This is a genomic window from Dactylosporangium sp. NPDC048998, assembly GCF_043197855.1.
Taxonomy (GTDB): domain Bacteria; phylum Actinomycetota; class Actinomycetes; order Mycobacteriales; family Micromonosporaceae; genus Dactylosporangium.
Genome location: NZ_JBICTV010000001.1, coordinates 55,739 through 165,672, shown reverse-complemented (window position 1 = coordinate 165,672; position 109,934 = coordinate 55,739). Strand labels below are relative to the sequence as shown.

The following is a 109,934-nucleotide window of genomic DNA, read 5'->3' as shown; positions in this document are numbered from 1 at the left end:
CTGCTTGAGCAGCTCGACCAGGCGGGCGCCCTTGTCCAGCTGGGCGCGGGAGGCCTTGTCCAGGTCGGAGGCGAACGCGGAGAACGCCTCGAGCTCGCGGTACTGCGCCAGGTCGAGGCGGAGCCGACCGGCGACGTCCTTCATGGCCTTGACCTGCGCCGAGCCGCCGACCCGGGACACCGAGGTGCCGACGTTGATGGCCGGCCGCACGCCCTGGTTGAACAGGTCGGACTCCAGGAAGACCTGGCCGTCGGTGATCGAGATGACGTTCGTCGGGATGTACGCCGAGATGTCGTTGGCCTTGGTCTCGATGATCGGCAGGCCGGTCATCGAGCCAGCGCCCAGCTCGTCGGAGAGCTTGGCGCAGCGCTCCAGCAGGCGGGAGTGCAGGTAGAACACGTCGCCCGGGTATGCCTCGCGGCCCGGCGGGCGGCGCAGCAGCAGCGAGACCGCGCGGTACGCCTCGGCCTGCTTGGTCAGGTCGTCGAAGACGATCAGGACGTGCTTGCCGCCGTACATCCAGTGCTGGCCGATGGCCGAGCCCGCGTAGGGGGCGAGGTACTTGAAGCCGGCCGGGTCGGACGCCGGGGAGGCCACGATGGTCGTGTACTCCATGGCGCCGTGCTCCTCCAGCGTGGCGCGCGTGGCGGCGACCGTGGTCGCCTTCTGACCGATGGCCACGTAGATGCAGCGGACCTGCTTCTTCGGGTCGCCGGACTTCCAGTTGTCCCGCTGGTTGATGATCGTGTCCAGCGCGACCGTGGTCTTGCCGGTCTTGCGGTCACCGATGATCAGCTGGCGCTGGCCCCGGCCGATGGCGGTCATGGCGTCGATCGCCTTGATGCCGGTCTGCAGGGGCTCCTTGACCGGCTGGCGGGCCATGACGTTGGGGGCCTGCAGCTCGAGCTCGCGGAAGCCCTCGTTGGGGATGTCGCCGCGGTCGTCGATGGGCTCGCCCAGCGGGTTGACCACGCGGCCCAGAAAGGCGTCGCCGACCGGGACCGAGAGCACGCGGCCGGTCCGCTTGACCTGCTGGCCCTCCTCGATGCCCTCGAACTTGCCGAGGACGACGACGCCGATCTCGCGGACGTCGAGGTTGAGCGAGACGCCGAGCGTGCCGTCCTCGAACTCGAGCAGTTCGTTGGCCATGGTCGTGGGCAGGCCCTCGACCTGGGCGATACCGTCGCCGGCGTACGAGACGACGCCGACCTCCTCGCGGGAGATCCGTGAATCAACGGACGAGACGTAGCGCTCGAGTGCGCCCCGAATGTCGTCCGAGGAGATGGTCAGCTCGGCCATCCTCAACCTTCTATCTGGAGTAACAAGCTTCGGGGTAATTACTTGGCGAGCGCCGTCTTCGCCTCGGTGAGGCGACGGGCGACCGTGCCGTCGTAGAGGTCGGAGCCGACCTTGACCCGCACGCCTCCGATGATGCGCGGATCGACGTCGACCTTGAGGGAGACATCCCGACCGTACAGCGCGGCCAGACGGTCGGCCAGGCGCTGCTCCTCGGCGTCGGTCAGCGCGACGGCGGTGGTCACGTAGGCGACCGACCGGTCCCGCTTCGCGGCGGCCAACTCGACCAGGCGGCTCATCGAGCTGTCGAACCCGCGGCCGCCGAAGCCGGCGATCGCGAGCTGCGCGAGGCTGACCGTGGCCGGCTTCGCCTTGCCCTTGAGCAGGTCGCGGACCAGCTCATTGCGCGAGGCCATCGGCGCGGTGGAGTCGCTCAGCGCGCCGGCGAGCCGGCCGTCGCCCGCGACGATCTGGCTGAAGCGGAAGAGCTCGTCCTCCACGTCGGCCAGTTCCCCGCCGCGCTCGGCCGCGGCCAGCAGGGCGTCCACGCCGAGCCGCTCGGCGCCGTCCAGCAGCGCGCCCGGCCCGGACCAGCGCCCGGACACCAGCGCGGCCAGCAGCTCGACGGTGTCCGCGCTGACCTTGCCCGACAGGATCGAGCTGATCAGGCCGGCCCGCTCCTCGGCGGGGCCGGCCGGGTCGGCCAGCGCCCGGCGCAGCCGGGGCTCCCGCCGCAGCAGATCGGCCACCGCGAGGATCTCGTCGGCGACCTTGGCGATCCGCTGAACGTCAGCGCTCGCCGAGAACTCGGCGAGCTTGTCGGCAGCGGCCCCATAGGCCTCGCGGTTGATGGTGTCCATCAGCGCCGCCCGGCGGCACCGGCCGCGTCGCCGTCGCCGATCTCCTGGAGGAACCGCTCGACCGTGCCACGGCGGCGGGCCTCCTCCTCGAGGGATTCGCCGACGATCCGGCCGGCGAGGTCGACCGCGAGCGAGCCGATCTCCGCCCGCAGCTGACGGACGATGGTCTGCCGCTCGGTCTGCAGGGCGTCGCGTCCCGCGGCGATGATGCGGTCGCTCTCCTCCCGGGCCTTCGCGAGGATGTCCTCGCGGATGCCGGTGGCGTCGGCGCGCGCCTCGTCGCGGATGCGGGCCGCCTCGGTACGGGCCTCGGCGAGCTGCTCCTTGTACTGCTGAAGCAGCCGGTTCGCCTCGGCCTGCGCCTCCTCGGCACGCTTGATCCCGCCCTCGATCGCATCGACCCGCGCCCGGAAGGTCTCCTCCATGCGCGGGAAGACGAACTTCATGAGCACGAAGCAGAGGATCGCGAAGGCGATGCCGCCGACGACGATCTCCTGCCAGATCGGGATGATCGGGTTGTGCTCTTCCTCAGCGAAGAACAGCATGGGAAAACCTCCCGGCTTGAATCGAAGGGGGGAGGATTACTTGCCGAACACGAAGCCGAAGGCGATACCCAGCAGGGCGAGCGCCTCGACCACGGCGAAGCCGAGGAACATGTAGGTCCGGGTCAGGCCGGCCGACTCGGGCTGGCGGGCGGTCGCCTGGATGTACGACGCGAAGACGATGCCGACACCGATGCCCGGGCCGATCGCGGCGAGGCCGTAACCGACGGCGGCGAGGCTACCGGAGACTGCGGCGAGGTCTGCCATTTGTGAATCCTCCTGGGATCTCGCGTGACCGATTCACGCGGGACAACTGAAAAAGATGGAGCTGTAACGCTTTCGAAGTCTCGAAGCGGGGGTGGTGGGGCGGCTCAGTGCTCCTCGGCCAGCGTGCCGGCGAGGTAGTTGGCCGTCAGGAGCGTGAAGACGTAGGCCTGCAGGGCGGCGATCAACAGCTCGAAGAAGGTGAGCAGGATCGTCATCACCCACGAGACGAGGGAGATCGGCTTGAGGAAGAAGCTCTCCGCGTTGAGCAGGGCGAAGCCGCCGAGCGTGAACACCAGCAGCAGCATGTGGCCGGCGAACATGTTGGCGAAGAGCCGCAGCGCCAGGGTGAGCGGCTGCAGAATGAAGGCCTGCAGGGCCTCGATCGGCAGCAGCAGCGGCTGCATGAACCACGGGGCCGGCAGCACGGTCGCGTGCTTGAGGTAGCCGAGGAAGCCGTGTTTCTTGAAGCCCTGGAACAGATAGAGCCCGTAGGTGCACAGCGCGAGCATCAGCGGGAAGGCGATGTGCGCGTTGGGCGAGACCTGGATGAACGGCACGATCGAGAAGACGTTGCCGACCAGGATGAAGATGAAGAGGCTGGCCAGGTAGGGCGCGAAGCGCAGCCCCTCGTGGCCGATGACGTCCTTCGCGACGCCCTCACGGACAAACCCGTAGAGGCTCTCGGCGAGCCACTGGCCCTTCGTGGGCACGATCTTCGGGTTGCGGTAGGCGACCAGGAAGAAGACGATCACGAGCGCGGCGGCCAGCCACAGGAACAGGCTGAACTTGGTCAGCCACGGAGCGGCTTCCACCAGCGCGGGTGGGTAGATGTCGTTCACGCTGGGCGGGAAAGGCACCTCTGCCAGAACCTGACCGCTCACCACGTTCCTCTCGATATCCTCGTGCTGCCGGGCTCAGGCGCCCAGCCGCTTGACCACCAGATAGATGCCGCCCGCAGCGCCGAGCACGCACCCGATCGCGGTGGCAATCCCGTCCCAGCCGAGCCAACGGTCGACGAGCCAGCCGACGAAGCCCCACACGGCGATGCCCGAGATGAGGTATCCGACGGCGGCCCAACCCTCGTTGGAACCACTCGCACCGGACTGCTTGGGTGTCTGGTTACTGGCCATGACGCGGTGACCATATCAGCCTGCCGGGAGCACCCGTGCGTCGACCCCCGCGTGCTCGTCGCGCGGGGGTTCGCTCATCGGGCCGGGTCATCAACCGGCGGCCGTCAACGTTACTACGCCGAATCCTCGGCGAACGTCAACTACGCGACTGATGCGTGAGTGAATGTTGCGCACGGTCACTCCTAACGGGTTAGCTGAATACCCAGCTTAACAATGCGTATGGGAGTGGCCACCTTGCGCAACGCCGTCATCGCCTTCTTCCTGATCGTCGCCGCGGTCGTGGTCACGAAGACCGGCCGCGACGAGACACCTCGCCCGACCAGCGGCGCCGCCGCGCTCATGTGCTCCATATCACCGCAGCGCGTCACGGGCGGTAACGGCAAGCTGGTCGCCGCCGCGCAGTTCCGCTGCGACTCCCCCGGCCCGGACCGCCTCACGCTGATCGTCCGGCTGCAGCGCAGCGCGGACGGGGGCTGGGTCAACGTGGCCGAGCAGGCGTTCACGGCGGCGAAGGGCGAAACGTTGCGTTCCGTGGCGGCGGAACAGCGCACCCGGCAGGTCAGCGCGCCCTGCCAGGCCGGGGCCTACCGCACCCAGGCGGCCTGGTCGATCGACGGCGCCCGCACCAACACGGCGCTGGGGTCCGAGCGGCGCAATCCCTGCGGCTGATCAGATGTCGACGTACGGAATCTTCGCTCGCCACACCCACACGGCGTGCGCGGTCATCCAGGCGATCACCGCGACGATCACGGAGACGCCCATCCAGGGCAGGCCGGCCCAATCCGTGCCCAGCGCGGCCCACATGGCGAGGCCGATGAGCGTGAACTTCACGAGGTAGGTCGCCATCGCCACCGGCAGCAGCAGGTGCCGGGCGCGCAGGTCCGTCCACGCGATGATCAGGCTGGAGACCACGTAGCTCAAGGTCACCAGCGCGATCCCGGCCACGTCGCCGGCCGCCCCCGTCCCGCCGTCGCGCCACAGCGCGATGGGGACGGTGACGACGAGCACGATCGCCATGGCGATCAACTCGGCGGGCAGGTGCTGAAGCCGCTTTCTCATCACGGGGAAGGATACGCGGGGAACGCGGCGGTCAGCTCGCGCACCTGCTCGCCGACCGGCTCGCCGCGCACGGCGCCGGCGATCAGCGCCGCGATGCGCCGCATCTCGGGCTCCTTCATGCCCTGCGTGGTCACCGACGGGGTGCCGACGCGGATGCCCGACGCGGTCATCGGCTTCTCCGGGTCGTACGGGATGGCGTTCTTGTTCAGCGTGATCCCGGCCGCGTCGCAGCGCTCCTCGGCCTCGCGCCCGGTGATCTGCAGGGCCCGCAGGTCGATCAGCGCCAGGTGGGTGTCGGTGCCGCCGGAGACCGGCCGCATGCCCTCGCTCTGCAGGCCCTCGGCGAGCGCCTTCGCGTTGGCCACCACCTGGCGGGCGTAGTCGGCGTAGGCGGGCTGTGCCGCCTCCTTCAGCGCGACCGCCTTCGCGGCGACGGAGTGCATGAGCGGGCCGCCCTGTGTGAACGGGAACACCGCCTTGTCGATGCGCTGCGCGAGGCCCTCCCGGCACAGGATCATCCCGCCGCGCGGGCCGCGCAGCACCTTGTGCGTGGTCGCGCAGACCACGTCGGCGTGCGGCACCGGCGACGGAATGGCCCCGCCCGCGACGAGCCCGATGAAGTGCGCCGCGTCGACCATCAGGTAGGCGCCGACCTCGTCGGCGATCTCGCGGAACCGGGCGAAGTCGATCAGCCGCGGGTACGCCGTCGCCCCGCAGATGATCATCTTGGGCCGATGCGCCAGGGCCAGCGCCCGCACCTTGTCGAAGTCGATGAGCTCGTCTTCCCTGCGCACCGGGTATCCGACCGTGTCGAACCACTTGCCGGAGAAGTTGACCTTGCTGCCGTGCGTGAGGTGCCCGCCGTGCGGCAGCTCCATGGCCAGCACCGTGTCGCCGGGCATGAGCAGCGCGGCGTACGCGGCCAGGTTGGCGCTCGCCCCGCTGTGCGGCTGCAGGTTGGCGTGCTCGGCGCCGAAGAGCGCCTTGGCCCGCTCGATGCCCAGGGACTCGGCCCGGTCCACCTCGGCGCAGCCGCCGTAGTACCGCCGGCCGGGATAGCCCTCCGCGTACTTGTTCGTGAGGGTCGAGCCCAGCACCGCGAGCACGGCGGGCGAGGTGAGGTTTTCGCTCGCGATCAGCTGCAGGCCCGTGCGCAGGCGCCGGAGCTCGGCGAGGACGACGTCGGCGATGTCCGGGTCGGTGGCCTGGAGCGCGTCGAAGTCGGGTCCCCAGTACGTGTCGCCCATGAAATGAGTCTAGGGTCCGATTGCGCAGGGTAAGCATGAAGTCATGCGATGTCTGGTGACCGGAGCGACCGGGTACGTCGGCGGACGCCTGGTCCCCCGCCTGCTGGCGGCCGGCCACGAAGTGCGCTGCCTGACCCGCGACCCGCGCCGGCTGCGTGACGTACCGTGGGCGCCGAAGGTCGAGATCGCCGAGGGCGACGTGGCCGAGGACACCGGGCTCGCCGAGGCCCTGCGTGGCGTCGAGGTGGCGTATTACCTCGTGCACGCCCTGGGCCAGGACGCCTTCGAGGACGTCGACCGGCTCAGCGCGCTGAACTTCGCCATCGCCTGCGAGGCGGCGGGCGTCGAGCGCGTCGTATACCTCGGCGGCCCCGTGCCGTCCGGGAGGCCATCCGGGAGGCCATCCGGGAAGGCCTCCGCGCACCTGCGCTCGCGCGGCGAGGTCGGCGACATCTTCCTGCGCTGCGCGGTGCCCGCCGTCGTCTTCCGGGCCGCGGTCATCATCGGGTCGGGGTCCGCGTCGTTCGAGATGCTGCGGTACCTCACCGAGCGCCTGCCGGTCATGGTGACGCCGGCGTGGGTGCGTAACCGGATCCAGCCCATCGCCATCCGGGACGTGCTGCGCTACCTGGTCGCCGCGGCCACGGTCTTCCCGCCGCCGGTCAACCGGGGCTTCGACATCGGCGGGCCGGACGTGCTCAGCTATGCCGAGCTCATGCAGCGGTACGCCAAAATCGCCGGACTGCCGCGCAGGATCCTCGTGCCGGTGCGCGCGCTCACGCCGTGGCTCTCGTCCCACTGGGTGGGCCTGGTGACGCCGGTGCCGAACCGGATCGCGCGCCCGCTCGTCGGCAGCCTCATCCACGAGGCGGTCTGCCACGAGCACGATGTCGCGCAGTACGTTCCCGACCCGCACGGCGGCCTGACCGGCTTCGACACCGCCGTGACCCTCGCGCTGCGCCGCATCCGCGACGCCGAGGTCGAGACCCGATGGGCCAACGCCGCCGTGCCCGGCGCGCCCAGCGACCCCCTCCCGACCGACCCGTCGTGGTCCGGCGGCACCGTGTACCGCGACGAGCGCGCCCGCGACGTCTCCGCCCCGCCGGACCGGCTGTGGCGGGTCATCGAGGCGATCGGCGGCCGGAACGGCTGGCACTCGTTCCCGCTCGCGTGGTCCGTCCGCGGCTGGCTGGACCGCCTGGCCGGCGGCGTGGGGCTGCGCCGGGGCCGCCGTGACCCGGAGCGCCTGTACGTCGGCGAGGCCCTCGACTTCTGGCGGGTCGAGGAGATCGTGCCCGGGTCGCTCCTGCGCCTGCGGGCAGAGATGCGGCTGCCGGGCCGCGCGTGGCTGGAGATGCGCGCCCGCGAGGACGAGCGGGGCGGGGCCGTCTACGAGCAGCGGGCGGTGTTCCTGCCGCACGGCCTGGCCGGCCACGCGTACTGGTGGGCGGTGGCCCCGTTCCACGCGTTCGTCTTCGGCGGGATGGCGCGCAACATCGCCCGCTCCGCGGAACGCTGAGGCCCGCCGGTTCGAAGCGGAGACGGGCCGGAGCGGTCAGGCGGCGAACAGCGCCTCGGCCAGCGGCTTCGTCGTGGCGTGGATCTCGTCGGCGACGCGGCTGAAGTACGAGTCCGGGCGGCCCCACGGGTCGTCCAGCTCGTCCGGCGGCGCCGGGCGCCGCCCCGCCCGCGCCGCGTCGGCCGCCTCGACCAGGGCGACGCCGCGCTCGTACACGTCGCTCAGGGCCCCCGGCAGCTCGACGCCGCGGATGAGGCGGCCGAACTCGCCGAAGACGAACGTGCGCGGGGCCGCGTCCGGGCGCAGCTCGGTGACGAAGTCGACCTGCTCGATGGTCGCGGTCAGGATCAGGTCCGAGGCGTCGACGTGCTCGGCGAGGAGCCGGCGCGCCCGGAAGCCGGCCACGTCGCCGCCGCGGGCGAGGACCTGCTTCGCCGCCTGCGGGTCCATCGGCTCGCCGGCGTGCCAGCCGCCGGTGCCGGCGCCGTGGACGTACAGCCGGTCGGAGTCGCCGCCCAGCGCCAGCGCGTCGGCGACGAGCAGCCGCTCGGCCATCGGCGACCGGCAGATGTTGCCCATGCAGACGCACAGGACGCTGAACGGCGCCATCAGGGCTCGAGCTCGATGAGGTCCGGCACGACCTCGCGGAGCTTCTCGATCGGGATCGCGCCGGTGCGCAGCACGCGGTGCTCGTTGCCGACGACCGAGATGATCGTGCTGGCGACGGGCTCCGGGCAGGGGCCGCCCTCCAGGTAGACGCTCACCGAGTAGCCGAGCTGCTCGCGCGCCTCGGCGGCGGTCTCGGCCGGCGGCTGGCCGTGCTTGTTCGCCGAGGACACCGCCATGGGGCCGGTCTCGCGCAGGACCTCCAGGGCGATGGGGTGCAGCGGCATGCGTACCGCCACGGTGCCGTCGGTGCTGCCCAGGTCCCACTGCAGGCTCGGGGCGTGCTCGACCACGATCGTCAGGGCGCCCGGCCAGAACGCGTCGACCAGGTCGCGCGCCGCCTGCGGCAGCCCGAAGACCAGCCCGTCGAGCGTGTGCCGCGAGCCCACGAGCACCGGCACCGGCGTCGTGCGCCCCTTGGCGTTGTTGAGCGCCGTCACCGACCAGGACTTGAACGCGTCCGCGCCGATGCCGTACACCGTGTCGGTCGGCATCACGATCAGGTCCCCGCGGCCGACGGCCTCGATCGCCGCGGCGATGCCGCGCTCGCGCTCGGCGAGCTGGCTGCAGTCGTAGAGCATCACGAGGAGCTAGTCTGCCACTCGCCTCGCGGTGGTGAAGCGCGGGCGGCCGGCCAGGTCGCGGTGATCCTCTATCTCGTCGAAGAGCGAGGTGGCGCGCAGCAGGGACGGCAGGGATTCGCCCTGCGTGTCGTCGTGCTCGATGGCCAGCCAACCGCCGGGGCGCAGCAGGCGCGCCGCCGTGCGGGCGATCGCCGGCATCAGGGCCAGGCCGTCGTCTCCGGCGAAGACGGCCTCGTGGGGGTCGTGCTCCGCCACCTCGACGTCGACCTCGGTCGCCTCGGGGACGTAGGGCGGGTTGCAGAGCACCAGGTCCACCGTGTCGGACAAATCGGAAAGAACCGATCCGTCGGTCACGTCGGCCTCGACGACCCGGACCCGCGGTGCCAGCCGGGAAACGTTCTCACGCAGCCAGGGCAGCGCCCGCTCGGAGCGCTCCACGCAGTACACCTGCGCCTCGGGACGCCGCGTGGCGACGGCCAATGCGATGGCCCCCGAGCCGGAGCACAGGTCGACGACTCGCCGGGCCGCGTCCCAGCGGCCCGGGCGCGCCAGCGCCCACTCCACCAGCAGCTCGGTCTCGAACCTGGGGATGAACACGCCCGGGCCGACGGCGAGGTCGAGGCCGTAGAACGGGGCCGTGCCGGTCAGGTGCTGCAGCGGCACGCGCGCGGCGCGGCGGGCCACCAGGCGGTCGAGCTCCTCGGCCTGCGCGCCGGTGACGGCGGCGGTCAGCAGGCGGGATCGGGGCACGTCCAGCACGTGGGCGGCCAGCAGCTCGGCGTCGACGCGCGGGGAGGCCACGCCGGCGCGGGCCAGGGTCGCGCCGGCCGCGGCGATCAACTCGGAAAGCTTGGGCAACCGGTGTTCCGGCGTGTCATCTTCGACTCGGTGCACCTCATAATCATGGGGCGCGCTGGAAGGGGGTCCCGATGGCGGTGGGCGACCGCACGTCGGATTTGACGCGCGCCCGCCGGCTGATCTTCGACGACCGGCTCGGCGAGGCGATGGCGGTCGTCGACCGGGTGCTGGAGGGCGACCAGTCGCCGCACCAGCGGGTCGAGGCGCTGAAGCTGCGCCTGATCGCGCTGATCAACCTGGGGCGCTCCGAGGAGTACGCCGCGGCGCTCGACGCCGCGCTCGCGGCCGGGCGGCAGGTGCAGGACCCCGCGCAGTACGGCGAGCTGCAGGCCCTGGCCGCGATCGTGGCCCTGCGGACCGGCTCGCTCGACCACTGCGTGCGCGCGCTGGTGCACGGCTCGCGGGCGCTCGGCGCGGTCGAGCTCACCGACGAGAAGACCGCGTGGGGCTGGCACAACCTGGCGATGGCCTACTCCTACGCCGGCTTCCACGGCCACGCCCTTTCCGCCATGGAGCGCGCCCGGGAGGTCGCCGAGCAGGTGGGGGTGGCCACGGCGAGCACCGACTTCGCCGCGCCGCAGATCCGCCTGCGCCTCGCCGTGGACCTCGACCACCGCGGGGACAGCGAGGGCTGCCTGCGGATCCTGCACGACATCGCGATCGACCTGGAGCGCCGGGTGCGCGACGACGAGGTCGGGCGGCTGCGGCCGGTGGCGCGCGGCGCGATGGGATACGCGCTGGTGCGCCTGGGCACGCTCGGGGCCACGGCGCCGGACGTCGACCCGTGGCCGCTGCTGGAGTCGGCCGGGCTCTCGACCCGCGCGAGCGACCTGCGCACGCTCGGCGCGGTCTGCCAGGCGATCGCCGAGAGCCGGCCGATCGAGGCGGTGGCCCGGCTGGAGACGGCGCAGGTGAGCGACGACTCGCTGGGCGCGGCCGAGCGGCACCGGCTGCGCGCGCTGGCGCACCTGGGTGCCGGGGACTACCGCGCGGCATACCACGCCGACCGCGGCGCCTACCGGGCCGCCAACGAGCAGCTCGACCTGCTGCGCGACCTGTTCGTCGACGGCGTCGCCGCGCTGGTCGACCACGAGGACCTGGTCCGCAAGGTCGACTTTCACCGGGGCGAGGCGCAGACCGACCCGCTCACCGGGCTGCCCAACCGGCGGTACCTCGAGGAGCAGATCACCCAGCTCGTCGCGGCCGGCGGCCACGCGGCGATAGGCGTCTGCGACCTCGACGGGTTCAAGGAGGTCAACACCGTGCACGGACACCTGTCCGGCGACCTGGTCCTGCAGCGGGTGGCCGGGGTGCTCAACCGTGTCATACGCAAGGGTGACTTCGTGGCCCGCTACGGCGGCGACGAGTTCGTGGTGGTGCTCCCGACGACGTCGCCGGCCGAGGCGCGGGAGATCTCCCACCGGATCGTCAACGCGGTGGCCTCGGAGGACTGGCAGTCGCTGGTGCCGGGCACGCCGGTCGGGGTGACGATCGGGTGGGCCGGCCTGTCCGGCGAGGACTTCCAGAGCGTCGCGGAGGCGTTCGAGGCCGCCGACCACGCGATGCTGCGGGCCAAGACCCCGCGCCCACGAGCGGCCTCCTGAGGCGCGGGGGCCGCCCGGTGTCGGTTCAGCGGGCAGGCTCAGCGGACGGGTTCAGCGGGCAGGCGACGTCAGCAGCACCCGGGCGTCCTCCTCGCGGACCCGCGCGCGCTCCTGGTCGGCGCAGACCGCGGCCCATGCGTTCGCCTTCGCCGTCGGCACGCGGTCGGCGCCCAGCATCGAACGGCCCACCTTGTAGATCAGGTCCGCGGCGGTGCCCACGACGGCGCGCGGGGCCGCGGAGATGTCGACGAGGGACGACGACGGCATGACTACCCTCCCGGATGGTGTCGGCGATCACGTTGGGTGCAGGTCGTTCGGCACGAAACGCTACCGGAGACCAGCGTCCCGCCGCACCGTTTCCGGAATGTGACATCGGCGTTAGACCCGCGTCACCCCCGGCTGAGCTGCTCCTCACCCGCGAGCCTGGCCTTGCGGTCGGCCTCCGCCAGGGCGTCCAGCACCCCGTCGAGGTCGCCACCCAGGGCGAGATCCAGGTTGTACGCCGTGTAACCGATCCGATGGTCGGAAATGCGATTCTGGGGGAAGTTGTACGTCCGGATGCGCTCCGAGCGGTCGACCGTGCGCACCTGTGAGCGCCGCGCGTCGCCGGCCGCCGCGGCCGCCTGCTCCTCGGCCAGGGCGACGAGCTTCGCGCGCAGCATCCGCATCGCGCGGTCCTTGTTCTGCAGCTGCGACCGCTCGTTCTGACAGGAGACGACGATCCCGGTCGGCAGATGCGTGATGCGTACGGCCGAGTCGGTGGTGTTGACGCTCTGCCCGCCCGGCCCCGAGGAGCGGAACACGTCCACGCGCAGGTCGTTGGGGTCGACCTCGATCTCGCCGGCCTCCTCGGCCTCGGGCGTGACGAGCACGCCGGCCGCGGAGGTGTGGATGCGCCCCTGCGACTCGGTGGCCGGCACCCGCTGGACGCGGTGCACGCCGCCCTCCCACTTCAGCCGGGACCACACGCCGTTGCCGCCGTCCGGAATGCCGCGGGTCTTGATCGCGACCGCGACGTCCTTGAAGCCGCCGAGGTCGGACTCCTGCGAGTCGAGGACCTCGGTGAGCCAGCCGTGGCGCTCGGCGTAGCGCAGGTACATGCGCAGCAGGTCGCCCGCGAACAGCGCCGACTCCTCGCCGCCCTCGCCGGCCTTGATCTCCATGATCAGGTCCTTGGCGTCGTTGGGGTCGCGCGGGGCGAGCAGCTCGGCGAGGCGCTCCTCCAGCTGCGGGATGCGTGCCTCCAGCTCGTCGGCCTCCCCGCCGAACGCCGGATCCTCGGCGGCCAGCTCGCGCGCGGCCGCGAGGTCGTCGCGGGCCTGCTCGAGCTCACCGGCCGTCTTGGCGATCGGCGACAGCTCGGCGAAGCGCCGGCCGGTCTTGCGGGCCAGCGCCTGGTCGGCGTGGATGCCGGGCTCGGCGAGCTTGCGCTCGAGTTCCTGGTACTCCGCCAGGAGCGTTGCGAGCCGCTGCCCGCTGGTGTCGGTGCTCATCGCGTCAGTCCTCACACAGGCCAGGAATTTTCGAACCCGAACAGCATCGGCGCCCGCACCGATACCCCGAGGGGACGGTGCGGGCGCCGGAAACGCAGCTACTTGCCGGCCTTCTTGGCCTGGACCTTCGCGTACTTCTGCTGGAACTTCGCGACCCGGCCCGCGGTGTCGAGCACGCGCTGCTTGCCCGTGTAGAACGGGTGGCAGACGGAGCACGTCTCCACGTGGATCTGCCCGCCCTTGGCGGTGCTGCGGGTGGTGAAGGTGTTGCCGCAGGAGCAGGTGACCTCGGTGGTCGCATACTGCGGGTGGATGTCCGGCTTCATGGCCGCGGTCCTTTCGATCAGTCGGTCGCCGGGTCGCCCGGGAGCGGGCGTGAACCGGAACCAGAGTTGGCCGTCGGTCAAGTCTGCCATGCGCGTGTCACGGCTCCTCAACCGGTGTGTGCAACGCGCGCACCCCCGCCGGCATTCCCGCGCCGGCGACCCGTCTTAATGGCTTCGTTCGCGAGCGTGGCTCACCTACGCTGTACCGCGCTATGAGCCTCCACATCGACGAACTCTGCGATCCGAAGCTGCTGGCCGACATGGTCGGCGGCGGGTACATCCGCATCCAGCGCCACCCCTCGCTGCCGCTGTTGATCCACAACTACTCGGAGAAGGCGCAGTACGAGAACGTGTGGAACGCGGCGACACTGGCCTGCCGCGGCCTCGTCGTCCACGCGGAGACGGGCACGGTACTGGCGCGGCCGTTCGCGAAGTTCTTCAACCACGGCCAGCCGGGCGCCCCCGACCTGGATCTGGACGGCCCGGTGTCGGTGACCGACAAGGCCGACGGCTCCCTTGGCGTGCTCGTCCCGACGCCGGAGGGCTGGGCGGTGGCGACCCGCGGCTCGTTCGACTCCGAGCAGGCGCGGCACGCGACGCGGGTGTGGCTTTCGCGGTACGCCGAGCGCTTCACGCCGCCGGCCGGGCACACCGTGCTGTTCGAGATCATCTACCCGGGCAACCGGATCGTGCTCGACTACGGCGGCCTGGACGACCTCGTCCTGCTCGGCGCCGTCGAGATCGCGACCGGCCGCAGCCACGGCCCCGAGGCGGTGCCCGGCTGGCCCGGGCCGGTCGTCGAGTCGTTCGGCTACGCGACCCTGGCCGAGGCGCTGGCGGCGCCGCCGCGCGACAATCGGGAGGGGCTTGTCGTGCACTTCACCGAGCCCGACACCCGGGTGAAGATCAAATACTCCGAGTACGTCCGGCTGCACCGCATCGTCACCGGCCTCAACCCGCGCGTCGTGTGGGAGGCCATGGTGAACGGCACCCTCGACGAGCTGCTCGAGCCGCTGCCGGACGAGTTCCACGCCTGGGCCACCGGGATCGCGGCCGGCCTCACCGAGCAGGTCGACGGGCTCGTGGCCGAGGTGGAGCGGGAGTACGCCGCGACCGTGGCCGGGCTGGCGCCGGGCTGGGCGCGCAAGGACTTCGCGCTCGCCGTGGCGCGCAGCCCGCGCCGCGGCTGCCTGTTCCTGCGCCTGGACGGCAAGGACTACACCCCGCTGCTGTGGCAGCAGGTGCGCCCGCCGGTGGGCGCGCCCGCCGTGGAGGATTCGTAGATGGCCACCCTGACGATCACCCGGGGCCTGCCCGGCTCCGGCAAGACCACCTGGGCCAAGCAGCAGCCGCACCTGGTCCGGGTCAACCGCGACGACATGCGCCGCATGCTGCACGGCGGCCGCGTCGAGGACCCGGAACGGCGCGGCCGCGCCGAGCGGGAGGTCACGGTCGCGCACCACGCCACGGTCGAGGGTCTCCTGCGCGCGGGCGCGGACGTGGTCTGCGACGACACCAACCTGCGCGGCCGGGTGGTGCGCGAGTTCGCCGAGCTCGCCGCCAAGTGCGGGGCGCATTTCACGGTGCGCGACTTCACCGACGTTGCGGTCGAGGAGTGCGTCCGCCGCGACGCGCTGCGCGGGGGCGACGGCCACGTCGGGGAGGACGTGATCCGCTCGATGCATCAGCGGTACCTCGCGGGCCGCGCCCTGCCCCTGCCGCTCCCGGTCATCGACCCGGCCCACGCCCCCTACGAGCCGCCGCCGGACGCGCCGCGGGCGGTCCTGGTCGACATCGACGGCACGGTGGCGCTGCTCAGCGGCCGCAGCCCGTACGACATGACCCGCGTCTCGGAGGACCGGCCGAACGCCCCGGTGATCGCGGCCGTGCGCGCCATGCACGCCGCGGGCCACGAGGTGGTCTTCTGCTCGGGCCGCACGGACGACTGCCGCGAGGCGACGGAGGCGTGGCTGGCCGAGCACGTCGGCGTCCCGTACCGCGCGCTGTTCATGCGCGTGACGGGCGACCAGCGCCGCGACTCGGTGGTGAAGGCGGAGATCTTCGACAAGGAGATCCGCAGCCGCTACCACGTCGTGGGCGTCTTCGACGACCGCCGCCAGGTGGTCCGCATGTGGCGCTCCCTCGGCCTGACCGTGTTCCAGGTGGACGAGGGCGACTTCTAGGCTTCCGGCTCGGTCTCGAGCCGCCGGCCAGGAAGACGCTGTCGATATTCCGCGCAACGCCGAACGCCCCTGGGCGGGAGGGCCCAGGGGCGTTCGGCGTCGGATCTCTTACTCGCCCGGCGTGGTCTGGGCGATCTGCATGAGGAACTCGACGTTGGTCCGGGTCTTCTTGAGCCGGTCCAGCAGGAGGTTGAGCGCCTCCTGCGAGTCGAGGGCGTGCAGCACCTTGCGCAGCTTGATGACGATCGCGAGCTCGTCCGGGGCCAGGAGGATCTCCTCCTTGCGGGTGCCGGACGGGTCGATGTCGATCGCCGGGAAGATGCGCCGGTCGGCGATCTTCCGGTCGAGCTTGAGCTCGGCGTTGCCGGTGCCCTTGAACTCCTCGAAGATGACCGTGTCGCCGGTGGAGCCGGTCTCGACCAGGGCCGTGGCGATGATGGTCAGCGAGCCGCCGTTCTCGATGTTGCGGGCGGCGCCGAGGAAGCGCTTGGGCGGGTACAGCGCCGTCGAGTCGATACCGCCGGACAGGATGCGGCCGGAGGCGGGCGACGCGTTGTTGTAGGCGCGGCCCAGACGGGTGATCGAGTCGAGCAGCACGACCACGTCGTGGCCCAGCTCGACCAGGCGCTTGGCCCGCTCGATCGACAGCTCGGCGACCGTGGCGTGGTCCGTCGGCGGCCGGTCGAAGGTCGAGGCGATGACCTCGCCCTTCACCGAGCGCTGCATGTCGGTGACCTCTTCGGGTCGCTCGTCGACCAGGACCACCATCAGGTGGCACTCGGGGTTGTTGCGGGTGATCGCGTTGGCGATCGCCTGCAGCACCATGGTCTTGCCGGCCTTCGGCGGCGACACGATGAGCGCGCGCTGGCCCTTGCCGATCGGCATCACCAGGTCGATGACGCGCGTGGTGAGGATGTGCGGCTCGGTCTCCAGCCGCAGGCGGTCCTGCGGGTAGAGCGGGGTCAGCTTGTAGAACTCGGGGCGGCGCTTGGCCTCCTCCGGGTCCATCCCGTTGACCGTGTCGAGCCGCACGAGCGGGTTGTACTTGTCCCGCCGCTGCTCGCCGTCGCGCGGCTGGCGCACGGCGCCGGTGACCGCGTCGCCGCGGCGCAGGCCGTAGCGCTTGACCTGCGACATGGCGACGTAGACGTCGTTGGAGCCGGACAGGTAACCCGTGGTGCGCACGAACGCGTAGTTGTCCAGCACGTCGAGGATGCCGGCCACGGGCACGAGGACGTCGTCCTCGCTGACCTGCGGCTCGTTGCCGCCGCGCCCGGTGGTGGCCTCGGCGCCGTCGCGGTCGCGGCCCCGGCGGCGGTCGCGGAAGCGGCTGCGCCGCCCGCGGCGGCCGGTGCCGTCGTCGTCGCCGTCGTCGTCGGCGGCGAAGCCGCCGCGCTGGTTGCGGTCGGCTCGATCGCCCCGGTCGGCCCGATCGGCCCGGTCGGCCCCGTTGCGCTCCGCCCGCTCCTGGCGGTCGGCGCGCTCGGCCCGCTCGCCGCGGTCGTTGCGCTCCGCGCGCTCAGCCCGCTCGGTGGTGCCGCGCTCGGCCCGCTCCGCGCGCTCGGTGGTGCCGCGCTCGGCCCGCTCCGCGCGCTCGCCCCGCTCCGCGCGCTCAGCCCGCTCGGTGCCGCGCTCGGCCCGCTCCGCCGCGCGCTCGGCACGGCTGGGGCGCTCGGCCCGCTCGGCAACGGGCGCCGCGGCGGCCGGCTCGGCGGCCTCCTCGCGGGCGGCCCGCGGCTCCGGCGGCCCGGCGGCCCGGGTGGCCCGACGAGGGGTGCGGGCCGGCGTTTCGGTGACCTCGGTGGCGGAGGGCCACTCGGCCTCGGGGGTCTCAGTGCGGGCCTCGCTCTTGGCCCGCGTGGCCCGCGTGGTCCGGGCGGGAGCGGCCGCGGGGCGCGACTCGCCCGCCTGACGCTCCTGGATGGCGGTCACGAGCTCGCCCTTGCGCATGCGGGCGGTGCCGGAGATGCCCAACGAGGCGGCCAGGCTCTGCAACTCGGGCAGCAGCATGCCGGCCAACCCCGTGCCCGAGCGCCGCCGACGCGTCGCGCCGCCCTCGGCGCCGTCGGCCTCGACCGCGGTGCGGTCGGTGGAGACATCCGACGTGACGTCGGTGGTGTCGCTCAATGGATTCCTTCCCTCGTTAGGCCGGGGCTGCCCGGATGCGAGAACGGTGGCCGGGTGGCCCGCGGGTGCTCCCGCCTCGCGTGCGGTGCGGGAGGTGTTGCAGCGCTGTGCGGTGGGCGTGGACGCCACCATTTGCGTCACTGGCCCAGCCGTGCGCGCGCGACCACACGAAACGCGGGTTGGCGGCCGGGCGTGTGCAAGGGGTGCCACGGAATTCGGAGCACGCCGCCCCGCATGAGATCGCCGCACTGAGCGGCTGCTGTAGGACTAGAGAGTAATCAACTCCGTTAGTCAGCGGCAACAGGGTCCCGCTCGGCGTGTTCCAGCGTACCTCATCCCAGGTCACCGCCGAGCCGCGCGCCCGCCACATCGACATCCAGCGGCAGAACACGCCAACCCGGCACCGGCCGCGGCGCCCAGCCGCCGGTGCCGAACGCGAGCACGCTGGGGCCCGCGCCGGACACCACGGCGGCGACCCCCTCGTCGCGCAGCAGCGCCAGAAGGCTTGCCGTCAACGGCATTCCCTCCGCTCGGTAGCCCTGGTGCAGCCGATCCTCCGTCGCCGCGAACAGCAGCCCCGGCTCGCTCGTCAGCGCGTGCACCAGCAGCGCGGAGCGCCCGGCGTTGAAGGCGGCGTCCTCGTGCGGCACGGTCTTGGGCAGCGCCGCGCGCGCCTCCTCGGTCAGCCCGCGCACCTCGGGCACGAAGACCACCGGGTGGATGTCCTCGGCCGGCTCGAGGCGCACCGCCGCGGCCCGCCCGCGCTCGCCCCAGGCGATGGTAAAGCCGCCGAGCAGGCACGGCGCCACGTTGTCGGGGTGGCCCTCGATCTCGTCGGCGAGGGCGAGCGCGCCGGCGTCGTCCAGGCGCTCGGCGCCGTCCTCGACGAGCGCGCGCGCCAGCACGATGCCGGCGACGATTGCGGCGGAGGAGGAACCGAGGCCGCGCGCCTGAGGAATGCGGTTGCGGCAGCGCAGCGCGAGCCCGGCCGGGTGCTCGCCGAGCCGGTCGAACGCCCGGCGCATCGCCCGCACCACGAGGTGGCTCGCGTCGGCGGGCAGCTCGCCATCGCCCTCGCCGGTCACCTCGACGCTCACCCCGCCGGCGGTCACGCGCGCCTCGACCTCGTCGTAGAGCGTCAAAGCGAGGCCGAGCGCGTCGAAGCCCGGACCGAGGTTGGCGCTGGTGGCGGGCACGCGAACGACGACGGGGTCGAGCAGTAGGGCCATGGGGACATCTCACCATGAGGACAAGTGCGCTCAGTCTTCAGGATCGTCGTCTTTCGACGGTACCTCGTCCCGGTCCCGCCTGACCTCACGCCCGGCCTGGCGCAGGGCGAGGCGCAGCGCGAACTCGATCTGGCCGTTCACGCTGCGCAGTTCCTCGCCGGCCCAGCGCGCGATCGCGTCGTAGACCTGGGGATCGAGCCGCAGCAGCAGCTTCTTGCGCTCCGGCACGATCAGCCGTACAGCGTGCCGGTGTTCACGACCGGCTGCACGTTGCGGTCCCCGCACAGCACGACCAGCAGGTTGGCCACCATCTGCGCCTTGCGCTCCTCGTCGAGCTCGACCACCTGCAGCTCACCGAGGCGCTCCAGCGCGCTCTGCACCATGCCGACCGCGCCCTCCACGATCTTGTACCGCGCGCCGACGATCGCGCTCGCCTGCTGCCGCGCGAGCATCGCCTGGGCGATCTCCGGCGCGTAGGCGAGGTGGGTGATGCGCGACTCGAGCACCTCGACCCCGGCGAGCGCGACCCGCTCCCCCAGCTCGGTGGTCAGCTCCTCGCTCACCACGTTGCCCTCGCGCAGGCTGGCCCGGCCGTCCTCATGCGACTCGTACGGGTAGCTCGTGGCGAGGTGGCGCACCGCCGCCTCGGCCTGCACGGCGACGTAGGAGATGTGGTCGTCGACGCCGAAGGACGCCTTGAACGTGTCGGCCACGCGCCAGACGACGACGGCCGCGATCTCGACCGGGTTGCCGTCGGCGTCGGAGACCTTGAGCCGGTCGGTCTCGAAGTTGCGCACCCGCCGCGACAGGCGGCGCTTCGCGGTCAGCGGGACGGTCCAGTGGAAGCCGGCCTCGGAGACGGTGCCGACGTAACGCCCGAAGAACTGGATGACCCGCGCCTCGTTCGGGTTGACCACGGTGAAGCCGGTCAGGATCACGGCGCCGATCAGGGCCAGCACGGCGACGGTCGCTCCTGCGGGCTCTTCCGCCAGGTTGGCGGCGGCCGCAGCCGCGGCGACCGCGAGGATGACCAGCACGCCGAGCATCGCGAACCCGGCAACCCGGAACGCCCGTCGCTCCATGACTCCTCCTTGGGGGATATCGAAGTGATATCACTACGATAGCCCCACCGCGCAAGCCCCTTACGGCGCGCCGCCGCAGCGCGCGGGGTTCTTCATGATCACGGAGCGAAAGTGCTGCTCAGGGTACATGTTCACGCCGTGATCAAGGGGAACGCGCCGGCCGGTCGGCGTCGCGTCGAGTCACGACTCCTGGCGGAGTCATGACTGAACGGACTTTTCCCCTGCCAGGGCATAAGTCCGAAAAATTCGGACACGAAGTGTTCGGATTTTTCGGAACGACCACTCCTACGGCGCCGCCGGAGCCGGGCGGCGCAGGGCTACCGTGGCCCAGCCGGCCGCGTAGAGCACGGTCACCGTGCCGCAGGCGGCGATCAGCAGGCGCGGGGCGGTGTGGTCGACGAAGGCGCCGACCGCGAGCTGGCTGGCGGCGATCGACAGGGTGGCGAGCATGAAGTCGGTGGCGAACACGCGGCCGCGCAGGGCGTCGGGGACCTCGGCCTGCAGCACGTAGTTCGACATCATCCAGTTGCCGCCGCCCGCCAGGTGGGCCAGCACGACGCCGGCCAGGACCAGCGGGAACCAGGTCGCCAGGCTGACGCCCACGTAGGAGACGCCGTAGAGGGCCATCGACAGCGCCAGGCCGGGCAGCAGCCAGGCGCGATGCGACAGTACCCGGCGCAGCAGGATGGGGCCGATCAGGGCGCCCAGGCCGCGGGCGGCGAAGAGCAGGCCGGTGCCCAGCGGGCCGGCGCCCAGCGCGGCGGCCAGGACGGGGAAGACCGTGAGGACGCCGTTGCCGAGGCCGACCGCGGACTTGACGGTCACCAGGGACGCGACGCGGGGGTTTCCGCGGATGTACCGCAGTGCCTCGGCGATGGCGGCGAACGGGCGCGACGGCTCGGCGTCGCGCTCGGTCTGCAGCGGCCGGCGGACCCGCCAGACCTGCAACGCCGACAGCGACAGCAGGGCGGCGGCGAGCGCGAAGCACGGATAGGGGCCGAACGTCTCCGAGGCGATGCCGCCCAGGGACGCGCCGATCACGAGCATCGTGCCCCACGCCGAGCCGCTCAGCGCGTTGGCCGCGGAGAGGTCACCGGCGTCCACCACGTTGGGCAGCGCGGCCTGGGCGGCCGGGGCGAAGAACGCCTTGGCGACGGCGATCGCGCCGACGGCGACGAGCGCCACCCAGGCCGTCGCCGGGGTGCGGACCAGCAGCAGGGCGAGGGCGCAGGTGGCCATGGCGAGGTCCGCGGCGATGAGGATGCGGCGGCGGTCCAGACGGTCGGCGACGGTGCCGGTGTACGGCAGCAGCAGCGCGGTCACGCCGGTGTCGGTGGCCAGGACGAGGGCGCCCCACAGGCCGCTCCCGGTCAGGTGCGGCAGGAGCGTGAGCAGCGGGATCATCACGAACCAGTCGGCACCCAGGCCGATGAGGTCCGCGGCGAAGAGGTTGCGGAAGTCCTTGTTGCGGGTAAGGACCGAAAGGGCGGGCGGCACCCCCACACCGTAATGGTTGTCGCTCTTGGCGCCGCGGACCTGGCAGGGCCGGGGCCGCCCTTCAGGCAGGCCCCGGCCCGGTGACTCGCGGGAGGAACGGTCCGCAGGTGACGCGGCCCGAGTCCAGAGTTTGTTCAGGCTTGGTTAAGCGAGGTCGAGCGCCTTCGCGGCGGCCAGTGGGTCGGCGGGGATCGTCGTCGGCGCGGGGGCGGTGGAGATCGCCCACTCCGGGTCCTTCAGGCCGTGGCCGGTGACCGTGCACACGACGGTCTGGCCCGGCTCGATGCGGCCCTGGGCGGAGGCCTGCAGCAGGCCCGCCACGCTCGCCGCGCTGCCCAGCTCGACGAAGACGCCGACCGAGCGCGCCAGCAGGCGGTAGGCCTGCAGGATGTCACGGTCGGTGACCGCGTCGATGAGGCCGCCGGACTCGTCGCGGGCGTCGATGGCCCTGGTCCAGCTCGCCGGGTTGCCGATGCGGATGGCGGTCGCGATCGTGCTCGGCTCGCGGACCACTTCGCCGCGCACGATCGGGGCGGCGCCGGAGGCCTGGAAGCCGAACATGCGCGGGCGGCGGGTGGCGTTGCCGGCGGCGTGGTCCTCCTTGTAGCCCATCCAGTACGCCGTGATGTTGCCGGCGTTGCCGACCGGCAGGCAGTGGATGTGCGGGGCGTCGCCGAGGCCCGCGACGATCTCGAAGGCGGCGGTCTTCTGGCCCTCGAGGCGGTCCGGGTTGACGGAGTTGACCAGCGACACCGGGTAGTCCAGCGACAGCTTGCTGGCCAGGGCCAGGCAGTCGTCGAAGTTGCCCGCGACCTGCAGCAGGCGCGCGCCGTGCACGAGCGCCTGGGCCAGCTTGCCCAGTGCGATCTTGCCGGTCGGCACGAGGACGGCGCAGGTGATGCCGGCGCGCGCGGCGTACGCGGCGGCCGACGCGGACGTGTTGCCCGTCGAGGCGCAGATGATCGCCTTCGCGCCGTCCTCCAGGGCCTTGGAGACCGCGACCGTCATGCCGCGGTCTTTGAACGAGCCCGTCGGGTTGGCCCCCTCGACCTTGAGGTACACGTCGCAGCCGGTACGCGCGGAGAGCTCGGGCGCCGGCAGCAGCGGCGTGTTGCCCTCGTGCAGCGTCACGACCGGGGTCTGCGGCCCGACCGGCAAACGGTCCCGGAACTCCTCGATCAAACCCCGCCACATGGCGTTCTACTCCCCTTCGACCCGCAGGACGCTCGCCACGGCGCGAACGATGTCCAGTGCCCGCAGCTCGGCGACGGTCGCGGCCAGGGCGCGATCCGGCGCGGCGTGCGTGACGATGACGAGCACGGCCTGGTTGCCGCGGCCGGACTGGTTGACGGTCGCGATGCTGACGCCGTGCCTGGCGAAGACGCCCGCGACGGCGGCGAGCACGCCCGCCTTGTCGGAGACGTCCAGGCTGATGTGGTACCTCGTGAACACGTCCCCGATCGGCGAGACCGGGAGGTCGGCGTAGGCCGACTCGGACGCGCTGCGCACCCCGGCGAGCCGGTTGCGGGCCACGGCGACGACGTCGCCGAGCACCGCGGAGGCGGTCGGGGCGCCGCCCGCGCCGCGGCCGTAGAACATGAGCTGGCCGGCCGCCTCGGCCTCGACGAAGACCGCGTTGAACGCGTCGCCGACGCCCGCGAGCGGGTGCGTGCGCGGGATCATCGCCGGGTGCACGCGCACCGAGACGGCGCCGTTGGCCTTCGACGCGATGCACAGCAGCTTGATCGTGCAGCCCATGGCCTTGGCGCTGGCCACGTCGGCGGCGGTGACCTCGGTGATGCCCTCGCGGTACACGTCGGCGGAGGTGACCCGGCTGTGGAAGGCCATCGAGGCGAGGATCGCGGCCTTGGCGGCGGCGTCGAAGCCCTCCACGTCGGCGGTCGGGTCGGCCTCGGCGTAGCCGAGCGCGGTCGCCTCCTCCAGCGCCTCGGCGAAGCCTGCGCCGGTGGCGTCCATCGAGGACAGGATGAAGTTCGTGGTGCCGTTGACGATGCCGGTGACCCGCGTGATGCGGTCGCCGTGCAGCGAGTCGCGCAGCGGGCGCAACAGCGGGATGGCGCCGGCGACGGAGGCCTCGTAGTACAGGTCGGCGCCGCAGTCGGCGGCGGCCTTGTGCAGCGTGGCGCCGTCCTCGCCGAGCAGCGCCTTGTTGGCGGTGACGACGCTCTTGCCGTTGTGCAGCGCCTCGAGCAGCCAGGTGCGGGCCGGCTCGATGCCGCCGACGACCTCCACGACGACGTCGACGTCCTCGCGCTTGGCCAGGCCGAGCGCGTCGGTCGTGAACAGCGCCGGGTCGACGGGCAGGTCACGCGCCTTGCTCAGGCGGCGGACGGCGACGCCCACGAGCTCCAGCGGAGCGCCGATGCGGGCCGTCAGGTCGTGCTCCTGCTCATGCAGCAGGCGTACCACCTCGGAACCGACGGTTCCGCAGCCCAGCAGCGCTACCTTCACCGATTGCGGCATCTGTCACCCCACGTCCAGTCTCAGCAGGTCGTCCACGGTCTCCCGGCGGACGATGACGCGTGACGCACCGTCAACCACCGCCACGACCGGCGGGCGGGGGACGTGGTTGTAGTTGCTCGCCATGCTGCGGCAGTAGGCGCCGGTGCCCGGGACCGCAAGAAGATCTCCGGCCTTGACGTCGGCCGGCAGGAATTCATCTTTCACGACGATGTCCCCGGACTCGCAATGTTTTCCCACCACGCGGGCGAGAATCGGCGGTTCGGCGGAGACGCGGCCGGCGACCGTGGCGGAGTACGCGGCGTCGTAGAGGGCGGTGCGGATGTTGTCGCTCATCCCGCCGTCGACCGAGACGTACGTGCGGATCCCGTCGACGTCCTTGACCGTGCCCACCTCGTACAGGGTGAACATCGCCGGCCCGACGATCGCCCGGCCCGGCTCGACGGACAGGTGCGGCACGCTCAGGTGCAGCGCGGCGCACTCCTGCTTGACGATGCGCAGCAGGTCGCCGGCCAGGTCGCGCGGGTCGGCCGGCTCGTCCTGCGTGGTGTACGCGATGCCGAAACCGCCGCCGAGGTCGAGCTCAGGCAGTTCCCGGCCGTGTACCTCGTTGACACGCGCCTGCAGCGACAGCAGGCGCCGCGCGGCGACCTCGAAGCCCGACGCGTCGAAGATCTGCGAGCCGATGTGCGAGTGCAGCCCGCGCAGCTCCAGCACGTCGTCGGCGAGGATCTTGTCGACGGCCTCGGCGGCGGCGCCCCCGGACAGCGAGAAGCCGAACTTCTGGTCCTCGTGGGCGGTGGCGATGAACTCGTGCGTGTGGGCCTCGACACCGACGGTGACGCGGACCATGACCTTCGGCCTGGTGCCGGTGTTGATGGCGATGCGGGTGAGGCGCTCGATCTCGTCGAACGAGTCGACGATGATGCGGCCGACGCCCGCTTCCACGGCCGCCGTCAGCTCCGCGACGGACTTGTTGTTGCCGTGCAGGCCGATGCGCTCCGCAGGCATGCCGCCGCGCAGGGCGACGGCCAGCTCGCCGCCGGTGCAGACGTCCAGCGAGAGGCCCTCGTCCACCAGGATCTTCACGATCGCGGTGGCGATGAACGCCTTGCCGGCGTAGTAGACCTCGGCGCCGCCGAACGCTTCCTTGAACGCCCGGCACCGGGCCCGGAAGTCCTCCTCGTCGAGGACGTACGCAGGGGTGCCGTGCTGGTTCCTGATCTCGTTCACGTCGACGCCGCCGACTTCCAGCGACCCCGTCGTGCCTCTTTTTGCCGTTTTAGGCCACAAAATCGGGACTAATGCGTTGACGTCGTCGGGCGTGCGGAGCCACGACGGGCCGCTCGAGCCCAGGTCGCCGTGCAGTGCCCCCGCCTCGTGTGCGCGCATGTTCTCTACATCCGTTCCGGCGCCGAGACGCCGAGCAGGTCCAAGCCGTTCACGATCACCTGGCGGGTGGCGTCGTTGAGCCACAGCCGCGCCCGGTTGGTCTCCGTGAACGGTTCGTCGCCCTGGGGCAGCACCCGGCAGTTGTCGTAGAACCGGTGGTACGCCGCGGCCAGGTCCTCCAGATAGCGTGCCACGCGGTGCGGCTCGCGCAGCTCCGCCGCGGTCGCGACGACGGCCGGGAAGTCGCCGAGCGCCTTCAGAAGATCCAATTCCTTCTCGTGTACGAGCAGGGCGGCGTCGTAGGCGTCGCCGCGCTCCAGGCCCAGCTCGGCGGCGTTGCGGGCGACCGAGGCGGTGCGCGCGCCCACATATTGCACGTAGAAGACCGGGTTGTCGTTCTTCTGCCGGGTGATGACCTCGATGTCCAGGGTCAGCGACGAGTCCGTGGAGGAGCGGGCCAGGGAGTACCGGGCCGCGTCCACGCCGACGGCGTCGATGAGCTCGTCGAGCGTGATCAGCGTGCCGGCCCGCTTGCTCAGCCGCACCGGCTCGCCGCCGCGCAGCAGGCTGACCAGCTGGCCGATGAGCACCTCGATGTTGCGCTGCGGGTCGTCGCCGGCGCAGGCCGCGATCGCCTTGAGGCGGCCGATGTACCCGTGGTGGTCGGCACCCAGCATGTAGATGCAGCGGTCGAAGCCGCGCTCGCGCTTGTTGATGTAGTAGGCGGCGTCGGCGGCGAAGTAGGTCTTCTCGCCGTTGGAGCGGATCAGGACCCGGTCCTTGTCGTCGCCGAAGTCCGTGGTGCGCAGCCAGACGGCGCCCTCGGACTCGAAGACGTGGCCCTGCTTGCGCAGCTCGTCGAGGGCGTGCTCGACGGCGCCGCCCTCGTGCAGGGTCTTCTCGGAGAACCAGACGTCGAAGTGGACGCCGAAGCGCTCGAGGCTGTCCCGCATCTCCTGGAGCATGGCCTTGTAGCCTTCCGCGAGGAAGGCTACTTTTTGGTCTTTTTCGGATTTTTGCAGAATGTCCGGATTTGCGGCGACGATGGTCTTCGCGATGTCCTGGATGTACTCGCCGGGGTAGCCGTCCGGCGGGGTGGGTTGGTTGTTGGCGGCGGCCATGACCGACTCGCCGAAGCGGTTCATCTGCACGCCGGCGTCGTTGATGTAGTGCTCGCGGGTGACGTCGGCGCCCGCGGCGGCCAGGATGCGGCCCAGCGCGTCGCCGACCGCGGCCCAGCGGGTGTGGCCGAGGTGGACGGGGCCGGTGGGGTTCGCCGAGACGAACTCCAGGTTGATCTTCTCCTTGGCCAGCGTCTCGCTGTGGCCGTACGCCCGGCCGGCCCGCACGACCAGCCCGGCGAGCTCGCCGGCGGCGGCCGCGGACAGCCGGATATTCAGGAACCCGGGCCCGGCGATCTCCACGGCATCGATCCCGGGAGTTTCCTGCAAATTTTTCGCCACCGCGGCGGCCAGCTCGCGCGGGCTCAGCCCGACCTTCTTGCCGAGCTGCAGGGCGATATTGGACGCATAGTCACCATGCTCCGGGTTTCGTGGTCGCTCTACGCTGGTCGTCGCCGGGAGAACGGACGCGTCGAGGTCACGTTCGGTGATGGCCGCGCGGGCGGCGTCGAGGACTGCTACGGCGAGTTCAGCGGGAGTCACCGACAAATGTTATCGGGGGTAGACTCCCGTACTTGGCGGCGGCCCGTTGTGCTGGTCACAATGCGGGACGGCTGGGACCGCACTTCTGCGAAGTCGGGACCCGCCGGACCAGTTCCCCGCCGTGCCCCCCGACCGTTGACCAGACGAGGCCCGATGATCGAGCACAGCGCTGAGCGTTGCGAGGCGACGAGATGAGCATGAGCACCCAGCACAGTGGCGGCAACCGCAAGCCGTCCACCAAGGCCGTCTCCGGCGCGAAGCCGAAGCAGGGCGGTGACGAGGACGCGGAGCTCGATGCGGAGGTTTTGGACGAATCGGAGATTTCGGATTCGTCCGACGCCGATTCCTCCGCCGCTGACGAGGCTGACGAGGCTGACGACGAGGACACCGCCGCTCCGGCCAAGCCCAGGGCCAACTCGCGCAAGTCGGCCCCGGCCCGCAAGACCGCGCCCGCCGGCAAGCGCCCGGCCACGGCGAGCCGCCCGGCCGTCAAGAAGATCGCCCCGGTCAAGGTCAAGCAGGGCATGTCCTGGGGCCCGATCGCGCTGTTCACGACCGTCGGCGTGCTGGCGCTGGGCATCGTCGGCTTCGCCGGCTACCAGGTGTACGAGAACGGCCTCGGCTGGCACGACCGCGCCGACCAGATCAGCGGCATCAAGGACTACTACAAGCTCGACAAGGCCATGGTCGGCCAGCGCGAGCACGTGTGGGGCCCGCAGACGTACAAGCTGAGCCCGCCGGTCGCCGGCAACCACAACGCCAACTGGCAGCGCTGCCTCGGCGACGTGTACCCGGCCGCGATCGCGAACGAGCACGCACTGCACAGCCTGGAGCACGGCGCCGTCTGGATCACGTACAACCCGAGCCTGTCCGCCGACCAGGTGGAGCAGCTGGCCAAGCGGGTCCGCGGCAACGAGTACATGCTGATGAGCCCGTACCCCAACCTGGACAAGCCGATCTCGCTGCAGGCGTGGGGCTTCCAGCTCAAGGTCGACAACGCCGACGACAAGCGCATCGACGAGTTCATCAAGGCGCTGCGCAAGAACGCCAGCCTCGAGGCCGGCACCCCCTGCTCCAGCGGCGACATCATCACCGAGACCGGTACCACGCCGCGCGATCTCGGCAAGGACGGCGGCACGACCCAGATGGGCGGCAACTAGCCACCGTGTTCGCGCAACTTTCACGGCGGGCACGCCTGAGCGTAGGCGTGCTCGCCGTAATCCTCCTGCTGGTGACCGGCGCCGCCATCGGTTACCTGATCCCGACGCTGAGCGCCCCCGGCGACGACTCGGTCGACGCCGGCTTCGCCCGCGACATGAGCCTCCACCACGCCCAGGCCGTGGAGATGGGCATGTTCGCCTACCGCCTCGGCACGACGGACGACATCCGCACCCTGGGGTACGACATCGCGGCGAGCCAGCAGTGGCAGATCGGCCAGATGCAAACCTGGTTGACGGAGTGGCACCTCTCCCCCACGTCCACCAACCGCGCCATGGCCTGGATGCCGTCGGGGATGAACACCCTCCAGCCGGACGGCCGCATGCCCGGCATGGCCTCCGACGACGACCTCAAGAAGCTGAAGTCGTCGACGGGCAAGGACTTCGACACCCTGTGGTGCCAGTTGATGCTGCGCCACCACCTGGGCGGCATCCACATGGCCGAGGTGGCCGCGAAGGACGCCCAGACCAGCGAGGTCCGCGACGCCGCCGAACAGATGCGAGTCTCCCAGTCGTACGACATCTCCCAACTGACCGAAAAACTGAAGGACCTGGGCGCCCAGCCCTTGTCCTCCTGAGCCGACCTTCCTCGCCCGCTCGCCTCATCCGCCAGAGGGGAACCGGTGAGCGGGGCGGGGAGGGGCTCTGCTAATCTGTTCGGGGTCGCGAGGCCCCCGTAGCTCAGGGGATAGAGCACCGCCCTCCGGAGGCGGGAGCGCAGGTTCGAATCCTGCCGGGGGCACGTCACAGAACTACAAACGCGCAGCGCGACCGGCCGATCACTGATCGTAGAGGCCGGTTTCGCGTTCGAGTAGACGTTTAAGGATGCCCCCGGCCGAGCGGCTGGGGGCATCCTTGCGTTGGCTCGATGTACGGGCGCGGAACGCGCCGGGATCGCTGCTACATGTTGACTGGCGGTACGACCGCAGCCCGGCCAGGCTTGGTCGAGGTGACCGGCGGGATCGCTCCTATCGCGGCTGCCCACCGTAATTTGGTGTGGCTCTCATCCGGCATGCGTCCTGCCTGATTTCGGCAAGTTGAAGTGGCCCGGTTCGGCATTCTGAAGTGGCCTCGGTGTCTGGGTTGCGGGGTCGGGCGGTATCTTGATTTGGCCCACTCGCCGGTCGCTGCGAAGTGCGGCACTCTGATTGGGCCTCACCTCGTTTGGGTGTTTCCGCTGGCCGCGTGAAGTTGCTAGCCCGGTGACGATGGCGTGGTGGAAAGGCAAGTTTCTGGCCCGGGTGATGCTGATGTGGGTCCTGGACGAGGTGTTCATCGGGTACTACGGCGGCCTGTGTCTGACCTGGAGCACCTACCCTGGATCGACCCGACCCATCCGCCCTGACGAACGGCCCGGTGTCAGCGGCTTCACCGATCAGAATTCTTCCGCCACGTCGTCGGTTCTGGTAGCCCCTCGCACCGGTGGAAGGATTGGTGACCATGACCGACGCTAGACCGCTGGGCGCTGACGAGGCCTCGTTCATCGCGGTGGTTCGCTCAGGCGATACGGCGCGGTTTGCGCTCATCACGGAGCGCCACCGGCGTGAGCTGCAGGTGCACTGCTACCGGATGCTTGCGAACTACGAGGACGCCCAGGACATGACGCAGGAGACGTTCCTGCGAGCGTGGAACAAGCGGGAGTCGTTCAAGGGCCACGCTGCGCTGCGGACCTGGCTGTACCGGATCGCGACGAACGTCTGCCTTGACTTCCTGGAGAAGCGCAATGACCGCACACCCGTACCGTCCGGGCTGTCGGACTCCAGCTCCGAGGTGCTGTACCTGCAGCCGTACCCCGACCGGATGCTCCCCGAGGACCCGCAGGAATCGGTGGTGGCGCGGGAGACGATCGAGCTGGCGTTCATCGTCGCCGTCCAGCACCTGCCGCCGCGGCAGCGGGCGGTGTTCATCCTGCGCGACGTCGTCGGCTGGCCGGCGTCGAAGGCCGCCGACGCCCTCGATCTGACCATCGCATCGGTGACCAGCGCGCTGCAGCGGGCGCGCGTGACGATGCGCGAGCAGCTGCCCGACCGCCGCCTCGACTGGCGGAGCCCCGCCGCCCACGAGCTGTCGAATGACGAGCGCGGCGTGGTGAAGTCGTACATCGACGCCCATGAGCGCAACGACCTCGACGGGCTGATGTCCCTGCTCCGCGACGACCTGCGCTTCGTGATGCTGCCCGAGGCGGGCACCTCGGTCATCACGGCCAAGGACGCGGTGGACGGCTGGGTCTCCGGTGGGCTCTTCCAGCCCGGCTACGACGACTGGCGCTGTATCGCCACGAGGGTCAACCGCATGCCCGCCGCCGCGCTGTACCTCCGCACCCCTGACGACCCGGAGTACCGGTTGTTCAACATCGCGGTCCTGCACATCGTCGACGGGAAGATCGCCGAACTCACCGGATTCGACGCCACCGACAAACCATGGCTGGACCTGCCCCCGACACTGTGATCAGACAAGTCCCCGTCGTCGACGAGTCCAGCGCCACGGGCCGGCGTCACCGAAGTCACCGAAGTCACCGCGGAATGAGCACCCCGACCAGCTGAACACCAACGCGACAACGCGAACACCACCGCCCCGCCGGCGTTGCCGGCGGGGCATCTTGATGCCCGAAGAACGTCAGGAAGGATTTCGACCCGGCCTCACGAACCGAGCAACTGGCCCGTGCTCATCGCCTCGTCTCGTATCGGGTCAGCACGACGCCGCCGGGAAATGTCCGCGTCTCCACGAGGTTCAGGTTCACCCAGCTGTCCAGCGCGGTGAAGAACGGCGTGCCGCCGCCCACCAGGACCGGCACGGTGACCAGCATGTACTCGTCGATCAGCCCGGCCCGCATGGCCGCCCCGGCGAGCGTCGCGCCGCCGATGTCCATCGGGCCGGCGTCCTCTGTCTTGAGCCGGGTGATCTCGGTGACCGCGTCGCCGGTGACCAGGCGGGTGTTCCAGTCGACCGTGCTGGTCGTCGAGGAGAACACCACCTTCGGCATGTCCCGCCAGCGGCGGGCGTACTCGATTTCCGCCTGTGTGGCGCCGGGCTGCTGGTCGGCGGTCGGCCAGTGGGAACTCATCACCTCCCACAGCTTGCGCCCATACAGCGCCAGGCCCGTCGCCCCCACCCGGTCGGACCACCACTGGAACAGCTCGTCGCTCGGCGGCGAGTCCGGTCCCTCACCGCCACTCCAGCCGAGGTCGTCGCCGGGCGCGGCGATGTAGCCGTCCAGGGTCACATTCATGCCGAAGGTCAGTTTCCGCATCATGCCAGCCTCTCGTAAGTCGATCTCATACGTACAGACGGGCGCTGCGCGAAAACCTCATCGGTGCGCGCTGCTGGCAGACACAAGGTCACCTTCGCGTTCGAGTAGGCAATCGAAGGATGCCCCGGCCCAACGGCCGGGGCATCCTCGCGTTGACCCGATGGGCGATGACGCGTGCGCCCAGGTCGCGACTACGTGCACTTGATCAACGCGCATGTCAAACAGATGCGGATGTCAAGATCGCCGTCGCGATCTAGGTCGGCTGCTGTGGTCGTCGCCGCAGCGGGCGGAAGAAGGCGCGGATGTCGTCGACGAGCAGGGCGGGCTGTTCCATAGCGGCGAAGTGGCCGCCGCGGTCGAACTCGCGCCAGTGGACGATGTGGTTGTCTCGTTCGGCCAGCCGCCGCACGGGTAGCACAGCATCATGCGGGAAGACGGCGACCCCGGTCGGTGTGCTTGACCGACGGTTGGTCGGAGGTGTGGCGGGGTGGTAGGTCTCGTAGTAAAGGTTGGCCGAGGAGCCGGCGGTGCCGGTGAGCCAGTACAACGTCACGTTGGTCAGCAGCTGGTCGCGATCGACGGCGTCGTCGGGTGACTGCTTCGAGTTCGTCCACTCCTTGAACTTCTCGACGATCCAGGCGAGTTGGCCGACCGGAGAGTCGCTCAGCCCGTATGCCAGGGTCTGCGGCCGGGTGCCCTGGATCTTCGCGTAGCCGGACAGGTCCGGCTCCACTCGGGAGAACTGTTCCAGCCGGGCCCGGTCCTCATCGCCCAATGTCGCTGCCTCGCCGGGATCACCCGAGGGCAGGGTGAGCACGGTGTTGAGGTGTACCCCGACCACCCGGTCGTTGTCGATGATCCCCAGCTCGCGGGTGATGGCGTGCCCCCAGTCGCCGCCCTGCCCGCCGTAGCGGTGATAGCCCAGCCGCCGCATCAGTTCGGCCCAGGCTCGGGCGATGCGCGGCACGTCCCACCCTGACTCGCGGACGGGTCCGGACAGCCCGAAGCCGGGGATGGACGGCGCTACGACGTGGAAGGCGTCAGCCGGGTCACCGCCGTGCCGGCGAGGATCGGTGAGCGGGCCGACGATGTCGAGGAATTCCACCACCGAGCCCGGCCACCCGTGGGTGATGATCAGCGGCAACGCGTCCGGTTCGGACGAACGTGCGTGAAGAAAGTGCACGTCGACTGCGTCGATGGCGGTGGTGAACTGCGGGATCTGGTTGAGCCGGGCCTCGTGCGCCCGCCAGTCGTAGCCGGTGCGCCAGTATTCGACCAACTCCTTCAGGTATTCGACCGGCACGCCACGGCTCCAGCCGGTGCCGGGCAGCTGCTGCGGCCAGCGGGTCCGCGCCAGCCGGGCCCGCAGATCCGCCAGATCTCCCTCAGGCACCTCCAGCCGGAATGGGCGCAGGGTCGTATCGTCACTCATCGGGGTTCTCCTGCTCTTCCATCCACCGAAGGTGGGTCTCCCACGCGGACTGCTTGCTGGTGCCCAGCGCGGCGCCGATCTGCGACCACGAGGCACCGGTGGCGCGGGCCGTGCGCACCGTGAGCTGCCGCCCGTAACCCGCCTTACGGATCAGCACCTCACCCAACGCGAGCAGCTCCAACGCCTCATCCCGGGTCAACGGCGCCGCCTGCGGATCCGGATCCTCCACCCCTGGCGGCGCCAGCGCGTCGCGGCGGCGCAGCTCGTCGAATCGCGCAGCCGCGGTCAGCAATGTGAACCGCCGCTCCGCCTCATCCGGTGTGACCACGTGCACAGCTTTTCGTCAGATCACCCTGACGTCAAGTCGATCTGACGGCCCGGTGTTGGATGCCGGGCGGCCGGGGTTCGGCACGTTGGACACCGTCCCTCGATCGATCAACTTTGCAGATCCGTAGCCTCCGGTTCCTGAACCCAAGCGCCGCTACGCTCTCGGTGCGTGCATGTACCGCTTGAGTTCGCGCCGAGGCGCCTTTCAGAAATCGCGAACTCGCGATGAGCGCAATCCTGATGTGTTCGCCCCGTCCATGACGCGCTCATGTCGTTCCAGGGATACGGGCTCGACCATCTGTGCGTTTCGGTCATCGGCGCGCCATGGAGCTCAGCCTGCGCCCGGTCCATCCGAGCCCGGAGGTAACGCTGTCCACAGGCCGGAATTGGCGGTACAGGCACACGATGCGCCCGATCGGGACGCGCGGCATCAGCCCGGATCGGTCATCGGTCCGCCGTCGCGGGAGAAGGTTCGCAGAGCGCTCGTTTCAGGAGCACATCAACTGGGCGGCGGTGACGCTGGGCGGACACGGCCCCGTCCCGCTCGTGATGATCGCGTCGCGGACCGGCCTGATCCCGCTGCGGCTGTTTGGAACAGCGCGGCTGTTGACCTGAGGTGGGCGGCCAGCTCCGCCGGGCCGCTGACCTCGAATGGCAGCCCGATCGACGCCAGCCGGAGCGCATGCCATTCGGCGGTGTCCGGCGGCGTGAGCCACCGACAGGTGCCGTCCGGCTGGTCGGTCAGGGTGCCGGGCGGTGGCCCGCCGAGGCGGTCCGCCACGTGGGCGGCTGGTGCGTGGATCACTACGTCGGCCGGGTAGGTCGGGGCCATCTGCATCGTGCGGCTGGCGACGAAGGCGGCGACGTCCCCGCCGGGTACCTCCCTCGTGACCGCCCGGGCACCGGTCGCGGCGAGCTGTGTAACCCGGTCCAGTCGGAAGGTCCGCCAGTCGTCGCGATCGAGGTCGAAAGCGAGCAGGTACCAGCGTCCCCCGGCCGTCAGCAAGGCGCGCGGCTCGACGTGCCGGCCCTCGTCGCGGTACCGGAACCGCAGCCGCTCGTGATCGGCGATCGTCGCGGCGGTGACGACCAGCGCGTCGGGGTCCACCGGATCCGCAGCCAAGAAGAATGGGTGGGCCACAGTTGAGGAGGCCAGTGCGTCGACCCGGCGACGCAGCCGGGCCGGCAGAACCTGGAGCAGCTTGCGCAGCGCCCGCACCGCCGCTTCGTCCGCCCCGGCCACCGCCTGCGTCGCCGCCGTACGCAGCCCGATGGCCACGGCGACCGCCTCGTCGTCTTCCAGCAACAGCGGCGGCATCGCCGCACCGGCCGTCAGCCGGTACCCGCCCAGCCCGCCCTGCTCGGCGTGCACCGGGTAGCCCAGCTCCCGCAACCGGTCGATGTCGCGCCGCACGGTCCGGCCGGACACCCCGAGCCGCTGCGCCAGCTCGCTGCCCGGCCACAGCCGAGGGGTCTGCAACAGCGACAGCAGGGACAGCAATCGGGCACGCGCGCCGGACACAGCTGCCATTGTGCCGCTCGACTAGGCCGGGAACTGACCTATACAAGATCTACCGTGGGAGCGAACGTCTGCTACGACATGAGGGAGATTTCGTGAGCAGCACCCCACCGGCCGGGTACACGACCGTCGCGCCGTGGATCGTCACGCCGGACACCGGCCAGTTGCTGGACTTCATCACCGCGGTGTTCGACGGGGTCGAGCTGGGGCGCGTACGGCTGGAGGACGGGACGATCGGTCACGCCGAGATCCGCGTCGGCGACACCGTCCTGCTCGCCTTCGACCGGCTACCGGACTGGCCGGCCATGCCCTCGCTACTGCGGGTCTTCGTCGCCGATGCCGACGGGACGATCAAGCGTGCCGTCGCCGCCGGAGCCCGCGTGGTCACCGCACCGGCCACCCAAGCCTTCGGCCAGCGGGGCGGTCGGATACGTGACCCGTTCGGCAACATCTGGTGGATCAGCGCGGTGGTCGAGGACGTCGCACCCGAGGTAGGAATGCGGCGGCTCGCCGAACCGCCGTACGCCGAGGCGATGCGCGACGCCCAAGAGACACTCATTCGGGAACTGAGCGGCCGCGCCGACAACGTCGTCAGCCGCCCGCTGATCGGCTGAGCCCGTACCTGTCCGTCATGCCCAAGAGCTCGTACCTGCTCTTGGACCGCTGCCGGCAATGTCGTCGGCCCTCGGGCCGAGCGCGCCTTGCGGCGTAGTGATGCGGGTCATAGCTGCCGATCGATGACTTCACGGCGCCGGACGCCGGCGGCCGTCGACCCGTCCACATCGGGCAGGAACAGGACCTCAATGCGCAGGCCGCCGCCGGGGTGGGCCTGCGCGGTGAGGTGGGCGGCGTGCGCAAGCGCGATGGCGCGCACGATGGACAGGCCCAGGCCGTGGTGGCCGTCGTCGGCGACACGGTGCAGGCGCTGGAACGGCTCGAAGAGCCGGTCGACCTGCTCGGGCGGCACGAGGGCGCCGGTGTTGGCCACGATGAGGCGGGCGTGGCCATCGATGGCGCGGACGCTCATCTCGACGGTGCCGCCGGGCTCGTTGTAGTGGATGGCGTTGTCGAGCAGGTTCGCCACGAGCCGGGCCAGCAGCATCCGGTCGCCGAGGATCGTGGTCGGGCGGATCACGGCCTCGACCCGCAGGTCGTGCCGCTCCAGCTCGGCGGACCGCTCGGCCAGCGCCGCGGTCACGATGTCGTCGAGTTGAACCGGCTCGCCCTCGTCGCGGGCCGGCTCGCTGCCGGCGAGCGTCAGCAGCGACTCCAGCAGCTCGCCCCGGTGCCGGTTGACCGCCAGCAGCTGCTCGAAGTTGGCGCGGTACGACTCCACGGTGGCACCGGGGTCGATGAGCGGCTCCTCCAACAGGGCATGCTCCACGGTGAGCGGCGTGCGCAGCTCGTGGGCGGCGTTGGCGACGAACCGCTTGTGCCCGTCGAGGGCGACCTCGAGCCGCCCGAGCAGTCCGTCGATGGTGTCGGCGAGGTCCTTGAACTCGTCGCGGGGACCGGTCAGCGCGAGCCGTTCGTGGACGTTGCGGCCGGAGATCCGCTGCAGCGACCCGGTCATCGTGCGGATCGGGCGCAGCATCCGCCCGGCGATCAGCCAGCCGAATCCGAGCGACAGCGGCACCATGAGCAACAGCGCGACGCCGGGCACGATGAGCACCTCGTCTGGGAAGGTGTCGGGGCCGGTGAGCGGGCCGGCGCGAACCGCGTCCCGGCCGGGTGCGGGCGGCGGCGGTGCCGGCGGCGGCGCCACTGGGATGCCGGCCAGCGCGATCGTAGACCGCTGCTCGGACGGCAGGGTGCGGGCCAGGCTGGCGACGAGAATCAGCAGCACGGCGCCGGGTGCCGGCGGGGCAGATCGTGGGCCTGGTCGGGCCCAACGGGGCCGGCAAGTCCACGCTGCTGTCGCTGACGTGCGGGCTCATCACGCCCAGCGAGGGCCGCATCGAGGTGTTCGGCGCGCCGCCGGCCGGTAGCGCGGCGCAGTTGGCGCGGGTCGGCTTCGTCGCGCAGGACGCGCCGCTCTACGCGGGTCTGTCGGTCGCCGAGCACCTGACGCTTGGCGCGCGGCTGAACCCGCGCTGGGACCAGGCGCTGGCCCGGCGGCGCGTCGAACGGCTAGGCCTCGACCCGGCGCAGAAGGCGGGGCGGCTCTCCGGTGGCCAGCGCGCCCAGCTGGCTTTGACCGTCGCCGCGGCCAAGCGGGGTGAGCTGCTGATCCTCGACGAGCCGGTCGCGTCGCTGGACCCGATCGCGCGCCGGGCGTTCATGCGCGATCTGCTGTCGTTCGTCGAGGAACTCGGGGTGAGCGTCGTACTGTCCTCGCACCTGCTGAGCGACCTGTCCCAGGTCTGCGACCACCTGGTGGTGCTGGCCGGCGGGCGGGTGCAGGTCGCCGGTGACGTCACCGAGCTGCTGTCGGTGCACCACCGGCTGCGGGTGGACGGCCGCGGTCTCGACGGGCGGCTGCCGGCCACGGCGCGGGTCGTGCACACCGAGCACACGGTCGCGGGCAGCACGGCGATCGTCCGCTCGACGGAGCCGATCCCCGGCGCCGAGCGCGCGGACCTGGAGGACGTCGGCCTGGCGTACATGATGGCGATGGAGGCGCAGCGATGATCTGGCTCACCTGGCGGCAGCTGCGCACGCAGCTCCTCGTCGCGGCGATCGGGCTGGCGGTGCTCGCGGCCTACCTGGTCTACCTCGGCGTCCGCATCCGGCACGACTACACCGTCGACGTGGTCAACTGCGTGCCGAGCGACTGCGACAACACCCGGCGGCTGTTCGCCGACCGCTACGTCGCGCAGGTCTCGCTGCTCGGCCTGCTGCTGCTCGTCCTGCCGGGGCTCATCGGCGCCTTCTGGGGCGCGCCGCTGGTGGCCCGGGAGCTGGAGACCCGGACCGACCTGCTGGTGTGGAACCAGAGTGTCACCCGCGGCCGCTGGCTCGCGGTGAAGCTGGTGCTGGTCGGCGCCGCGGCCGTCGCGGTCACCGCGGCGTTGAGTCTGCTGCTCACGTGGAACGCGAGTCGCTACGATCAGTGGGCCGGCGACCGGTTCGCCGCGATGAGCTTCGCCGCACGCAACGTGGTCCCGCTGGGCTATGCCGCGTTCGCGTTCGTCCTCGGCGTGCTCGTCGGGCTGCTGGTGCGCCGCACGGTGCCGGCCATGGCGATCACCCTCGGCGTGTTCGCCGTCCTGCAGATCGTGGTGCCCACGGCGATCCGCACCCACATCCTGCCGCCGGTCACCAGCACCGTGCGGTTCACCGCCGACGCGATGCAACACGCCCAGGGTCTCGGCATCAACCCCGACACCGGGGCCAGCGTCCGCGGCTACGTCATGCCGGGCACCTGGCCGATGCAGTCGCTGAGCAGGGTGTACAACGCGGACGGCACGCCCTACACCCCTACGCAGGCCCGCCCCTGCATGACTGGCGGCTTCGGCAAGGACATGGAGTGCATGGAGCGGCAGAACCTCCATTTCTCGTACACGTACCAGCCCGGCAGCCGCTACTGGCCGTTCCAGTGGATCGAGCTGTCGGCGTACACCCTCCTGGCCCTGCTCCTGGCCGGCTGCGCCCTCTGGCGGATCCGCCGCAGGGCCGGCTGACCCGGTTTCACAGGCGTTCCATCGCGGTATGGGCTATCGATGCCGCCTCTGCCGTGGTGCTGACGTCGAAGCCGATGATGACGACGTTGACCATCCAGCCGCCGCGCAGCACGTAGACGGCGCGTGGCTCGCCGAACGCCTTGTCGCCGAGGCCGGGCAGGTCATGGACGGAGCCGGCCTGCGTTTTCATCCGGTCGAACAGCGTCGGGTCGGCCGGCCACACGGCGACGCTGACCGACGAGATCGAGTTCGGCTGGGTGAAATGGCAGGTGACCTGGCCGGGGAGCCCGTCTTTTCCGACCGGAGGCTCGGCGGTGACCGTGGCGTGCATCGTTGTCGAGACTTCCGCGGACGTGACGAGTTCGCACGGGTTCGGTGTACCGGACGTCGTCGCCTCAGACGCAGTGTGGTTCGGGGTGTGGTCGACGGCGGTGGGTGTGGCGCTGCCGCATCCGGCTGCAGCGACTGCTGTGAGTGCCGCGGTTACTATCTGCTTTCGCATGACTTCCTTGTCGATCCGGACGGCCGGGCCGCTGGTGAGCGGCCCCGCGGTGGTCGGTCAGGAGAGGTGTCCGAGCTGGCGCAGTGCGCCGAAATCGTCGCGGCAGGCCCAGTGTTCGGCGATGCGGTCGCCGTCGAACCGGACCATGTGCAGCTGCTGCATGGTGAAGCGCAGGCCGGTGGGCGGGAAGCCGAACAGGGTACCGACCTGGGTGGCGCTGAGGGTGGACCGGTAGGCGAACCGGTCGCCCTCGCTGATCAGGTCCTCGACGGTGTACCCGATGTCGGCCAGCGCGCCGTGCAGGTAGCCGATGACGGCGGCGAGTTGCTGGGGTCCGCGGGCGGCCGGTCCGGGCGGTGCGGCGTGATCGACGAAGTCGGCGGTCACGATCAGGTCCGCCTTGCTGACGTCGCCGGTCTCGAACATGTCGCGGTACACGCCGCGGATGGTCTGCTCACGCGTCGGCACGGCGGCCTCCGACGGAACGCAGGAAGAACGCCGCCACGATGACGGCGGCGGCGATGAGCGGGGCGTGGAACAGGTACTCGATTTGGACGAGCCCGGCGAAGTCGCCGTGTGACAGCACGCGGTGCATGTTGTCGTGCGGCCACCAGCTGAGCAGCATGAACCCGATCGACAGGTACGCCGCCCAGGTGAGAGCGGCCCCGGCCTTGGCCCGCCGCAGGGGGGCGAGCCCGAAGGCGAGGAACGCGAGGCCGAGTCCGAAGACGACCGATTCCGCCACGCTGAGCAGGAGGAAGAAGGGCAGCAGGTCGGCCGAGGGGGTCGGCGCACCGGCCGGGTCGGGCCAGAGCACCCGGGCCAGCGCGAACGTGGCGACGGCGCCGAGCGCGGTCACTGTGACGGCGGGGATCGGCGGCACTAGCCTGCTGGAAAGTGTTGGAGAGGACACCGGACCTCCTAACTAGAATGCAATTACGTTCACTGGAACGACGTTAAGGTGAAGCGAGCGCGTGGCACAAGAGACCAGAAAGCCCAATAGGCGACAGATGCAGGCGGCACAGACCCGCCGGGACATCATCCTGGCGGCGACGGAGCTGTTCACCGAGCGCGGCTACGCCCGCACCTCGGTCGCGGACATCGCGGCGCGGGCGAGTGTTTCCGTCCAGACCATCTACAGCAGCGTCGGTTCGAAGGCCCAGCTCATCACGGCCATGCTCGACGAGGTCGACGAGATCGCCGGCATCCCGGAGCTGGCCCGCAAGGGCGCACAGGCTACCGACCCCAGGGAGATCATCGGCTACCAGGCCCGCATCACCCGCCAGCTCAACGAGCGCTGCCGCGCCATCCTGGCCGGCCTGCGCTCGGCCGCCCATGTCGACGCCGACATCGCCACCGCGTACGCCGGGGGCATCGCCCGTCACCTCGCCGGGGCCAGATTCACCGTCGGGCGCCTGCAAGCGGTGGGCGCGCTGCGCCCCGGCCTCGACGCGGATACCGCGGCTGCGGCCGTCGCGGTGATCAGTTCCATCGACGCATACGTGCAGTTCGTCACCGAGCACGGATGGGACTACGACCGGTGCGAGGCGTGGGTGCGCCAGACACTGGAGGAACTGCTGCTGGCCCGATTGGTCAGCGAGTGAGGCGGCCGCGCTCGACGACGTTGCTGCTGGAGTGCCTGCTCCGGGCCGGGATGTGCGATGTCGTCACGGTGGAGCCGGCAACGGGTGGGGTCGCGGCGCTCGCGGGCATAGCCGCCCGCCGGGACGCGCCGTCGGTGTTCGTCAAGGCCTTCGCCGACGCGCCGGCCGACGACGTCTTCGTCGCGGAGGCCGAAGGGCTGGCCGCCCTGCGCGAGCTCGGCGGCGCGGCGACACCCGAGGTGATCCTGGCGAACCGAGAACTGCTGGTGTTGTCGGTGCTGCGGCCGAGGCCGCGCAGCGAGACCTTCTGGGAGCAGTTCGCGCACACGCTCGCCCGCCTGCACATGGGCACGACCCATCCTCGCTTCGGATGGCACCGCGACAACTGGCTGGGTCGCCGCCGGCAGAGCAATACCTGGGATGACGACGGCTTCGCATTCTTCGCACAGCACCGGCTGCTTCGGTGGCTCGGAGAGCCCCGCGTCGAGGCGGCACTCGACCCCGGAGACCGGGCGGCGCTGGAGCGGCTGTGTCACCGGCTGCCCGACCTGTTGCCGGACCGGCCGGCATGCCTGACGCACGGCGACCTGTGGGCACAGAACGTCCTGGCCACCCCGGACGGGCAGCCCGCGCTGATCGACCCGGCCGTGTCCTACATGTGGGCCGAGGTCGACCTCGCCCACGTGTGGTCCACCTCGCCCCCGCCCGAGGCGCAACGGTTCTTCGCGGTCTATGCGGAGCTGACCTCCCTCGATGACGACTGGCGGGCCCGGATGCCGATTGTCCAGCTACGACAGCACCTCGCCGTGCTGGCCCAGTTCGACGACGACTGGGGCGCGGCCGACCAGGTCCGTGCCACCCTCGCCCCGTTCCGGACGCGAACCTGACCAAGGCGCGACGCTATGGCTATCGCACGCGCACCGTGACGAGCAGGTCGCCGGCGGGTCCGCCGTCGTCAGGGCTGGGGTGCGCCCCGCCGGCCAGCCGCACCCGCTGGCCGTCGGTGACGCCGGCCGGCAGGCGCACCTGCACCGACCGCCGGTCCAGCCGGCCGGTCAGGCCCGAGCCGGCACAGGCGGCGCATCGCGGGCCACGTCCGGCGCCGCCCGCCACGCCGGTGCCGGAGCACGGCGGGCACAGGGCGGGCCATTCCATACTCAGCGTGAGGCGGCCGCCCTTGGCTGCCTGCGCCGGGCTCAGCACGACGTGCGTCTCGTGGTCGCGGCCCGCCCGCAGACTGCCGGGCCGCTCCCCGAGGCGGCCGGCGGACTGGCTTCCACCCGCCGCCCGCTGTGCCGGGACCGGCTTTCGCGATGACGCCGGCGGTGACGACGGTCGCGGTGCAGCCGGAGACGATGGCGGCGCCGACGAACGGTGTGATGGCGCCGGAGACGACGGCCGCGCCGCCGCGGGCAGCATGGTGAGGCAGCCGTGCGCCACCACCAGCTCGGGCTGCTCGATGGCGATCGGCGCCAGCCCCAGCGCCCGGTGCAGCATCGTCGCCACCAGCGGCGTGCGGCTGGCCCCGCCGACCAGGAAGATGCCGGCGAGCCGGTCCGCCGGTACCTGGCTCGCGGCGATCGTGTCGCGGGTCAGCCGGACGGTGCGGTCCAGCCAGGGCCGGGCGATCGTCTCGTACTCGGCCCGGGTCAGGTGTGCGTCGACGTCGAGGATCGGCACCGCCAGCCCCGCCGAGGTGGCGCGCGACAGGTGCTCCTTCGCGGCTCGAGCGTCGTCCCACAGGTGTCGGCGGTGCCGCCGGTCGGCCGGCGTCCCCGGCGCGCGCAGCCGTTGCCACGCCGGGTCGTCCGGCCGCACGGTCCGCTGCGCCCAGTCCACGACGGCGGCGTCGAGGTCGACCCCGCCGACGTCGTCGAGGCCTCCGGCCGCGACGACCGCCCAGGCGTCGTCGCCCGTGCGCCGCACCACGCTCACGTCGAAGGTGCCGCCGCCGAAGTCGTACACCACGATCGTGCCGCCGTGTCGCACCAGGTGCCCGAGGATCTGGGTGAAGTACGCCGCCGCGGCCACCGGTTCGCTGACCAGCTCGACGCCGGACAGGCCGGCCGCGCCCGCCGCGGTCGCCAGCAGTTCGCGCCGCCGCGGGCCCCAGCCGGCTGGGCAGGTGAGCACGGTTCGTCCGGGCACCGTCCCGCCGAGCGTGCGGGCCGCCTCCCCGCGCACCCGGCGCAGCACGGCCGCGCACGCGTCGACAACGCGCACCTCGGCGTCGCCGAGCAGCAGCGCGCCGTCGTCGAGGCGGCGCTTCAGGTTCGGCTCGTATCGCGAGGGGTCGACGCGCGCGCCCCGGTCGGCGTCGCGCCCGACCAGCAGCCGCCCGCCTTCCTCGGCGAAGACGGCCGAGGGCAGCAGCGGGGAGGCGTCGAACAGCAGCGGCTCGACCCGGCCGTCGTCGCGGGCGAGGACCGCCACGGTGTGCGACGTGCCGAAATCGAGGCCGAGCCCCGGCGAGATCGGCGTCACGGGGCGCAGCCTACCGGCGCAGCGGCGGCGGTGCGTCCGCCGTCCGGCCAGGCGGTTCCGGTTCGCCGGCCCCGTCCAGGCCGCCGTCCGGTCCGGCCGCCCGATCGTACGACCGCCCGGCCGCCACAGGCCATTGCGCTCGACTACGCGAGTGATGTATTTCCATCAATGAAAAAGGTGACGCAATGTGCGGCGGAGAGGACGGACAGTCATGGCGGAGCGCATCCCGGTCGCCTTCGAGGGTGACGGCGCTGGTACCGCGGAACTGACCTGGGGGCAGCGGGAAATGTGGCGGACGATGCGGTGGCTGGACAGCTGGATGCCGATTCCGCTGGTCCGCGAGCTGCCCGAGGGCACGACCGTCGCGGACGTCGTCGCGGATCTGCGTTTCGTCATGAGCCGGTACCCATCGATGCGCACCCGGCTGGACACCGCCGGCGACGGCATGCCGCGGCAGGTCCTTGCCCACAAGGGCATCGTCGACCTGGAGGTCGAGGACGTGCCGGACGGCGACGATCCGGCGAAGGCCGCCGAGGCGATGCGGGAGCGCTTCGAGAACGCCGCCTTCGATTTCGTGCGGGACTGGCCGGTGCGCATGGGCGTGGTGCGCCAGTGCGGGCGCGCCGTGTACCAGGTGAGCGTCGTGTGCCATCTGGCGGTCGACGGCTTCGCCACGGGCCGCATCGACGCCGACCTGGCCGGCCGCGACCCCGTCACCGGGCACGCGCCGGCGCCGCCGCCCGGGACGCAGCTGCTGGAGCTGGCCGACTGGCAATCCTCTCCGGCCGGGCAACGCCAGTGCGACCGGGCGCTGCGGTACTGGGAACGGCAGCTGGCCGCGCTCGCACCCGGACGGCCGGCCGCCTCCGCCCACCGGTCCGTGCCGCCGTACCTGAGGCTCCGGTTCGAATCGCCAGTCATCTCCGCGCCGCCGTACCTGAGGCTCCGGTTCGAATCACCAGCCATGTACCTGGCCGCGCAGGTGATCGCCGAGCGGCTGCAGGAGCCGTTCGCGTCGGTGTTGCTGACGCTGTTCGCGGCCGCCCGGACGCGGGTGAGCGGCGTCAGCCCGGTGGCGGTCCTGGTGGTGTCGAGCAACCGGTTCCGGCCCGGCCTGGCGGATGTCGTGTCCCCGCTCATCCAGCCGGCGTTGTGCGTCTTCGACCTCGCCGGGCTCACGTTTGCCGACGCTGTCGGGCAGGTTCGGCAGCGGTCGTCGGCTGCGTTCATGAATGCTTACTACGACCCGGTGCGGCTGGACGAGCTGATCGACCGCATGGCCGCGGAGCGGGGTGGGGACATCGACCTGCGTTGCTTCTACAACGACCGGCTCGCCTTCGCGCAGAAGCCGGCCGGGCCGGTACCCACGCTTGATCAGGTGCGGGCCGCCCGCGAGCGCAGCACGGCGCATTGGCTCCCGTACCAGAACTCGCAGGGCGAACGGCTGTTCGTGCACGTCAATGCGGCACCCGAAGGGCTGGTGCTGGGAGTGACCACGGAGGGCTACGTTTCCGCGGCCGACGCGCACGCATGCGCGACCGAGATGGAGTCGCTGGCGATCGCCGCGGCCGGCGACCCGACCATACCTGCGGGGTGAGCAAGCGAGGATGGGCGCCTGAAATCAGGCGCCCATGACAGACCCACCGCAACACATGGCAGGCAATGATCACCTCGCCGGGCTGACCACCGCCTGCTCGATCGTCGCGGAAGTACGCTCCATACCCCTCCGCACGGCGATGACGCCGATTGCGAACAGCGTTGCGTAGAAGAGGCCGTCGGGCAGCAGGAACCAGGCGCCGGGCAGCCCGAGGGCGCCGACAAGACACGAGAGGATCATCGCGGCCCCGACCCACCACGGCAGCGTCCGGGCCCTGAGCATGGCGATGCCGAGGCAGATCGAGCCGACGACCAGGGCCAGCAGTGCGATCCCCTCAAAGGCCGCGAAGCCGGCCGGCTCGTCCGCGGGGAGGCCGCCGTGATCGACCAGGTACGGCTTGACGAACGCCTCGGTCGTGCCCTCGCCCACGTTGAGCATCACCAGCGCGGCGAAGACGCCGACATAGCCGACGATGTGCAGCTTCGGCGCTCGCCCGGCGAAGGTCAGGATCACCGGCAGACCCAGCGCGATGACGACGTCGCCGACCAGCGCGACTCCGTAGAACAGCGGCCAGAGCCGGTAGCGGAACACCTCCTCGCCGCTGCCGGGCGCGAGCAGATTGGCGGCGCTGTAGCCCGCCATCGTGACGATCGTGCCGACGATGAGCGCCCATCCGCAAAGGCGCCTCACGTTGATGGTCATGGTCTCCTCCATGAGCTTGCAGCGCCCTGCGCTGTGTGTGTGATGCCGCCCGTCGGCGGCGCGCCTTCAGCGTCGACCCGGCGGACCCGTGGCGTCGTCGTGCTGTGGTCGGCGGCGGGTCATACCCCGGTCCGAACCGGCCCGCTGGAAATGCGACCTGCGGATGACGCCGCGCCGGGCCGGCCGCCGGTAACTTGCCGATGTGATGCAGTCGACGGCACCGGTGCAGGCCCAAGCGCGGGTGGAGTCGGAGGCGCGTGCATGGCTGCGGCGCAGGCCGGCTGGGGTGCTGCCCGACGCGCTGTTCGCGCTCGCGATCGCCGCCTTCGCCCAGGTCAATCTCGTGTTCCAGCTCGACAACTCGACACCGTACGGCCCGATGCCGGCCGTGGCCGCCTCCACCCTGGTGGCGACGTCGGTGCTGGCGCTGCGCAGGGTGACGCCGCTGGCCACTGCCGTGATCGTCGCGGTCGCCGTCGCCGGCCCGATGCTGGCCACGACGCTGACGGTCACGCTGTGGGGCGACTTCCTGCCGATCCTGGTCGCCAGCTACTCGGTGACCCGGCACAGTGAACGGGCGCGGGCCGTCATCGGCGCGGCCGCGATCGTGGCCGGCTTGGTCATCGTGTTCCTGCGCAACCCGGAGTCCGGTACCGTCGGCAACCTCCCGTTCGCGGCGGTGCCGCTGGCGGCATGCCTCGTCGCCGGCCGGGTGCTGCGAGCTCGCGCCCGCAGCCACTCCGACGACCGCGCCCGCGCACAGCAGCTGGAAGCCGATCGCGAGGACGCGATCCGTGCCGCGCTGGCCGAGGAACGCGCTCGCATCGCGCGCGAGTTGCACGACATCGTGGCCCACTGCGTCAGCGTCATGGTGGTCCAGGCGGGCGCCGCCGAGGACCTGCTCGACCGCGACCCGCAACGGGCCCGAGCGCCACTGCAGTCGGTCCAGGAAACCGGACGGCAAGCGGTCGGCGAGCTCCGGCGGATGCTCGGCCTGCTGCGCGGAGAACGCGCCCGGCTCGCGCTCAAGCCGCAGCCGGGCACGGCGGACCTGGCCGACCTGGTCGACCATATGGCCGAGATCGGCCTGCCGGTCGAACTCACCGTGGAGGGTCCGTCCCAGCCACTGCCACCCGGCGTGGATCTGACCGTCTACCGGATCGTGCAGGAGGCGCTCACCAACGCGCTCAAGCACGCGGCGCCGACCACCGCGCACGTCGTGTTGCACTACGACGATCAGTCGGTGCGGGTGAGTGTCCGGGACAGCGGGAAGAAGGGCGGGTCGGACGGCGGCGGCGCGAACCGGGTCGGGCACGGCCTCATCGGGATGCACGAACGGGTCGGGCTCTACGGCGGCACGCTCGAGACGGCGGCCGCGCCCGGGGCGGGCTTCACCGTTACGGCGCGGCTGCCGCTGCAGGCGGACCAGCGATGATCCGCGTCCTGCTCGTCGACGACCAGGCCCTCGTGCGCGGCGGTTTCCGCTCCATTCTGGACGGTCAGGACGACATCGAGGTGATCGGCGAGGCGGCCGACGGCATGGAGGCCATCGACAAGGCGCTCACGCTGCTGCCCGACGTCATCCTCATGGACATCCGCATGCCGCGCATGGACGGGATCGAGGCGACGCGTCGCCTCCTGGACGGCGGCCGCTGCCGGGCACGCGTACTCATCCTCACCACGTTCGACGAGGACGAGTACGTCTATCAGGCACTGCGTGCCGGGGCGAGCGGGTTCCTGCTCAAGAGCGCACCGCCCCGCGAGCTGGCCGGGGCCACCCGAACGGTCGCCGCAGGCGAGGCGCTGCTGGCACCGGAGATCACTCGGCGAATGATCGAGGAGTACGTCCGGCGCCCCCGGCCGGGCTCCGGCCGCCCCACCGGACTCCAGACGCTGACCCCGCGCGAACTCGAGGTGCTGGGGCTCATCGCCCGCGGCCGCTCCAACGCCGAGATCAGTGCGGAGCTCTACCTGAGCGAGGCGACGGTCAAGACCCACGTCACCCGCGTCCTCGCCAAACTGGGCCTACGCGACCGAATCCAAGCCGTCGTCTTCGCCTACGAGTGCGGACTCGTCCAACCCGGACGCTGATGCACAGTTCTGGCCGGCAGCCACTGCTTCAGGCAGGGCCGCCGGCCAGGACTGCGGGAACGGTCAGGCCTTCAGGGACACGATCGTCCGGGCGAGATCGCTGGTGCCGTCACTGAACACGACCAGACCGAGGTAGCGGGTGCCGGCGGTGAGGCCGGTCCAGCCGAAGGTCATCGTCGCGTCGGCTCCCGTCGTCACCGCCTGGCTGGCCGGTGTCGCGGTCAGGTTGCCGGCCGCACCACCGAGCACCCAGGCGTGGTGCTTGACCGTGGCCTGGGTCTGGCCCGGCGGCAGAGCGAACTGCACCACGTACACGTCGTAGGTGCCGGCCGCGGTGAGCGTGATCGACTCCTCGGCGGTGCCGCCGGCGCTCTGCGCGACCAGCCGTCCTCCGCTGTACGCGAACAGGTCGAGGTCCGTCCCCGCCCCGTAGTCCGCGTCGAAGGTGGCGAACCGGGCCAGCTTGCTGCCGGCCGGCACGGTCACCGTGACCTTGCCGACTGCCGGGCCGGTGGCCGGCGCGGCCGAGCTGAACGAGGTGTTCGTTCCGACCAGGTTGAGCGCGGTGACGTCCGCCGGCACCGCCCCGCTGACGGTCGCGGTCAGCGTGCCTGTGTAGCCGGGCCGGACCTTGACGTCGGCGGACCCGCTGGCCCCGCTGCCGTTGATCTCCTTCGGCGTGGCGATCGCCGTCGCGCGGACCGCGATCGGGCTACGGACGTCGGCGTTCCCAGGTGCGTGCACCTTCGGCACCCAGGTCAGCGAGCCGAAAGCCCACTCGCCCAGGGCCGCCGTCGTGCGGGTGACGGTCACCGTGAAGGTGGCCGACTCCCCCTTCTTGACCTTCAGTTTGGACGGCGAGACCTCCACCATGTAGCCGGCCGGGGCCTCCACCTTCGCGGTGTACTCGCCGTTTCCGTTCTGCACGCTGACGTTGGTCACCGTGCGGGTCACGGTCTGCTTGCCCGGCACCGCGCCCATGCTGATCGACGGGTAGTTGAGGTCGCTCGCATCGATCTTCCCGTACTTGGTGCAGACCGTCCCGCCGAGCTGGCCCGTCCCGCAGAGGAACCGCACCCAGTCGGCGTAGCCGCTGTCGTACACCAGACCCGGGTTGAACGACGCGGCGGGCTGCACATGCCCGGCGCCGAAGTCCAGCGGGGTGGCGTCGCGGCCGGCGCGCTGGATCGGCTGGCCGGTGTTGTCCTTCTGCCCGGCCGTGGTCATCAGGGCCGACTTGACCCAGATCGGGGACCACGTCGGGTTCTTGCTGATCAGCAGTGCGGCCAGACCGGCGATGTGCGGGCTGGACATCGACGTGCCGGAGTAGGCGTCCCAGTTGTTGCCGTTGTTCCCGGGCGGGGCGACCGCAGCGATGACGTCGGCACCGGGTGCGGTGATGTCCGGCTTGAGCAGGTTGCCGTTGCCGGCCAGGGCCGGACCGGCCGACGAGAAGGCGGCCATCTCCGGAGCGCGGGCGGTGCTGGCGACGCTGGCCGACAGGGCCGCGGTGGCGCCGGCGGTGGCCGCGTACTCCTTGATCGCCAGCCCGGAGGCCCGGTCCACGTGAATCGACGGTACGAAGTGGAAGTCCGCGTTCAGCGAGTTGTCCGGGTCGTTGTACTGGATCATCCCGACCCCGCCCGCGTCGAGGACCGTCTTGCTCTTCTCCACCCGCGCGTTGACGCCCCGCTTGCACAGCACGATCTTGCCGGTCACCTTCGCCGGGTCGAGGGAGCCGAGCAGGCACAGCTGGGCGTCGCCGGTCGCGACGCCCAGCTTGCCGGCCGTCGTCGCGTCGACCAGCCCGGTGGAGGCCACCGCGCCGCCGACACCGACGCCGTTGTAGCTGGCCCCGTTGCCCAGGGTGAGCGTCTTGGTGAACGAGCGGTCGTGGGTGCTCGCGGCGACCGTGGTCACCCACGGCGAGTTGTGCGCGACCGTGCTCGCCGCGGGACCGTTGTTGCCGGCCGACGCGGCGACGAAGACACCGGCGTCGGCGGCGCTCAGGAACGCCAGCTCGACCGGGTCGACGAACGAGGTCGTCGAGCCGGAGATGGAGTAGTTGATCACGTCCACACCGTCGGCGACGGCGTCGTTGATGGCGGCGACCAGGTCGACCGTACCGCCGCTGCTCGTGCCGCCGGGCTGCTGCCACAGAGCCTTGTAGACGGCGATCCGGGCGGCCGGCGCCATGCCGGACGTGGTGCCGACCTCAAGGCCGTTGATCGTGGCGGTCACGCCGAAGTTACCGGCCGAGGTCGACGCGGTGTGCGACCCGTGGCCGCCGTAGTCACGCGGTGACTTGAACTCCCCGGGGAGCCTGTCGCCGAGCCCGCTGGCGTTGTAGAAGCGGGACCCGATCACCTTGTTGTTGCAGGTGATCTTGTCGGTGACGCCCTGGTCGCAGACGCCCTTCCACTTCTTGGTGATCGTCTTCGCATCCGGGCGCGGTTCGGGCAGCGCGGCGAAGCTGGGGTTCTCCGGCCAGATACCGGTGTCGATGACGCCGACGATGACGCCCTCGCCCGCGTGCGCGTCGCCCTTGAACTGCTGCTCCCAGACCCCGTCGCTGCCGTCGAGGCCGAGCATCCGCGGCGTGGAGACGGTGTCCACCTCGCGGACCTCGTTCTTCCACACGTTCAGTACGCCGGAGGTGTGCTGAAGGCTGCTGGCCTGCGCGGCGGTCAGGTTGGCCGCGAAGCCGTTGAAGGTCACGTCGAAGTCTCGGACCGCCTGGCTCTGGCTGACGCCGCTCTTACGCCGGATGTCGTTCTTCTTCGCGGTGAGATGGCCGCGATAGGCCCGCGCCTCGGAGGAATTGAGATCCACCTTGTCGCCGCCGGTCGGCTTGGTGGCCGGCAGCCCGGCCAGGTCACCCTCGTACGAGGCGACCGGCGCGTCCTCGACCTGGACCAGGTACAGGTCGGTACCGGTGGATTCGGGGGTGACGGCCTGTGCCGGGCCCGAATTGGAGACGGTCGCCACCGCCAATGCGGTCAGCGCCGAGACGGCGAGCAGCTTCCTGCCTGGGCGTTGCCCAGGTGTTCTTTGTGACGACACGAGCGGTGGCCCTCCTGTGCCTCATTGACATGGCCGAGACAGCAGACGGGGGTGTTGCGCCGCATCCGGCGACGACTATTCCGAGCTGCCTGGCCGCCGCGGTCGATCAGACCGGCGGTGGCGGAGAGCCTAAGGGTTGGAGATCAGGCAACGGAAGAGGGCATCGACATATTGCACATCGTAAAAGTAATCTTCACGCTCAGGTGAATTGAGGAGCCTGCCTCATGCCCGGCCTAGAAGCCGCCGAGCACGGCGGCGGCGTGGCTGGCGGGCATGGAGTGTGTGATGCAGTTGCGGTCCATGAGCTGGTGCAGCAGGTAACCGGTGGGCTCGGCGAGATAACCGGGCGGCTGGGCGTCATGCAGGCGCAGAGCGCTTTGACGATAGGTGCTCGGCGCGACCGTCACCGTGGTCCCGGCGAAGGGCACGAAGAGCACCCGGTGGACGTGACCGGCCAGGACCCGGGTGACGTGTCGATGCCGCGAGACGACTTCAGCCAGGGCGGCCCCATCGTCGAGACGCATGCCGTCGAGAAACGGGATGCCGACGGGAACCGGGGGATGGTGCAGGCAGACGAACGCGGGCACGTCGGACCGGCGGGCCAGCGTGCCGTCAAGCCACGCAAGCTGTTCGTCGCCGAGCAGCCCCGCCGGGCCGTCCGAGCGGCGCGAGTCCAGGACGATGATGGTGGCCGCGGGGTAGTCGACGCTGTATCTGGTCGCGGCGGTGCCGCCGAGGAACGGCGAGCCGCCGAAGGTCGCCAGCAGGGCCTCAGGGTCGTCGTGGTTGCCGGTCACCAGGTGGATCGGCAGGGGGAAGCGTTCGATGAGCGTCCGGAGATCCGGGTAGGCGCCGGAGTGCCCGTACTCGCACAGGTCGCCGGTGATGACCACGCAATCCGGTCGCGGTCGCACGGCAAGGATCCGCGCCAACACGTGATGCAGGTTGGCGGCCGGCTCGCCCGCCAGAGGGCCCGTGCGGATATGAGGGTCGCTCAGATGAGCGATGAGCATGGCTGACCCCTTCGAGTGTGGCCTGGATGCCGCCGTCCGGTGTCCCCGCGGGCGGCAATCTGACCTGCTGACGCGGACGAGCACCGTCATCGACGGACCGGTCACGCCCCCCGCGCGACCGGTTCGTCTCGGCCATCACGTGTGGCCTGTACTGGACATCGGCGATAGGCCCGCCAGTTTCTCTCGTAGGCCGTCGGCGTCGCTGTGGCCGAGTTCGTCCAGGATGGTCAGGGCTTCGTGCCAGGCGGCGGCCGTGGCGTCGCGGACGGCCGCGGTCCGGTATGACTCGCCGAGGTGGACCAGCACGGTGGCCTGGTTGTACCGGTCGCCCAGTTCTTTGAGTACCTTCAGTGCGTTGCGGTAGCACGTTGTGGCCCGGGCGTGGTCGTTGAGTTTGTCGTTCGCAACGCCGAGACTGTCCCAGGTCGCGGCCAGCCCGTTGCGGTCGTTGACTTCCTCGTGCAGGGCAAGTGCCTCCGTGCAGACCTGAACCGCCCGGGCATAGTCGCCGAGTTGGATGTAGAACCAGCCCAGCGAGTTTGTCGCGACGGCAAGGCCGGCGCGGTTGCCGTCGGCCGAGTACAGTGCCTGGGCCCGCCTGGCGTGCTCGACCGCATCGGCGAAGCAGTTCTGCAAGCCGGACAGCCGGCCGAGATTGAGGTGCGTGCGTGCCTGGTTGGAGTGCCGGCCAAGTTTCTGGTACAGCTCCAGCGATCGTTCGAACTGTTGATGGGCTTCCTCGTACTGGCCGAGCCGACCGTGCGCGGCTCCGAGGTTGAGCAGTGCGTATGCCTGCGCCGGCAGGTCGGCGAGCCGTCCGGCGCCGGCCACCGCCGCGGTGTGGACGGTGACCTGGTCCTCCCAATGACCGCGATAGTCCAGGAAGGTGTGCATCGACCAAGGCAACTTCCAGGCGTGGAGATGGAAGTCGTCGTGGAGCGCCAGCTGGATGGCGGCCATCAGTGGCCCGTATTCGTCGGTGAACCACGCGAGTGCGCGGTCGTGGTCGGAGATCGGTTCGGGACTGACGCCGGCCTCGGGCGCGCTGAGCTCGATGGCGTCGCGCACCGAGTGCAGCAACAACGCACCCGCGTGCGCCGTGTGGAGATAGTGGTCGAGGAGCCGATGGGTCGCCGCACGTCGTTCGGTGTCCGGCTCCTCGGTGCGGACAAGCTCGACGGCGTACGCACGGAGCAGGTCGTGGCAGGTGAATCGGCCCGGGGTGTGCTCGATGAGCAGGTGGGCGCGAGTCAGTTCGGCCAGCATCGCCCGGGCCCGTCGGACCGGGACCCCGGCCAGGCTGGCTGCCGCCAGGGTCCCGATGTCGGGGCCGGGATGCAGCGCCAACAGGCGGAACATCGACGCCGCGCCCGTGCTGAGGACCCGGTACGACCAGGAGAAGATCGAGCGTACGTCCGCGTTGGCGTCGCCGGCCTCGAACCCGTCCAGGCCGCCGCGGGCCTCCCGCAGTTCCTTGGCCAGAACGGCGAGCGGGAAGGCAGGGTGGGTGGCCGCGCGAGCCGCGACGACGCCGAGAGCGAGGGGTAGCCGGGCGCAATCGTGCACGATCTCCTCGACCGCCGCGGCGTCGACGTCGACGCGGTAGCTGCCGAGTCGTTCGACGAGCAGTTGGCGTCCCTCCTCCGCCGACATCGGGTCCAGTCGCATCGGGTGGGCACCCTCGGTGGCCACCAGGCCGGCCATCCCGTCTCGGCTGGTCACCACCACCATGCACTGCATCGAGCCGGGCAGCAGCGGGCGAACCTGGTCGACGTCGCGGGCGTTGTCGAGGATGATCAGCATGCGCCGGCCGGCCAGCAAGCTGCGGTACATCCCCGTCTGTGCCTCGAGCGAGACCGGAATCCGATGGGCCGGCACGTGCAGAGCTTCGAGGAAACCGCGCAGTCCCTGGGCCGTGCTCACCGCCGTGTCGCCCGGGCCGAAACCGCGCAGATTCAGGTACAGCTGGCCATCGGGAAACGCGGTGCTGACCCGATGTGCCCAGTGCAGCACCAGCGTGGTCTTCCCCACGCCCGGCATTCCCGTGACCACGGCGATCGTCGGGCAGGTGGCCGGACGATCCTGTGTCGCGCTTCGGAGTCGATCCAGACCGGCCAGCTGCTCCTCCCGGCCGGCGAACCCGCGCACGTCGGGCGGAAGTTGTGCCGGCACCTCGCCGGCCGGTGGCGTTACCGCCTCGAGCTGGTCGGCGTCGTCGGTGTCCTGCCCTCCGGCCGGTTCCCCGCGCAGGATCGCATGGTGGAGCGCCCGCAGTTCGGGCCCGGGGTCGACGCCCAGTTCCACGGCCAGATGCCGCTGGATGGTCGCGTAACAGTTCAATGCGTCCGCACCGCGGCCCGCGACATGCAGAGCCCTCATGAGCAGGGCCGACAACGACTCGACCGTCGGATGTTCCGCTACCAGGGGGTAGAGGGCCTCGATCACCGATTCCTGGCGCCCGAGAACCAGTTCCATCCGGGCCCAGGCCAGCAGGACGTCGATGCGTTGGCGTCGCAGTCCTTCACGCTTCCTCGCCATCCACTCGCCCGGCAGGCCGGCCAGCGGATCGCCACGCCACAGCGCGAGCGCCTGCTGCAAGGTCGTCGCACGGTCCACGTCGGTGCGCTCCGGCCGGCGCGCTTGTTCCACCAACGATCGAAAACGATGCAGATCGATGAGATCAGGGTCGAGCCGGACAAGATAGCCACCGGACCGGCGCTCGAGCGCCATGGGATCACCCGTGGCATCGGCCAGCGCGGCCAGGATGTACCGGATGCGGCTCAGGTGCGCGTAGAGCACGTCGCGCGCCTTCCCCGGAGGCTGCTGGTCCCAGACTCGATCGATCAGCGTCTCCGTGGTGAGCGCGGTCCCCACGTCGAACAGCAGCGCCGCCAGGACGGCGCGTCGCTTTGGCGCGCCGATGTCGACGAGTTGATCATCCGCCCAGACCTCAGGCGGTCCCAGCAGCCGAAAGTGCGCACGCGGGCGCGACCCGTCATCACTGGATTTCAATATGTACACGAGTGATCATCCAAACCCACCCGGCTAGGATTCCGCAAGGTTTTCGCCAGACGGCCACCTGACCCTGAAAGCGCCCGAGGAGCGCCTGCGACAACGCGGGAGAACGAACCTCGTGAGATCAGCAGCGGGAGGTGCTGAGTGAATCGACGCAATCTGCTGGCCGCCGCGGCGGCGGGCAGCATCGGTGCCATGCTCTTGGCGAGCGAGGCCCGGGCCGCGACGATCGTCAATGACGCTGGATTCCCATCGGGGTTGGCCGGCACGGCGTTGGCCGCCGAGACGACGGTCGAGCCCCAGGGTGGCGCCGGCCTGTTCGACGTCGACCCCGACCAGGGGAACATCTCGCAGAGCCCCAGCGTCGTCGTGACCGGCAACGTGGCCGTCCTGCCCGAAGACTGGGGGTTCTGACATGGGTACCGTCGCCGGCATGTTGACGGAGGCGCGCAAGCTGCTGGGTCTTGGCGAGAACCCGCCCGGATCGAACCACAACCTGGTCACGACCTGGTACGGCTTCGACGGCCCCTGGTGCGACATGAGCGTCAGCTACATCGCCAACCAGTCGGGCAACCTGTCCGCCGTGCTGGGCAAGTTCGCCTACACCGTCGCGCACGCCCAGGCGTTCTCGAACGCGGGCCGCTGGCACTACGGGATCGGTGGCATCCGTCCGGGTGACATCGTGTTCTTCGACTGGGGCGGCTCGGGATCCATCTCCGCCATCGACCACGTCGGCATCGTCGAGGCGGTGAACAGCAACGGCAGCATCGTCACCCTGGAGGGCAACACGTCCGACATGTTCCTGCGCAGGGTGCGCAGCAGCTGCATCGTCGGTTACGGACGGCCGGCCTACGGTGACGCGAGCCCCATGCCCTCCACCGACGGCATGCTGCGTGTGGGCTCCACCGGCAACGCGGTCAAGCAGCTGCAGACGAACCTCAACACCGTCATGAAGTCGGGGCTCGTCGTGGACGGGCAGTTCGGTCCCGCCACCCAGACGGCCCTCAAGGCGTTCCAGACGAAGTACGGACTGGAAGTCGACGGCATCTACGGCCCGAAGTCGGCGGCCGTGATGAAGGCGGCTCTCGCCGGCAAGACCACGCCCGTGAAGCCGGTGCCGAAGCCGCCCACCGGCACGCTCGTCGTCGACGGTATCTACGGCCCCGCGACCACCGCGGCGCTGCAACGGTCCCTGAACAGCCACGGCGCATCGCTGGTCGTCGACGGCGCGATGGGGCCGCTGACCAACCGTGCCCTCCAGAAGTACCTCGGCGTGACCCAGGACGGCATCGTCGGGCCGGCCACGGTCAAGGCGCTGCAGAAGAAGGTGGGCGCCACCCAGGACGGCATCTGGGGAGCGGACACCACCCGCAAGCTGCAGACGGCGCTCAACAACAAGACGTTCTGATCTGCTGGACCCGCGGCCGTCACCCGGCCGGCAGCACTTGGCGCGGCGGCCACTGGCCGCCGCGCCTCGCGCGTTCCAGCGCCGCGGATCACCTCGGGTCGCGGCGCAGCGGGTGGTCGGCGGGGACCTCGACGAGCACGATACGCACACCGTCCGGGTCCTCGACCCACATCTCGACCAGGCCCCACGGCTCCGGCCGGGGTTCGCGCGCGACCGTCACTCCCGCCGCCACGAGCCGTTCGTGCTCGGCCCGTACGTCGCGGACCTGCAGCCAGATCCGAAGCGGTCCTGCTGCCTCGTCGTGGGATGTACCTGACACCTCGAGCAGGCCCTGGCCGAGGAAGAAGACCAGCCCCGGATCCTCGGGCGGCCCGAACTCGCGGTATACCGCAAGTCCAAGGATGTCCCGGTAAAAGCGGCGACTACGTTCCGGGTCGGACGGGCGCAACAGGATACGGCTACTGAGTACCTCCATGGCTCGATGATGCCGTGGCACGGCCGCCCAGCACGGCTCCTTAGGGCGGGCGCGTGCGCACCGGCCGTGGTGGCCGGTGCGCACGTGCGACAGTGACGGCCGCGTCTCAGTGGAGCAGCCTCAGCTCGTTGTTGGTGTCGTCGACGAAGTAGACGCCGCGGTTGTCCGGGGCGACGGCGAGCCCGAATAGGGCGCCCGCGCCGAGGCCGTCGAGGGTGCGGAACGCGACCTGCGCTTTCTTGAGCGGGTTGGTCTCGACGATGTTCCCGTCGCCGCCGTTGACGGTGAGCACGTTGCCGTTGGGCGCGATCGCCAGGCCCAGCGGGCCGTTCAGGTGCTGGCCCGCGGTGACGGTGCGGCCGGTACCCGCGTTCGTCATGCGCCCGATCGCGTTCGGGATGGCGGCGATGCGGCTGGCGACGGTGTCGGCGACGTACAGCGTGCCGTCCCTGCCCAGGCCGACCCCGGTCGGGCCGATGATCAACGCGGTCGGGTCGGTCTGCTCCGTGAATCCCGAGGCGATGGTCGTGGTCTTGCGCAGGGCCGGCGGCTTGTTGCCCTCGATCTTCAGCTCGAGGCGTAGCACGGTTCCCTGGTTTGTGGTGGCGGGCTGGCCGCCGACGATCCCGTTGAGGACGTTCGTGAGGAACAGGTCGACCGACCCCCCGTTGTCGGCCGCGGTCATGTCCCACGGGCCGTTGATGCCGCCCCCGGAGAACGTCTCGCGGACCTCGCCCTTGCTGTCGAGGACGATCAGGCAGCCCGACTGGGCCGTCGCGGAGGTACCGTCCGCCGTCGGCAGGCTGCCCACGATCACCCAGCCGGTACGCAGGACCACGAGCGCGGTGGTCAGCCCGACGCCGCCCGGGCACGCGCCCGGCAGCTTGCCGGCGTCGATCTGGGCGAACAGGCGGACGTTGCCGTCGCGGCTGATCTGCACGATCGTCGTGCCGGTGCCTTGCAGGTTGCCGGCGTTGTTGAAGTTGCTGACGAGCACGTCGCCCTTGTGCAGCTTGTCCTTGCTGCGCGGGATCACCGCGACGCCGTACGGGTTGACGTCCCCGTTGGCCGGCACCGTCGACGCGACGACGTCGACCTTCTTGAACTGATTGATGAACGGTTTCCCGAACTTCCAGTCGTTCGCCAACTGAGCGCTGGCGCTCGGGGCGAACGCTCCGACCGCCAGCGCGGTCGCTGCCGCGCAAATGCCGGCCTTTGCTGTGAACCTCACGACTTGTGTTTGCCTTCCTACGCTCGTGGATCGTGCGACTCGGACGGCCGGAGTCCGCGATGGCCCGGTTCTCCGATCGCCGGGTCAACCAGGTGCCGTGTGCTTCCCGGATTCCTTCGACGGAAACGCACAATCCCGGGCGTGGATGCAAAATATGCGGGTAGAGACGTAAATATGCTAAATATTTGATTTGTACTTTTTATGACTCATTAGACGGATATTTCGCTCTCACGGCAGGCTCAGCACGATGCGGTCCACGGACGGTGCGTGGCCGTTCGGGTTGCCGATGGTGATGGTGTTGCGCCCCTTGCGCAGGTCGACCTGCACCGTCGAGGCTGTGCAGCAGGTGGAGCCGCCATTGAAGGTGAACGAACGCGGGTCGCCGCCGGACACCGCGATGACGACGGTGCGGGTGGGTTCGTTGTCGATGCTGACGTGAAAGACCTTCAGCGTGTACGTACCCTCGACCGGCACGGTGACGTCCTCGAAGCGCAGGAAGCCGTCACCCTGCCGACTGCCCCAGTCGCCGATGTTGCGCACGATCCGGCCGCCCGAGGCGCCCGGGTACTGCGCCACCCACGCGGACCCGCCGATGGTGTTGCCGTCCGCCTCGGCCTCGAACGTGACCGGCCCGAAGCGGATCGGCGTTGGGGTCGGCGTCGGCGTCGGCGTCGGCGAGGGTGAAGACGAGGGCGAGGGCGAACGGTACTCCGACCGGGTCGGCGACGCGCTCGGCGTCCCGGCGGCGCTCGGCGACGGCGTGGTCTCCTGCGTCGGTGACGCGGACGGGGGCGCCGGTGAGCCGGTCACGCCGGCGGCGCCCACGCTGTACGGATCGGTCCGGTCCTTGTCGCGCAGCGCGCCCACCACGAAGATCGCCAGTACCACCAGGCCCGACGCGATCAGCATCAGCGTCAACCGGCGGCGCCCCGGGTCGGCGGGCTCCCGCCGCCCGGCCCGCTCGTCGCCGTCCGAATCCGCCGGCCATGCCGGCTCCCCGGGATCGGCGTCGTCCGCGAAGTCCGGCGGGACGGGATCCGGGTCCTCCGGGGAGGGCACGGGAGGCTGGGAAGACGCGGGAGACACCGGCATGCCGGCGGCGATCCAGGGCGGCACGCGCAGCGCGTCGCCGTCGCCGTCGGCTGCGGTCATCCGGGGGGTACCCATCTCGAGAGCCAGGTGTCGTGCGGACAGATCCGACCCCGCGAAGATAGCGATCCAGGTGGCCGTTCGCCAGAGATCCCCGCCGCTGGATCCGCTGGCGGCTCGGGTTACCGCTCGTTCGCCCTCCGGTACTGCTCGTCGGTGACGGGCTCCAGCCGGGGTGGTGCCGTCGCCGGTGCCGTCGCCCTCGAGCATGGCCAGGTGGGAGGGCATGGTGAGGCAGGTAATGACAGAACCCCTCACGCCCCGGCGGCGGGCCGTAGCGTGATGAGCGTGGACAACCGGGACGAGGTACGCGAGTTCCTGGCCTCCCGGCGCGCCAGGATCACCCCCGACCAGGCCGGGCTCCCGCAGTACGGCGGCACCCGCCGCGTCCAGGGGCTGCGCCGCGCCGAGGTCGCGCTGCTGGCCGGGGTCAGTCCCGACTACTACACCCGCCTCGAACGCGGCAACCTCACCGGCGTCTCGGACGGCGTCCTGGAGGCCATCGCCCAGGCGCTGCGGCTCGACGAGGCCGAACGGTCCCACCTGCACGACCTCGCCCGCGCCGCGAACAGCAGCCCCCGCACCCGCCGGCGCCCCGGCCGGCAGCAGGTCCGGCCGGCGGTGCAGCGGCTGCTCGACGCGATGACCGACGCCCCCACCTTCGTGCGCAACGGCCGCCTCGACATCCTGGCCGCCAACCCGCTCGGCCGGGCCCTCTACTCGCCCGCCTTTGCCAACCCGGACCGGCCGGTCAACCTCGCCCGGTTCTGCTTCCTCGACCCGGCCGCCGCGGACTTCTACCCGGACTGGGACGACGCCGCGAACACCACCGTGGCGCTACTGCGCACCGAGGCCGGGCGCGACCCGTACGACAAGGCCCTCACCGACCTCGTCGGCGAGCTCGCCACCCGCGGCGAAGCGTTCCGCAGCCGGTGGGCGGCGCACAACGTGCGGCTGCACCACACCGGCGTCAAGCATTTCCACCACCCCGTCGTCGGGCTGCTCAGCCTCGGCTACGAGGCCATGCCGCTGCCCGCCGACCCGGGCCTGACCATGACCGCGTACCACGCCGAGCCCGGCAGCCCGTCGCAGGACGGCCTCCGGCTACTGGCCAGCTGGGCGGTCACCGCCGAGCCGATCCACGAGCCGGACCGGGCCGAGCAGCCCTGAAGGGGCCCTCGAAAACGCCTACGCAAGGAGTCACACGATGCAGCACCGCACGCTCGGCACCGGACTGACCGTCTCGGCCATCGGCTTCGGCGCGATGGGCATGAGCCAGAGCTACGGCCCCGGCCCCGACCGCGACGTGAACATCGCTCTGCTGCGCGCGGCTGTCGAGCGCGGCGTCACGTTCTTCGACACCGCCGAGGTCTACGGCCCGTTCGTCAACGAGGAGCTCGTCGGCGAGGCTCTCGAACCCTTCCGCGGGCAGGTCGTCATCGCCACCAAGTTCGGCTTCGCGTTCGACGCCGACGGCCGCCAGACCGGCCTGTCCAGCCGGCCCGAGCACATCAAGCGGGTCGCCGACGCCTCGCTCAAGCGCCTGCGGGTCGACGCCATCGACCTGTTCTACCAGCACCGTGTCAACCCCGAGGTGCCGATCGAGGACGTCGCCGGGGCGGTGAAGGACCTCATCGAGGCCGGCAAGGTCAAGCACTTCGGCATGTCCGAGGCCGCCGCCGGCACCATCCGCCGCGCCCACGCCGTGCAGCCCGTCACCGCCGTGCAGAACGAGTACTCGCTGTGGTGGCGCCGCCCCGAGGACGAGGTCATCCCCACCTGCGCCGAGCTCGGCATCGGCCTGGTCCCCTACAGCCCGCTCGGCAAGGGCTTCCTCACCGGAAAGATCACCCAGGACACGGCGTTCAGCGACAACGACATCCGCAACACCATCCCCCGCTTCGACGCCGAGGCCCGCCGGGCCAACCAGGCCCTCGTCGAGCTCATCGGCGCCATCGCGCGCCGCAAGGGCGCCACGCCCGCCCAGATCGCCCTGGCCTGGCTGCTCGCCCAGCAGCCCTGGATCGTGCCGATCCCCGGCACCCGCCGGCTCGAGCGCCTCGAGGAGAACCTCGGCGCCGCGGACGTCGAGCTCACCTCGGACGACCTGGGCGAGATCGACGACGCCGCGGCGAAGATCGACATTCATGGCGCCCGGTACCCCGAACACCTCGAACGCCTGACCAACCTCTGAGGCCCGGTCACCAGCCGGCGTCGGCGGCCAGCCGCACGAAGGAGCGGACCAGGGGGCCGGCGCCGGCGGCGTTCCAGGCCACCACGAGGCGACTCGGCGGCATGTCCGTCAGCGGTACGGTCGCCAGGCCCTCCGGCAGCGGGTGCGCCAGGGAGGTGAGGCCGATCGTGCCGCTCCACAGCACCGCCTGCAGGCACTCGTGGACCGTGCGGACGACCGGGCCGGTGGGGTCGGCGTCGGCCCGCCAGTACGCGCTCCACACCGGGTCGGTGCCCTCCGGGAACCGAAACCAGCGGCGCCCTTCGAGGTCGGCCAGGCGCAGCGCCGGGCGGCCGGCGAGCGGGTCGTCGGCGCGCAGTACCACGCCGATCGGATCGGCGCGCAGCACCCGCGTGGCGATGCCGCTGTCGTCGAACGGGGCGCGGGTCAGCGCCACGTCGGCGAGGCCGGCGCGCAGGCCGGCGGTCGGGTCGGTGATGCCGGCCTCGCGGATGCGGATCTCGATGCCGGGGTGGCGTTCGCGGAAGGCGGCGGCGAGCCGGGTGCCGGCCTGCTCGGCGCTGTCGGCGAGGGTACCGATGGTGAGCGTCCCGGCGCCGGCCGCCGCGGCGACCCGGGCGCGCGCCTGGTCGGCCTGCTCCAGCAGGGCGCGCGCCTCGGCGTGGAGCGCGGTGCCGGCGGGGGTGAGCTCGACGCCGGCGGGCGAGCGGCGCAGCAGGACGGCGCCGAGGTCGGCCTCCAGTTGCTTGATCGCGCGGCTCAGCGGCGGCTGGGTCATGTGCAGCCGCGCCGCGGCCCGGCCGAAGTGCAGCTCCTCGGCGACGGCGACGAAGTATCGCAGCGTCCGCAGCTCCATCAGCTGCGATGATACCGGCTCGGTATCGGTGCGACGGAATGGGTGTTGGCCGCCGCGGGCGGTCGTGCGGTGGACTGGGCGGCATGGACGAACCGACCCTTCCCGACCCGGTCGTGCGTGTGGACGGCGCGCGAGAGCTCGCCGAGGACCTGCTGGTCATCCCGAACCACGGGGTCCCGCTGGTGCCCAACGTGGGCGTCATCGGGGGTACGCACTCCGTGCTGGTCGTCGAGACCGGCATGGGCCCGGACAACGCCGAGGCCGTGCTCAAGTTCGCGGCCGACTTCGCCAAGGGCCGCAAGTTGTACCTCACCACGACCCACTTCCATCCCGAGCACGCGTTCGGCGCAAGATCCTTCGCCGGCGCGGCGACGTATCTGCTCAACCGCGCCCAGGCCGAGGACCTGCGCACGAAGGGCCAGGGCTACCTCGGGATGTTCCGCGGCCTCGGCGAGGCGATCGCGCGGCGCCTCGACGGCGTCGAGATCCCGGAGCCGGACGTGGTGTTCGACGCGGAGTACACCCTGGATCTGGGCGGAAGGCTCGTGCGGCTGCGGCCCACCGGCCGCGCGCACAGCCGCGGCGACCAGGTCGTCACGGTGCCCGACGCGGGCGTCATGTTCACCGGCGACCTCGCCGAGGCGGGCCAGTTCGCCATCTTCCCGTGGTTCCCGCCGCACGACACGGACGTGTCCGGCACCCGCTGGCTGGCGGTCATGGAGCGGCTGTCCGCCGAGCGCCCGCCGGTCGTCGTCCCCGGCCACGGCGACATCGGCGACGCCGGTCTGCTGGACGACGTGGGCGAGTACCTGCGCCTGCTGCGCGATGAGACCTGGACCCGCCGCGACTCGGCGATGAGCGAGGCGACCATCATCGCCGAGGTCCGCGCGGCGATGATCGCACGGCACCCCGAGTGGGAGGGCCGGGACTGGATCGACAAGGGCGTCGCGTGCTTCTGCGCCGAGCACTAGCACGGTTCGTCGCGCGCGGCGGACGTCGGTGGAGCGCTAGGCGGCGGGGGCCGGCAGGGCGCCGGTCGCGGCGCGGGCGGCCGCGGCGGCCAGGGCCGGGATCGCGGGCAGGTCCAGGGCCGACACCGTGATGCGGACGGCCGGCGGGGTGGCGATCCGGTACAGCGCGCCCGGCGCCACCGCGTAGCCGGACTCGCGCAGCCGCGCCACCGCCGTGGTCTCGTCGGGGACCGAGAGCCAGGCGTTGATGCCCGTCCGGCCGGTCACCGTGAGGCCGCGCTCGCGCAGGGCGGCGACCAGGGCCGTGCGGCGGGCCTCGTACTCGGCGCGGGCGCCGGCGACCGTCGCGCCCGCCGCCGGGTCGGACCACAGGGCGGCCACGACCCGCTGCAGGACGGTGGAGACCCAGCCGGTGCCGAGGCGCTGGCGGCCGGTCACGCGGGCGATGCTCGTCGCGTCGCCGGCGAGCACGGCCAGGCGCAGGTCCGGGCCGTACGGCTTGCTCACCGAGCGGACGAAACCCCACGCTCCCGTGGCGCCGGCCAGGGGGTGCAGGGGCTCGACGGAAAGCTCGGCGGCGTGGTCGTCCTCGATGACCAGGACGTCCGGGCGGGCGGACAGCACGGCGCGCAGGTCGGCGGCGCGCGCGGCGGTGACGCTCGCGCCGGTGGGGTTGTGGGCGCGGCTGGTCACCACCGTGGCGCGGGCGCCGGCGCGCAGGGCGTCGGCCAGGCGCTGCGGGTCGGGGCCGGACTCGTCGACGGGGACCGGCAGCGGGCGCAGGCCCAGCGCGGCCACCAGGTCGAGCAGGTTGGCCCAGCCCGGGTCCTCGACCGCGACCCGGTCGCCGGGCAGCAGGTGCGCGCCCAGGAGCCGCTCGATGCCGTCCAGCGCGCCACCGACGACGGCCAGCTCGGTCGCGTCGACGCCGTCTCGGGCCAGGATCTCCCGGGCGGCGGCGCGCAGCGGCGGATAGCCGGCGCCGGTGGCGTAGCCGGTGGGCGCGACCTCGGCGGCGGCCCGGGCCAGGGCGGGGCCGAGGTCGGGCAGCAGCCGCGGGTCGGGGCCGCCGGAGGCGAGGTCGAGCGCGCCCTCGGGCACCTCCAGGCGGAACTGGCCGCGGGCCGGGGCGACCGCGGGGCGCGGGCGGACGCGGGTGCCGTGCCGGCCCGCGGACTCCGCGATCCCGCGCTGGCGCAGGGCCTGGTACGCGGCGGCGACCGTGGCGGGGCTGACCCCGAGCTGCGCGGCGGCCGCGCGGATCGGCGGCAGCGCGGCGCCGGCGGGCAGCGCGCCGGAGCGCACGCCGGCCTCCACGGCGGCGGAGATCTCGCCGGCCGTGCGCCCCGCCAGAACGAAGGGTCCGGTCACGAAACCGAGCCTATGGCAACGCGATGGCAACGCCTTGACACGGCCGCGACGCACTGGCAACCATCGATGAGAGAGCGCTCTCCCAACCGAACACTCCGCCAAGTGTCGCAAAAGCGCTGAAGGTGAGGCATCGTGTCCACCGCTAGATCCCTGTCCGCGCTCACCCTGATCGCCGGGTGCCTGGTCGGCGTCGCGTCCGCCGTGACGGCCGGCGCCCCGGCCGCCTTCGCCGAGACGGTACCGCCGGCGCCGCCCGGCTGGACCACCGTCTTCGGCGACGACTTCGCCGGCCCCGCCGGTGCCCCGCCGTCGTCGGCCAACTGGTTCTACGACATCGGCACCGGCTTCGGCACCGGCGAGAAGGAGCAGACCACCAACTCGACCCAGAACGTGTATCTCGACGGCAGCGGCCACCTGGTGCTCAAGGCCATCAACAGCGGCGGCACCTGGACGTCGGGCCGCATCGAGAGCACCCGGTCGGACTTCCAGGCGCCCCCGGGCGGCAAGCTGCAGATGACGGCGTCGATCCGCCAGCCGAACCCGGCCAACGGGCTGGGCTACTGGCCCGCCTTCTGGGCCCTCGGCGCGCCGATGCGCGTCGGCGGCGGCTGGCCGCAGTCCGGCGAGATCGACATGATGGAGAACGTCAACGCCCTCGACGAGGCCTCGCAGACGCTGCACCACGCGGCCGGCAGCCAGGGGCACGGGCTGATTCCCTGCCCGGCGGCCGGGTCCACCTGCCAGACGGGATACCACACGTACTCCGTCATCGTCGACCGCACGAACACCAGCGCCGAGTCGCTGCAGTTCCTCATGGACGGCGTGGTGGAGAGCACGATCACCCAGGCGCAGGTCGGCACCTCGGCCTGGCAGCAGGCGATCGACCACGGCTTCTTCATCATCTTCGACCTCGCCATCGGCGGGAACTACCCGGACGGCATCGCCGGCTCCACGACCCCGACCGCGGCCACCACGTCCGGCGGCTCGATGAGCGTGGCGTACGTGGCCGTCTACGAGCAGGGCGGCGACTCCACGCCCACGGCCACGCCGACCGCCACCGGTCAGGTGAAGGGCATCAACGGCCTGTGCCTGACCAACCAGAACTCGCTCAACGTCGCGGGCAACCCGATGGGCGTCGCGACCTGCAACGGCAGCGCCGGCCAGCAGTGGACGACGTACTCCGACAACACCGTCAGGGTGCAGGGCGGATGCCTCGACGTCGTGTCGGCGGGGCGCACCAGCGGTACCAATGTGGACTGGTATCCCTGCAACGCGAGCAATGCGCAGGTGTGGACGCGCCAGGCCAACGGCACGCTCGTGAACCCCAACTCCGGGCTGTGCCTGTCCGACCCGGGCGGCAACACCACCGCGCGGCTGGTCATCGAGACCTGCAACGGCTCGGCGCAGCAGCAGTGGGCGCCGCCGAACGGGAGCGCCCCCGGCAACACCGTGACCGTCGCCAACCCCGGCAACCAGACCAACGCCGTCGGCAACGCGGTCAACCTCCCGATCACCGCCACCGACTCGGCGGCCGGCCAGACGCTCACCTACGCCGCCACCGGCCTGCCGCCGGGCCTGTCGATCAATCCGTCCACCGGCGTGATCAGCGGCGGCCCGAACGCGACCGGCACATACGCGGTGACCGTCACCGCGACCGACACCACCGGCGCGGCCGGGAGCGCGGCCTTCACCTGGACGATCAACCCGGGCCAGGGCCCCACCTGCGGCACCACGAACATCGCGCGCAACGGCCAAGCGAGCTCGTCGTCGAACGAGAGCGCGGCGTACCCGCCGTCGAACGCGATCGACGGCAACACCGGCACCCGCTGGGCCAGCGGCTTCAGCGATCCGCAGTGGATCACCATCGACCTGGGCTCGACGCAGCCGATCTGCCGGGTGGTGCTCAACTGGGAGGCCGCCTACGGCAAGGCGTTCCAGCTGCAGACGTCCACCGACGGCACGACCTGGACCACGATCTACAACACCGCGACGGGCACCGGCGGCGTACAGACACTCGACGTCTCCGGCAGCGGCCGCTACATCCGCATGTACGGCACCCAGCGCGCCACCCAGTACGGCTACTCGCTGTGGGAGTTCGAGGTGTACTCCAGCGGCACGAGCAGCGGCTGCGGCACCGCCAACGCGGCGCTGGGCCGCCCGGCGACCGCCTCGTCGCAACAGAACGCCTCATTCCCGCCGGCGAGCGCGGTCGACGGCAACACCGGCACCCGCTGGTCGAGCGCGGCGTCCGACCCGCAGTGGCTGCAGGTCGACCTCGGCGCCACGCAGAACGTCTGCCGGGTCGTGCTCAACTGGGAGGCCGCCTACGCCAAGGCGTTCCAGCTGCAGACGTCCACCGACGGCACGACCTGGACCACGATCTACAACACCACGACGGGCACCGGCGGCGTACAGACGCTCGACGTCTCCGGCAGCGGCCGCTACATCCGCATGTACGGCACCCAGCGCGCCACCCAGTACGGCTACTCGCTGTGGGAGTTCCAGGTGTACTCCCGCTAGTCCGAGGACGCGCCCGGGCGGACGAGACCGGTCTCGTACGCCAGGACGACCGCCTGGGCGCGGTCGCGGAGCTCCAGCTTGGTGAAGATCCGGGCCACGTGGGTCTTCACCGTCGCCTCGCTGAGCGTCAGCTCGCGCGCCAGCTCGGCGTTGGACAGGCCGTGGCCGAGCAGGGTCAGCACCTCCAGCTCGCGCGGCGTCAGCGGGCTCAGGTCGCGGTGCAGCGGCGGGGGCGAGGCCTCCGCCGCGAACCGCTCGACCAGGCGGCGGGTGATCGACGGGGCGAGCAGGGCGTCGCCGGTGCCGACGAGGCGTACGGCGTTGGCCAGATGCTCCGGGGTGACGTCCTTGAGCAGGAAGCCGCTCGCGCCGGCGGCGAGCGCGGCGTACACATACCGGTCCAGGTCGAACGTCGTCAGCATGATGATCCGGCACTCGGGCCGCCGGGCGACGACCTGCCGGGTGGCGGCGAGCCCGTCGAGGTTGGGCATCCGGATGTCCATCAGGATCACGTCGGGGCGCAGCCGGTCGGCCGCGGAGACCGCCTCGACGCCGTCGGCGGCCTCGCCGACCACGTCCACCCCGCGCGCGTTGAGGATCATCCGGAAGCCGGTGCGCACCAGCGCCTGGTCGTCCACGATCAGGACCTTCGGGCCGGCGGGCGTGGTCATGCCGAAACCTCCGCTTCGCTCCGGCAGCGGCATGAGCTACACCTGCATTGCTGATGAGCGGCCACTCCGCTCCGCTCCGTACCGCTCATGCCGGGTCCAGGGGGATGCGGGCGCGGACCCGGTAGCCGCCGCCGAGGCGGCGCCGGGCGTCGAGGTCGCCGCCGTAGACCGCCACCCGCTCCCGCAGGCCGAGCAGGCCCCGGCCGGTGCCCTCGGGCGGGCGCCGGACCGTGGCGGGCAGCCTGGACAGCTCAGACAGCTCGGACAGCACGCTCGGGCCGGTGTTGAGGACCTCGACGCGCAGGTACCGCTCCGCGTAGCGGACCTCGACCTCCGCCCGGTCGGCCTCGCCGTGCTTGAGGGCGTTGGTCAGCGCCTCCTGCACGATCCGGTACGCCGTGACGTCGATCCCGGCCGGCAGCGCCCTCGGCTCGCCGCTGATGCGCACGTCCACCGGCAGGCCCGCGAACGCGATCCGGTCCACCAGCCGGCTCAGCCCGCCCAGCCCCGGCTGCGGCGCGAAGTCCTCTGCGGCCTCGACGGCACCGTCGTCACTCCCGTCGGGCGCCGGCGCCAGCAGGCCCAGCAGGTGGCGCAGCTCCCGCAGCGTGTCCCGGCCGGCCCCCTCGACCGCGGCGAGCGCCTCGGCGACGTCGGGCGGCACCGCCTGCCCGGCCGCTGCGAGCACCTCCCGCGCCGCGCCGGTCTGCACGACCATCACGCTCACGTTGTGGCTGACGATGTCGTGCAGCTCGCGCGCGATGCGGGCGCGCTCGGCGCCGACGGCCGCGCTCGCCGCGGCCTGCCGCTCCCGCTCCAGCAGCCAGCCCCGCTCCTCCAGGGCGCGGCGGTGCCGGCGCCGGGCGCGGAGGGCGGCGCCGCCGAGCGCCACGGCGGCGGCGCCGGCGAGCACACACGCCGCCACCAGCGCCGCGACGAGGACGTTCACGCAGCCACGATGCCAGACCCCACCGGGGCGGCGCATCCGTCCCGGGTTCCAGCCGCGTACATCCCCAGGATGACGGTCGGCCCGGACCTGCACCCGGCGGCGGACGTGCCCCGCCGTACCGCGGCAATAGCTTTGGGCCATGACAACGGTGCGTCAGTCGGTCGGGGGTGTGACGGACGGGTCCTCGGCGGGTGGGCGGATCGCGGTCAGGGTGGCGTAGCCCTCGGCCAGCAGGGCCAGGTCGGTGCCGGGCGGGTGCTCGTCCTCGCGCACCGCGACCGTGATGCGCGCGAAGTCGTGGCCGGCCTCGGCCAGCGTCATCTGGACCTGGCCGAACGGGGCCGGCGTCGCGCGGCGCAGGCCCGGGATCCGCGGCAGCGGGCGGTCCGGGACGTTGAGGTTGAGCACCGTGCCGGGCGGGGCCTGCGAGAGCCACGGCAGCAGGCGCGCGGCCAGGGTGCCGGCGCTGTCCCAGTGCAGCGCGTCGTCGTCGGGGTTGCCGGACGCGGAGAGGGCGGCGCCGCTGTCGGCACCCGTCGCGGACAGGGCGGTGAAGATGTCCAGCGAGACCGCCAGCGCGCGCAGGCCCTCGTTCGCGGCGGCCAGGGCGGCGCCGACGGTGCCCGAGTGCATGATCGCGTGGCCGGCGTTCGCGCCGCGGTTGATGCCGGACAGCAGCACGTCCGGGGCGGGGCCGAAGGCGCCGATCGCGGCCAGCACGGCGATGTACGCGGGCGACGCCGCGACCGAATAGGCCGGCACGTCCGGCAGGCCGTCGAGCTCGACCGCCTCCAGCAGCAGGCGGCCGCCGTCGGTGACCGCGGTCAGCGCCGTGCCCGAGCCGCTGGCCTCGCGGTGCGGGGCGGCGACGACCACGTCGTGGCCGTGCTCGCGGGCGGACCGGGCCAGCGCGCGGAGGCCGGGCGCGGCGATGCCGTCGTCGTTGGTGATCAACACTCGCACGCTGAAGAGGTTAGCGTTCCTGGCATGTCTGTACTTGTCGCGTTCAGCGTCACGCCCCTGGGCACCGGCGAGGACGTCGGGGCCCTCGTCGCCGAGGCGGTCCGCGTGGTGCGGGAGTCGGGGCTGCCCAACCGCACCGACGCCATGTTCACCACCGTCGAGGGTGAGACGTGGGAGGAGGTCATGGCCGTGGTCCAGGCGGCCGTGTCGGTGGTCCAGGCCAGGGCACCCCGCACCAGTACCGTGATCAAGGTCGACTGGCGCGAGGGCGCGGCCGGCCGGCTCGACGAGAAGGTCGCCTCCGTGGAGCGTTACCTGGCCGAATAGCCACAGGCCGCCGGCGTCAGTTGATCAGGTCGTGGCCCGTGGTGCTGTCGACGTGGGCGGGGATCTCGCCGGCGTGGGAGTCCCCGGTCGTCACGGTGCCGGTGGGCTCGAACATGAGGATCGAGCCACCCGGGGACGAGGGCTTGTGCTCGGTACCGCGGGGCACGACGTACGTGTCGCCCTCGTACAGTACGACGGTGTGCTCGTGGCCGTCGGCCTCCCGGATCGCGATGTCGAACCGCCCGTTGAGCACGAGAAAGAACTCGTCGGTGTCGTGGTGCGTGTGCCAGACGTGCTCGCCGAGCGTGTGCGCGACGCGCACGTCGTAGTCGTTCATACGCGCCACGATGCGCGGGCTGTACACCTCGATGAACGACGCGAGCGCTTCGGTCAGGTTCACGGGCTTGGCAGTCATACGTCCGATTCTGCGCCCTCGGGCCCGCCCCGGCCTTGTACGAAGTGCGCATCCGGGCCTGGGATGATCGCGGGGTGACCGATCGCTGGATGCACGACCCGGACCCCGCGCTGCGCCCGGCGGCCCGCACCCCGGAGGTGCGGTTCGACAGCGCCGGCGTCCCCCTCCTCGGCGTGCTGCACGTGCCGGCCGGCCCCGGCCCTCACCCGATCGCGGTACTGCTGCACGGCTTCCCCGGCAACGAGCGCAACTTCGACCTCGCGCAGGCGCTGCGCCGGGCCGGCTACGCCGCGCTGGTCTTCCACTACCGCGGGTCGTGGGGCGTCGGCGGCACGTACTCGTGGGGCAACGTCCTGGCCGACGCGGCCCGCGCGATCCCCGCCGTGCGCTCCCTCGCCGCGGAGCATTCGCTGGATCCGGACCGCGTGGCGCTGGTCGGCCACAGCCTGGGCGGGTTCGCCGCGCTGATGACCACCGCCGCCGACCCTTCCGTCCGCGCGGTGGCGGCGCTGGCCTCCTTCGACTTCGGCGCCGTGGCCCAGGCCCCGGATACGGCACGGCGGGAAGCCCACGCGATGTTCGGTTCGGACCTTTTACCGTTGCAGGGCACCAGCGCGGACGCGCTGTTCGACGAGATGCGCGCGGCGGGCCCGGCGTGGCGCCTGGCCGGCCTGGCCGACGCGCTCGACGGCCGCCCGGTGCTGCTCGTGGCGGCCGGCAACGACACTGTGGCGCCGCCGCCGCTGCACCATGCCCCGGTCGTCGAGGCCTACGGCTCGTCGGAACGGTTCGAACACGCGACGTTCCCGGCGGACCACGCGTTCTCCGACCACCGCCTCGCCCTGACCAAGGCCGTCATCGACTTCCTGGACCGCCACCTGCGGTGACCGCATGCCGTCCGCCCACCTCTGCCCTTCGCCCTGGCGTGCCGGCCAGGGCTACCAGGCAAACGCCACGAACGCCACCAGCGCTGCTGCGAGCACGCTCCCGGTCGCGATGAACTTCTCCCGCTGATGCCGCTTGGGCGGCGGCATGGCGGCCACGACGAGCGGAAGCATGGCCGGCAGATACAGGTGCAAGGCGAAGAAGACACCGAACAGCGCCAACGGCACCAGCAGGAATGCCGCCACGCCGGACGCGACGCGAAAGCCGGCGGGCCGACGGAACGCCAGCGGGAGCGTTACCACGGCCAAGCCGATGACGTAGAACATCGCCAGGTCCGGGTTTTCGATCACCAGCGGTATCGAGATGAGTCCGGCGTAGGCGACCCCGGCCGCGACGGTGAGGCGATCCCAGAACAGCGGCAGCACCCCGAGAACTTGAACACGTTCAAGCATGCCTCAGACTAACCCGTGCGCGTGCCGATCTCACACCGCTGTTCCGACCGTCACACCAGATCAGCGGCCGCGGTGCGCGGGGTTTGCGCTCGCGGCAGCAAGTGATCACGCAGCAGCGGCGCCAGCCGCAGATCGCCCGGCCGGGTCGGCTCGATCCAGCGTATTTCCTCGATCTCAGCCAGCGGTTCGACCGGGCCGCCGAGCGGCGCGGTGAAGACGTCGGCGTCGACGGTGCAACCCGCCTCGTTCGCCGCCGGTGCGCTGAACCGGCCGACGTGCCCGAGCTGGTCGGCTCCGACCCGCAACCCCAGCTCCTCGGCCAGCTCCCGGACCAGCGCGTCGGCGGCCGCCTCACCTGGTTCGAGCTTGCCACCGGGCTGCATGAACACGCTCGTCCCCCGCTTGCGCACGAGCAGCCACCGCCCCTCGGCATCCCGGATCACTGCGGCGACGATGCGAATCGTGGGCACCGGATCAGGCTATTGCAAGCCCGGGCGACGGACGGGCATCGGGCGCCTCAAAGACGGTCCTCCGGAGGTCAGGACCTTGTCGGCTCCGCATCGGGCGGGGCGTCGGCGCGGTGACGGGTCGGGTGCTCGAACGCGATCGTGCCGTCCGGGTGCTCGGCGGCCGGGACGTAGCCGGCGGCGCGCAGGGCGGCCAGGGTCTCCGCCGCGGGCAGGGCGCTGGACAGCACCGTCGGGGCCAGCTCAGTCAGCTCCAGGCGGGCCAGGCTCTTCACCCGCCGGATCTCGCCGAGCAATGCCGTGTCGTCGCTGCGCAGGACGCAGCCCACCGTCCGGACCCGCACGTTGCCGTGCTTGCGGCCCAGGTCCGCGATCAGGTACTCCAGCGGCTGCGGGACCCGCCCGCCCGCGGCCGCGGCCCGGATCCGGGTCGTCAGCTCCTCGGCGGCGGTGCCGGCGTCGAAGGCCCGGCGTACCGAGGACTCCGTGAACCGCCACGTGGAACCGCCGCCGCGCGACTCGCGGTCGGCGGCCAGGTCGAGCAGGGCGCTCAGCGCGGCCGACGGGGTGCCGGTCGCCACGGCCGTCAGGTCGCTCTGCAGCAGTACCGTCTCCTCGGCCGCGGGCAGGAACGCGTGCAGCGCCTTGGCGAGCCGGTCGGCGTCGCCCGCGGCCAGGGCGTGGCACAGGGCCGTCGGGGCGCGGTGGGCGCCCACGCCCATGAGCTCGTACTCGCGCCAGAGCGCCTCCACCATGGGCACGACCTCTTCGGCGTCGCCGGCCACCAGCGGCCGCAGGTAGGCCAGCATCGTCGCGAGGCCCTCGACGCCGGCCGCGCCGCGACCGGTGCGCAGCGAAGCGAGCACCGCGGCGAGCGTCACGCGCAGCAGCGCGCTGGCGCCGTCGTGCTCGCCGCCGACGAGGGCGGGGCGCCCGTCGAGCAGCAGGGGTGAGGCCGGCATCTGGAACCAGCCGTCGACGAGCCAGCCGAACTGCTCGGCGGGCTCGAGCTTGAGCCAGTCGTCGAACTCGGCCGACGGCGCCACGCGGTCGCCGGCGATGCCGATCAGGCCGTTCATGCCCGCGACGGTCAGCCAGAAGCGCACGCCCTCCTCGTCGGTGCCGAGCAGCCGGGCCAGCTTGCGTACCTCGCGCAGGCCGATGCCGCCCGCCTTGAGGATCGGCACCGGGGTGCGTCCGCACTCCTCGAGCAGCGTGGTCACGGACGCCAGCGCGGCCCGGGCGGCGGCCGCGCCCTCGCGGTCGACCATCTCGGCGCTGACCGTCACCGACGGCGGGGCAGGCGGCGACGGGTCGAAGTCGGCCCGGAAGTCGGGGCGCAGCGCGGCGCCGACCTCGCTGGGCATCGAGATCGCCGCGCCGTAGTAGGCGTTGAAGATGAGCAGCCCGTGGTCGACCGCCCACCGCAGCGGCGAGGCGCGGCGGCTGTTGCGCAGCGCCATCAACGCGTTCGGATCCGAGTAGTACGGCTCCCCCACCGCCAGGTCGAGCAGGATGTCCTGGGCCACCCGCGGCGCCGCCCGGAACTGCTCGCGCACGACGTCCGGGTCGGCGAGCGCCGCGCCGATCACCGCGACCAGCCGCCGGTGGTCCCGCCCGACCGGTGCGCCGAGCTCGTGGGCGATCCGCTGCAGCTGCTCCAGCTGCAGGTACCGCAGCTCGTGCTCGGCGGCCCGGCCAAACCCGTAGCCGTTGGCGAGCACCTCGTGCAGCGCGACGGTGCGGATCCACGCGTCGTCGTCCGCGTCCGGCCAGGCGAGCCCCGACTCGAACAGCGCCAGCAGCGCCGCGGCGAGCCGGGCGTCGTCCTCGGCGACCCCGAGCGCCCGCGCCAGATCCCGCCGCCGGGTGCCCGCCGCGCGCAGCGACAGGACCTCGGCCGCCTGCAGCTGCGGCAGCGTCAGCCGCGACGCGACGTGAAGGATCTGCGGCGTCTCCACCGGCGCGACCCTACTCCGGCACCTCGGCGGCGCGCCTCGGCGTTGTGTGCGGTATCGCAGCGGCAGCGCACCGAAACCGGGCTCGTCGGTGATGGCGCGACCACCTGAGCGGCGACTGCAAGCCCAGCCGGCCGTCCACGCCGCCGTCGTCGGCCCCGCCCTCGTCGGCCCCGCCGTCGCCGCGGACCCCGACCCCGGAGTCGTCGTCCTCCACGCCCGGCCTGCCCGTCACCGGCTCCTCCAACACGCTGCCGATGGTGGGTACGGGTGCCGCGCTGATCGCGGGTGGCACCGTCCTCGTGGTGGCCCTTCGCCGCCGTCGCCGGGTGACCTTCACCGCGGAGTAAGGCCGGCACCCCCGGACAGCCAATCGCGGCGCCCGCCGGTCGGATCCCCCTATCCCGCCGGCGGGCGCCGCGCCCGCCCGCGGGTCAGGGGGCCGACAGGCGTCGGGCCTGCTCCAGGAGGTCCTCGCCAACCAGGCGGAGCGGCTCCAGGCTCTGCTCGGCGCGGCTCATCACGACCGCGCCCTCCGTCGCCGCGATGACCGACGTCGCGAACCGCGCCGCGACCGCCGGCGCGAGGCCGGCCCGCACGTACAGTTCGGCGAGGCACGAGCGCCAGGCGCGGAAGATCGCGGCCGCGCGCTCCAGCAGCCCCGGCGAGTCCGCCGCCACCGCCACCGCGAGCACGGCGCACCCGGCGCGAAACTGCGACCGCTCGAGCACGAACCGCCAGGCGCCCAGCACATACTCGGTGACCTCCACCGCGCCCCGGCCGCCCTGCTGCGCCAGCCCGTCGAGCATCCGGCTCGCCACCAGGTCCAGGGCCGCGTCGACGAGCTGGTCCTTGCCCTCGGGGAAGTGGTGGTAGATCGAGCCGCGGGGGGCGCCGGTCGCCTTCAGTACCTCGGAGAACGAGGTCGCCTGCAGCCCCTGCTTCGCCAGCAGCAGCGCCGCGCCCTCGACCATCCTGCCCCGCACCTCGCCTGCCACCTGCGACTCCTTGACTATGACGGTCGGCATAATCTACGTTCTATGACGATCAGCATAGTCGTCCCCAAGGTTGGAGTCCCGCCATGCCCATGATCGACGTGTACGCGCCCGCCGACCTCTTCCCCGCCGGCGCGGACCGCGAGCTCGCTGCCCGCCTGACCGCCGCCCTGCTGCACGCCGAGGGCGTGGCCGAGCCGGGCCCGGCACACACGAACAACACCGGTGCGTACGTGCACCGCATGCCCCCGGAGGCCGTGCACACGGCCGCGACGGGCGCCGCGCGCACGGTCCGCGTGCAGGTGCTCACCCCGCCCGGCGTGCTGAGCCGCGAGGGCCAGAAGGAGCTGGTGGCCGAGGCGACGCGGATCGTCACGGAGCTGAGTGGCGACCCGACCCAGGCCGGCCGCACGTGGGTCCTGCTGACCGAGGCCGCCGAGGGCGGCTGGGGCATCGCCGGCACCGCATACGGCCGCGCGGAGTTCGCGGCGCTGTTGGCTTGAGCGCGCCTCGGCGCGGCGGGCACGGGATTCGCCGTGATCACGAAGTGCTCACTCCGTGATCACGGCGGACGTGCCTGCCGGTCGGCGCCACCCCGCAGCGCGGGCGGCGTCAGCGGCCGGCGACAGCGCCGCCGTTGACCTGGATGATCTGACCCGTCACGTGGCCGGCCGCCGGTGACGCCAGCCAGAGCACCGTGGCCGCGATGTCCTCCACCGAGCCGGCCCGGCCGTTCAGGGTCTGGCCGACCAGCGTGGCGCGGCGTTCGTCGGTCATGCGGCCGGCGAAGAACTCCGTCTCGTCGATGAAGCCGGGTGCCACCACGTTCACGGTTGCGCCCAGGCGGCCCAGCGAGCCGGCCAGGTCGATCGCGTACGGGTGCAACGCGGCCTTCGCCGCCGCGTAGGAGCCGGAACCCGATCCTCGCATCGCCGCGATCGAGCTGACCAGCACGACCCGCGAGTCGCGGGACAGCAGGTCGCGCAGGGCCTCGGTGAGCAGCGCCGCGGTCAGGACGTTGGCGCGGAAGTTCGCGGTCCAGTGCCACGCCGTCCACGCCACCGCGCGGGAGCGGCCGTCGCCCTGCGGCAGGCCGTCCGGCAGACGCAGCTCGGCGTTGCCGCCGGCGTTGTTGACGAGCACGTCCACGCGACCGTATCGGCGCTCGACCTCGTCGGCCACGCACAGGGCGCCCTCCGGCTCGGCGAGGTCGGCGACCACGGGTACCGCATCCATCTCCTTGGCGGCGAGGTCGAGCACCTCCGCGCGCCGGCCGACGATCACCACCTCGTCGCCCTCTTCGCGGAACCGCCGCGCGACCGCGCGCCCGATGCCTGTGCCGCCACCGCTGACCACCACGACCCGTGCCACGACGCCTCCCGTTTCGTCCCGGTTCACGCCGCAAGGCTAGCGCGGGGCCGGCCTCGGCCCGCCGCGCGACGTCGCGCGGCGAGGTCTCGGTACCGTGTTCCGCGAATGCCTCCCGCGCCGCGGTGAGGACGAGGTCGTGCTTCGGAGACGCCACCGTGACCCCACCGCCGCTCCACGTCGGCTGCGCGATGTGGACCCTCAAGGCCTGGCAGGGCCGCTTCGTGGCGCACCCGCTGCCGGCGGGCGAGCGCCTGCGGGCGTACGCGGGCTGGTGCAACGCGGTCGAGGGCAACACCACGTTCTACGCGACCCCGTCCCGCGAGACCGCGGCCTCATGGGCGCAGCAGACCGATCCGGCCTTCCGCCTGCTGCCCAAGCTGCCGCGCGCCGTCACACACGAGCACCGGCTGGCCGGCGCCGAGGAGGAGCTACGCGCCTTCCTGCACGCGATCGAGCCGCTGGGCCCACGCGCCCACGCGCTGTGGATCCAGCTGCCGGGCTCGTTCGCCCCGGCGGACGTGCCGGCGCTGGCCGCGTTCCTGCGCCGGCTCCCGGCGTCGTACCGCTACGCCGTGGAAGTCCGCCACCCCGCCTTCTTCGCCGACCCGCGGGCGACGCGGGAGCTCGAGACGGTCCTCACCGCCGCGGCGGCCGAGTGGATCCCGTTCGACACGACCGTGTTCTTCCAGACCCCGCCGACCAGCGACGCGGAGCGCGACGCCTGGACCAAAAAGCCGCGCACGCCGCTGCGCGAGGAGGCCCTGACCGGCCATCCGATCGTCCGGTACCTCGGCCGCGACGACCCCGCGCGGACCGTCGAGGGCTGGCGGCGCTGGGTCGCGGTCACCGCCGCGTGGCTGCTGGAGGGCCGCTCGCCAACGGTCTTCATCCACACCCCGGACAACGCGGACGCCCCGGAACTCGCCCGCCGCTTCCACGATGAGGTCCGCGCCCGCGTACCCGACCTCCCGCCACTGCCCACCCCCGAGCCCATCGAGCCGCTGACCCTCTTCTGAGCGCGGGCCGGGTGTCTACGCCAGGAGCTTCACGTCGGTGCCGGTGGGCAGTTGCAGGAACTGCAGCAGGCGGGTCGCCTCGGCGTGGACCTCGGCCGGGTCGGGCAGGGGGCGGAACGGCACCACCTCCAGGCGGCCCGGCTCGATCGACCACGTGCCGGCGACGAAGCCGTCGACCAGGAACGTCGGGCGGACGATCGAGTAGCCGGGGCAGACCACGGCACGGTCGGCGGCCGAGGCGATGATGCGGCCGCGGTCGGAGTGGCTCAGGACCAGGTTGTCGAACTCCGGCAGGAACCGCACCGGGGCGGGCTGGTCCGGGTCGGCCAGGTCCAGGTCCGGCAGGTCGAACAGCTCGCGGCCGTCCTCGTCACGATAGACGCGCAGGCCCGGGCGCAGCGCCTCGACCGTGTCGCGCAGCCGGCGCAGGCCCGACCAGATCTGCAGGTCGCCGTGCGTGGCCGGGCCGCACGACATGAGGTACCGCCGCAGGAGCCTTTCGGGTTTTGGGTCTTCCTCGAGCGGGGCGCCGAGCCAGTCCTCGGCCAGGGCGACCCGCACGTGCCCGCGGCGCCGCCACGTCCCGGACGGCGGCGGATGGACCAGGGAGAGCTGGTGCTGGGCCGCCCAGGCCAGCGCGATCGCCTCGCGGCCCGGGAAGCGCGCGCCGAGCTCCCGCGCCAGCTGCGGGCGGGTCAGGATCCGGCCCGACAGCGCCTCGGTCGCGGCCGCCGCCAGCTCGGCAAGGTCCAGGCCTTCGATCTGGCGGCGGAACGCGGACAGGCCGCCGCGGCCCATGCCGGCCCTGATGAGCGGGCGCAGCCAGCGGTAATCCTGCGCCGCGGTGAGGTGCTGCGTGCCGCGCAGCAGGCCGCCGCGGACCACCGAGCGGTCCTCGAGGGCCTCGGTGAGCCGCTCGTGCGTGAAGCCGGGCAGGCGCGCCCACAGGCCGACGTACGGCGCGTCGACCTCCTGCGCCTGCACCGCCACGAGGTGGGCGACCGCGTCCGGCACGGCGCGCGGCACGGCATCGAGCAGCAGCTGACGGCGCAGATAGGTGCGGTTGAGCGTTCGCGTGGTGATCCTCACGCGGCGACGGTACGGCGGGAAGCGGTCAGCAACGGTCCGCATCCGTGGAGGGGCCGGCGCCCCGGTGGGAGGCGCCGGCCCCAGGGGTACCGCGGACTCAGCAGTGGCCGAGGTCGTCCCAGTTGGCGGTCCAGCCGGGCTCGGAGCCCTGGGTCCACCACTTGGCGCGCCACAGGTGCTTGCCCTGGCCCGACGGCGGGCCGTTCGGGTCTCCGTTGGCGCTCTTCTCGTGCTTGACCGTCTGGCCGGCCGTGTACACCGCGCTGAACGACCACTCGGAAGCGGTGGAGCAGTTGGTGGCCGGCGGGGTGGACGTCGACGGTGACGGTGACGGTGACGCCGACGGGGACTTGGACGGCGACGCCGAGGTCGACGGCGTCGCGGAGCCGGACGGGGTCACGCACGGGCCGGGCGAGTCCACCGTGTCGGTGAACGTGTTGCCCGCGCTGCGGTAGGCGGCCGCCTGGGCCGTCGCCTGGCTCGGGGTGAGGACCTGGTTCTTGGCGTACAGGACCCAGTCGACCTGCTCGATGTAGGTGCTCAGGCCGCCGGTGTGCGCCGCGGTGTCGATGAACCACAGGTTCCAGTTGATGGTCATCGTCTGGCGCGGGTAGAACTTGCCGGAGTGGTCGCCGACCTGCTGGCCGTCGATGTAATAGATGACGTGCCCGCTGGAGACGGTGACGACCAGGTCGTGCCAGCCGTCGAAGCTCTTGCGCTCCTCCGAGTGCACGTTGTCGGCGTACCACGGGTCGTTGCGGTACGTGTACCAGGTCGTCTGGTAGTTGATCGGCCCGGTCTCGCCCCACCCGCCGTTGGGCAGGTACTCCGAGACGTCCAGCTCGCTGTAGGTCGGGTCGAGATCCCCGTTGAGCGGGCTGATCGTGAAGAACGTCTCGTTGATGTGGTCGCCGTCGTTGCCGCTCTGCGGTGCGTCGGTGAAGCGGATCCGGCTGGCGTAGGTGCCCTCGAAGTACCGCTTCTGGCTGGTGTAGAGCTCGGCCTGGTTGGTTCCCCCGCTGGTGCCGTCCGTGGACGCGGTCAGCTGCATGACCTTCTGACCGCCGCTGGTCGGGAAGGAGATGCTGTTGGCCGACCAGGTGGCGCCGGGCACGCCCGGGCCGCCGGAGTAGGTGCGCGGCACCCACCCGTGCGCGGTCAGCGTCGCGTCCGAGGACGAGCTGTAGTTGAAGTCGTCGAACAGGTATCCGCAGTTGTTCGCGGCGGCACTGGCGGTGCCGACAGTGGCCGCGGTGATGGCGGCAGCGCCGATCGCGCCGACGAGCGCGACACCGGACAGGGCCGCCAAAGATCGACGTTTACCGATTGACATGACGTAGAGTCCTCCCAATTGCAAGGGATGGGGGGAGTTACTTGACCGCGCCGGCGGTCATACCGGCTCGGATGTGGCGTTGGAACGCGACGTAGGCGATGAGCACCGGCAGCATGGCGATCGTGAGGCCGGCGAACAGTCCGCTCCAGTCGCTGCGGTAGCCCTGGCTGACCGACAGGGAGGCCAGGCCCTGCGCCAGGACGTACCGGTCCGGGTCGGGATTGAGGACCAGCGGCAGCAGGTACTGGTTCCACAGCCCGAGAAAATTGAAGATGCCGACGGCGACCAGACCCGGCCGGGCCATCGGCAGCATGACGCGGAAGAACACCCCGGCGTGCGAGCAGCCGTCCATGAACGCGGCCTCGGCCACCTCGCCGGGCAGCGTGCGGAAGAACGAGTGCAGGAAGAACACGGTGAACGGCACCGCGTAGGCGGCGTACACCAGGATCAGGCCCTGGTAGGTGCCGAGCAGGTGCAGCTGCCGCACCACGAAGAACAGCGGCACGATCGCCAGGAACACCGGGAAGAACATGGCCGCGACGAACGTGTAGTAGACGATCCGGTTGCCGCGGAAGTCGTACCGCGCCAGCGCGTACGCCACCAGCGAGCCCAGCAGCATGGTCAGCAGCAGCCCGCCGCCCACGACGACCAGGCTGTTGAGGAGGTACCGGCCGATCTCGGCTTGGTTCCAGGCGCGCGACCAGTTCTCGAAGTGCGGCGTCGTCGGTACCGACCAGGGATCGTTGAGGATCTGCTGGTCGGTCTTGAACGAGCTGAGCACCGCCCACAGCAGCGGCAGCGCGGTGACCGCGCCCCAGCAGAGCATCGCCAGATGGGGAAGCACCCGTTTCACGCGAGTTCGACCCTCTCCTTGTGGCCCGCCCGCAGCGCGAGGACGGCCAGCGTCAGCGTCGCGAAGAACAGCGCGACCCCCATCGCCGAGGCGTAGCCGAAGTTGTTGAAGGTGAAGGCGTTGCGGTAGAGCGACAGCCCGATCACCTCGGTCGCGCCGTCCGGGCCGCCCGGCCCGACCGTCATGACCTGCACGACGGCGAAGCCGTCCAGGGCGGCGATTCCGAGGTACACGAACGCCACCTGCACGGTGTCGCGCACCAGCGGCAGCGTGACCCGGCGGAAGGTGGCCCAGCCGCTCGCGCCGTCCAGCAGGGCCGCCTCGAACAGCTCCCTCGGGATCGAGTCGATCGCGGCGCTGAACAGCACCATGTAGAACCCGACCGACGACCAGATCAGCACGGCCATCACGGCCGGCAGCGCCAGGGACGGCTCGGCCAGCCAGCTTCGGGCGAGTGAGGACAGCCCGACCCCGCGCAGCACTCCGTTGAGCAGGCCGTTGTTCGGGTTGTAGACGAACCCCCACAGCACCGCGATGACGACCAGCGACAGCAGCTGCGGGAAGAAGTACACGATCTGGTAGACGCGGGAGCCCGCGATGCCCCTGCGGCCGTCGCGGCCGCCCAGGTGCAGCATGCTCGCCAGGAACAGGCCCAGGGCGATCGTGGTCAGCGGTACCACCGCGAGCATGACGGCGTTGTTGCGCACCGCGTCGAGGAACAGGGAGTCGCCGCCGAGGCGGGCGTAGTTGCCCGCCCCGACGAAGTGCGCCTCGTCGGCCACGCCGGTCCAGTCGGTGAGCGAGAGGTAGAACGCCTGCGCGTACGGCGACAGCACGAAGACCACGTGCAGCACCAGGGCCGGCACGAGCGCACCGAACAGGAACCGGAGCCGACCGTGCTTCATCAGCGGGTGTACTTCTTGACGCTGGAGTCCTTCGCGAGCGCGTCGGCGGCCTTCTGGATGCGATCGGCCCACTCGGCGGGCGTGGCGCGCTTGTTCATCAGTTCGCCGGTCGCATCGTCGACGGCCTTGGCCAGCGGCGCGTACCAGGTGCGGAAGCGGTACGTGAAGGCCTCCTTGCCGGCCGCGGTGACCGCGTCGCGGGTCGAGCCCAGGCCGCTGGACAGGGTCAGCCCGTCGGTGGCCCCGGCCACGGCCGGCAGCGTGCCCGCGCTCTGCGCGAACGCCTTCGCCGACTGCTTGGAGAACAGGATCCGCAGGTACTCCATCCCGCCTGCGGCGTTCTTCGCCTTCGCCGGCACCAGGAACGACTCGGAGCTGGCCGCCTGCACCGCGGCCGCGCCCATCTTGTCGCTCGACGTGCGCGACGGCACGGCCCCCATCACCATGTCGAAGCCCTTGGGCGCGACGTCCTTCTGCTCGCTCTCCAGCCACGAGCCGCACGGGATGAACGCGGCCTTGCCCTGGCACCAGGCGCCCTGCGCCTCGGTGTGCGACAGCGCCTCGGAGCCGCTCATGATGTATCCCTTGCCGGCCAGCTCCGCGAACGCCTCGGCGGCGGCCTTGAGCCCGTCGGCCTTCCAGGCGTTGGGCTCCAGGTTGTCCACGGCCTTGACGAGGTCCATGCCACCGGTCTTGGCCGCCATGCTCAGCAGCGGGTCGTTGATGTACTCCGGATACTTGCCCTGGTAGGTCCACGGCGCGACGCCGGCCGCCTTGATGGTGGCGCAGAGCGTGAGCATCTCGTCCCACGTCTTCGGGTAGGTCCAGCCCTTGCTCGCGAACAGCGGCTTGGAGTACCACAGGCCCCACGCCGTGTAGGTGAAGTTCAGCACCAGGACCGACCTGTCGAACGTGCCGTCGTCCACCACGCCCGGCAGCAGCGTGTCGCGGACCTTGGTGTTGGGGTCGTCGAACGAGGGTGCGTCGAGCAGCTCGGCCAGGTCGGTCAGCTGCTTCACCCCGACCAGGGTGGCGATGTCCAGCCGGCCGGCGCCGGTGTTGTCGACCACGTCCGGGGGCGTGTTGGCGACGAAACGCGGCTGCAGGGCCTCGCCCACCTTCTGGATGCCCTTGTGGTCGATCTTCGCCTTCGCGTACTTGGACTTGTAGAGGTCCTCGGCGTGCTTGGCGTAGTCGTCGCCGTAGCCGCCCTTGAAGATGACGACCTCGAGCGGGGCGTCGTCCTTGACGCCGAGCGGGTTGTCCGCGCTCTTCACCCCGGTGTTCGCGGCCGGCTTCTCGTCGTTGCCGCCGCTGGTCACACAGGCGCTGAGCAGCGGAGTCGCCGCAAGAGCTTTGAGAACGGCGCGTCTTTTCGGATACGTTCGAACGGAGGATGAGGGGTTCATCGGCTTCTCTCCTTATGCGGTACGCCGGATGCGCCCGGCGTACCGCGCCTCGAGTGCTGCGTTGTGCTCCCGTCCGCCCGGCACGTTGTCGGACAGGTAGACCGGCGGCGTGACGCCGAGCGCCAGCAGGCGCGCCACCACCTCGGTGACGATCTGCTGCGCCAGCAGCGCCGCGGTGATCGAGGAGACGGCCCCGACGGCGCCGCCGCCGGGCAGCGGCAGCGACGCGTCGCCGTAGGGCGCCCCGTTGTCGAGCACCACGTCGGCGAGGTCGCCGAGCTTCAGGCCGCTGTCGTGCCGCGAGTCCACGCGCGAGGAGTGCTCCAGCGACGTGATCGCGATGAGCGCGTGACCCTGCTGCTTGACCAGCCGCGCCATCTCCACCACGGCGCCGTTGACGCCGGAGTTGGAGGCGATGACGAACGTGTCGTCGGGCTTGACGGGGGCGAGATCGTAGAGCCGGTGCGCGACGCTCGGCGTGCGCTCCAGCTGCGGGTCGGCCAGGGCGCTGACGGGGTCGCCGCCGTAGAGCACGATGTCGCGCAGCGCGATGCGGTTGGTCGGCACCAGGCCGCCGGCCCGGCCGGCGATCTCCATGGCGAGCGCCTCGGAGTGCCCGCAGCCAAACGCCTGGATCACCCCGCCCGCCTGCACCGTCGCGGTCATCAGCTCGGCGGCGTGCGCCACCTTGTCGCCCTGGGTGGTCCCCACCCGCTCGATCGCGGCGCGGATCACCTCGACGTAGTCGGCACTTCTGATGGTCACTGCGGCTTGTCCCTCCGTGGTCGCTTGCGGTTGTTGGTCGTGTCGGGCACCCGGTGCGCGTCGACGGCGCGCACCGTGAGCTCGAGGGCCTCGGCGGTGCGCTCGTAGGTGCGCTGCGCCACCGCGACGTAGATGAGGTCCAGGACCAGCAGCTGCGAGTGCAGCGCGGAGAGGGCCGCGACCCGGAAGGTGGTCTCGTGGACCGAGGTGGTGAACACGACGTCGGCCACCTCGGCCAGCGGCGAGCGCCCGAACGACGTCACCGCCACCGTCAGCGCCCCGTGGTCGGCGGCCTCGGCGAGGGTCTCGAGCACCTCGCGCGTGCGGCCGGAGTGCGACAGCCCGATGGCGACGTCGCCCGGGCCCAGCAGCGCCGCGTTGGTGAGCGCGGTGTGGCTGTCCGAGCGGTACCACACCGGGACCCGGATGCGCTCGAGCCGGAAGGCCATCTCCCGGCCCGCGGTGCCGCTGGAGCCGAGCCCGAAGATCTCCACCCGCCCGGCGCCGGCGATCGCCTCGGCGACCCGCTCGACCGCGCCGACGTCCAGTCCGGCCGCGGTCGCCTGGATCGCCCGGGTGTCCGCCGCGGTGACCACCCCGAGGACGTCGCCGAGCGGGTCGTCCGGCGCGATGTCCCCGCTGATGTCGGTCTCCCAGCGGGCCTGCTCGGCCCGCCCGGTCTCGGTCGCGATCGCCACCCGGAGGTTCGCGTATCCCTTGAAGCCGAGCGTGCGGCTGAACCGCGTGACGGTGGCCGTCGAGGTGCCGGAGCGCTCGGCGAGGTCGACGATGCTCGCGTGCGCCGCCGTCTCCGGATCGCCCAGGATCGTCTCGGCGATCTTCGCCAGGGCGTCCGGCATCGTCGGTCCCTCGATGCGCAGCCGCCCGAGCAGCCCGCCACTCTCACCCGTCACGCCGAGCCACCTAACATGGTAGTCATCCTTTTCATCGTTCTGCCTTGACGATGAAAATTACGACCACTTCAACTTCTAGTCAACAACGATTTTCTATGCTTCCATCGACGCCATGGCTGTCGTGGGCCCCGTAGTGGTCGGCGTGGACGCGGGCGGCACCGCGTCGAGGGCCGTGGTCACCGACGCGGCGGGCGTCGTGCTCGGCCGCGGTACCGCCGGCCCGGGCAACCCGTCGGCCGGCGGGCCGCCGGCCGCACGCGCCGTCGGGTCGGCGCTGCGGTCGGCGCTCGGCAGCCTGGACCCAGCCTCCGTCGCCGCCGGCGTGGTCGGGGTCGCCGGGGTCAGCGCCCTGGCGGACCCGGCGGTCGCCGCCGCGTTCGCCGCCGAGTGGCGGTCGCTGGGCCTGCGCTGCGACATGGCCGTGGTCGGCGACGCGGTGACGGCGTTCGCCGCGGGCGGCGCCTGGCCGTCCGGGGCGGTGCTCATCGCCGGGACGGGCGCGGTCGCCGCCCTCGTCGACGGCCTGGAGATCGCCCGGGTCGCCGACGGGCTGGGCTGGCTGCTCGGCGACGAGGGCTCCGGCCTGTGGCTGGGGCTGCAGGCGACCCGGCTGGCGGCGCGCCGCTGGTCGGCTCCCCTGGCCCGCGCGGTGGCCGCGCACGCGGGCGCCGCGACGCCCGACGATCTGGTCCACTGGGCCGGCGCCCTGCCACCGTTCGGCGCCCTGGCCCCGCTGGTCTGCGAGCTGGCCGACGCCGGCGACCCGGACGCCGCGGCGATCGTCGCCGACGCGGCCTCGCGGCTGGTCGCGACGCTGGACTCGCTGGCGGCCCCGGCCACCCCGGTGGTGCTCGCCGGCGGCCTGCTGGTCGCCGGCACGCCGGTGCGCCGCGGGGTGCTCGCGACGCTCGAGGCGCGCGGTACGCCGGTGGGCACGGCGGGCGACCCCGCACTGGGCGCAGCCCGCCTCGCCTCAGCACGCCGTCCTGTCGCACGAAGCCGCCCCGGCGGCGTGCCGCCCGGTTGAGGCGCGGCCGTCAGCTCAGGCGCATGCCTCGGCGCGGGTGAGCAGGAGCGTGCGCTCGCGTTCGTTGCGGGTCATCGCGGCGGCGCGCTCGAACTCGGCCCGGGCCTCCGGGCGGCGGCCGAGGCGGAAGAGGAAGTCGCCGCGGACCGAGGGCAGCAGGTGGTACCCCCGCAACGACGGCTCCTCCAGCAGCGGCTCGAGCACCGCCAGGCCGGCCTCGGGGCCGTCGGCCATCGACACCGCGACCGCGCGGTTGAGCTCGACGACCGGCGACGGGGCCAGGTCGGCGAGGCGGGCGTACAGCTCGGCGATGCGCGCCCAGTCGGTCTCCCCGGCGGTGCGCGCCCGCGCGTGGCAGGCGGCGATCGCGGCCTGCAGGGTGTACGTGCCGCCGCCCAGCTCCTCGGCGCGCGCCAGGGCGGCCAGGCCGCGCCCGACGAGCAGCCGGTCCCAGCGGCGGCGGTCCTGCTCCAGCAGCGTGACGGGCTCGCCGTCCGGACCGGTGCGCGCGGCCGAGCGGGACGCCTGGATCTCCAGCAGGGCGATCAGGCCGTGCACCTCCGCCTCGGCCGGCATCAGCCCGGCCAGGATTCGGCCGAGGCGCATGGCCTCCTCGCACAGGGCCGGGCGCATCCAGTCGTCGCCGGCCGTCGCGGAGTACCCCTCGTTGAAGATCAGGTAGATGACCTCCAGCACCGAGGAGAGCCGCTCGGCGCGGGCCGGCCCGGTGGGCAGCTCGAAGGGCACCTTCGCGTCGGCGAGCGACTTCTTCGCGCGGCTGATGCGCTGGCCCACCGTCGCGTCCGGTACGAGGAAGGCGCGCGCGATCTCGTCGGTGGACAGGCCGCCGAGCATGCGCAGGGTCAGCGCCACCCGGGCCTCGGGCTTCAGGACCGGGTGGCAGGCGGTGAAGATCAGCCGGAGGAGGTCGTCCTCGATGGGGTCCTGTTCGAGTACCGCATCGAACTCCGAGGCGTCCGTGTGCTCCTCCACCGCCAGCGCCGGCAGGTGCCGCTGCAGCACCTGCCGGCGGCGGATGGTGTCGATCGCGCGGCGCTTGGCCGTGGTCATCAGCCAGGCGCCGGGATTGCGCGGTACGCCCTCGGACGGCCACTGCTCGAGCGCCGCCACCAGGGCGTCCTGCGCCAGCTCCTCGGCGAGGCCGACGTCGTCGACGAGCCGGGCGACGCCGGCGATGACCCGCGCCGCCTCGATCCGCCAGACCGCCTCGATCGCACGTTTCGCATCGGTACCCGTACCCACGGGCCCAACATAGTGCGCCCGGCTACTCGAACTCGGAGACCCTGCGCACCTCGACCTCGACGTTATCGAACATCGCCGCGAAGCGGGTCGCCCACTCGACGGCCTCGGCGTGGTCGCGCACCTGCAGGATGCCGAAGCCGCCGATGACCTCCTTGGCCTCCGCGAACGGCCCGTCCGTGACCGTGGTCTTGCCGTCGGCCACCCGGATGATCGCCGCGCCGGCCGAACTGGGCAGCAGGCCCTCCGCGGCGAGCAGCACGCCCGCCTTGCTGACCTCCTCCATGTACTCGCCGAACTTGGCGATGAACTCGGGCGTCGGCTGCCACAGCGCCGGGTTCGAGTCGTCGAGCTTGTGCATCAGCATGTACCGCATCTCGGGTTCCTCCTCGGTAAGGTGCTGGCCGTTGCCCAGCCTCTACTACCGCGTCGAGCGGCGCTCGGCGTCTTCGACAACGTCGCCGAAAAAAGTTTGGAGACCGCTGCGATGCGCATCCTCTTCGCCTTCGCCGGCGGCAACGGCCACCTCCAGCCGCTGCTCCCGCTCGCCCGCGCCGCCGCCGACCGGGGCCACGCCGTCGCGGTGACCGGCCGGCCCGGCGTCCTGCCCAAGGACTTCGAGGGCTTCCCCGCCGGCGCCGACGAGCCCGACGGCGAGCGCCGCCCGCTGGCCCGCCTCGACCGCGACCGCGAGGAGCTCGAGTTCCGCGACGGCTTCGGCGGCTGGATCGCCCGCGAGCGCGCCGCCTCCACCAAGCAGGTCGCCCAGCGCTGGCGCCCCGACGTCATCGTCTGCGACGAGGCCGACTTCGGCAGCATGATCGCCGCCGAGGCGCTGGGCATCCCGCACGCCTCGGTCGTAGTGCTCGCCGCCGGCACGTTCGGCCGCCCCGACGGCCTCGCCGAGCTCCTCGACGAGACCCGCGCCACGCACGGCCTGCGCGCCGACCCGTCCCTCGCGATGCTCGACCGCCACCTGGTGATCTCCCCGGTGCCGGCGAGCTTCCGGGCCCGCCCCGGCGCACAGCCCATGCGCCCGATGCCGCTCGTCCCGCCCGCGCCGACCACGCCGCCGACGGTCTACTTCACGCTCGGCACCATCTTCAACACCGAGTCGGGCGACCTCTTCGCGCGCTTCCTCGGCGGCCTGCGCGACCTGCCGATATCGCTCGTCGTCACCGTCGGGGCCGGGATCGACCCGGCCGAACTGGGCGCGCAGCCGCCGAACGTGCGCGTCGAGCGGTACATCCCGCAGGCCGACCTGCTGCCCCGCTGCTCGGCGGTCGTGTCGCATGCGGGCTCGGGCACGGTGGTGGGCGCGCTGGCGCACGGGCTGCCGATGGTGCTGGTGCCGATGGGCGCCGACCAGCCGGCCAACGCGGACCGCTGCGAGTCGCTCGGCGCCGGCGTCGTGCTGGACGCGGTGGACAGCACGCCGGCCGACGCCGCCGAGGCGCTGCGGGCGGTGCTGTGGCAGCCCTCCTACCGCGAGGCGGCCGAAGCCTTGCGCGCCGAGATCGCCGCCATGCCTTCACCGGCGGAGGTGCTCCCCCTGCTGGAGTCCCTCCACTAAGGTCCGAGCGATGAGACGATCACGGGTGTGATCGAACTCCCCGAAGGGCCGTGGTCGGACTGGGACGTGCTGCAGTTCGACGGAGCCAACCTGCGGTTGGCAGCCGGATACGACCTGACCTACCACCATGGCCTTGAGATCGTGTTTACCGACGTCGCCTATCTGGCGTGCCCGATCTATTTCTGGGACCCCAGATTCCGAGAGCCGACCCCCGGCGAACGGGAGTTGGTGCGCCGGTACAGCGGGGAAGAACCGCCGGTGATCGTGGCCTTCGACATCGAGTCACCGATCGGAGCGGATCTGCTTCCTTGCCTGGTCGCGGCAGAGGCGGTGGAGATCGTGGTCGGCTTGGTATATCGCTACTGGCGAGAGGATCTCGCGGCAGGCGAACGGCTCGCACCGAATGTACGACCGCCCAAGCTGTGAGGTGGAGCCGACGTCAGCGGGCGGGTCAGGCGGGTCAGGCGGGCCAGCGGCGCAGTTCGTCGGCGGCGTCCGAGAGTTCGCGGTGCAGGCGCGGGTCCAGGTCCGTGCGGGCCAGCATGCTCTCCGCCAACCCTAGCGCCCGCCCGCTGTACAGCGGGAAAGCCAGCCGGACGACCTGCAGCGCCGCGAGCGGATAGCGGCCCTCCAGCATCGCCGGGAGGTCGGCGAAGTAGCGCTCCACGTAGGCGTCCGTCAGCGCCTCCTGGCCAGGCTGCCAGAACGCCCCCGCGTTCGCCACGGCGAGGCGCGGGTTCGGGTCGTGGACGAGGGTCTGCCAGGCGCGGGCCTTCGCCTCCGCCGACGGGAGCGCGGCCCGGCACGCGGCCGCCCGCTCCGCGCCCTTCGCGCTCGGGTCCAGGCGCTCCCCCGCGGCGATCTCCGCCTCGCCCGCGGCGCCGAGCGCGGCCAGGCGCAGCAGCAGCGACCAGCGCAGGTCCGCGTCGACGACGAGGCCGTCCGGGGCGCCGGGGCCGTCGAGCCAGGCGTGCAGCATCGGTACGTCGCCGGGGCCCGCGACGCTGACGAGCGCCCGCGCGGTCGCGAGCTGCCGGCCGGTCCCCGGCGCGGCACCGGCGAGCGCGCCCGCGCAGACCTCGGCGAGCGGGCCGAACGCGACGAGGCCGCGGCGCGCGAGGGCGTCGCGGGCGAAGGCGAGGACCTCGTCGAAGACGCCCTCCTGGCGCTCGGTGGGCAGCGCGGCCACCAGCAGCGCGAGGAACTCGGCGGCAGGGATTTCGCCGTCGCGGACGGCGTCGATGACGCCGGTCCAGACCACCGCGCGGGCGAGCGGGTCGTCGAGGTCGGGCAGGACGGCCGGCAGGGCGGCGCGGCCGGAGGGGTCGAAGCGGATCTTGGCATAGGTCTCGTCGCCGTCGTTGAGCAGCAGCACGGTGCCGGTCGGGGCGGTGGCGAGGCCCGGGATCGTCGCGTGCGTGCCGTCGATGGTGCACGGCACACGCAGTACCGAACCGTCCGAAGCGTAGGCGGAGACCGTGAGGCGGTGCGGTCGCAGCGGGCGGCCGGTCTGCTCCACCGTGAGGCCGGCGGGCGAGGGCACCGGCCGCAGGGTGTTGACGCCGCTGCTGCGCAGCCAGAGCTCGGCCCAGCCGGTGAGGTCGCGGCCGGCCGCGTCGCCGAGCACCGCCAGCAGGTCGGTCAGGGTGGCATTGCCGAAGCGGTATCGCCGGAAGTACTCCCGCAGCCCCGCGAGGAAGGCGTCGTCGCCGACGTGCACGGCGAGCTGGCGCAGCGCGGCGGCGCCCTTGGCGTAGGAGATGCCGTCGAAGTTCTGCAGCGCGACCGCGGTGTCGGCGACGCCGTCAGGTGCGACCGGATGTGTCGAGGGGCGCTGGTCGGCGAGGTAGCCCCAGCGCTCGCGCCAGATCGCGAAGTCGGCCGCGGCGTCCGGGTGCCGGCCGGTCTCGGCCGCGACCCGCCAGCCCATGTACTCCGCGAACGCCTCGTTGAGCCAGACGTCGTCCCACCAGCGGAGCGTGACGAGGTCGCCGAACCACATGTGCGCCATCTCGTGTGCCATCACCACGAACCGGCGGTGCCGCTCGCTGTCGGTGGCCCGGGCGCGGAACAGGAACTCCTCGCGGAAGTTCACCAGCCCCGGGTTTTCGACGGCGCCGCCGGAGAACTCGGGGACGAATGCCTGGTTGTACGCGCCGAACGGATACCGGACGCCGAAGAGCTCGTGGTAGTGGTCGAAGCTCGCCGCGGTCGCCTCGAACAGCTCGCCGGCGTCGGCGTCGAGGCAGGGCGCCAAGCTCCGCCGGCACAGCAGGCCGAGCGGGATGCCGTCGTGCTCGCGCTCCAGCACGTGCCAGGGGCCTGCGACGAGGCTGAAGAGGTACGTCGACAGCGGCGGCGTGGCCTCGAACTCCCACCGCCCGCCTGTGCCCCCGGTCAGGCCCGCCCGCAGCGGCGCGTTGCCCCGCACCGTCCACCGCGGCGGCGCCAGCACGGTGAGCGCGATCGGCGCCTTGAGGTCCGGCTGGTCGAAGCAGGCGAAGATCCGCTGCGCGTCGTCGAGGGGCGCCTGCCCGTACAGGTAGACCTCGCCGTCCTCGGGATCGAAGAACCGGTGCAGCCCCTCGCCGTTGCGCGAGTACGGCGCGACGAACTCGATCTCGAGCCGGTTCTCGCCCTCCAGGCCGGCGAGCGCCAGCCGGTTGTCGTCGAGGCCGTCGCCGTCCAGCGCCGCCCCGTTGAGCGCGGCCTTGACGATCCGCCCGCCCTTGATCTCGGCGAACGTGCCCGTCCCGGGCTCGGCACACCCGAACTCGACGACCGTCCGCGACACGAACTCGTCGTCCCCGGTGAGGTCCAGCTCGACGGCGTAGGAGTGCACACGCAGCAGCCGCGCGCGGCGGACCGCCTCGGCACGGGTCAGACTCGGCATGATCCGCACGGTACCCGCTCAAACCGTGACCCACGGAAACGGGACATTGTTCCCGGGCGCTCGGGACGCGCCGACGGTGCGGCCCGGGTCTGGCGGGCGGCACCGTACCGGGCATGACCACTGCGATCATCACCAGAACCGGGCGCGGCTGGGCGTTCAGCGGAGCGCTCGGGGGCCTCGCCGGGCTCGTCGGACTGTTCATCGGCGCGAACCTGACCGCCACCGTCGGCGACGGGATCAGGGACAACGGGCGCGGGAGACGGGGTGACAGGAGACGGGGTGGGCATGCACTCGATGCGCGAGCGCGCCGCCGAGCTCGGCGGCGACCTCACCGTCACGTCGTCGGCGGCGGGCACCAGCGTGTCGGCCCGGCTGCCGCTGGGGGCCGGGGAGGTGACGGCATGAGCGAGCCCGTCCGCGTGCTGATCGTCGACGACCACGACCACTTCCTGGCCGGGCTGCGGGCGCTGCTGGCCACCAGCGCCGAGGTCGAGGTCTGCGGCGAGGCGGCCAGCGGGGAGGAGGCGCTGGCCGCGCTCCCGCGCCTGCAGCCCGACGTCATCCTGCTCGACCTGGTCATGCCCGGCATGGGCGGCATCGCGGCGACGGCGCGGATCGCGGGGACCATGCCGCACGTGCGGGTCCTGGTGCTGAGCATGGCCGACGACGACGATTCGGTCTTCGCCGCCGTCCGCGCGGGCGCGCGCGGCTACGTGCTCAAGGGCGCCCGCCGGGTGGAGATCATCCGCTCGATCCGGGTCGTCGCGGACGGCGAGGCCATCTTCGGGCCGGCGATCGCGGGCCGGCTGATGGGGTACTTCGCCGGCCTGGACCGCACCGCCCCCGACCCGTTCCCGGAGCTCACCCAGCGCGAGCGGCAGATCCTCGCGCTGATCGCCCGCCACCTGACCAACCCGCAGATCGCCGAGCGGCTGGGCGTGAGCCAGAAGACCGTCCGCAACCACGTGTCGAACATCTTCACGAAGCTGCAGGTCGCCGACCGCGCCCAGGCGATCGTCATCGCCCGCGACGCCGGCCTGAACGAATGACGTACTCGGCGACGCCGAGGTTGACGAGCCAGCCCGCCAGCAAGGCCACGGCGCGCCACGGGGTGTAGCGCGGGTCGGCCTCGTCCAGCGCGATGAACAGGGGGACGCTCGTCAGCACCTGGGTGCCGGCGCCCATGCCGATCGCGTAGCCGCGCAGCATCCACGCGCGGTGTGCGCGAAAGTCGCGGCGGCGCGCGGCCAGGAAGCCCAGGACCAGGGCGGCGAACATGGCGGTGCCGAAGATGTACCGGAAGACGTTGAGCGCGGTGTTGTCGGTCGCCGGTAGCGGGTAGAAGGCGGTCATCCACAGGCCCGAGGCGGCGACGGCCAGGCCGCAGACCACCAGCACCCGGCCCGCCATGCGGTGCCAGCGGCGGTGCCGGGCGCGGAAGCCCGGCGCGAGCTGCAACGCGCCGAGCACGGCGAAGGTCACCGCGCCGATGATGTGGATGATCACCGGGACCGGCATGTCGACGAAGCGGGCGTTGTCGGCGGTGCGCTCGGCGCCGCCGGTGAGCTCGGCGACGCGCAGTCCGCCGGCCACGGACGGGACGAAGGCCAGCAGGAGCAGGCCGGCGATGATGGGCCAGTCGCGGCGCCTGCGGCTGCGCTGCGGGGCGGTGACGGTCGTCATGAGCACCGATGGTGAGGCCGAAACCGGCGCGGCTCATCGGAACTTGGGCCGGAGCCGGGCCGTACCAAAGTTCAGGTGCCGGGTCGGACGCGATTCGTCTCGTACGCCCACATCGCGATCTCCACCCGGTTGCGCACGCCCAGCTTGAGCATCAGCGCGGTGACGTGGGTCTTGACGGTGCTCAGCGTGATGAACAGCTCGTCGGCGATCTCGTTGTTCGTCCGGCCCCGGGCCACCCGGGCCAGGACCTGCTCCTCGCGGTCGGTCAGGGGCTCGACCGGCTGGCGGGGCGGCGTGGACGGGCCGGTGTCGGCGAACGCCCGCAGCAGGCGGGTGGTGACGCTCGGCGCGATGAGCGCGTCGCCGTTCGCGGCGGCGTGCACGGCCTGCGCGAGCAGGGCGGGGCCCGCGTCCTTGAGCAGGAAGCCGCGCGCGCCGGCGCGCAGGGCGGCGTACACGTACTCGTCGAGGTCGAACGTGGTGATGACCACGACGGCGAGCGGGTCCTCGACGGCCGGGCCGGCCAGCTGCCGGGTCGCCTCCAGCCCGTCCATGCCGGGCATGCGCACGTCGAACAGGCACACGTCGGGGCGCAGGCGGCGGGCCAGCTCGACACCGCGCCGCCCGTCGGCTGCCTCGCCGACCACCTCGATGCCCGGCTGCGCGTTGAGGATCATTGTCAGCCCGGTGCGGACGATCTCCTGGTCATCCGCGACCAGCACCCGCACGGTCACCGGCCAATGCTACGGGCGGGGTGGCACCCCCAGATCCGCCGAAAGTACGACCCGCGACGAGGACCCCGGCGAGCGCGGGCGCGAGCGCGACGCCGAACGCGGCGAGATACGCCACCGGGCCGGCGTCGACGAGCGCGGCGAAGAGGGAGCCGCCGATCGCGAGCGCGACGGTGGTCAGCAGCGCGTCGGCGACCTGCAGCGCGGAGCTGTTCATGCCCTGCTCGGCGGGGGCGGAGTAGCGCAGCACGAGCGCCGCGGAGGCCGGGGAGGTCAGGCCCATGCCGAAGCCGGCGAGGCACCAGCCGGCGACGACGACGGCCACCGGTACATCCGCGACCGCGACGGGCATCGCGGACAACACGCCGGCCACGATGCCGGCCGCTCCGAGCCGCAGCCGGGCCGCGTCGGACAGCCGCTGCGCCTGCCGCGCCTGCACCCACGAGCCGGCCGACCAGAACAGCGCGCCGACGGTCACGGTGAGGCCGGCGAGCGCGGGACTCAGGCCGCGCTCGCGGGTGAGCATGAGCGGGATGAAGACGTCGGCCTGCACGAACGCGGCGCCGGCCAGGCCGCGCAGCAGCACCACGCTCGGCAGGCCGCGGGCGGCGGCGAGGCTCCCGGGCGGCAGCAGGCGCGCGCCGCAGAAGAGCGCGACGACGAGGCCGGCGGCGAGCACCGCCAGCCCCGGCGGCGAGAATCGCTGCCCGCCGACGTACAGCAGGAGCACGCCGGCCGCGGTGCCGGCCGACAGCACCAACCGCTTGTTCGTCGACGTCCTCGCGGCATCGGGCGCGCCGCCGCCGACCGTGCGCACGCGCGGCCAGATGAGCAGCATCGACGGCGCCGCGGCGATGACGACGAGCAGGAAGACCCACCGCCACCCGACGTACTGCACGATGACGCCCGCCACCGCGGGCCCGGCGATCGCCGGCAGCACCCAGGCCGCGGCGAGCGCGGAGAACACCCGGGCGTGGGAGTCCGCGGGATAGGCCCGCCCCACCACCACGAACAGCGCCACGTTCACCAGCCCGCCGCCGAAGCCCTGCACCAGCCGCCCGGCCACGAGCGCCCACATGTGCGGCGCCAGCCCGGCGATGAGCAGCCCCGCGCAGAACAGCGCCACGCCGGCCGCGGCCGGGCGGGCCGGGCCGGCGCGGTCGCTCCACGCGCCGGCCAGGACCATCCCGACCACGCTGGTGGCCAGGGCGCCACCGAAGGCGAAGCCGTACAGGGCCAGGCCGTCCCCGTGCGCGTCCAGAGCCCGCGACACGGCCGGCATGGCCGCGGTGACCGCCACCGCCTCGAAGGCCACGAGCGTGACCAGGGTCACCATGCCGACGGTGAGCGCGCGTCTGTTCTCCACGACCGCACCGTCGCACCTCAACACGGCTTGAGGTCAAGCCGGGCGGGAATTTCAACGTGTGTTGACATCGGTCGCCGCCGAGGTCAACAATTGTTTGCCAACAATTGTTGACGTAGCCGAGGAGGAGCCATGAAGACCGTCATCGCCGGGGCCGGCCCCACCGGCCTGCTGCTCGCCGGGGACCTCGCGCGCGCCGGCGTCGACGTCACGGTGCTGGAGCGCCGGGGCGGGGAGTCCAACCTCACCCGCGCCTTCGCCGTGCACGCGCGCACCCTGGAGCAGCTCGACGCCCGCGGCATCGCCGAGGAGGTCATCGCCACCGGCACCCGGGTGTCACGGCTGCGGCTGTTCAACCGGATCGCGCTCGACCTGGGCGGCCTGCCGACACGCTTCCCGTTCGTGCTCATCTCGCCGCAGTACAACGTGGAGCGGGTCCTGGAGGAGCGCGCGGTCAAGGCCGGCGCCCGGATCCTGCGCGGCCACTCGGTCACCGGGCTGCGCCAGGACGCCGGCGGCGTCGAGGTGCGAACCGACGGCGGGACGTTCGCCGCGGACTACGTCGTGGGCGCCGACGGCGCGCACAGCGGCGTGCGGCACGCGCTCGGCCTCGAGTTCCCCGGCCACGCCGTGGTCCGGTCGCTGATGCTCGCCGACGTGCGGCTCGCCGTGCCGCCCGAGGAGGCGATCACGGTCAACGCGGTCGGCTCCGCGTTCGCCTTCGTCGCGCCGTTCGGCGACGGGTGGTACCGCGTCTTCGCCTGGAACCGCGGGCACCAGGTGCCCGACGACGCCCCGCTGACCCTCGAAGAGGTGCGCGACACGACCCGGCAGGCGTTCGGCACCGACTTCGGCATGGGCGAGTGCCGCTGGCTCTCGCGCTTCCACAGCGACGAGCGCCAGGTGGAGCGGTATCGCACCGGCCGCGTCTTCCTCGCCGGCGACGCCGCCCACGTGCACTCCCCCGCCGGCGGCCAGGGCATGAACACCGGCCTGCAGGACGCCGCGAACCTCGGGTGGAAGCTCGCCGCGACCGGCGCCGGATGGGCACCGGAGGGGCTGCTCGACTCGTACCAGGACGAGCGGCACGCCGTCGGCCGGCTCGTGCTGCGCACCAGCGGCGGCATCCTCCGGCTGGCGCTGCTGCGGTCGCGGGGCGCGCGGCTGGGCCGCGACGTGTTCGCCGGGCTCGCGCTACACGTCCCGGCGGTGCTGCGGCGAGCCACCGGCACGATCTCCGGCGTCGGCATCGACTACCCGCACGCGCCTCGGCAGCGGGACGTGGACCTGAACCCTGGTGGAGCGCGCCTCTACGAGCTGCTGCGCGCCGGCCGCCACGTGCTGCTGGGTCCGTCGGCGCCGGACGGGTACGGCGACCGGCTCATACACGCCCCGTTCGACCGTTTCGTGCTGGTGCGTCCCGACGGCCACACCGCCTGGACGGGCACCGAGGGAGACCTCCCCGTCGCGCTCCGCGCGCATCTCGGCGCGCCCCGGTGATCCCGGACACCTCGATCCGTCGATCCCTTGACATAGGAGCGTCCATCGATGTGTCATGCCGGTCACAGAGCGGTTCTCGTTGGGTTGCCGCCGCCGCACAGACGACGCACACGGGGACGACGGAACGCTTGCGAGACGTGCCGGGCCCCGCGCCGCCACGGGGGGCCTGGCACCCTCTCAGCCGTGTTGCAAGCGGGCCGTGCCGCCCTTCTCCACGATCACGAACTGCCCCATCATGCCCTGGTCCTCGTGCTTGAGGACGTGGCAGTGGAACATGTACGCCGTGGTCGGGTCGGCGTAGTCGGCGAACCGGGCGATGATCGAGTACCGCTGCTTCGGCTCCAGGAAGATCGTGTCCTTCCAGCCGCCGAGCTCCGGCGGCGGCCCGGCCCCGTTCACCGACAGCACCTGGAACCGCACGTCGTGGATGTGGCGGTCGTTCCTCCTATATGTAGTTGGGATACATGTAGGCTCTCTTGCCGTCACGCCGCGGGGCCAGACCCGAGGCGGGAACCCGGGGAAAGCTCAGGGTCCGCCTCAGGGTCTCCTCGGACTGCGCCGCGCGCCCCCGCGGGCATACTGAGCTGGTGGTTACCGCCGGCCCCATCGACGCTTACGTCGCCTCCCTGCGCGGCGCCCTGCGCGGCCCGCGCACCGCGAAGGCGGACCTGGTCGCCGAGGCGCGCGACGGCCTGATCGACGCCGCGGCCCGCTACGAGGACGACGGCCTGGACCGCGTCACGGCCGAGCGCGCGGCGGTCGAGGAGTTCGGCCCCGTCGCCGACCTGGTCCCCGAGTTTCAGCGCGAGCTTGCCCTCACGCAGGGCCGGCGGACCGCGATCGTGGTCGGCGCCGCGATCGCGGCGCAGTCGGTGGTCTCCGAGCTCGCCTGGCGGCACGCCGCGACGGGCTGGACGTGGCAGCCCGGCCGGGCCTACGCGATCCTCGCGAACACCGTCGACTACGCCGCCTACGCCGTGGTGGCCGGCGCCCTGCTCGCCGCGCTGGCGTGCGGCATCGGCGGCCGATACGTGAGCGTCGGCCGCAAGTTCGTGCGCGCCACAGGCATCGCCGCGATCGGCATCGTCGGGTTCTTCATCGCCGGCGGCATCCTGCTGTCGGCGTTCAGCCCGACCTGGACGACATGGACGACATGGACGACATGGAGCGGCCACACCGGTGGCACCTCGCCGCTGTCGATGGCCGCCGCGACGCTCACGATGACGCTGCCGGCCTGGATGGCGTACTCCGGCCTGCGCTGCGTACGCGCCTCGGCCACGCGCTAGGACGTCACGGCACCGGGTCGACGGTGCCGCGCGGGGTCGCAGGGTTGCAGCGGCGGATCCGGGCCGCGGTCAGCCGCGAGCCCTCGACGAGCCCGTAGCGCCGCACCGCCTGCAGGCCGTAGTCGCTGCAGGACGGGACCTGGCGGCAACGGGTGCGCAGGTGCGGGGAGAGCCAGCGCTGGTACCCCCGGATCGCGGCCATCCCGGCGCGGCCCGGATGGCTGGCGGCACCGCGCGGCGGGCGGCTCGGCGCGGAGACCGCCATCAGCGACAGCAGCGAGCCGAGCATGAACGGGCTGCAGTCGCAGTCGCAGAAGTCGAGATCGCAGTCCGGCCCGCAGTCGCGGTCACGCCGGCTGCGCCGCTGTTGCCGGCGCGCCCGCCGGATCGCCAGGATCTCGCCGATTCGCATGGCGGCGATTCTCGGCAGCGCCCGCGCGGGTGATCAAGCCTTGGTCGTGGTTCCGACCCCGTCCATGGCTGCCGGCCCGCTTCGGCCCTCGGCCTCGGGACACGCGAAAACGCACCCGGATGGCCGACTTCGTGCGGGCGGCCGGGAATGTCCGGACAGTCCCGGACACCCGGACGAAGTCGAACAACCGAGTGCGTCGCCTGGGGATTGAATGCTGTGGTGGGGCGCCGGCCGGCGGGGCTGATCCGCCGGCCGGGCCGAAGCCACACCATGAACGTTCAGCGGTCTTACTTGGCCGCGATCTCTCCCTCGCCGCCGTGGAACTGGGTGCCCTCCACGAACCCGGCGTCGAAGCGCTGACGCAGGGCGTCCAGCTCCGAGAAGTCGGCCTGGTGGGCGTGCTCGCTGCCCTCGGCGGCGAAGACGTGGTCGTCGACCTCGGCGTTGTGGCTGTAGTTGGTGTAGTCGTCCGACTCGTAGTGCACGGCGCCCGGCGCGTCGTACTCGACGTGGTGGCCCTGCGAGAAGTCGGTCGACTCCGCGGCGTGGTGGTCCTGCTCGTACACGCCGTACTGGCTGTTGTAGTCGGCCTCGTGACCCTGCGCCTGGTGCAGCTGGTCGAGGGCGCCGTGCTCCTGGCCGGCCTCGTAGTGGCCGTAGTCGACGTCGTGGCCGCCGTCGTAGCCGCCGGTGTCGATGTCGCTCATGGTGTGCTCCTTCTGGGAAGTGGCTGGTGTGGCCTTGCGATGCATAGAACGTTAGGGCCGGTCGCCACCCGTCGAATCCCGGAAACGTGCCACCACGCGGTGTTGCGTCAGCGCCGCCCGGCGCCCCCGGTCGCGGCGATCCGCCGCCGGTGGATTTCCCGGCGCGAGGGTTGGCCGGACCGTGCGCCGGGATGACAGACTTCGTTGCCGTGGACAGCGAAACTTTCTGGTCGATCATCGACGGTGCTCGGTCCGCCGCCGGGGAGCGCGTCACGCCGGGCTTCGCCGAGCGGTTCACCGCCGCGCTGCGCATGCGCCTGGCCGTCCTCGACAAGAGCGAGCTGCTGGACTTCGACGCCCGCCGCACCGAGCTGCAGGCGCGCGCCAACTCCTCGGCGATGTGGGCGACGGGGCGCGTGGCGGCCCGCTACGCCGACGCGTTCGTGGACGGCCTCATCGCCCGCGGCCGCGAGCTCTACGAGCGGGCCGTGGCCGACCCGGACGGGCTGGCCGACGACCCGGTGGTCCGGGCCGTGGCCGCGGGCGACCTCGCCGCGCACGAGCTTGCCCCGCGCGAGGTCGAGGACCTCGCCGAGGATCTCTACGGCGAGACCGACGACTATCCGATGCTGCTGCGCTCCCGCACCGGCCAGGTCGCCCCGCTGGTCGAGGACGACTGGGACGACGAGGACGACACGGCCGTGCGCAGGCACCTGCCGAGGATCGCCGCGCTCTTCCTGAAGTAGCCGGTGCTCAGGCCGCCGCGGCGTGGCGGCGGTGATACGTGCGGACCAGGTCCTCCACCTCGGCGCGCAGGGCGAGAAACTCCGGCGTGCGCTTCGCCGCCAGGTCGCGCTGCTCCGGCAGCGTCACCGTCACGTCCGCGGCCACCCGCCCCGGGTCGCTGGCCAGCACGATCACCCGCTGGCCCAGAAACACCGCCTCCTCCACGTCGTGGGTGACCATGAGCACCGTCGTGCCGGTGTCGCGCCACACGCCGCGGAGGAACACCTGCATGTCCTCCTTGGTCTGCACGTCCAGCGCGCCGAACGGCTCGTCCAGCAGCAGCACCTCCGGCTCGCACGCCAGGGCCCGGGCGATCGCGACCCGCTGGCGCTGGCCGCCGGACAGCTGCCTGGGCAGCGAGTGGCGCAGCGGCTCCAGGCCGGTCTCCGCGAGGTACCAGTCCACGCGCGCCCGCCGTTCGGCGCGCGACAGCGGCAGCAGCTCCAGGCCGAACGCGATGTTGCGCTCGACGGTCCGCCACGGGTACACCGCGCCCGACTGGCACACCAGCCCGCGCTCCGGGCCGGGGCCGGCCACCGGCTCCCCGTTGAGGCGCACCGCGCCCGAGGTCGGCGCGATCAGGCCGGCCACGATCGACAGCAGCGTCGACTTGCCGGAGCCGCTGGCGCCGACCACGCAGGCGAACTGCCCGGCGGCGATCTCCAGAGAAACGCTTTCCAGGGCGGCCTTGGTACCGAAGGTGCGCCCGATGCCGGCCAGCGACAGCACTACACCCACCGTCCGATCCGGTTGCGCGCCAGCCGCAGCAGCACGTCGGTGGCCACGCCGACCACCGCGATGACCACCAGGATGGCGAAGATCTTGTCCGTCTGCGTGAACCGCTGGGCCAGCAGGATCCGCTTGCCCAGGCCGGTCTCGCTGTTGACCAGCTCGGCGACGACGACGAGGTTCCAGGCGGCGGCGAAGTTCACGCGTACCGCGTCGAGCATGCCGGGCAGCGAGTGCGGCACGATGATCTTCCAGAGCACCTCGCCGCGGCGCGCCCCCAGCGTGTACGCCACGTCGATGAAGTCGCGCGGCACCAGGCGTACGACATCGGCGGTCATCAGCATGTTGAAGAAGACCGTGCCCAGGAAGATCAGCGCGATCTTGGGGTTTTCGCCGATGCCCAGCCAGATCAGCAGCAGCGGGGTGAAGGCGGCCGCGGGCAGGTACCGCAGCAGCCCGCTCAGCGGCTCCAGCAGGGCGTTCGCCGCGCCGAAGCTGCCCATGGCGATGCCGAGCGGCGCGGAGACGAGCACCGCGAGGCCGAATCCGTACAGGATGCGCCGCACGGTCGCCCACGTGTCGGTCCACAGCTGGCCGCTGGCGGCCATGTCCGCGCCGGCCCGCCAGACCTTGTCCGGCGGTGGCAGGTATCGCGGGTCGACCGCATGCGTGGCGCCGAGGACGAGCCAGACCACCAGCGGCAGCAGCACCGACAGCGCGACGAGGACCGCCCGGGCCGCGGGCGGCAGCGGGGTGCGGATCGCGAGGACGGCGCGAGGCGGCCGGGCTGGCCGCCGCCGCGGCAGCGGGGGCCAAGACGCCCGTACTGACGCCCCCACCGATGGCTGCGCTTCCACCCCGGCCGCCGTCGCCGCGGTCACCGCACGGCCTTCACGAACTTGGGCTCGATGAGCGCGTCGAGCGGGGGCTTGCTCTCCACCAGCTTGGTGTTCACCAGAAACTCGGCGATCTTGCCGGCCTGGAAGTCGAGGTGCGTGGCGTCGGAGCCCGGCTCGAACGCGGCGAGGTTCTGCTCCTTCGTGAAGATCGTCGTGCCGGCGTCGTACGTCTTGTAGTCCGCGTCGGACACGCCGCCCCGCTTCGCCATGATGCTCACCGCCTCCGCCGGGTTGGCCTGCATCCAGGCGAGCGTGTCGAACCACGTCTGCACCACGGCCTGGACCTGGTCGGGGTGGTCCGCGACGAACTTCGACTGGAACGACAGGGTGTCCGGGATCGCGCCGGGGAAGTCCTTCGACGTGGCGATCGCCTTGCTGCCGGAGCGGCCCAGCGCGGTGGTGGTGAACGGGGCGAAGACGCCGACCGCGTCAATCTGCCCGGCCACGAACGCGGCGGCCGCGGCGTCGGTGAGCAGCGGCGTGAACGTCACGTCCCGCTCACTGAGCCCCGCCTTCTCCAGTGCGAGCAGCAGCAGGTAGTGGTCGACGGTGCCCTGCTCGGCCGCGACCTTCTTGCCCTTGAGCGCGGCCACGCTGTCGATGCCGGGCGCGGCGATGATCTGGTCGTTGCCGGTGGAGTTGTCGTTGAGCAGCACGATCGTCTGCTTCGAGCCGCCGGACACCGACGAGAGCGTGTCGTTGAGGGTCTGGCTGTTGCACGTCAGGTTGCCGGTGGCCAGGGCGTTGAGGCTGTCGGTGTAGCTGTCGAAGTACTTCAGCTCCACCGTGACGCCGTTCTTGGCGAACAGCCCCTTCTCCTGGGCGACCTGCCACGGGAACCAGCCCGGCCAGGCGCTGAAGCCCAGGGTGACCGTGCCCGCCGCGCCCGGCCCGGACGCCGCGGAGTCGGTGCCGCAGGCGGCCAGGAGGGCGGCCCCGGCCGCCCCGAACAGCAGTGAACGACGCTTCAAGACGCTCTCCTAGGAAGGTGACCGGCGCGCACGAGGCAGCCGAGGGTGTCGCAGATGACCCGGGTGGCGATGAGCGAGGTGATCTCGGCGTTGTCGTAGGGCGGCGAGCACTCCACGACCTCGATGCCGGCCAGCGGCTTCTCCGCGATGAGCTGGATGAACTTGAGGACCTCGCGGGGCAGGAACCCGCCCGGCTCGGGCCAGCCGGTGCCCGGCACGAACGCGGCGTCGAGGCAGTCGACGTCGAAGGACAGCCACACCGCGTCGGCGCCGTCCCACGCGACCTCCAGGGCCCGCTCGGCCGCGGCCTCGATGCCCATCTCGACGCAGTCGGTGACGGTCATGATGGTCGTCCCGCGCTCCCGGCCGACCTTGACGCCGGGGCGCGGCGCCTGCCAACCACCGATGCCGATCTGCACCAGGTTCTTCGGCGGCACGTTGGGGATGTCCGTGGCGTGGAACCACGGCGTGGTGTGCATCCGCTCGTCGAGGTCCGTCTCCTGGGTGTCGACGTGCCGGTCGAAGTGGATGATGCCGAGGTTGCCCTGCAGGTGCTGGGCGACACCGCGCACGGTCGGGTAGCCGATGGAGTGGTCGCCGCCGAGCACCACCGGGAAGGCGCCCGAGGAGTAGACGTGCGCGACGGCCTTGGAGATCTGGTCGAACGTCTTCTCGATGTTCGCCGGGATCGTGAACACGTCGCCGAGGTCGGCGATCGTGATCGACTCGCGCAGGTCCACGCCGAGCTCGAAGCTGTACGGGCCGTACAGCGCCGAGATCTTCCGGATGCCCTGCGGGCCGAAGCGGGTGCCGGAGCGGTACGTGGTGCCGCCGTCGAACGGGGCGCCGAGGACGGCGACGTCGTACTCGCCGCAGCGGCGGACGTCCTCGACGTACGGCGCCTTCAGGAAGGTGTTGATGCCGGCGAAGTGGGGCAGCTCGCCGCGGGAAAACGTGGGGATGCGCCGGTCGACGATCGAGTCCGCGCCTGGCAGGCCCAGCTCGAGGCCCCGCGCGACCTCCTCCTCCCACTTGGTGGTGGGCAGCTCGGCCTCGCGCTCGACGGCGTAGCGGGCCTCGGGCCCGTAGTTGTCGTGGTGGTGATGGTGGTGGTGGTTGAAGCCCATTCGGACAGACCCTCCAGGGTGTGGCTGTCCGGCCACGGAGCAGCCGGACGCGTCGGCTGTCTCCCGGGCTTTTGTCCCGCCGTGGAGCGCCCGTGCGAAACCGGGCGCCTGCGCCTCTCGGACCAGCCGGCCGTGCCTCGCTCCTTTTGCTGAACGGCCGCGGAACCCTAGGCGCGCCTCACCATCGGTGAGTCGAAGCCGAGTAGACGCCCCGGCCGTTACTCCCGCTTTGCTCGCCTATTGCGCCGGTGTAACCAGGCGGCCGGTGAGTCTTCTGGTCTCGGTGAGATCGTCGCCGATCGCTGTGACGACGGTCCCGCCCCCGGCGAGCGCCATGATCGCAGCCGCACTCCCATTATCTGATTTCTCGGACATTTCGGGTATGTCCGTGGTGATCAGGGTGGCCAGCACCCGCGCGCCGTTCAGGATCGCCGGGCCGTCCGGGTGCGACGGGCCCACGGCGACGTCGCCGCGGTACCACGCCCGGTTGCCGCGCCGGATCGCCGTGGACAGCCGCAGGTCGCCGGGGGCCTCGCCGTGGCGGCCGAACACCGCCTCCTCGCGCCACACCAGCCGGCCACCGGCGGCAAGGTCCACGGTGGACAGGTTGTGGTGGCGGCAGCGCGCCGCCGCCACGATCGGCTCGGGCAGGAACGCCAGGAGTGCGCCCTCGCCCACCACCGCGTGCACCGACAGACGCGACTCCGCCCCGTCGCGCCCGGGCAGGGCGACGCTCGCCGCGACCGTGCGGACCCACAGCTCGGCGCCGGGGCCCACCTCGATCTCCAGGCTCAGGTCGTCGCCGCCGAGCGGGCCCGCCGCGCCGCCGACGATGTGGATCCCGTTCGGTCCGGTGCGTCGCGGCAGCAGTGGGGCCTCGCCCTTGAGCACACGCAGGACCGTGCGGTCGCCCGCCCGCTCGACGACGATCCGGGCCGCCGCCCTCACGGGACCAGACCGCGGATCCACTCCTGGACCGGCTTCGCGGCGCGGTCCTCGACCAGCGAGAGGAACACGGTCGGCAGGTCGCCGCGGCGGGCCGCGGCGTCGCGCTCCATCACGCCGAGGTCGGCGCCGACCAGCGGGGCCAGGTCCGTCTTGTTGATGACGAGCAGGTCGGCGCTGGTGACGCCGGGGCCGCCCTTGCGCGGTACCTTGTCGCCGCCCGCCACGTCGACCACGAAGATCTGGCGGTCGACCAGGCCCCGGCTGAACGTGGCGGTGAGGTTGTCGCCACCGCTCTCGACCAGGATCACGTCGAGCGGGCCGAGACTCTCCTCGAGCTCCTCGATCGCGTCGAGGTTGGCGGAGATGTCGTCGCGGATCGCGGTGTGCGGGCAGCAGCCGGTCTCGACCGCGCGGATACGCTCGGCCGGGAGCACGCCGTTGCGCAGCAGGAAGTCGGCGTCCTCGGTGGTGTAGATGTCGTTGGTCACCACCGCGACGCGCAGGTCCTCGGACAGGCTGCGGCACAGCGCGGCGACCAGCGCCGTCTTGCCGGAGCCGACGGGGCCGCCGATGCCGATCCGCACGGCCCGCCGCATCTGGGGCAGCGGGTGGTGCGGGTCGTCGTGGGGATGCGGATGGGTGTGCCCGTGTTCAGCTTGCAAAGAGCCTTACCTCCCATGCGGCGTGGTCCTCGGCGGAGACGTCGAGCAGCGGCGCCGATGCCGCCGGCAGGTCCGCCGCGGGCCCACGGGCGTGTGTCGCGGCCTCCCGCGCCACCTCGTCGCACTCGTCGCCGAGCTCGGCGAGGATGCCGTGGACGCGGTACGGGTCGAGCCCGAGCAGGCGGACCGCCGCGCTCGCCGGGCCGGAGATCGCGTGGTACGCGGCCAGCAGCGCCGCCTCGTCCGGGGTGAGCCCGGCGGCCGCGGCGGCGACGCCGAGCGCGACGGGCTGGGAGGCCTTGACCCGGGCGGCCCGGGCCACGTGCGCGCCGGGCCAGACCACGAGGGCGGCGCGGCACAGCGAGCGGCCCTGACGCCGCGCGGCCAGACGCAGCGCCGGCGACGGGGTGCGCGCGTCCAGCTCCTCCTCCAGCTCCTCGATCGCGTCCGGGCGGGCGCAGGCGGCGGCCGCGAACGCCGCCGCCACCAGGCCGCCGGTGCGCAGCCGGCCGCGCAGGAACGCGCGCAGGCCGTCGAGGTCGGTCACCCGGCCGCGCGCGACCGCCGCCTCCAGCCCCGAGGAGTGCGCGTGGCCGCCGGACGGGAACCGGCCGTCGGCCAGGATCAGCAGTTGGGTGAAGGCTCGCATGCAGAACATTTCAGAACAGGAAGTACCGCTGGGCCATCGGAAGCTCGGTGACCGGGTCGGGCTCGACCACCTCGCCGTCGATGCGGACCGTGAACGTGTCGGGCTCGACCTCGATGCGCGGCAGGGCGTCGTTGCCCGGCAGGTCGGCCTTGCCCCGGGAGCGGGTGTCGGCGACCGCCGCGAGGCGCCGCTTCACGTCCAGCCGGTCGGCGAGCCCGTCGTCGATCGCCGCCTGGGCGACGAAGGCGAGGCTGGTCGCCGGGGCCGCGGTGCCGTAGGCGCCGAACATCGGCCGGGACAGGATCGGCTGGGGCGTCGGGATGGACGCGTTCGCGTCGCCCATCGCGCCCCAGGCGATCGCGCCGCCCTTCACCACCGCGTGCGGCCGGACGCCGAAAAACGCCGGGTCCCACAGCACCAGGTCGGCGAGCTTGCCGACCGCGACCGAGCCGACCTCGTGGTCGATGCCGGCGGCGACGGCCGGGCAGATCGTGTACTTCGCCACATACCGCTTCGCCCGCTCGTTGTCGGCCGGCCCGTCGCCCGGCAGCGACCCGCGCCGGCGCTTCATGACGTGCGCGGTCTGCCAGGTGCGCAGGACGACCTCGCCGACCCGCCCCATCGCCTGGGAGTCCGAACCGATGATCGAGATCGCGCCGAGATCGTGCAGCAGGTCCTCGGCGGCCATCGTGGACGGCCGGATCCGGCTCTCCGCGAACGCCAGGTCCTCGGGCACGCTCGGGTTGAGGTGGTGACACACGATCAGCATGTCGAGGTGCTCGCTGAGCGTGTTGCGGGTGTACGGGCGGGTCGGGTTCGTCGAGGACGGCAGCACGTTGGGGTGCGAGGCGACGGTGATGATGTCGGGCGCGTGGCCGCCGCCGGCGCCCTCGGTGTGGTACGCGTGGATGGAACGCCCCGCGATGGCGCGCAGGGTCTCCTCGACGAACCCAGCCTCGTTGAGCGTGTCGGTGTGGATGTTCACCTGCACGCCCGAGGCGTCGGCGACCCGCAGGCAGGCGTCGATCGCCGCCGGGGTGGTGCCCCAGTCCTCGTGCAGCTTGAAGCCGCCGGCGCCGCCGCGCAGCTGCTCCCACATCCCCGCCTCGGAGACGGTGTTGCCCTTGCCGAGCAGCAGCACGTTGACCGGCCACGGGTCGAGTGCCTCAAACATGCGGGCCAGGTGCCAGGCGCCGGGCGTGACCGTGGTCGCCTTGCTGCCCTCGGCCGGCCCGGTGCCGCCGCCGACGATCGTGGTGATGCCGGCGGCGAGCGCCTCCTCCAGGATCAGCGGGGCGATGAGGTGGACGTGGCAGTCGATCGCGCCGGCGGTGAGGATGCGGCCGTTGCCGGCGATGATCTCCGTCGACGGGCCGATGACCAGCGCCGGGTCGACGCCGTCCATGATGTCGGGGTTGCCGGCCCGGCCGATGCCCGCGATCCGGCCGTCGCGGATGCCGACGTCGGCCTTCACCACGCCCCAGTGGTCGAGGATGATCGCGCCGGTGATGACGGTGTCGGGAGTACCGTCGGCGCGGGTGGCGCGGGACTGGCCCATCGACTCGCGGATGACCTTGCCACCGCCGAAGACCGCCTCGTCGCCGCCGGCGCAGTCGTCGCGCTCGATCTGGATGAACAGGTCGGTGTCGGCCAGGCGCACCCGGTCGCCGGTCGTGGGGCCGTAGAGGTTGGCGTAGCGCCGCCGGTCGAGCTCGCTCACAGCGCTCCTCCAGCCTTGCCCCGCAGGCCCGGCACGATGCGGTCACCCGCAAGGGGGACGAGGACGACCTCGCGCGCCACGCCCGGCTCGAACCGGACGGAGGTGCCGGCCGGCACCGCCAGCCGGTGGCCCCAGGCGGCCGCGCGGTCGAAGTCGAGGGCCTCGTTGGCCTCGGCGAAGTGGTAGTGGGAGCCGACCTGCACCGGCCGGTCGCCCGTGTTGCTCACGGTCAGGACCAGCTCCGGCCGGCCCGCGTTGATCACCACCGGCCCGTCGCCGGGGACGATCTCGCCGGGGATCACGGGATCGGGTGATGAACGGTCACGAGCTTGGTGCCGTCCGGGAACGTCGCCTCCACCTGCACCTCCGCCAGCATCTCCGGGACGCCCTCGAGGACGTCGTCGCGGCCGAGCACGTGCCGGCCGGCCTCCATCAGGTCGACCACGGTCCGCCCGTCGCGCGCGCCCTCGAGCAGGAAGGCGGTGATGATCGCGACGGCCTCCGGGTAGTTGAGCTTGAGCCCGCGGTCCCGGCGGCGTCGGGCCACGTCCGCGGCGACGTGGATCAGCAGGCGCTCCTGCTCGTGGCGGGTCAGGAACAAGGGTCACCTCCGTTGGGGGCGGATGCTTCCACCCCGATGTTTCACCCCGATTACCTGCCTGCGCAGCCCGTACGGGTGAATTCCGCCGGTCCCACCTGGGTAGCAGGAAGAAAAGGGGCTGCAACGAGCGCGTGTTAGGCTCCGGACGCCCACTACCTGGAGAGTTGCGCATGAGCAATCACCGGTCCGTCGTCATCAACGGGGACCTCGGCAGCGGCAAGTCCACGGTCTCCGTCGAGCTCGCGAGCCGGCTCGGGCTCCGCCGGATCAGCGTCGGCGACATGTACCGGGAGATGGCCCAGCGTCGCGGCATGACCGCCCTGCAGCTCAACCTCCACGCGGAGCTCGACGACGCGATCGACAGCGCGGTCGACAACCTGCAGAGCGAGATCGCGCGCTCCGGTGAGCAGTTGATCGTCGACAGCCGCCTCGCCTGGTTCTTCTTCCACGAGGCGTTCAAGGTCCACCTCATCACCGAGCCCAACGAGGCCGCCCGGCGGGTGCTGGCCCGCCCGCACAGCGAGGTGGAGAACTACGCCTCGCTGGCGGAGGCGAAGCGCAACCTGCACAGCCGCAGCGAGAGCGAGCGGATGCGGTTCCTGACCCGCTACGGCGCGGACAAGTATCGGCTGCGCAACTACGACCTGGTCGCCGACAGCACCCGGGCCACGCCCGACGAGGTCGTGACGGCGGTGCAGGCCGCGTTCGAGGGGCGGCTCGGCGCCGACATCCTGCGCGAGCGGCCGCCGCTGCTGCTGCTCGACCCGATGCGGATCTACCCGACCCGCAAGATCGACTTCGCCGACGAGACACTGGCCCAGGAGCTCGCGGGCGCCAAGCCCGAAGACCTCGAGCCGCTCGCGATCGGCCACTGCGGCTCCGACTACTACGTGATCGACGGCCACCGGCGGCTCAGCGCGGCCGTGCAGAACGGCCTCCACCTCGTCCCCGGCAGCCTGCTCGCGGAGAGCGAGGAGCCGGTCACCAACCGGCTCAGCGCCAACGACTACTTCCGCACCCACGTGACCCCCGAGGTGATCGAGGCGTGGGAGCGGGTCCACAAGATCGTGCTGCACCACCCGACCGAGGTGCACGCCGGCAAGCAGTGAGCGGGCGTGCCCGGGGTTACTGGGCGGCCGACTCCAGCCCGTTGACCTGGACCACCACGGACTCCGCGGCGGCGACGGCCTCGGCGGCGACGAGCACCTCGATCGCGGCCAGCGGCTCGACGGCGGCGAGGGTCTCCATGGCCGTACGCCGGCGGCAGATCCGCACCGGGCGCCGCTGCGCCCCGTCGGCCTCCGCCGCCCGTCGGCGCAGCTTGTTGACCATGCCCAGCAGCGGCGCCCCGGCCACGAAGAGCAGGGCCGCCGCGGCGACGAGCAGCAGCGGCAGCCAGGACGAGTCCTCGATCGCCTCGCCGCCGAAGCGGCCGAGCAGCGCGCCGTAGGAGGCCCACAGCGTCGCCGCGACCACGTCGTAGGTGGCGAACCGGCGCGTCGAGACGCCGTTGCGCCCCGCGTAGACCGCGGTGATCATCCGCCCGGCCGGCACGAACCGGCAGAACAGCACGGCGAGGAAGATGTGCCGCTGCATGGCCTGGTTGAGCCGGGCGGCGACGGCCTGGGCCCGGCGCGGCATCGCCCGGGCGGGCCGCTTGCCGCGGCGCGCGACGCGCCGCCCGACGAGGAAGGCCAGCAGGTCCCCGGCCACGACGCCGAGGACGCCGGAGAGGACGAGCAGCAGCAGCTGGGCGTGTCCGGAGGCGGAGAGGATGCCCCCGCCGATCATGAGTGCCTGCGCGGGCACGACCGGGACGAAGGCGTCGACGGTGAGCAGGACGAGGACCGTGGCGTACAGGACGCCCGGCGCGGACACGAGGTCCAGCACCGCGCTCACCATCTCGGACTCGCCATGGCCCGCCCCTTACCCCGACCGAAGGCCGAACAG

Annotated in this window: 114 protein-coding genes, 1 tRNA gene and 1 riboswitch (1 of these 116 cut by a window edge); of the genes, 37 read left to right on the top strand and 78 right to left on the bottom strand. The window is 71.9% G+C overall.

Going from position 1 to position 109,934, the window contains the following annotated elements; translation table 11 throughout:
* The 6 genes from atpA to ACGFI8_RS00820 form a co-directional block, all read right to left on the bottom strand.
* Nucleotides 1–1,299: the 5' portion of a F0F1 ATP synthase subunit alpha gene (gene atpA, locus ACGFI8_RS00845; protein ID WP_392798042.1), read on the bottom strand. Its footprint begins 339 nt before the window's first position; 1,299 of the gene's 1,638 nt are visible here — the first part of the coding sequence; it begins with the start codon at nucleotides 1,297–1,299; the stop codon falls past the left edge of the window.
* A 38-nt stretch (nucleotides 1,300–1,337) separates the two neighbouring features.
* The gene (locus ACGFI8_RS00840) at nucleotides 1,338–2,159 is read right to left on the bottom strand and encodes a F0F1 ATP synthase subunit delta (RefSeq protein WP_392799567.1); all 822 of its coding nucleotides are present in this window, start codon (nucleotides 2,157–2,159) and stop codon (nucleotides 1,338–1,340) included.
* Entirely contained in the window at nucleotides 2,156–2,701 is a 546-nt protein-coding gene (locus tag ACGFI8_RS00835; protein ID WP_392798039.1) for a F0F1 ATP synthase subunit B, read from the bottom strand. Before ACGFI8_RS00835 ends, ACGFI8_RS00840 begins: the two co-directional genes overlap by 4 nt.
* A 36-nt stretch (nucleotides 2,702–2,737) precedes the next feature.
* Nucleotides 2,738–2,965, bottom strand: coding sequence for an ATP synthase F0 subunit C (atpE, locus tag ACGFI8_RS00830; RefSeq protein WP_344616196.1), 228 nt, complete (start codon nucleotides 2,963–2,965; stop codon nucleotides 2,738–2,740).
* Nucleotides 2,966–3,069: 104 nt separating this feature from the next.
* Nucleotides 3,070–3,846, bottom strand: coding sequence for a F0F1 ATP synthase subunit A (atpB, locus tag ACGFI8_RS00825; RefSeq protein WP_392798035.1), 777 nt, complete (start codon nucleotides 3,844–3,846; stop codon nucleotides 3,070–3,072).
* A gap of 33 nt (nucleotides 3,847–3,879) precedes the next feature.
* Complete coding sequence (locus ACGFI8_RS00820; protein ID WP_392798032.1) at nucleotides 3,880–4,095, bottom strand: hypothetical protein; 216 nt, start codon at nucleotides 4,093–4,095, stop codon at nucleotides 3,880–3,882.
* Between the two features lie 219 nt (nucleotides 4,096–4,314).
* On the opposite strand from ACGFI8_RS00820, the gene ACGFI8_RS00815 reads away from it, so the two are divergent.
* Entirely contained in the window at nucleotides 4,315–4,764 is a 450-nt protein-coding gene (locus tag ACGFI8_RS00815) for a hypothetical protein (RefSeq protein WP_392798029.1), read from the top strand.
* On the opposite strand, the gene ACGFI8_RS00810 is transcribed toward ACGFI8_RS00815, so the two are convergent.
* Together ACGFI8_RS00810 and glyA are read right to left on the bottom strand one after the other, a co-directional pair.
* Entirely contained in the window at nucleotides 4,765–5,154 is a 390-nt protein-coding gene (locus tag ACGFI8_RS00810; RefSeq protein ID WP_392798026.1) for a hypothetical protein, read from the bottom strand. It lies immediately after the preceding gene.
* On the bottom strand, nucleotides 5,154–6,401 hold the full coding sequence (gene glyA / locus ACGFI8_RS00805) for a serine hydroxymethyltransferase (protein ID WP_392798023.1): 1,248 nt from the start codon (nucleotides 6,399–6,401) through the stop codon (nucleotides 5,154–5,156). The genes ACGFI8_RS00810 and glyA overlap by 1 nt, the downstream gene beginning before the upstream one ends.
* A gap of 43 nt (nucleotides 6,402–6,444) precedes the next feature.
* On the opposite strand from glyA, the gene ACGFI8_RS00800 reads away from it, so the two are divergent.
* On the top strand, nucleotides 6,445–7,920 hold the full coding sequence (locus ACGFI8_RS00800) for an SDR family oxidoreductase (protein WP_392798020.1): 1,476 nt from the start codon (nucleotides 6,445–6,447) through the stop codon (nucleotides 7,918–7,920).
* 36 nt (nucleotides 7,921–7,956) lie between these two features.
* Here ACGFI8_RS00800 and ACGFI8_RS00795 read toward each other — a convergent pair whose 3' ends face one another.
* From ACGFI8_RS00795 to prmC, 3 genes are read right to left on the bottom strand one after another with little or no spacing between them, the layout of a single operon-like run.
* Complete coding sequence (locus ACGFI8_RS00795) at nucleotides 7,957–8,529, bottom strand: phosphotyrosine protein phosphatase (RefSeq protein WP_392798017.1); 573 nt, start codon at nucleotides 8,527–8,529, stop codon at nucleotides 7,957–7,959.
* Entirely contained in the window at nucleotides 8,529–9,167 is a 639-nt protein-coding gene (locus ACGFI8_RS00790; RefSeq protein WP_392799565.1) for an L-threonylcarbamoyladenylate synthase, read from the bottom strand. The genes ACGFI8_RS00795 and ACGFI8_RS00790 overlap by 1 nt, the downstream gene beginning before the upstream one ends.
* A 9-nt stretch (nucleotides 9,168–9,176) precedes the next feature.
* Nucleotides 9,177–10,028 (bottom strand): peptide chain release factor N(5)-glutamine methyltransferase, encoded by an 852-nt coding sequence (prmC, locus tag ACGFI8_RS00785; protein WP_392798014.1) that lies wholly within the window; start codon nucleotides 10,026–10,028, stop codon nucleotides 9,177–9,179.
* Between the two features lie 71 nt (nucleotides 10,029–10,099).
* On the opposite strand from prmC, the gene ACGFI8_RS00780 reads away from it, so the two are divergent.
* Complete coding sequence (locus ACGFI8_RS00780) at nucleotides 10,100–11,632, top strand: diguanylate cyclase domain-containing protein (RefSeq protein WP_392798011.1); 1,533 nt, start codon at nucleotides 10,100–10,102, stop codon at nucleotides 11,630–11,632.
* Nucleotides 11,633–11,683: 51 nt separating this feature from the next.
* On the opposite strand, the gene ACGFI8_RS00775 is transcribed toward ACGFI8_RS00780, so the two are convergent.
* The 3 genes from ACGFI8_RS00775 to rpmE form a co-directional block, all read right to left on the bottom strand.
* Nucleotides 11,684–11,899 carry a hypothetical protein gene (locus ACGFI8_RS00775; RefSeq protein WP_392798008.1) on the bottom strand — a complete coding sequence of 72 codons (216 nt, stop codon included), beginning with the start codon at nucleotides 11,897–11,899 and terminating at the stop codon, nucleotides 11,684–11,686.
* A 122-nt stretch (nucleotides 11,900–12,021) separates the two neighbouring features.
* Nucleotides 12,022–13,125 carry a peptide chain release factor 1 gene (gene prfA / locus ACGFI8_RS00770; RefSeq protein ID WP_392798006.1) on the bottom strand — a complete coding sequence of 368 codons (1,104 nt, stop codon included), beginning with the start codon at nucleotides 13,123–13,125 and terminating at the stop codon, nucleotides 12,022–12,024.
* A gap of 98 nt (nucleotides 13,126–13,223) precedes the next feature.
* Entirely contained in the window at nucleotides 13,224–13,451 is a 228-nt protein-coding gene (rpmE, locus tag ACGFI8_RS00765; protein WP_392798003.1) for a 50S ribosomal protein L31, read from the bottom strand.
* Between the two features lie 212 nt (nucleotides 13,452–13,663).
* On the opposite strand from rpmE, the gene ACGFI8_RS00760 reads away from it, so the two are divergent.
* Entirely contained in the window at nucleotides 13,664–14,734 is a 1,071-nt protein-coding gene (locus ACGFI8_RS00760) for an RNA ligase (protein ID WP_392798000.1), read from the top strand.
* Nucleotides 14,735–15,634 carry an AAA family ATPase gene (locus tag ACGFI8_RS00755; RefSeq protein ID WP_392797997.1) on the top strand — a complete coding sequence of 300 codons (900 nt, stop codon included), beginning with the start codon at nucleotides 14,735–14,737 and terminating at the stop codon, nucleotides 15,632–15,634.
* Between the two features lie 108 nt (nucleotides 15,635–15,742).
* On the opposite strand, the gene rho is transcribed toward ACGFI8_RS00755, so the two are convergent.
* From rho to argS, 9 genes are all read right to left on the bottom strand, one after another.
* On the bottom strand, nucleotides 15,743–17,761 hold the full coding sequence (rho, locus tag ACGFI8_RS00750; protein ID WP_392797994.1) for a transcription termination factor Rho: 2,019 nt from the start codon (nucleotides 17,759–17,761) through the stop codon (nucleotides 15,743–15,745).
* A 332-nt stretch (nucleotides 17,762–18,093) separates the two neighbouring features.
* Nucleotides 18,094–18,990: a homoserine kinase gene (thrB, locus tag ACGFI8_RS00745; RefSeq protein ID WP_392797991.1), complete on the bottom strand. Its 897-nt coding sequence runs from the start codon at nucleotides 18,988–18,990 to the stop codon at nucleotides 18,094–18,096.
* Nucleotides 18,991–19,020: 30 nt separating this feature from the next.
* Nucleotides 19,021–19,218 (bottom strand): hypothetical protein, encoded by a 198-nt coding sequence (locus tag ACGFI8_RS00740; protein ID WP_392797988.1) that lies wholly within the window; start codon nucleotides 19,216–19,218, stop codon nucleotides 19,021–19,023.
* Nucleotides 19,219–19,220: 2 nt separating this feature from the next.
* Nucleotides 19,221–20,072: an SPFH domain-containing protein gene (locus tag ACGFI8_RS00735; RefSeq protein ID WP_392797985.1), complete on the bottom strand. Its 852-nt coding sequence runs from the start codon at nucleotides 20,070–20,072 to the stop codon at nucleotides 19,221–19,223.
* A 285-nt stretch (nucleotides 20,073–20,357) separates the two neighbouring features.
* A complete protein-coding gene (locus ACGFI8_RS00730; protein WP_392797982.1) occupies nucleotides 20,358–21,569 on the bottom strand; it encodes an MFS transporter in 1,212 nt (403 codons plus the stop codon).
* Nucleotides 21,570–21,713: 144 nt separating this feature from the next.
* Nucleotides 21,714–22,763, bottom strand: coding sequence for a threonine synthase (thrC, locus tag ACGFI8_RS00725; RefSeq protein ID WP_392797979.1), 1,050 nt, complete (start codon nucleotides 22,761–22,763; stop codon nucleotides 21,714–21,716).
* A gap of 6 nt (nucleotides 22,764–22,769) precedes the next feature.
* On the bottom strand, nucleotides 22,770–24,041 hold the full coding sequence (locus ACGFI8_RS00720; RefSeq protein WP_392797977.1) for a homoserine dehydrogenase: 1,272 nt from the start codon (nucleotides 24,039–24,041) through the stop codon (nucleotides 22,770–22,772).
* Between the two features lie 15 nt (nucleotides 24,042–24,056).
* Nucleotides 24,057–25,442: a diaminopimelate decarboxylase gene (lysA, locus tag ACGFI8_RS00715; RefSeq protein WP_392797974.1), complete on the bottom strand. Its 1,386-nt coding sequence runs from the start codon at nucleotides 25,440–25,442 to the stop codon at nucleotides 24,057–24,059.
* A 5-nt stretch (nucleotides 25,443–25,447) separates the two neighbouring features.
* The gene (argS, locus tag ACGFI8_RS00710; RefSeq protein ID WP_392797972.1) at nucleotides 25,448–27,106 is read right to left on the bottom strand and encodes an arginine--tRNA ligase; all 1,659 of its coding nucleotides are present in this window, start codon (nucleotides 27,104–27,106) and stop codon (nucleotides 25,448–25,450) included.
* A 197-nt stretch (nucleotides 27,107–27,303) separates the two neighbouring features.
* On the opposite strand from argS, the gene ACGFI8_RS00705 reads away from it, so the two are divergent.
* From ACGFI8_RS00705 to ACGFI8_RS00690, 4 genes are all read left to right on the top strand, one after another.
* Entirely contained in the window at nucleotides 27,304–28,266 is a 963-nt protein-coding gene (locus ACGFI8_RS00705) for a DUF3105 domain-containing protein (RefSeq protein WP_392797969.1), read from the top strand.
* A gap of 47 nt (nucleotides 28,267–28,313) precedes the next feature.
* Complete coding sequence (locus ACGFI8_RS00700) at nucleotides 28,314–28,901, top strand: DUF305 domain-containing protein (protein ID WP_392797966.1); 588 nt, start codon at nucleotides 28,314–28,316, stop codon at nucleotides 28,899–28,901.
* A gap of 92 nt (nucleotides 28,902–28,993) precedes the next feature.
* Nucleotides 28,994–29,065 (top strand) — tRNA-Arg (locus ACGFI8_RS00695).
* A 698-nt stretch (nucleotides 29,066–29,763) separates the two neighbouring features.
* Complete coding sequence (locus ACGFI8_RS00690; RefSeq protein ID WP_392797963.1) at nucleotides 29,764–30,771, top strand: RNA polymerase subunit sigma-70; 1,008 nt, start codon at nucleotides 29,764–29,766, stop codon at nucleotides 30,769–30,771.
* Nucleotides 30,772–30,988: 217 nt separating this feature from the next.
* Here ACGFI8_RS00690 and ACGFI8_RS00685 read toward each other — a convergent pair whose 3' ends face one another.
* The 4 genes from ACGFI8_RS00685 to ACGFI8_RS00670 all read right to left on the bottom strand — a co-directional run bounded on the left by ACGFI8_RS00685 (nucleotide 30,989) and on the right by ACGFI8_RS00670 (nucleotide 34,854).
* Nucleotides 30,989–31,576 carry a dihydrofolate reductase family protein gene (locus ACGFI8_RS00685; protein ID WP_392797961.1) on the bottom strand — a complete coding sequence of 196 codons (588 nt, stop codon included), beginning with the start codon at nucleotides 31,574–31,576 and terminating at the stop codon, nucleotides 30,989–30,991.
* Between the two features lie 250 nt (nucleotides 31,577–31,826).
* Nucleotides 31,827–32,987 (bottom strand): epoxide hydrolase family protein, encoded by a 1,161-nt coding sequence (locus ACGFI8_RS00680; RefSeq protein WP_392799563.1) that lies wholly within the window; start codon nucleotides 32,985–32,987, stop codon nucleotides 31,827–31,829.
* A 10-nt stretch (nucleotides 32,988–32,997) separates the two neighbouring features.
* A complete protein-coding gene (locus tag ACGFI8_RS00675) occupies nucleotides 32,998–33,333 on the bottom strand; it encodes a hypothetical protein (RefSeq protein WP_392797958.1) in 336 nt (111 codons plus the stop codon).
* Between the two features lie 498 nt (nucleotides 33,334–33,831).
* Nucleotides 33,832–34,854: a helix-turn-helix transcriptional regulator gene (locus ACGFI8_RS00670; protein WP_392797955.1), complete on the bottom strand. Its 1,023-nt coding sequence runs from the start codon at nucleotides 34,852–34,854 to the stop codon at nucleotides 33,832–33,834.
* Between the two features lie 92 nt (nucleotides 34,855–34,946).
* Between ACGFI8_RS00670 and ACGFI8_RS00665 the strand changes: the two genes are divergently transcribed.
* Nucleotides 34,947–35,465 (top strand): VOC family protein, encoded by a 519-nt coding sequence (locus ACGFI8_RS00665; RefSeq protein ID WP_392797953.1) that lies wholly within the window; start codon nucleotides 34,947–34,949, stop codon nucleotides 35,463–35,465.
* 107 nt (nucleotides 35,466–35,572) lie between these two features.
* Here the strand turns inward: ACGFI8_RS00665 and ACGFI8_RS00660 are convergent, their stop codons facing one another.
* Nucleotides 35,573–36,697, bottom strand: a complete 1,125-nt coding sequence (locus ACGFI8_RS00660) for an ATP-binding protein (protein ID WP_392797951.1) — start codon at nucleotides 36,695–36,697, stop codon at nucleotides 35,573–35,575.
* Nucleotides 36,698–36,705: 8 nt separating this feature from the next.
* Here ACGFI8_RS00660 and ACGFI8_RS00655 point away from each other — a divergent pair, with 8 nt between their 5' ends.
* Together ACGFI8_RS00655 and ACGFI8_RS00650 are read left to right on the top strand one after the other, a co-directional pair.
* Nucleotides 36,706–37,482 (top strand): ATP-binding cassette domain-containing protein, encoded by a 777-nt coding sequence (locus tag ACGFI8_RS00655; RefSeq protein ID WP_392797949.1) that lies wholly within the window; start codon nucleotides 36,706–36,708, stop codon nucleotides 37,480–37,482.
* Nucleotides 37,479–38,474, top strand: a complete 996-nt coding sequence (locus ACGFI8_RS00650; RefSeq protein WP_392797946.1) for an ABC transporter permease subunit — start codon at nucleotides 37,479–37,481, stop codon at nucleotides 38,472–38,474. Before ACGFI8_RS00655 ends, ACGFI8_RS00650 begins: the two co-directional genes overlap by 4 nt.
* Nucleotides 38,475–38,481: 7 nt before the next feature.
* Here the strand turns inward: ACGFI8_RS00650 and ACGFI8_RS00645 are convergent, their stop codons facing one another.
* The 3 genes from ACGFI8_RS00645 to ACGFI8_RS00635 all read right to left on the bottom strand — a co-directional run bounded on the left by ACGFI8_RS00645 (nucleotide 38,482) and on the right by ACGFI8_RS00635 (nucleotide 39,889).
* Nucleotides 38,482–38,805, bottom strand: coding sequence for a hypothetical protein (locus tag ACGFI8_RS00645; RefSeq protein WP_392797943.1), 324 nt, complete (start codon nucleotides 38,803–38,805; stop codon nucleotides 38,482–38,484).
* Between the two features lie 228 nt (nucleotides 38,806–39,033).
* Nucleotides 39,034–39,444, bottom strand: coding sequence for an ester cyclase (locus tag ACGFI8_RS00640; protein ID WP_392797940.1), 411 nt, complete (start codon nucleotides 39,442–39,444; stop codon nucleotides 39,034–39,036).
* Nucleotides 39,431–39,889: a hypothetical protein gene (locus ACGFI8_RS00635; RefSeq protein WP_392797938.1), complete on the bottom strand. Its 459-nt coding sequence runs from the start codon at nucleotides 39,887–39,889 to the stop codon at nucleotides 39,431–39,433. The genes ACGFI8_RS00640 and ACGFI8_RS00635 overlap by 14 nt, the downstream gene beginning before the upstream one ends.
* Nucleotides 39,890–39,950: 61 nt before the next feature.
* On the opposite strand from ACGFI8_RS00635, the gene ACGFI8_RS00630 reads away from it, so the two are divergent.
* Together ACGFI8_RS00630 and ACGFI8_RS00625 are read left to right on the top strand one after the other, a co-directional pair.
* Entirely contained in the window at nucleotides 39,951–40,580 is a 630-nt protein-coding gene (locus tag ACGFI8_RS00630) for a TetR/AcrR family transcriptional regulator (protein ID WP_392797935.1), read from the top strand.
* Nucleotides 40,577–41,467 (top strand): fructosamine kinase family protein, encoded by an 891-nt coding sequence (locus tag ACGFI8_RS00625; RefSeq protein ID WP_392797932.1) that lies wholly within the window; start codon nucleotides 40,577–40,579, stop codon nucleotides 41,465–41,467. The genes ACGFI8_RS00630 and ACGFI8_RS00625 overlap by 4 nt, the downstream gene beginning before the upstream one ends.
* Before the next feature lie 19 nt (nucleotides 41,468–41,486).
* On the opposite strand, the gene ACGFI8_RS00620 is transcribed toward ACGFI8_RS00625, so the two are convergent.
* A complete protein-coding gene (locus ACGFI8_RS00620; protein ID WP_392797930.1) occupies nucleotides 41,487–43,064 on the bottom strand; it encodes an Hsp70 family protein in 1,578 nt (525 codons plus the stop codon).
* A 211-nt stretch (nucleotides 43,065–43,275) separates the two neighbouring features.
* Here ACGFI8_RS00620 and ACGFI8_RS00615 point away from each other — a divergent pair, with 211 nt between their 5' ends.
* The gene (locus ACGFI8_RS00615; RefSeq protein WP_392797927.1) at nucleotides 43,276–44,661 is read left to right on the top strand and encodes a condensation domain-containing protein; all 1,386 of its coding nucleotides are present in this window, start codon (nucleotides 43,276–43,278) and stop codon (nucleotides 44,659–44,661) included.
* A gap of 69 nt (nucleotides 44,662–44,730) precedes the next feature.
* Here ACGFI8_RS00615 and ACGFI8_RS00610 read toward each other — a convergent pair whose 3' ends face one another.
* The gene (locus tag ACGFI8_RS00610; protein ID WP_392797924.1) at nucleotides 44,731–45,363 is read right to left on the bottom strand and encodes a hypothetical protein; all 633 of its coding nucleotides are present in this window, start codon (nucleotides 45,361–45,363) and stop codon (nucleotides 44,731–44,733) included.
* Nucleotides 45,364–45,568: 205 nt separating this feature from the next.
* Here ACGFI8_RS00610 and ACGFI8_RS00605 point away from each other — a divergent pair, with 205 nt between their 5' ends.
* Both ACGFI8_RS00605 and ACGFI8_RS00600 read left to right on the top strand, forming a co-directional pair.
* Entirely contained in the window at nucleotides 45,569–46,798 is a 1,230-nt protein-coding gene (locus ACGFI8_RS00605; RefSeq protein ID WP_392799562.1) for a sensor histidine kinase, read from the top strand.
* Nucleotides 46,795–47,454 carry a response regulator gene (locus ACGFI8_RS00600; protein WP_392797921.1) on the top strand — a complete coding sequence of 220 codons (660 nt, stop codon included), beginning with the start codon at nucleotides 46,795–46,797 and terminating at the stop codon, nucleotides 47,452–47,454. Before ACGFI8_RS00605 ends, ACGFI8_RS00600 begins: the two co-directional genes overlap by 4 nt.
* A gap of 63 nt (nucleotides 47,455–47,517) precedes the next feature.
* On the opposite strand, the gene ACGFI8_RS00595 is transcribed toward ACGFI8_RS00600, so the two are convergent.
* From ACGFI8_RS00595 to ACGFI8_RS00585, 3 genes are all read right to left on the bottom strand, one after another.
* A complete protein-coding gene (locus tag ACGFI8_RS00595) occupies nucleotides 47,518–50,517 on the bottom strand; it encodes a S8 family serine peptidase (protein ID WP_392797918.1) in 3,000 nt (999 codons plus the stop codon).
* Nucleotides 50,518–50,750: 233 nt separating this feature from the next.
* Nucleotides 50,751–51,530: a phosphodiesterase gene (locus ACGFI8_RS00590; protein ID WP_392797915.1), complete on the bottom strand. Its 780-nt coding sequence runs from the start codon at nucleotides 51,528–51,530 to the stop codon at nucleotides 50,751–50,753.
* Between the two features lie 135 nt (nucleotides 51,531–51,665).
* The gene (locus tag ACGFI8_RS00585; RefSeq protein ID WP_392797912.1) at nucleotides 51,666–54,551 is read right to left on the bottom strand and encodes a BTAD domain-containing putative transcriptional regulator; all 2,886 of its coding nucleotides are present in this window, start codon (nucleotides 54,549–54,551) and stop codon (nucleotides 51,666–51,668) included.
* Between the two features lie 138 nt (nucleotides 54,552–54,689).
* Here ACGFI8_RS00585 and ACGFI8_RS00580 point away from each other — a divergent pair, with 138 nt between their 5' ends.
* Together ACGFI8_RS00580 and ACGFI8_RS00575 are read left to right on the top strand one after the other, a co-directional pair.
* The gene (locus tag ACGFI8_RS00580; protein ID WP_392797909.1) at nucleotides 54,690–54,959 is read left to right on the top strand and encodes a hypothetical protein; all 270 of its coding nucleotides are present in this window, start codon (nucleotides 54,690–54,692) and stop codon (nucleotides 54,957–54,959) included.
* Between the two features lie 19 nt (nucleotides 54,960–54,978).
* Complete coding sequence (locus ACGFI8_RS00575) at nucleotides 54,979–55,953, top strand: peptidoglycan-binding protein (RefSeq protein ID WP_392797906.1); 975 nt, start codon at nucleotides 54,979–54,981, stop codon at nucleotides 55,951–55,953.
* Between the two features lie 88 nt (nucleotides 55,954–56,041).
* Here ACGFI8_RS00575 and ACGFI8_RS00570 read toward each other — a convergent pair whose 3' ends face one another.
* The 3 genes from ACGFI8_RS00570 to ACGFI8_RS00560 all read right to left on the bottom strand — a co-directional run bounded on the left by ACGFI8_RS00570 (nucleotide 56,042) and on the right by ACGFI8_RS00560 (nucleotide 58,811).
* The gene (locus tag ACGFI8_RS00570) at nucleotides 56,042–56,428 is read right to left on the bottom strand and encodes a VOC family protein (RefSeq protein WP_392797903.1); all 387 of its coding nucleotides are present in this window, start codon (nucleotides 56,426–56,428) and stop codon (nucleotides 56,042–56,044) included.
* A gap of 106 nt (nucleotides 56,429–56,534) precedes the next feature.
* Nucleotides 56,535–57,659, bottom strand: coding sequence for a hypothetical protein (locus ACGFI8_RS00565; RefSeq protein ID WP_392797900.1), 1,125 nt, complete (start codon nucleotides 57,657–57,659; stop codon nucleotides 56,535–56,537).
* Nucleotides 57,660–57,887: 228 nt separating this feature from the next.
* On the bottom strand, nucleotides 57,888–58,811 hold the full coding sequence (locus ACGFI8_RS00560) for a hypothetical protein (RefSeq protein ID WP_392797898.1): 924 nt from the start codon (nucleotides 58,809–58,811) through the stop codon (nucleotides 57,888–57,890).
* Nucleotides 58,812–59,096: 285 nt separating this feature from the next.
* Here ACGFI8_RS00560 and ACGFI8_RS00555 point away from each other — a divergent pair, with 285 nt between their 5' ends.
* Both ACGFI8_RS00555 and ACGFI8_RS00550 read left to right on the top strand, forming a co-directional pair.
* Entirely contained in the window at nucleotides 59,097–59,978 is an 882-nt protein-coding gene (locus ACGFI8_RS00555) for a helix-turn-helix transcriptional regulator (protein ID WP_392797895.1), read from the top strand.
* A gap of 37 nt (nucleotides 59,979–60,015) precedes the next feature.
* Nucleotides 60,016–61,002: an aldo/keto reductase gene (locus ACGFI8_RS00550; protein WP_392797892.1), complete on the top strand. Its 987-nt coding sequence runs from the start codon at nucleotides 60,016–60,018 to the stop codon at nucleotides 61,000–61,002.
* 7 nt (nucleotides 61,003–61,009) lie between these two features.
* Here ACGFI8_RS00550 and ACGFI8_RS00545 read toward each other — a convergent pair whose 3' ends face one another.
* Entirely contained in the window at nucleotides 61,010–61,858 is an 849-nt protein-coding gene (locus ACGFI8_RS00545) for a LysR family transcriptional regulator (RefSeq protein ID WP_392797889.1), read from the bottom strand.
* 83 nt (nucleotides 61,859–61,941) lie between these two features.
* Here ACGFI8_RS00545 and ACGFI8_RS00540 point away from each other — a divergent pair, with 83 nt between their 5' ends.
* On the top strand, nucleotides 61,942–62,829 hold the full coding sequence (locus ACGFI8_RS00540) for an MBL fold metallo-hydrolase (protein ID WP_392797886.1): 888 nt from the start codon (nucleotides 61,942–61,944) through the stop codon (nucleotides 62,827–62,829).
* A gap of 36 nt (nucleotides 62,830–62,865) precedes the next feature.
* On the opposite strand, the gene ACGFI8_RS00535 is transcribed toward ACGFI8_RS00540, so the two are convergent.
* Complete coding sequence (locus ACGFI8_RS00535; RefSeq protein WP_392797883.1) at nucleotides 62,866–64,200, bottom strand: aminotransferase class I/II-fold pyridoxal phosphate-dependent enzyme; 1,335 nt, start codon at nucleotides 64,198–64,200, stop codon at nucleotides 62,866–62,868.
* Nucleotides 64,201–64,332: 132 nt separating this feature from the next.
* On the opposite strand from ACGFI8_RS00535, the gene ACGFI8_RS00530 reads away from it, so the two are divergent.
* The gene (locus ACGFI8_RS00530; protein WP_392797880.1) at nucleotides 64,333–66,720 is read left to right on the top strand and encodes a discoidin domain-containing protein; all 2,388 of its coding nucleotides are present in this window, start codon (nucleotides 64,333–64,335) and stop codon (nucleotides 66,718–66,720) included.
* Here the strand turns inward: ACGFI8_RS00530 and ACGFI8_RS00525 are convergent.
* The 3 genes from ACGFI8_RS00525 to surE form a co-directional block, all read right to left on the bottom strand.
* Nucleotides 66,717–67,391, bottom strand: coding sequence for a response regulator (locus ACGFI8_RS00525; RefSeq protein ID WP_392797877.1), 675 nt, complete (start codon nucleotides 67,389–67,391; stop codon nucleotides 66,717–66,719). The two genes, ACGFI8_RS00530 and ACGFI8_RS00525, sit on opposite strands and share 4 nt — an antisense overlap.
* A gap of 85 nt (nucleotides 67,392–67,476) precedes the next feature.
* A complete protein-coding gene (locus ACGFI8_RS00520) occupies nucleotides 67,477–68,283 on the bottom strand; it encodes a sensor histidine kinase (RefSeq protein ID WP_392799559.1) in 807 nt (268 codons plus the stop codon).
* 210 nt (nucleotides 68,284–68,493) lie between these two features.
* On the bottom strand, nucleotides 68,494–69,303 hold the full coding sequence (gene surE / locus ACGFI8_RS00515; protein ID WP_392797874.1) for a 5'/3'-nucleotidase SurE: 810 nt from the start codon (nucleotides 69,301–69,303) through the stop codon (nucleotides 68,494–68,496).
* A gap of 24 nt (nucleotides 69,304–69,327) precedes the next feature.
* Between surE and ACGFI8_RS00510 the strand changes: the two genes are divergently transcribed.
* Nucleotides 69,328–69,630 carry an MTH1187 family thiamine-binding protein gene (locus tag ACGFI8_RS00510; RefSeq protein WP_366230607.1) on the top strand — a complete coding sequence of 101 codons (303 nt, stop codon included), beginning with the start codon at nucleotides 69,328–69,330 and terminating at the stop codon, nucleotides 69,628–69,630.
* 16 nt (nucleotides 69,631–69,646) lie between these two features.
* On the opposite strand, the gene ACGFI8_RS00505 is transcribed toward ACGFI8_RS00510, so the two are convergent.
* Nucleotides 69,647–70,045 carry a cupin domain-containing protein gene (locus tag ACGFI8_RS00505; RefSeq protein ID WP_392797872.1) on the bottom strand — a complete coding sequence of 133 codons (399 nt, stop codon included), beginning with the start codon at nucleotides 70,043–70,045 and terminating at the stop codon, nucleotides 69,647–69,649.
* Nucleotides 70,046–70,119: 74 nt separating this feature from the next.
* Here ACGFI8_RS00505 and ACGFI8_RS00500 point away from each other — a divergent pair, with 74 nt between their 5' ends.
* Nucleotides 70,120–70,932 carry an alpha/beta hydrolase family protein gene (locus ACGFI8_RS00500; RefSeq protein WP_392797870.1) on the top strand — a complete coding sequence of 271 codons (813 nt, stop codon included), beginning with the start codon at nucleotides 70,120–70,122 and terminating at the stop codon, nucleotides 70,930–70,932.
* 51 nt (nucleotides 70,933–70,983) lie between these two features.
* Here the strand turns inward: ACGFI8_RS00500 and ACGFI8_RS00495 are convergent, their stop codons facing one another.
* The 4 genes from ACGFI8_RS00495 to ACGFI8_RS00480 all read right to left on the bottom strand — a co-directional run bounded on the left by ACGFI8_RS00495 (nucleotide 70,984) and on the right by ACGFI8_RS00480 (nucleotide 74,057).
* Complete coding sequence (locus ACGFI8_RS00495; RefSeq protein ID WP_392797867.1) at nucleotides 70,984–71,355, bottom strand: hypothetical protein; 372 nt, start codon at nucleotides 71,353–71,355, stop codon at nucleotides 70,984–70,986.
* Nucleotides 71,356–71,432: 77 nt separating this feature from the next.
* A complete protein-coding gene (locus ACGFI8_RS00490) occupies nucleotides 71,433–71,852 on the bottom strand; it encodes an NUDIX domain-containing protein (RefSeq protein WP_392797865.1) in 420 nt (139 codons plus the stop codon).
* Between the two features lie 68 nt (nucleotides 71,853–71,920).
* Complete coding sequence (locus ACGFI8_RS00485) at nucleotides 71,921–73,810, bottom strand: helicase-associated domain-containing protein (protein WP_392797862.1); 1,890 nt, start codon at nucleotides 73,808–73,810, stop codon at nucleotides 71,921–71,923.
* Nucleotides 73,811–73,820: 10 nt separating this feature from the next.
* On the bottom strand, nucleotides 73,821–74,057 hold the full coding sequence (locus tag ACGFI8_RS00480) for a hypothetical protein (RefSeq protein WP_392797860.1): 237 nt from the start codon (nucleotides 74,055–74,057) through the stop codon (nucleotides 73,821–73,823).
* 7 nt (nucleotides 74,058–74,064) lie between these two features.
* Between ACGFI8_RS00480 and ACGFI8_RS00475 the strand changes: the two genes are divergently transcribed.
* Nucleotides 74,065–74,157, top strand: a complete 93-nt coding sequence (locus ACGFI8_RS00475; protein ID WP_392797857.1) for a hypothetical protein — start codon at nucleotides 74,065–74,067, stop codon at nucleotides 74,155–74,157.
* 84 nt (nucleotides 74,158–74,241) lie between these two features.
* On the opposite strand, the gene ACGFI8_RS00470 is transcribed toward ACGFI8_RS00475, so the two are convergent.
* Nucleotides 74,242–74,835, bottom strand: a complete 594-nt coding sequence (locus tag ACGFI8_RS00470) for a TetR/AcrR family transcriptional regulator (protein ID WP_392797854.1) — start codon at nucleotides 74,833–74,835, stop codon at nucleotides 74,242–74,244.
* Nucleotides 74,836–74,888: 53 nt separating this feature from the next.
* Between ACGFI8_RS00470 and ACGFI8_RS00465 the strand changes: the two genes are divergently transcribed.
* Complete coding sequence (locus tag ACGFI8_RS00465; protein WP_392797851.1) at nucleotides 74,889–75,305, top strand: 4-oxalocrotonate tautomerase family protein; 417 nt, start codon at nucleotides 74,889–74,891, stop codon at nucleotides 75,303–75,305.
* A 109-nt stretch (nucleotides 75,306–75,414) separates the two neighbouring features.
* On the opposite strand, the gene ACGFI8_RS00460 is transcribed toward ACGFI8_RS00465, so the two are convergent.
* Nucleotides 75,415–76,173, bottom strand: coding sequence for an SDR family NAD(P)-dependent oxidoreductase (locus tag ACGFI8_RS00460; RefSeq protein WP_392799556.1), 759 nt, complete (start codon nucleotides 76,171–76,173; stop codon nucleotides 75,415–75,417).
* Between the two features lie 188 nt (nucleotides 76,174–76,361).
* Here ACGFI8_RS00460 and ACGFI8_RS00455 point away from each other — a divergent pair, with 188 nt between their 5' ends.
* Nucleotides 76,362–77,189: a DUF72 domain-containing protein gene (locus ACGFI8_RS00455; protein ID WP_392799553.1), complete on the top strand. Its 828-nt coding sequence runs from the start codon at nucleotides 76,362–76,364 to the stop codon at nucleotides 77,187–77,189.
* A 15-nt stretch (nucleotides 77,190–77,204) separates the two neighbouring features.
* On the opposite strand, the gene ACGFI8_RS00450 is transcribed toward ACGFI8_RS00455, so the two are convergent.
* The 7 genes from ACGFI8_RS00450 to ACGFI8_RS00420 all read right to left on the bottom strand — a co-directional run bounded on the left by ACGFI8_RS00450 (nucleotide 77,205) and on the right by ACGFI8_RS00420 (nucleotide 84,457).
* Nucleotides 77,205–78,278 (bottom strand): winged helix DNA-binding domain-containing protein, encoded by a 1,074-nt coding sequence (locus ACGFI8_RS00450; protein ID WP_392797848.1) that lies wholly within the window; start codon nucleotides 78,276–78,278, stop codon nucleotides 77,205–77,207.
* A gap of 97 nt (nucleotides 78,279–78,375) precedes the next feature.
* Nucleotides 78,376–79,611 (bottom strand): glycosyl hydrolase, encoded by a 1,236-nt coding sequence (locus ACGFI8_RS00445; RefSeq protein ID WP_392797846.1) that lies wholly within the window; start codon nucleotides 79,609–79,611, stop codon nucleotides 78,376–78,378.
* Between the two features lie 37 nt (nucleotides 79,612–79,648).
* On the bottom strand, nucleotides 79,649–80,437 hold the full coding sequence (locus ACGFI8_RS00440) for a carbohydrate ABC transporter permease (RefSeq protein ID WP_392799551.1): 789 nt from the start codon (nucleotides 80,435–80,437) through the stop codon (nucleotides 79,649–79,651).
* Nucleotides 80,438–80,460: 23 nt separating this feature from the next.
* On the bottom strand, nucleotides 80,461–81,369 hold the full coding sequence (locus ACGFI8_RS00435; protein ID WP_392797842.1) for a carbohydrate ABC transporter permease: 909 nt from the start codon (nucleotides 81,367–81,369) through the stop codon (nucleotides 80,461–80,463).
* Entirely contained in the window at nucleotides 81,369–82,778 is a 1,410-nt protein-coding gene (gene ngcE / locus ACGFI8_RS00430) for an N-acetylglucosamine/diacetylchitobiose ABC transporter substrate-binding protein (RefSeq protein WP_392797840.1), read from the bottom strand. Before ngcE ends, ACGFI8_RS00435 begins: the two co-directional genes overlap by 1 nt.
* Before the next feature lie 12 nt (nucleotides 82,779–82,790).
* Nucleotides 82,791–83,543 carry a sugar isomerase domain-containing protein gene (locus ACGFI8_RS00425; RefSeq protein ID WP_392797837.1) on the bottom strand — a complete coding sequence of 251 codons (753 nt, stop codon included), beginning with the start codon at nucleotides 83,541–83,543 and terminating at the stop codon, nucleotides 82,791–82,793.
* On the bottom strand, nucleotides 83,540–84,457 hold the full coding sequence (locus ACGFI8_RS00420; protein ID WP_392797834.1) for a MurR/RpiR family transcriptional regulator: 918 nt from the start codon (nucleotides 84,455–84,457) through the stop codon (nucleotides 83,540–83,542). Before ACGFI8_RS00420 ends, ACGFI8_RS00425 begins: the two co-directional genes overlap by 4 nt.
* 112 nt (nucleotides 84,458–84,569) lie before the next feature.
* On the opposite strand from ACGFI8_RS00420, the gene ACGFI8_RS00415 reads away from it, so the two are divergent.
* Nucleotides 84,570–85,484: a BadF/BadG/BcrA/BcrD ATPase family protein gene (locus ACGFI8_RS00415; protein ID WP_392797831.1), complete on the top strand. Its 915-nt coding sequence runs from the start codon at nucleotides 84,570–84,572 to the stop codon at nucleotides 85,482–85,484.
* A gap of 15 nt (nucleotides 85,485–85,499) precedes the next feature.
* Here the strand turns inward: ACGFI8_RS00415 and ACGFI8_RS00410 are convergent, their stop codons facing one another.
* Entirely contained in the window at nucleotides 85,500–86,747 is a 1,248-nt protein-coding gene (locus ACGFI8_RS00410) for an RNA polymerase sigma factor (protein ID WP_392797829.1), read from the bottom strand.
* 22 nt (nucleotides 86,748–86,769) lie between these two features.
* Entirely contained in the window at nucleotides 86,770–87,120 is a 351-nt protein-coding gene (locus ACGFI8_RS00405) for a YciI family protein (RefSeq protein WP_392797826.1), read from the bottom strand.
* Between the two features lie 111 nt (nucleotides 87,121–87,231).
* On the opposite strand from ACGFI8_RS00405, the gene ACGFI8_RS00400 reads away from it, so the two are divergent.
* A complete protein-coding gene (locus ACGFI8_RS00400; protein ID WP_392797824.1) occupies nucleotides 87,232–88,317 on the top strand; it encodes a glycosyltransferase in 1,086 nt (361 codons plus the stop codon).
* 27 nt (nucleotides 88,318–88,344) lie between these two features.
* Nucleotides 88,345–88,743, top strand: coding sequence for a hypothetical protein (locus ACGFI8_RS00395; protein WP_392797821.1), 399 nt, complete (start codon nucleotides 88,345–88,347; stop codon nucleotides 88,741–88,743).
* A 34-nt stretch (nucleotides 88,744–88,777) separates the two neighbouring features.
* On the opposite strand, the gene pepN is transcribed toward ACGFI8_RS00395, so the two are convergent.
* A complete protein-coding gene (gene pepN / locus ACGFI8_RS00390; RefSeq protein WP_392797818.1) occupies nucleotides 88,778–91,210 on the bottom strand; it encodes an aminopeptidase N in 2,433 nt (810 codons plus the stop codon).
* A gap of 264 nt (nucleotides 91,211–91,474) precedes the next feature.
* Between pepN and ACGFI8_RS00385 the strand changes: the two genes are divergently transcribed.
* Both ACGFI8_RS00385 and ACGFI8_RS00380 read left to right on the top strand, forming a co-directional pair.
* Entirely contained in the window at nucleotides 91,475–91,615 is a 141-nt protein-coding gene (locus ACGFI8_RS00385) for a hypothetical protein (RefSeq protein ID WP_392797815.1), read from the top strand.
* Nucleotides 91,612–92,259: a response regulator gene (locus tag ACGFI8_RS00380; protein ID WP_392797813.1), complete on the top strand. Its 648-nt coding sequence runs from the start codon at nucleotides 91,612–91,614 to the stop codon at nucleotides 92,257–92,259. The genes ACGFI8_RS00385 and ACGFI8_RS00380 overlap by 4 nt, the downstream gene beginning before the upstream one ends.
* Here ACGFI8_RS00380 and ACGFI8_RS00375 read toward each other — a convergent pair.
* From ACGFI8_RS00375 to ACGFI8_RS00365, 3 genes are all read right to left on the bottom strand, one after another.
* Entirely contained in the window at nucleotides 92,228–92,893 is a 666-nt protein-coding gene (locus ACGFI8_RS00375) for a DUF2306 domain-containing protein (protein WP_392797810.1), read from the bottom strand. The two genes, ACGFI8_RS00380 and ACGFI8_RS00375, sit on opposite strands and share 32 nt — an antisense overlap.
* 71 nt (nucleotides 92,894–92,964) lie before the next feature.
* A complete protein-coding gene (locus tag ACGFI8_RS00370; RefSeq protein WP_392797808.1) occupies nucleotides 92,965–93,627 on the bottom strand; it encodes a response regulator in 663 nt (220 codons plus the stop codon).
* Complete coding sequence (locus ACGFI8_RS00365) at nucleotides 93,599–94,990, bottom strand: MFS transporter (protein WP_392797806.1); 1,392 nt, start codon at nucleotides 94,988–94,990, stop codon at nucleotides 93,599–93,601. The genes ACGFI8_RS00370 and ACGFI8_RS00365 overlap by 29 nt, the downstream gene beginning before the upstream one ends.
* A gap of 129 nt (nucleotides 94,991–95,119) precedes the next feature.
* Between ACGFI8_RS00365 and ACGFI8_RS00360 the strand changes: the two genes are divergently transcribed.
* Nucleotides 95,120–96,487: an FAD-dependent monooxygenase gene (locus ACGFI8_RS00360; RefSeq protein ID WP_392797803.1), complete on the top strand. Its 1,368-nt coding sequence runs from the start codon at nucleotides 95,120–95,122 to the stop codon at nucleotides 96,485–96,487.
* A gap of 177 nt (nucleotides 96,488–96,664) precedes the next feature.
* Here ACGFI8_RS00360 and ACGFI8_RS00355 read toward each other — a convergent pair whose 3' ends face one another.
* Nucleotides 96,665–96,907, bottom strand: coding sequence for a multicopper oxidase domain-containing protein (locus tag ACGFI8_RS00355; protein WP_392797801.1), 243 nt, complete (start codon nucleotides 96,905–96,907; stop codon nucleotides 96,665–96,667).
* Nucleotides 96,908–97,074: 167 nt separating this feature from the next.
* On the opposite strand from ACGFI8_RS00355, the gene ACGFI8_RS00350 reads away from it, so the two are divergent.
* On the top strand, nucleotides 97,075–97,773 hold the full coding sequence (locus tag ACGFI8_RS00350; protein ID WP_392797798.1) for a permease prefix domain 1-containing protein: 699 nt from the start codon (nucleotides 97,075–97,077) through the stop codon (nucleotides 97,771–97,773).
* 4 nt (nucleotides 97,774–97,777) lie between these two features.
* On the opposite strand, the gene yidD is transcribed toward ACGFI8_RS00350, so the two are convergent.
* Together yidD and ACGFI8_RS00340 are read right to left on the bottom strand one after the other, a co-directional pair.
* The gene (gene yidD / locus ACGFI8_RS00345; RefSeq protein WP_392797795.1) at nucleotides 97,778–98,185 is read right to left on the bottom strand and encodes a membrane protein insertion efficiency factor YidD; all 408 of its coding nucleotides are present in this window, start codon (nucleotides 98,183–98,185) and stop codon (nucleotides 97,778–97,780) included.
* Between the two features lie 287 nt (nucleotides 98,186–98,472).
* Nucleotides 98,473–98,892, bottom strand: a complete 420-nt coding sequence (locus tag ACGFI8_RS00340; protein ID WP_392797793.1) for a hypothetical protein — start codon at nucleotides 98,890–98,892, stop codon at nucleotides 98,473–98,475.
* A gap of 191 nt (nucleotides 98,893–99,083) precedes the next feature.
* Between ACGFI8_RS00340 and ACGFI8_RS00335 the strand changes: the two genes are divergently transcribed.
* Entirely contained in the window at nucleotides 99,084–99,638 is a 555-nt protein-coding gene (locus tag ACGFI8_RS00335) for a DUF4240 domain-containing protein (protein WP_392797791.1), read from the top strand.
* 7 nt (nucleotides 99,639–99,645) lie between these two features.
* Here the strand turns inward: ACGFI8_RS00335 and ACGFI8_RS00330 are convergent, their stop codons facing one another.
* From ACGFI8_RS00330 to ACGFI8_RS00285, 10 genes are all read right to left on the bottom strand, one after another.
* Complete coding sequence (locus ACGFI8_RS00330) at nucleotides 99,646–100,416, bottom strand: ABC transporter ATP-binding protein (RefSeq protein ID WP_392797788.1); 771 nt, start codon at nucleotides 100,414–100,416, stop codon at nucleotides 99,646–99,648.
* Nucleotides 100,407–101,288, bottom strand: coding sequence for an ABC transporter permease (locus ACGFI8_RS00325; protein ID WP_392797786.1), 882 nt, complete (start codon nucleotides 101,286–101,288; stop codon nucleotides 100,407–100,409). Before ACGFI8_RS00325 ends, ACGFI8_RS00330 begins: the two co-directional genes overlap by 10 nt.
* Nucleotides 101,285–102,277, bottom strand: a complete 993-nt coding sequence (locus tag ACGFI8_RS00320; RefSeq protein WP_392797783.1) for an ABC transporter substrate-binding protein — start codon at nucleotides 102,275–102,277, stop codon at nucleotides 101,285–101,287. Before ACGFI8_RS00320 ends, ACGFI8_RS00325 begins: the two co-directional genes overlap by 4 nt.
* Nucleotides 102,274–103,404 carry an agmatinase family protein gene (locus ACGFI8_RS00315; protein WP_392797782.1) on the bottom strand — a complete coding sequence of 377 codons (1,131 nt, stop codon included), beginning with the start codon at nucleotides 103,402–103,404 and terminating at the stop codon, nucleotides 102,274–102,276. The genes ACGFI8_RS00320 and ACGFI8_RS00315 overlap by 4 nt, the downstream gene beginning before the upstream one ends.
* Nucleotides 103,405–103,462: 58 nt before the next feature.
* Nucleotides 103,463–103,586: riboswitch (guanidine-I (ykkC/yxkD leader) on the bottom strand.
* A 55-nt stretch (nucleotides 103,587–103,641) separates the two neighbouring features.
* On the bottom strand, nucleotides 103,642–104,352 hold the full coding sequence (locus ACGFI8_RS00310) for an urease accessory protein UreD (protein ID WP_392797780.1): 711 nt from the start codon (nucleotides 104,350–104,352) through the stop codon (nucleotides 103,642–103,644).
* Nucleotides 104,349–104,948 carry an urease accessory protein UreG gene (gene ureG, locus ACGFI8_RS00305; RefSeq protein ID WP_392799548.1) on the bottom strand — a complete coding sequence of 200 codons (600 nt, stop codon included), beginning with the start codon at nucleotides 104,946–104,948 and terminating at the stop codon, nucleotides 104,349–104,351. Before ureG ends, ACGFI8_RS00310 begins: the two co-directional genes overlap by 4 nt.
* Nucleotides 104,949–105,003: 55 nt before the next feature.
* On the bottom strand, nucleotides 105,004–105,663 hold the full coding sequence (locus ACGFI8_RS00300) for an urease accessory protein UreF (RefSeq protein WP_392797777.1): 660 nt from the start codon (nucleotides 105,661–105,663) through the stop codon (nucleotides 105,004–105,006).
* Nucleotides 105,664–105,673: 10 nt separating this feature from the next.
* Nucleotides 105,674–107,383 carry an urease subunit alpha gene (locus tag ACGFI8_RS00295; RefSeq protein WP_392797774.1) on the bottom strand — a complete coding sequence of 570 codons (1,710 nt, stop codon included), beginning with the start codon at nucleotides 107,381–107,383 and terminating at the stop codon, nucleotides 105,674–105,676.
* Entirely contained in the window at nucleotides 107,380–107,685 is a 306-nt protein-coding gene (locus ACGFI8_RS00290; protein ID WP_392797771.1) for an urease subunit beta, read from the bottom strand. Before ACGFI8_RS00290 ends, ACGFI8_RS00295 begins: the two co-directional genes overlap by 4 nt.
* Entirely contained in the window at nucleotides 107,682–107,984 is a 303-nt protein-coding gene (locus tag ACGFI8_RS00285; RefSeq protein ID WP_392797768.1) for an urease subunit gamma, read from the bottom strand. Before ACGFI8_RS00285 ends, ACGFI8_RS00290 begins: the two co-directional genes overlap by 4 nt.
* A 170-nt stretch (nucleotides 107,985–108,154) precedes the next feature.
* Here ACGFI8_RS00285 and ACGFI8_RS00280 point away from each other — a divergent pair, with 170 nt between their 5' ends.
* Nucleotides 108,155–109,093 carry an AAA family ATPase gene (locus ACGFI8_RS00280; RefSeq protein WP_392797766.1) on the top strand — a complete coding sequence of 313 codons (939 nt, stop codon included), beginning with the start codon at nucleotides 108,155–108,157 and terminating at the stop codon, nucleotides 109,091–109,093.
* Between the two features lie 16 nt (nucleotides 109,094–109,109).
* Here ACGFI8_RS00280 and ACGFI8_RS00275 read toward each other — a convergent pair whose 3' ends face one another.
* Nucleotides 109,110–109,874 carry a DedA family protein gene (locus ACGFI8_RS00275; RefSeq protein WP_392797764.1) on the bottom strand — a complete coding sequence of 255 codons (765 nt, stop codon included), beginning with the start codon at nucleotides 109,872–109,874 and terminating at the stop codon, nucleotides 109,110–109,112.
* Nucleotides 109,875–109,934 lie beyond the last annotated feature (60 nt).

What these genes read in the sequence shown, in the direction of transcription:
- ACGFI8_RS00835 (WP_392798039.1), bottom strand. Translation starts at nt 2,701, where the DNA reads ATGCTGTTCTTCGCTGAGGAAGAGCACAACCCGATCATCCCGATCTGG.
- atpE (WP_344616196.1), bottom strand. Translation starts at nt 2,965, where the DNA reads ATGGCAGACCTCGCCGCAGTCTCCGGTAGCCTCGCCGCCGTCGGTTAC.
- ACGFI8_RS00820 (WP_392798032.1), bottom strand. Translation starts at nt 4,095, where the DNA reads ATGGCCAGTAACCAGACACCCAAGCAGTCCGGTGCGAGTGGTTCCAAC.
- ACGFI8_RS00815 (WP_392798029.1), top strand. Translation starts at nt 4,315, where the DNA reads ATGGGAGTGGCCACCTTGCGCAACGCCGTCATCGCCTTCTTCCTGATC.
- ACGFI8_RS00810 (WP_392798026.1), bottom strand. Translation starts at nt 5,154, where the DNA reads ATGAGAAAGCGGCTTCAGCACCTGCCCGCCGAGTTGATCGCCATGGCG.
- glyA (WP_392798023.1), bottom strand. Translation starts at nt 6,401, where the DNA reads ATGGGCGACACGTACTGGGGACCCGACTTCGACGCGCTCCAGGCCACC.
- ACGFI8_RS00800 (WP_392798020.1), top strand. Translation starts at nt 6,445, where the DNA reads ATGCGATGTCTGGTGACCGGAGCGACCGGGTACGTCGGCGGACGCCTG.
- ACGFI8_RS00795 (WP_392798017.1), bottom strand. Translation starts at nt 8,529, where the DNA reads ATGGCGCCGTTCAGCGTCCTGTGCGTCTGCATGGGCAACATCTGCCGG.
- ACGFI8_RS00790 (WP_392799565.1), bottom strand. Translation starts at nt 9,167, where the DNA reads ATGCTCTACGACTGCAGCCAGCTCGCCGAGCGCGAGCGCGGCATCGCC.
- ACGFI8_RS00780 (WP_392798011.1), top strand. Translation starts at nt 10,100, where the DNA reads ATGGCGGTGGGCGACCGCACGTCGGATTTGACGCGCGCCCGCCGGCTG.
- ACGFI8_RS00775 (WP_392798008.1), bottom strand. Translation starts at nt 11,899, where the DNA reads ATGCCGTCGTCGTCCCTCGTCGACATCTCCGCGGCCCCGCGCGCCGTC.
- prfA (WP_392798006.1), bottom strand. Translation starts at nt 13,125, where the DNA reads ATGAGCACCGACACCAGCGGGCAGCGGCTCGCAACGCTCCTGGCGGAG.
- rpmE (WP_392798003.1), bottom strand. Translation starts at nt 13,451, where the DNA reads ATGAAGCCGGACATCCACCCGCAGTATGCGACCACCGAGGTCACCTGC.
- ACGFI8_RS00760 (WP_392798000.1), top strand. Translation starts at nt 13,664, where the DNA reads ATGAGCCTCCACATCGACGAACTCTGCGATCCGAAGCTGCTGGCCGAC.
- ACGFI8_RS00755 (WP_392797997.1), top strand. Translation starts at nt 14,735, where the DNA reads ATGGCCACCCTGACGATCACCCGGGGCCTGCCCGGCTCCGGCAAGACC.
- thrB (WP_392797991.1), bottom strand. Translation starts at nt 18,990, where the DNA reads ATGGCCCTACTGCTCGACCCCGTCGTCGTTCGCGTGCCCGCCACCAGC.
- ACGFI8_RS00735 (WP_392797985.1), bottom strand. Translation starts at nt 20,072, where the DNA reads ATGGAGCGACGGGCGTTCCGGGTTGCCGGGTTCGCGATGCTCGGCGTG.
- thrC (WP_392797979.1), bottom strand. Translation starts at nt 22,763, where the DNA reads ATGTGGCGGGGTTTGATCGAGGAGTTCCGGGACCGTTTGCCGGTCGGG.
- lysA (WP_392797974.1), bottom strand. Translation starts at nt 25,442, where the DNA reads ATGCGCGCACACGAGGCGGGGGCACTGCACGGCGACCTGGGCTCGAGC.
- ACGFI8_RS00705 (WP_392797969.1), top strand. Translation starts at nt 27,304, where the DNA reads ATGAGCACCCAGCACAGTGGCGGCAACCGCAAGCCGTCCACCAAGGCC.
- ACGFI8_RS00690 (WP_392797963.1), top strand. Translation starts at nt 29,764, where the DNA reads ATGACCGACGCTAGACCGCTGGGCGCTGACGAGGCCTCGTTCATCGCG.
- ACGFI8_RS00685 (WP_392797961.1), bottom strand. Translation starts at nt 31,576, where the DNA reads ATGATGCGGAAACTGACCTTCGGCATGAATGTGACCCTGGACGGCTAC.
- ACGFI8_RS00650 (WP_392797946.1), top strand. Translation starts at nt 37,479, where the DNA reads ATGATCTGGCTCACCTGGCGGCAGCTGCGCACGCAGCTCCTCGTCGCG.
- ACGFI8_RS00645 (WP_392797943.1), bottom strand. Translation starts at nt 38,805, where the DNA reads ATGCACGCCACGGTCACCGCCGAGCCTCCGGTCGGAAAAGACGGGCTC.
- ACGFI8_RS00615 (WP_392797927.1), top strand. Translation starts at nt 43,276, where the DNA reads ATGGCGGAGCGCATCCCGGTCGCCTTCGAGGGTGACGGCGCTGGTACC.
- ACGFI8_RS00610 (WP_392797924.1), bottom strand. Translation starts at nt 45,363, where the DNA reads ATGACCATCAACGTGAGGCGCCTTTGCGGATGGGCGCTCATCGTCGGC.
- ACGFI8_RS00605 (WP_392799562.1), top strand. Translation starts at nt 45,569, where the DNA reads ATGCAGTCGACGGCACCGGTGCAGGCCCAAGCGCGGGTGGAGTCGGAG.
- ACGFI8_RS00600 (WP_392797921.1), top strand. Translation starts at nt 46,795, where the DNA reads ATGATCCGCGTCCTGCTCGTCGACGACCAGGCCCTCGTGCGCGGCGGT.
- ACGFI8_RS00590 (WP_392797915.1), bottom strand. Translation starts at nt 51,530, where the DNA reads ATGCTCATCGCTCATCTGAGCGACCCTCATATCCGCACGGGCCCTCTG.
- ACGFI8_RS00575 (WP_392797906.1), top strand. Translation starts at nt 54,979, where the DNA reads ATGTTGACGGAGGCGCGCAAGCTGCTGGGTCTTGGCGAGAACCCGCCC.
- ACGFI8_RS00570 (WP_392797903.1), bottom strand. Translation starts at nt 56,428, where the DNA reads ATGGAGGTACTCAGTAGCCGTATCCTGTTGCGCCCGTCCGACCCGGAA.
- ACGFI8_RS00560 (WP_392797898.1), bottom strand. Translation starts at nt 58,811, where the DNA reads ATGACCGCAGCCGACGGCGACGGCGACGCGCTGCGCGTGCCGCCCTGG.
- ACGFI8_RS00550 (WP_392797892.1), top strand. Translation starts at nt 60,016, where the DNA reads ATGCAGCACCGCACGCTCGGCACCGGACTGACCGTCTCGGCCATCGGC.
- ACGFI8_RS00545 (WP_392797889.1), bottom strand. Translation starts at nt 61,858, where the DNA reads ATGGAGCTGCGGACGCTGCGATACTTCGTCGCCGTCGCCGAGGAGCTG.
- ACGFI8_RS00540 (WP_392797886.1), top strand. Translation starts at nt 61,942, where the DNA reads ATGGACGAACCGACCCTTCCCGACCCGGTCGTGCGTGTGGACGGCGCG.
- ACGFI8_RS00525 (WP_392797877.1), bottom strand. Translation starts at nt 67,391, where the DNA reads ATGACCACGCCCGCCGGCCCGAAGGTCCTGATCGTGGACGACCAGGCG.
- ACGFI8_RS00510 (WP_366230607.1), top strand. Translation starts at nt 69,328, where the DNA reads ATGTCTGTACTTGTCGCGTTCAGCGTCACGCCCCTGGGCACCGGCGAG.
- ACGFI8_RS00505 (WP_392797872.1), bottom strand. Translation starts at nt 70,045, where the DNA reads ATGACTGCCAAGCCCGTGAACCTGACCGAAGCGCTCGCGTCGTTCATC.
- ACGFI8_RS00475 (WP_392797857.1), top strand. Translation starts at nt 74,065, where the DNA reads ATGGTGGGTACGGGTGCCGCGCTGATCGCGGGTGGCACCGTCCTCGTG.
- ACGFI8_RS00470 (WP_392797854.1), bottom strand. Translation starts at nt 74,835, where the DNA reads ATGCCGACCGTCATAGTCAAGGAGTCGCAGGTGGCAGGCGAGGTGCGG.
- ACGFI8_RS00465 (WP_392797851.1), top strand. Translation starts at nt 74,889, where the DNA reads ATGCCCATGATCGACGTGTACGCGCCCGCCGACCTCTTCCCCGCCGGC.
- ACGFI8_RS00455 (WP_392799553.1), top strand. Translation starts at nt 76,362, where the DNA reads ATGTGGACCCTCAAGGCCTGGCAGGGCCGCTTCGTGGCGCACCCGCTG.
- ACGFI8_RS00445 (WP_392797846.1), bottom strand. Translation starts at nt 79,611, where the DNA reads ATGTCAATCGGTAAACGTCGATCTTTGGCGGCCCTGTCCGGTGTCGCG.
- ACGFI8_RS00440 (WP_392799551.1), bottom strand. Translation starts at nt 80,437, where the DNA reads ATGCTCTGCTGGGGCGCGGTCACCGCGCTGCCGCTGCTGTGGGCGGTG.
- ACGFI8_RS00435 (WP_392797842.1), bottom strand. Translation starts at nt 81,369, where the DNA reads ATGAAGCACGGTCGGCTCCGGTTCCTGTTCGGTGCGCTCGTGCCGGCC.
- ngcE (WP_392797840.1), bottom strand. Translation starts at nt 82,778, where the DNA reads ATGAACCCCTCATCCTCCGTTCGAACGTATCCGAAAAGACGCGCCGTT.
- ACGFI8_RS00415 (WP_392797831.1), top strand. Translation starts at nt 84,570, where the DNA reads ATGGCTGTCGTGGGCCCCGTAGTGGTCGGCGTGGACGCGGGCGGCACC.
- ACGFI8_RS00405 (WP_392797826.1), bottom strand. Translation starts at nt 87,120, where the DNA reads ATGCGGTACATGCTGATGCACAAGCTCGACGACTCGAACCCGGCGCTG.
- ACGFI8_RS00400 (WP_392797824.1), top strand. Translation starts at nt 87,232, where the DNA reads ATGCGCATCCTCTTCGCCTTCGCCGGCGGCAACGGCCACCTCCAGCCG.
- pepN (WP_392797818.1), bottom strand. Translation starts at nt 91,210, where the DNA reads ATGCCGAGTCTGACCCGTGCCGAGGCGGTCCGCCGCGCGCGGCTGCTG.
- ACGFI8_RS00380 (WP_392797813.1), top strand. Translation starts at nt 91,612, where the DNA reads ATGAGCGAGCCCGTCCGCGTGCTGATCGTCGACGACCACGACCACTTC.
- ACGFI8_RS00375 (WP_392797810.1), bottom strand. Translation starts at nt 92,893, where the DNA reads ATGACGACCGTCACCGCCCCGCAGCGCAGCCGCAGGCGCCGCGACTGG.
- ACGFI8_RS00360 (WP_392797803.1), top strand. Translation starts at nt 95,120, where the DNA reads ATGAAGACCGTCATCGCCGGGGCCGGCCCCACCGGCCTGCTGCTCGCC.
- yidD (WP_392797795.1), bottom strand. Translation starts at nt 98,185, where the DNA reads ATGCGAATCGGCGAGATCCTGGCGATCCGGCGGGCGCGCCGGCAACAG.
- ACGFI8_RS00340 (WP_392797793.1), bottom strand. Translation starts at nt 98,892, where the DNA reads ATGAGCGACATCGACACCGGCGGCTACGACGGCGGCCACGACGTCGAC.
- ACGFI8_RS00335 (WP_392797791.1), top strand. Translation starts at nt 99,084, where the DNA reads ATGACAGACTTCGTTGCCGTGGACAGCGAAACTTTCTGGTCGATCATC.
- ACGFI8_RS00315 (WP_392797782.1), bottom strand. Translation starts at nt 103,404, where the DNA reads ATGGGCTTCAACCACCACCACCATCACCACCACGACAACTACGGGCCC.
- ureG (WP_392799548.1), bottom strand. Translation starts at nt 104,948, where the DNA reads ATGCGGCGGGCCGTGCGGATCGGCATCGGCGGCCCCGTCGGCTCCGGC.
- ACGFI8_RS00300 (WP_392797777.1), bottom strand. Translation starts at nt 105,663, where the DNA reads ATGCGAGCCTTCACCCAACTGCTGATCCTGGCCGACGGCCGGTTCCCG.
- ACGFI8_RS00280 (WP_392797766.1), top strand. Translation starts at nt 108,155, where the DNA reads ATGAGCAATCACCGGTCCGTCGTCATCAACGGGGACCTCGGCAGCGGC.